This is a genomic window from Streptomyces sp. NPDC054786 (genome assembly GCF_053611685.1).
The window spans coordinates 1-115,343 of record NZ_JBSHAW010000016.1; the positions used below are offsets into that span (position 1 = coordinate 1).

95 protein-coding genes, 3 pseudogenes and 1 riboswitch are annotated in these 115,343 nt (G+C 72.0%); of the genes and pseudogenes, 54 read left to right on the forward strand and 44 right to left on the reverse strand.

All coding sequences use genetic code 11. The annotated features are described in order from the left end of the window. Positions 1-128: 128 nt before the first annotated feature. Positions 129-620, reverse strand: a complete 492-nt coding sequence (locus ACWGI6_RS15385; protein WP_250047673.1) for a MarR family winged helix-turn-helix transcriptional regulator — start codon at positions 618-620, stop codon at positions 129-131. 112 nt (positions 621-732) lie between these two features. On the opposite strand from ACWGI6_RS15385, the gene ACWGI6_RS15390 reads away from it, so the two are divergent. After that, positions 733-1,959, forward strand: a complete 1,227-nt coding sequence (locus ACWGI6_RS15390; RefSeq protein ID WP_453267960.1) for an amidohydrolase family protein — start codon at positions 733-735, stop codon at positions 1,957-1,959. Between the two features lie 124 nt (positions 1,960-2,083). Further along, positions 2,084-3,064, forward strand: a pseudogene (locus tag ACWGI6_RS15395) (IS481 family transposase); the annotation flags it as partial. Here the strand turns inward: ACWGI6_RS15395 and ACWGI6_RS15400 are convergent. Then, entirely contained in the window at positions 3,055-3,528 is a 474-nt protein-coding gene (locus ACWGI6_RS15400; RefSeq protein ID WP_453267961.1) for a DUF4118 domain-containing protein, read from the reverse strand. The pseudogene ACWGI6_RS15395 and the gene ACWGI6_RS15400 overlap by 10 nt on opposite strands. A 285-nt stretch (positions 3,529-3,813) precedes the next feature. On the opposite strand from ACWGI6_RS15400, the gene ACWGI6_RS15405 reads away from it, so the two are divergent. Together ACWGI6_RS15405 and ACWGI6_RS15410 are read left to right on the forward strand one after the other, a co-directional pair. Beyond that, a complete protein-coding gene (locus ACWGI6_RS15405) occupies positions 3,814-5,781 on the forward strand; it encodes an amino acid transporter (RefSeq protein ID WP_453267962.1) in 1,968 nt (655 codons plus the stop codon). Between the two features lie 162 nt (positions 5,782-5,943). Then, positions 5,944-6,744: a maleylpyruvate isomerase family mycothiol-dependent enzyme gene (locus ACWGI6_RS15410; RefSeq protein ID WP_453267963.1), complete on the forward strand. Its 801-nt coding sequence runs from the start codon at positions 5,944-5,946 to the stop codon at positions 6,742-6,744. A gap of 22 nt (positions 6,745-6,766) precedes the next feature. Here the strand turns inward: ACWGI6_RS15410 and ACWGI6_RS15415 are convergent, their stop codons facing one another. The 3 genes from ACWGI6_RS15415 to ACWGI6_RS15425 are packed head-to-tail and all read right to left on the reverse strand — an operon-like array spanning position 6,767 to position 10,661. Further along, on the reverse strand, positions 6,767-7,003 hold the full coding sequence (locus tag ACWGI6_RS15415) for a hypothetical protein (RefSeq protein ID WP_453267964.1): 237 nt from the start codon (positions 7,001-7,003) through the stop codon (positions 6,767-6,769). Positions 7,004-7,041: 38 nt separating this feature from the next. Further along, complete coding sequence (locus tag ACWGI6_RS15420) at positions 7,042-8,247, reverse strand: acyltransferase family protein (RefSeq protein WP_453267965.1); 1,206 nt, start codon at positions 8,245-8,247, stop codon at positions 7,042-7,044. Beyond that, on the reverse strand, positions 8,244-10,661 hold the full coding sequence (locus ACWGI6_RS15425; RefSeq protein ID WP_453267966.1) for a glycosyltransferase: 2,418 nt from the start codon (positions 10,659-10,661) through the stop codon (positions 8,244-8,246). The genes ACWGI6_RS15420 and ACWGI6_RS15425 overlap by 4 nt, the downstream gene beginning before the upstream one ends. A gap of 645 nt (positions 10,662-11,306) precedes the next feature. Here ACWGI6_RS15425 and ACWGI6_RS15430 point away from each other — a divergent pair. Then, positions 11,307-12,032 (forward strand): transcriptional regulator, encoded by a 726-nt coding sequence (locus ACWGI6_RS15430; RefSeq protein ID WP_453267967.1) that lies wholly within the window; start codon positions 11,307-11,309, stop codon positions 12,030-12,032. A gap of 82 nt (positions 12,033-12,114) precedes the next feature. On the opposite strand, the gene ACWGI6_RS15435 is transcribed toward ACWGI6_RS15430, so the two are convergent. Further along, the gene (locus ACWGI6_RS15435; RefSeq protein ID WP_453267968.1) at positions 12,115-13,710 is read right to left on the reverse strand and encodes a nucleobase:cation symporter-2 family protein; all 1,596 of its coding nucleotides are present in this window, start codon (positions 13,708-13,710) and stop codon (positions 12,115-12,117) included. A 387-nt stretch (positions 13,711-14,097) separates the two neighbouring features. On the opposite strand from ACWGI6_RS15435, the gene ACWGI6_RS15440 reads away from it, so the two are divergent. The 3 genes and pseudogenes from ACWGI6_RS15440 (at position 14,098) to ACWGI6_RS15450 (ending at position 15,594) form a co-directional block, all read left to right on the forward strand. Then, the gene (locus tag ACWGI6_RS15440; RefSeq protein WP_453267969.1) at positions 14,098-14,349 is read left to right on the forward strand and encodes a hypothetical protein; all 252 of its coding nucleotides are present in this window, start codon (positions 14,098-14,100) and stop codon (positions 14,347-14,349) included. 225 nt (positions 14,350-14,574) lie between these two features. Beyond that, a pseudogene (locus tag ACWGI6_RS15445) lies at positions 14,575-15,123 on the forward strand (YciI family protein); the annotation flags it as partial. A 147-nt stretch (positions 15,124-15,270) separates the two neighbouring features. Beyond that, on the forward strand, positions 15,271-15,594 hold the full coding sequence (locus ACWGI6_RS15450; RefSeq protein ID WP_453267970.1) for a MarR family transcriptional regulator: 324 nt from the start codon (positions 15,271-15,273) through the stop codon (positions 15,592-15,594). A gap of 33 nt (positions 15,595-15,627) precedes the next feature. Here the strand turns inward: ACWGI6_RS15450 and ACWGI6_RS15455 are convergent, their stop codons facing one another. Further along, positions 15,628-16,932 carry a streptophobe family protein gene (locus ACWGI6_RS15455; RefSeq protein WP_453267971.1) on the reverse strand — a complete coding sequence of 435 codons (1,305 nt, stop codon included), beginning with the start codon at positions 16,930-16,932 and terminating at the stop codon, positions 15,628-15,630. 805 nt (positions 16,933-17,737) lie between these two features. Between ACWGI6_RS15455 and ACWGI6_RS15460 the strand changes: the two genes are divergently transcribed. Further along, a complete protein-coding gene (locus ACWGI6_RS15460) occupies positions 17,738-18,919 on the forward strand; it encodes an Ig-like domain-containing protein (protein ID WP_453267972.1) in 1,182 nt (393 codons plus the stop codon). Positions 18,920-18,935: 16 nt separating this feature from the next. On the opposite strand, the gene ACWGI6_RS15465 is transcribed toward ACWGI6_RS15460, so the two are convergent. The 3 genes from ACWGI6_RS15465 to ACWGI6_RS15475 all read right to left on the reverse strand — a co-directional run bounded on the left by ACWGI6_RS15465 (position 18,936) and on the right by ACWGI6_RS15475 (position 21,053). Next, positions 18,936-19,385: a hypothetical protein gene (locus ACWGI6_RS15465; protein WP_453267973.1), complete on the reverse strand. Its 450-nt coding sequence runs from the start codon at positions 19,383-19,385 to the stop codon at positions 18,936-18,938. Positions 19,386-19,423: 38 nt separating this feature from the next. Beyond that, complete coding sequence (locus ACWGI6_RS15470; RefSeq protein WP_453267974.1) at positions 19,424-19,822, reverse strand: cupredoxin domain-containing protein; 399 nt, start codon at positions 19,820-19,822, stop codon at positions 19,424-19,426. Positions 19,823-19,994: 172 nt separating this feature from the next. After that, the gene (locus tag ACWGI6_RS15475; protein WP_453267975.1) at positions 19,995-21,053 is read right to left on the reverse strand and encodes an aldo/keto reductase; all 1,059 of its coding nucleotides are present in this window, start codon (positions 21,051-21,053) and stop codon (positions 19,995-19,997) included. Positions 21,054-21,148: 95 nt separating this feature from the next. After that, a riboswitch (cobalamin riboswitch) is annotated at positions 21,149-21,366 on the forward strand. A gap of 158 nt (positions 21,367-21,524) precedes the next feature. On the opposite strand from ACWGI6_RS15475, the gene metE reads away from it, so the two are divergent. Further along, the gene (gene metE, locus ACWGI6_RS15480) at positions 21,525-23,888 is read left to right on the forward strand and encodes a 5-methyltetrahydropteroyltriglutamate--homocysteine S-methyltransferase (RefSeq protein WP_453267976.1); all 2,364 of its coding nucleotides are present in this window, start codon (positions 21,525-21,527) and stop codon (positions 23,886-23,888) included. Positions 23,889-23,942: 54 nt separating this feature from the next. Here the strand turns inward: metE and ACWGI6_RS15485 are convergent, their stop codons facing one another. Beyond that, a complete protein-coding gene (locus ACWGI6_RS15485) occupies positions 23,943-25,391 on the reverse strand; it encodes an APC family permease (RefSeq protein ID WP_453267977.1) in 1,449 nt (482 codons plus the stop codon). A gap of 37 nt (positions 25,392-25,428) precedes the next feature. Continuing rightward, positions 25,429-26,760: a diaminopimelate decarboxylase gene (gene lysA / locus ACWGI6_RS15490; RefSeq protein WP_453267978.1), complete on the reverse strand. Its 1,332-nt coding sequence runs from the start codon at positions 26,758-26,760 to the stop codon at positions 25,429-25,431. A gap of 137 nt (positions 26,761-26,897) precedes the next feature. Here lysA and ACWGI6_RS15495 point away from each other — a divergent pair, with 137 nt between their 5' ends. Further along, the gene (locus tag ACWGI6_RS15495) at positions 26,898-28,109 is read left to right on the forward strand and encodes a PucR family transcriptional regulator (protein ID WP_453267979.1); all 1,212 of its coding nucleotides are present in this window, start codon (positions 26,898-26,900) and stop codon (positions 28,107-28,109) included. Positions 28,110-28,475: 366 nt separating this feature from the next. Continuing rightward, positions 28,476-28,997, forward strand: coding sequence for an RICIN domain-containing protein (locus tag ACWGI6_RS15500; protein WP_393903924.1), 522 nt, complete (start codon positions 28,476-28,478; stop codon positions 28,995-28,997). Positions 28,998-29,075: 78 nt separating this feature from the next. On the opposite strand, the gene ACWGI6_RS15505 is transcribed toward ACWGI6_RS15500, so the two are convergent. From ACWGI6_RS15505 to ACWGI6_RS15520, 4 genes are all read right to left on the reverse strand, one after another. Continuing rightward, complete coding sequence (locus ACWGI6_RS15505) at positions 29,076-31,133, reverse strand: phosphocholine-specific phospholipase C (protein WP_453267980.1); 2,058 nt, start codon at positions 31,131-31,133, stop codon at positions 29,076-29,078. Between the two features lie 644 nt (positions 31,134-31,777). Next, on the reverse strand, positions 31,778-32,335 hold the full coding sequence (locus ACWGI6_RS15510) for an ATP-binding protein (RefSeq protein WP_453267981.1): 558 nt from the start codon (positions 32,333-32,335) through the stop codon (positions 31,778-31,780). Between the two features lie 699 nt (positions 32,336-33,034). Continuing rightward, positions 33,035-33,418 (reverse strand): hypothetical protein, encoded by a 384-nt coding sequence (locus tag ACWGI6_RS15515; protein ID WP_453267982.1) that lies wholly within the window; start codon positions 33,416-33,418, stop codon positions 33,035-33,037. A 146-nt stretch (positions 33,419-33,564) separates the two neighbouring features. After that, entirely contained in the window at positions 33,565-33,972 is a 408-nt protein-coding gene (locus tag ACWGI6_RS15520; RefSeq protein WP_453267983.1) for a VOC family protein, read from the reverse strand. Positions 33,973-34,480: 508 nt separating this feature from the next. On the opposite strand from ACWGI6_RS15520, the gene ACWGI6_RS15525 reads away from it, so the two are divergent. After that, a complete protein-coding gene (locus ACWGI6_RS15525; protein WP_453267984.1) occupies positions 34,481-35,674 on the forward strand; it encodes a serine hydrolase domain-containing protein in 1,194 nt (397 codons plus the stop codon). Between the two features lie 12 nt (positions 35,675-35,686). Here ACWGI6_RS15525 and ACWGI6_RS15530 read toward each other — a convergent pair whose 3' ends face one another. Continuing rightward, positions 35,687-36,226: a MarR family winged helix-turn-helix transcriptional regulator gene (locus tag ACWGI6_RS15530; RefSeq protein WP_453267985.1), complete on the reverse strand. Its 540-nt coding sequence runs from the start codon at positions 36,224-36,226 to the stop codon at positions 35,687-35,689. A 170-nt stretch (positions 36,227-36,396) separates the two neighbouring features. Here ACWGI6_RS15530 and ACWGI6_RS15535 point away from each other — a divergent pair, with 170 nt between their 5' ends. Continuing rightward, entirely contained in the window at positions 36,397-36,648 is a 252-nt protein-coding gene (locus ACWGI6_RS15535) for a hypothetical protein (RefSeq protein ID WP_453267986.1), read from the forward strand. A gap of 27 nt (positions 36,649-36,675) precedes the next feature. Here the strand turns inward: ACWGI6_RS15535 and ACWGI6_RS15540 are convergent, their stop codons facing one another. Continuing rightward, positions 36,676-38,091: a hypothetical protein gene (locus tag ACWGI6_RS15540; RefSeq protein ID WP_453267987.1), complete on the reverse strand. Its 1,416-nt coding sequence runs from the start codon at positions 38,089-38,091 to the stop codon at positions 36,676-36,678. A 248-nt stretch (positions 38,092-38,339) separates the two neighbouring features. Between ACWGI6_RS15540 and ACWGI6_RS15545 the strand changes: the two genes are divergently transcribed. Continuing rightward, on the forward strand, positions 38,340-39,593 hold the full coding sequence (locus tag ACWGI6_RS15545; protein ID WP_393903915.1) for a molybdopterin-dependent oxidoreductase: 1,254 nt from the start codon (positions 38,340-38,342) through the stop codon (positions 39,591-39,593). 104 nt (positions 39,594-39,697) lie between these two features. Then, positions 39,698-40,162 carry a hypothetical protein gene (locus tag ACWGI6_RS15550; RefSeq protein WP_453268078.1) on the forward strand — a complete coding sequence of 155 codons (465 nt, stop codon included), beginning with the start codon at positions 39,698-39,700 and terminating at the stop codon, positions 40,160-40,162. On the opposite strand, the gene ACWGI6_RS15555 is transcribed toward ACWGI6_RS15550, so the two are convergent. From ACWGI6_RS15555 to ACWGI6_RS15570, 4 genes are all read right to left on the reverse strand, one after another. Next, entirely contained in the window at positions 40,093-40,830 is a 738-nt protein-coding gene (locus ACWGI6_RS15555; RefSeq protein ID WP_453267988.1) for a methyltransferase domain-containing protein, read from the reverse strand. The genes ACWGI6_RS15550 and ACWGI6_RS15555 overlap by 70 nt on opposite strands. 8 nt (positions 40,831-40,838) lie before the next feature. After that, the gene (locus ACWGI6_RS15560; RefSeq protein ID WP_453267989.1) at positions 40,839-41,507 is read right to left on the reverse strand and encodes a TIGR04282 family arsenosugar biosynthesis glycosyltransferase; all 669 of its coding nucleotides are present in this window, start codon (positions 41,505-41,507) and stop codon (positions 40,839-40,841) included. Continuing rightward, positions 41,504-42,223 (reverse strand): glycosyltransferase family 2 protein, encoded by a 720-nt coding sequence (locus ACWGI6_RS15565; RefSeq protein ID WP_453267990.1) that lies wholly within the window; start codon positions 42,221-42,223, stop codon positions 41,504-41,506. The genes ACWGI6_RS15560 and ACWGI6_RS15565 overlap by 4 nt, the downstream gene beginning before the upstream one ends. A gap of 86 nt (positions 42,224-42,309) precedes the next feature. Then, positions 42,310-43,371: an NAD-dependent epimerase/dehydratase family protein gene (locus ACWGI6_RS15570; RefSeq protein WP_453267991.1), complete on the reverse strand. Its 1,062-nt coding sequence runs from the start codon at positions 43,369-43,371 to the stop codon at positions 42,310-42,312. A gap of 330 nt (positions 43,372-43,701) precedes the next feature. Between ACWGI6_RS15570 and ACWGI6_RS15575 the strand changes: the two genes are divergently transcribed. Beyond that, positions 43,702-44,706, forward strand: a complete 1,005-nt coding sequence (locus tag ACWGI6_RS15575) for a PP2C family protein-serine/threonine phosphatase (protein ID WP_453268079.1) — start codon at positions 43,702-43,704, stop codon at positions 44,704-44,706. A 120-nt stretch (positions 44,707-44,826) separates the two neighbouring features. Here ACWGI6_RS15575 and ACWGI6_RS15580 read toward each other — a convergent pair whose 3' ends face one another. The 9 genes and pseudogenes from ACWGI6_RS15580 to ACWGI6_RS15620 form a co-directional block, all read right to left on the reverse strand. Beyond that, positions 44,827-45,567, reverse strand: coding sequence for a hypothetical protein (locus ACWGI6_RS15580; protein ID WP_453267992.1), 741 nt, complete (start codon positions 45,565-45,567; stop codon positions 44,827-44,829). A 231-nt stretch (positions 45,568-45,798) separates the two neighbouring features. Then, complete coding sequence (locus tag ACWGI6_RS15585) at positions 45,799-47,001, reverse strand: 4-hydroxybenzoate 3-monooxygenase (protein WP_393903909.1); 1,203 nt, start codon at positions 46,999-47,001, stop codon at positions 45,799-45,801. Continuing rightward, positions 46,998-48,251, reverse strand: a complete 1,254-nt coding sequence (gene pcaDC, locus ACWGI6_RS15590) for a bifunctional 3-oxoadipate enol-lactonase/4-carboxymuconolactone decarboxylase PcaDC (protein WP_453267993.1) — start codon at positions 48,249-48,251, stop codon at positions 46,998-47,000. Before pcaDC ends, ACWGI6_RS15585 begins: the two co-directional genes overlap by 4 nt. After that, positions 48,248-49,804, reverse strand: a complete 1,557-nt coding sequence (locus ACWGI6_RS15595) for a class-II fumarase/aspartase family protein (protein ID WP_453268080.1) — start codon at positions 49,802-49,804, stop codon at positions 48,248-48,250. Before ACWGI6_RS15595 ends, pcaDC begins: the two co-directional genes overlap by 4 nt. A gap of 55 nt (positions 49,805-49,859) precedes the next feature. Further along, complete coding sequence (gene pcaG, locus ACWGI6_RS15600; protein WP_453267994.1) at positions 49,860-50,519, reverse strand: protocatechuate 3,4-dioxygenase subunit alpha; 660 nt, start codon at positions 50,517-50,519, stop codon at positions 49,860-49,862. Continuing rightward, complete coding sequence (gene pcaH / locus ACWGI6_RS15605) at positions 50,519-51,388, reverse strand: protocatechuate 3,4-dioxygenase subunit beta (RefSeq protein WP_453267995.1); 870 nt, start codon at positions 51,386-51,388, stop codon at positions 50,519-50,521. Before pcaH ends, pcaG begins: the two co-directional genes overlap by 1 nt. A gap of 86 nt (positions 51,389-51,474) precedes the next feature. After that, positions 51,475-52,722, reverse strand: a complete 1,248-nt coding sequence (locus ACWGI6_RS15610; protein ID WP_453267996.1) for a thiolase family protein — start codon at positions 52,720-52,722, stop codon at positions 51,475-51,477. Further along, entirely contained in the window at positions 52,722-53,555 is an 834-nt protein-coding gene (locus ACWGI6_RS15615) for a CoA-transferase subunit beta (protein ID WP_453268081.1), read from the reverse strand. The genes ACWGI6_RS15610 and ACWGI6_RS15615 overlap by 1 nt, the downstream gene beginning before the upstream one ends. Before the next feature lie 291 nt (positions 53,556-53,846). Next, positions 53,847-54,647: pseudogene (locus tag ACWGI6_RS15620) on the reverse strand (CoA transferase subunit A); the annotation flags it as partial. 175 nt (positions 54,648-54,822) lie between these two features. Between ACWGI6_RS15620 and ACWGI6_RS15625 the strand changes: the two are divergent. Continuing rightward, positions 54,823-56,553, forward strand: a complete 1,731-nt coding sequence (locus ACWGI6_RS15625) for an IclR family transcriptional regulator domain-containing protein (protein ID WP_453267997.1) — start codon at positions 54,823-54,825, stop codon at positions 56,551-56,553. Between the two features lie 206 nt (positions 56,554-56,759). Here the strand turns inward: ACWGI6_RS15625 and ACWGI6_RS15630 are convergent, their stop codons facing one another. Next, positions 56,760-58,130, reverse strand: a complete 1,371-nt coding sequence (locus ACWGI6_RS15630) for an MFS transporter (RefSeq protein ID WP_453267998.1) — start codon at positions 58,128-58,130, stop codon at positions 56,760-56,762. A gap of 229 nt (positions 58,131-58,359) precedes the next feature. Then, positions 58,360-59,490, reverse strand: a complete 1,131-nt coding sequence (locus ACWGI6_RS15635; protein ID WP_453267999.1) for a YihY/virulence factor BrkB family protein — start codon at positions 59,488-59,490, stop codon at positions 58,360-58,362. Positions 59,491-59,508: 18 nt separating this feature from the next. Between ACWGI6_RS15635 and ACWGI6_RS15640 the strand changes: the two genes are divergently transcribed. The 4 genes from ACWGI6_RS15640 to ACWGI6_RS15655 all read left to right on the forward strand — a co-directional run bounded on the left by ACWGI6_RS15640 (position 59,509) and on the right by ACWGI6_RS15655 (position 64,890). Continuing rightward, entirely contained in the window at positions 59,509-61,152 is a 1,644-nt protein-coding gene (locus ACWGI6_RS15640; RefSeq protein ID WP_453268000.1) for an acyl-CoA dehydrogenase family protein, read from the forward strand. A 456-nt stretch (positions 61,153-61,608) separates the two neighbouring features. Further along, complete coding sequence (locus ACWGI6_RS15645) at positions 61,609-62,898, forward strand: GAF domain-containing protein (protein ID WP_453268001.1); 1,290 nt, start codon at positions 61,609-61,611, stop codon at positions 62,896-62,898. A 240-nt stretch (positions 62,899-63,138) separates the two neighbouring features. Beyond that, positions 63,139-63,999, forward strand: coding sequence for an LLM class flavin-dependent oxidoreductase (locus tag ACWGI6_RS15650; protein WP_453268002.1), 861 nt, complete (start codon positions 63,139-63,141; stop codon positions 63,997-63,999). A 222-nt stretch (positions 64,000-64,221) separates the two neighbouring features. Then, positions 64,222-64,890, forward strand: coding sequence for a class F sortase (locus ACWGI6_RS15655; RefSeq protein ID WP_453268003.1), 669 nt, complete (start codon positions 64,222-64,224; stop codon positions 64,888-64,890). Positions 64,891-65,011: 121 nt separating this feature from the next. On the opposite strand, the gene ACWGI6_RS15660 is transcribed toward ACWGI6_RS15655, so the two are convergent. Continuing rightward, positions 65,012-66,163 carry an ABC transporter substrate-binding protein gene (locus ACWGI6_RS15660; RefSeq protein ID WP_453268004.1) on the reverse strand — a complete coding sequence of 384 codons (1,152 nt, stop codon included), beginning with the start codon at positions 66,161-66,163 and terminating at the stop codon, positions 65,012-65,014. Between the two features lie 422 nt (positions 66,164-66,585). Between ACWGI6_RS15660 and ACWGI6_RS15665 the strand changes: the two genes are divergently transcribed. From ACWGI6_RS15665 to ACWGI6_RS15715, 11 genes are all read left to right on the forward strand, one after another. After that, positions 66,586-67,185, forward strand: coding sequence for a GNAT family N-acetyltransferase (locus tag ACWGI6_RS15665; RefSeq protein WP_453268005.1), 600 nt, complete (start codon positions 66,586-66,588; stop codon positions 67,183-67,185). Between the two features lie 390 nt (positions 67,186-67,575). Then, positions 67,576-69,273 carry a nitrite/sulfite reductase gene (locus ACWGI6_RS15670; RefSeq protein WP_453268006.1) on the forward strand — a complete coding sequence of 566 codons (1,698 nt, stop codon included), beginning with the start codon at positions 67,576-67,578 and terminating at the stop codon, positions 69,271-69,273. Continuing rightward, positions 69,270-69,473: a hypothetical protein gene (locus ACWGI6_RS15675; protein WP_393903894.1), complete on the forward strand. Its 204-nt coding sequence runs from the start codon at positions 69,270-69,272 to the stop codon at positions 69,471-69,473. Before ACWGI6_RS15670 ends, ACWGI6_RS15675 begins: the two co-directional genes overlap by 4 nt. After that, complete coding sequence (locus ACWGI6_RS15680) at positions 69,470-70,162, forward strand: phosphoadenylyl-sulfate reductase (protein ID WP_453268007.1); 693 nt, start codon at positions 69,470-69,472, stop codon at positions 70,160-70,162. Before ACWGI6_RS15675 ends, ACWGI6_RS15680 begins: the two co-directional genes overlap by 4 nt. A 20-nt stretch (positions 70,163-70,182) precedes the next feature. Then, entirely contained in the window at positions 70,183-70,716 is a 534-nt protein-coding gene (cysC, locus tag ACWGI6_RS15685; protein WP_453268008.1) for an adenylyl-sulfate kinase, read from the forward strand. Then, the gene (cysD, locus tag ACWGI6_RS15690; protein WP_453268009.1) at positions 70,713-71,657 is read left to right on the forward strand and encodes a sulfate adenylyltransferase subunit CysD; all 945 of its coding nucleotides are present in this window, start codon (positions 70,713-70,715) and stop codon (positions 71,655-71,657) included. The genes cysC and cysD overlap by 4 nt, the downstream gene beginning before the upstream one ends. A gap of 2 nt (positions 71,658-71,659) precedes the next feature. Further along, positions 71,660-73,021, forward strand: a complete 1,362-nt coding sequence (locus ACWGI6_RS15695; RefSeq protein ID WP_453268010.1) for a sulfate adenylyltransferase subunit 1 — start codon at positions 71,660-71,662, stop codon at positions 73,019-73,021. Positions 73,022-73,230: 209 nt separating this feature from the next. After that, complete coding sequence (locus ACWGI6_RS15700; RefSeq protein ID WP_453268011.1) at positions 73,231-74,340, forward strand: aliphatic sulfonate ABC transporter substrate-binding protein; 1,110 nt, start codon at positions 73,231-73,233, stop codon at positions 74,338-74,340. 41 nt (positions 74,341-74,381) lie between these two features. Then, entirely contained in the window at positions 74,382-75,188 is an 807-nt protein-coding gene (locus ACWGI6_RS15705; protein ID WP_453268012.1) for an ABC transporter ATP-binding protein, read from the forward strand. Then, on the forward strand, positions 75,175-76,113 hold the full coding sequence (locus ACWGI6_RS15710) for an ABC transporter permease (RefSeq protein ID WP_453268013.1): 939 nt from the start codon (positions 75,175-75,177) through the stop codon (positions 76,111-76,113). Before ACWGI6_RS15705 ends, ACWGI6_RS15710 begins: the two co-directional genes overlap by 14 nt. A gap of 3 nt (positions 76,114-76,116) precedes the next feature. Next, positions 76,117-76,887, forward strand: a complete 771-nt coding sequence (locus ACWGI6_RS15715) for a sirohydrochlorin chelatase (RefSeq protein ID WP_453268014.1) — start codon at positions 76,117-76,119, stop codon at positions 76,885-76,887. Between the two features lie 21 nt (positions 76,888-76,908). Here ACWGI6_RS15715 and ACWGI6_RS15720 read toward each other — a convergent pair whose 3' ends face one another. The 4 genes from ACWGI6_RS15720 to ACWGI6_RS15735 all read right to left on the reverse strand — a co-directional run bounded on the left by ACWGI6_RS15720 (position 76,909) and on the right by ACWGI6_RS15735 (position 81,845). After that, on the reverse strand, positions 76,909-78,579 hold the full coding sequence (locus ACWGI6_RS15720) for a glycoside hydrolase family 13 protein (RefSeq protein ID WP_453268015.1): 1,671 nt from the start codon (positions 78,577-78,579) through the stop codon (positions 76,909-76,911). Between the two features lie 106 nt (positions 78,580-78,685). After that, positions 78,686-79,534 carry a carbohydrate ABC transporter permease gene (locus ACWGI6_RS15725; RefSeq protein WP_453268016.1) on the reverse strand — a complete coding sequence of 283 codons (849 nt, stop codon included), beginning with the start codon at positions 79,532-79,534 and terminating at the stop codon, positions 78,686-78,688. Next, entirely contained in the window at positions 79,531-80,514 is a 984-nt protein-coding gene (locus ACWGI6_RS15730) for a carbohydrate ABC transporter permease (protein ID WP_453268017.1), read from the reverse strand. The genes ACWGI6_RS15725 and ACWGI6_RS15730 overlap by 4 nt, the downstream gene beginning before the upstream one ends. Positions 80,515-80,519: 5 nt before the next feature. Continuing rightward, positions 80,520-81,845 (reverse strand): ABC transporter substrate-binding protein, encoded by a 1,326-nt coding sequence (locus ACWGI6_RS15735; RefSeq protein ID WP_453268018.1) that lies wholly within the window; start codon positions 81,843-81,845, stop codon positions 80,520-80,522. A 149-nt stretch (positions 81,846-81,994) separates the two neighbouring features. On the opposite strand from ACWGI6_RS15735, the gene ACWGI6_RS15740 reads away from it, so the two are divergent. The 3 genes from ACWGI6_RS15740 to ACWGI6_RS15750 all read left to right on the forward strand — a co-directional run bounded on the left by ACWGI6_RS15740 (position 81,995) and on the right by ACWGI6_RS15750 (position 85,835). Continuing rightward, positions 81,995-83,026, forward strand: a complete 1,032-nt coding sequence (locus ACWGI6_RS15740) for a LacI family DNA-binding transcriptional regulator (RefSeq protein WP_393903881.1) — start codon at positions 81,995-81,997, stop codon at positions 83,024-83,026. A gap of 343 nt (positions 83,027-83,369) precedes the next feature. Beyond that, complete coding sequence (locus ACWGI6_RS15745) at positions 83,370-84,620, forward strand: DegT/DnrJ/EryC1/StrS family aminotransferase (protein ID WP_453268019.1); 1,251 nt, start codon at positions 83,370-83,372, stop codon at positions 84,618-84,620. A 42-nt stretch (positions 84,621-84,662) separates the two neighbouring features. Further along, positions 84,663-85,835 (forward strand): hypothetical protein, encoded by a 1,173-nt coding sequence (locus ACWGI6_RS15750; protein ID WP_453268020.1) that lies wholly within the window; start codon positions 84,663-84,665, stop codon positions 85,833-85,835. A 23-nt stretch (positions 85,836-85,858) separates the two neighbouring features. On the opposite strand, the gene ACWGI6_RS15755 is transcribed toward ACWGI6_RS15750, so the two are convergent. Further along, complete coding sequence (locus ACWGI6_RS15755) at positions 85,859-86,716, reverse strand: LysR family transcriptional regulator (RefSeq protein ID WP_393903879.1); 858 nt, start codon at positions 86,714-86,716, stop codon at positions 85,859-85,861. A 1,109-nt stretch (positions 86,717-87,825) separates the two neighbouring features. Between ACWGI6_RS15755 and ACWGI6_RS15760 the strand changes: the two genes are divergently transcribed. From ACWGI6_RS15760 to ACWGI6_RS15780, 5 genes are all read left to right on the forward strand, one after another. Beyond that, complete coding sequence (locus ACWGI6_RS15760) at positions 87,826-89,775, forward strand: FAD/NAD(P)-binding protein (protein ID WP_453268021.1); 1,950 nt, start codon at positions 87,826-87,828, stop codon at positions 89,773-89,775. After that, a complete protein-coding gene (locus ACWGI6_RS15765; protein ID WP_453268022.1) occupies positions 89,772-91,028 on the forward strand; it encodes an MFS transporter in 1,257 nt (418 codons plus the stop codon). Before ACWGI6_RS15760 ends, ACWGI6_RS15765 begins: the two co-directional genes overlap by 4 nt. Continuing rightward, complete coding sequence (locus tag ACWGI6_RS15770; RefSeq protein WP_453268023.1) at positions 91,025-92,056, forward strand: LuxR C-terminal-related transcriptional regulator; 1,032 nt, start codon at positions 91,025-91,027, stop codon at positions 92,054-92,056. The genes ACWGI6_RS15765 and ACWGI6_RS15770 overlap by 4 nt, the downstream gene beginning before the upstream one ends. A gap of 60 nt (positions 92,057-92,116) precedes the next feature. Beyond that, positions 92,117-92,716, forward strand: coding sequence for a cupin domain-containing protein (locus tag ACWGI6_RS15775; protein ID WP_393903875.1), 600 nt, complete (start codon positions 92,117-92,119; stop codon positions 92,714-92,716). Positions 92,717-92,926: 210 nt separating this feature from the next. Beyond that, a complete protein-coding gene (locus ACWGI6_RS15780; protein WP_453268024.1) occupies positions 92,927-93,874 on the forward strand; it encodes a DMT family transporter in 948 nt (315 codons plus the stop codon). A 118-nt stretch (positions 93,875-93,992) separates the two neighbouring features. Here the strand turns inward: ACWGI6_RS15780 and ACWGI6_RS15785 are convergent, their stop codons facing one another. The 5 genes from ACWGI6_RS15785 to ACWGI6_RS15805 are packed head-to-tail and all read right to left on the reverse strand — an operon-like array spanning position 93,993 to position 99,779. Further along, positions 93,993-94,169, reverse strand: a complete 177-nt coding sequence (locus ACWGI6_RS15785) for a (2Fe-2S)-binding protein (protein WP_380922405.1) — start codon at positions 94,167-94,169, stop codon at positions 93,993-93,995. Beyond that, positions 94,169-95,881, reverse strand: a complete 1,713-nt coding sequence (locus ACWGI6_RS15790) for an AMP-binding protein (protein ID WP_453268025.1) — start codon at positions 95,879-95,881, stop codon at positions 94,169-94,171. Before ACWGI6_RS15790 ends, ACWGI6_RS15785 begins: the two co-directional genes overlap by 1 nt. Before the next feature lie 48 nt (positions 95,882-95,929). After that, positions 95,930-97,918, reverse strand: a complete 1,989-nt coding sequence (locus tag ACWGI6_RS15795) for an FAD/NAD(P)-binding protein (protein ID WP_453268026.1) — start codon at positions 97,916-97,918, stop codon at positions 95,930-95,932. Next, a complete protein-coding gene (locus ACWGI6_RS15800) occupies positions 97,915-99,300 on the reverse strand; it encodes a methylaspartate mutase (RefSeq protein WP_453268027.1) in 1,386 nt (461 codons plus the stop codon). Before ACWGI6_RS15800 ends, ACWGI6_RS15795 begins: the two co-directional genes overlap by 4 nt. Beyond that, complete coding sequence (locus tag ACWGI6_RS15805) at positions 99,297-99,779, reverse strand: cobalamin B12-binding domain-containing protein (protein ID WP_453268028.1); 483 nt, start codon at positions 99,777-99,779, stop codon at positions 99,297-99,299. Before ACWGI6_RS15805 ends, ACWGI6_RS15800 begins: the two co-directional genes overlap by 4 nt. Before the next feature lie 240 nt (positions 99,780-100,019). On the opposite strand from ACWGI6_RS15805, the gene ACWGI6_RS15810 reads away from it, so the two are divergent. The 13 genes from ACWGI6_RS15810 to ACWGI6_RS15870 all read left to right on the forward strand — a co-directional run bounded on the left by ACWGI6_RS15810 (position 100,020) and on the right by ACWGI6_RS15870 (position 115,188). Then, positions 100,020-101,159, forward strand: a complete 1,140-nt coding sequence (locus ACWGI6_RS15810; RefSeq protein WP_453268029.1) for a hypothetical protein — start codon at positions 100,020-100,022, stop codon at positions 101,157-101,159. Positions 101,160-101,538: 379 nt separating this feature from the next. Further along, positions 101,539-102,567 (forward strand): pyridoxal-phosphate dependent enzyme, encoded by a 1,029-nt coding sequence (locus tag ACWGI6_RS15815; RefSeq protein WP_393903868.1) that lies wholly within the window; start codon positions 101,539-101,541, stop codon positions 102,565-102,567. Then, a complete protein-coding gene (locus ACWGI6_RS15820) occupies positions 102,564-103,805 on the forward strand; it encodes an ATP-grasp domain-containing protein (RefSeq protein ID WP_453268030.1) in 1,242 nt (413 codons plus the stop codon). Before ACWGI6_RS15815 ends, ACWGI6_RS15820 begins: the two co-directional genes overlap by 4 nt. Next, the gene (locus ACWGI6_RS15825; protein WP_453268031.1) at positions 103,798-105,048 is read left to right on the forward strand and encodes an ATP-grasp domain-containing protein; all 1,251 of its coding nucleotides are present in this window, start codon (positions 103,798-103,800) and stop codon (positions 105,046-105,048) included. The genes ACWGI6_RS15820 and ACWGI6_RS15825 overlap by 8 nt, the downstream gene beginning before the upstream one ends. After that, a complete protein-coding gene (locus ACWGI6_RS15830) occupies positions 105,026-106,270 on the forward strand; it encodes an MFS transporter (RefSeq protein WP_393903865.1) in 1,245 nt (414 codons plus the stop codon). The genes ACWGI6_RS15825 and ACWGI6_RS15830 overlap by 23 nt, the downstream gene beginning before the upstream one ends. Beyond that, entirely contained in the window at positions 106,267-107,700 is a 1,434-nt protein-coding gene (locus ACWGI6_RS15835) for a diaminobutyrate--2-oxoglutarate transaminase family protein (RefSeq protein WP_453268032.1), read from the forward strand. The genes ACWGI6_RS15830 and ACWGI6_RS15835 overlap by 4 nt, the downstream gene beginning before the upstream one ends. Positions 107,701-107,705: 5 nt before the next feature. Next, a complete protein-coding gene (locus ACWGI6_RS15840) occupies positions 107,706-108,956 on the forward strand; it encodes an MFS transporter (protein ID WP_453268033.1) in 1,251 nt (416 codons plus the stop codon). Between the two features lie 37 nt (positions 108,957-108,993). After that, positions 108,994-109,689 (forward strand): HAD family hydrolase, encoded by a 696-nt coding sequence (locus ACWGI6_RS15845; RefSeq protein WP_453268034.1) that lies wholly within the window; start codon positions 108,994-108,996, stop codon positions 109,687-109,689. Between the two features lie 68 nt (positions 109,690-109,757). Next, positions 109,758-110,801: an aspartate-semialdehyde dehydrogenase gene (locus ACWGI6_RS15850; protein WP_453268035.1), complete on the forward strand. Its 1,044-nt coding sequence runs from the start codon at positions 109,758-109,760 to the stop codon at positions 110,799-110,801. Continuing rightward, on the forward strand, positions 110,798-111,886 hold the full coding sequence (locus ACWGI6_RS15855) for an amino acid kinase family protein (protein ID WP_453268036.1): 1,089 nt from the start codon (positions 110,798-110,800) through the stop codon (positions 111,884-111,886). Before ACWGI6_RS15850 ends, ACWGI6_RS15855 begins: the two co-directional genes overlap by 4 nt. A gap of 19 nt (positions 111,887-111,905) precedes the next feature. Beyond that, the gene (locus ACWGI6_RS15860; protein ID WP_453268037.1) at positions 111,906-112,925 is read left to right on the forward strand and encodes a TauD/TfdA family dioxygenase; all 1,020 of its coding nucleotides are present in this window, start codon (positions 111,906-111,908) and stop codon (positions 112,923-112,925) included. Between the two features lie 42 nt (positions 112,926-112,967). Continuing rightward, positions 112,968-114,149, forward strand: coding sequence for an ATP-grasp domain-containing protein (locus tag ACWGI6_RS15865; protein WP_453268038.1), 1,182 nt, complete (start codon positions 112,968-112,970; stop codon positions 114,147-114,149). Positions 114,150-114,180: 31 nt separating this feature from the next. Then, positions 114,181-115,188, forward strand: coding sequence for an ATP-grasp domain-containing protein (locus tag ACWGI6_RS15870; protein ID WP_453268039.1), 1,008 nt, complete (start codon positions 114,181-114,183; stop codon positions 115,186-115,188). The last annotated feature ends 155 nt before the right edge of the window (positions 115,189-115,343 follow it).

Sequence of the window (115,343 nt, forward strand, 5' to 3'; positions counted from 1 at the left end):
CCCCTGAGCGTTGTTGACAATGCTCAGGGGTTCGCTTCGTCCGGTTTTCGGGAGCTTGCCCGAGGGTGATGTTGCGGCGTGACGCGGGTCCTGCCCTTTGGTCCTGCGCTACATCGCTGCGGGGTGGTTCAGTCGTGTGCGCGGGCACTCGTGTCATCGTCGCTGCGGTGGGTCTGCCGGGCGGACCAGGCGCTGGCGTCCTGGCTGTAGCGGATGAGGAACTGGGCGAACTGCATGCGCTCGGTCGGCTCCCATGCAGCGGTGATGTGCTCAAAGGTCTCGCGCTGCTCGGAGGCGAAGCGGCGGCGCTCGGTTTGGCCGGCCTGAGTGAGTTCAAGGACGGTGCGGCGGCCGTCTGCCTGGGATGCGGATCGCCGCAGCAGTCCGTCGGCGATGCAGGCGGCAATGGTGCGGCTGGCGACGGGCTGGGTGACGCCCATCTCGGCGGCGATGCCGCCGACCGTCATCTCGCCGGGCGCGTCCGCGACCACGTTCAGGACGAGGTTGCGGGTCAGATCCCCGCGTCCGCCCGAGGTGCGCCGCCGCAGCCGCGACAGGGCAGGTCCGACCTGATCGAAGAGGCCCTTGCCGGTCTCCCGGGGCGTTGACGAGCTGCTCATGCCGCCCATCCTAGGGAGTTTTGGTCGACATGCATAACCATTCCATTATGCATGTGCATAGCTTTAGGTATACGTTGAGATGGAGGGTCGTACTCCAGGATCGAGGTAAGCCATGTCCGTGACCGCTATTGCTGGTGCCCGGGTCTTCGACGGCGAGAAGCCGCTGGGGGTGACCACCGTGCTCGTCGAGGGCGGGCACATCGCCCGCATCGGCGGCGACGCCCCAGCAGGGGCCGAGATCGTCGACGGCAGCGGCGCCACGCTGCTCCCCGGCCTGATCGACGCGCACGTCCACACCAGCCGGGACGCGCTGGCGTTGGCGCTGCGGTTCGGTGTGACGACCGAGTTGGAGATGCAGGGCACCAACACGCGGGACAACCGGGCCCACATCAGCGAGGACGATGCCGTCGCTGACGTGCGTTCCTCCGGTTTCGGTATCACCCCTCCGGGCGGCCACCCCAGTGAGCTGTTCCCCGAGGGTTTCCGTCCCGGCCCTCCTCCCGGCGCCAAGCCTGCAGGAGAGCCGCCGTTGATGCCGTTCTCCACCACCCCCGAAGAAGCCGTTGCATTCATCCCGCAATTGATCGAGCGCGGCTCGGACTACATCAAGTTCATGGTCGACGACGGCAGCGTCGAAGGGCATCCGGGCCTGCCCATGCTTGACCAGGCCACCTTGACCGCCGGCGTGGCTGAGGCCAAGAAGCACGGCATGCTCACCATCGCCCACGCCCTGACCGTGGAGGCCACCCGTATGGCCATCGAGGCGGGTATCGACGGCCTGGCCCACCTTTTCATGGACCAGCCCCACACCGACGAGATCATCAACCTGGTCAAGACCGCTGGAGTGTTCGTCGTGCCCTGCGTCGTCCTGAACGCCTCCATGATGGGCATCACCGGAAGCGACCTCGCCGACGATCCGCGCGTCGCCACCCGCCTCGATGCGGACTGGGACAAGGCCCTGCGCTCCGCCTTCGGCCACTACCCCCAAGGCAAGATCGAAGACGTCCTGGCCACCGTCAAGGCCCTCGCCGACGCAGGCGTGGACCTGCTGGCCGGCACCGACGTCTCCCTGCCCCTGCCCTTCCTGGGCGGGCTCGCCCACGGCGCCAGCGTCCACCACGAACTGCAGTACCTGGTTCAAGCCGGCCTCACCCCCGCCCAGGCCCTGCGCGCAGCCACCGCCACCACTGCCCGCCGCTTCGGCCTCGAAGACCGCGGCCGCATCGCCGAGGGTATGCGCGCCGACCTCCTCCTCATCGACGGCGACCCCACCAGCACCATCTCCGACACCCTCAACACCCGCGCCATCTGGCGCCGCGGCACCCGACTCGCGGCCTGACCCTCCTGCCGCCCACCACACAGCGCCATAGGCCGCCGACCACCGGGTCGGCGGCCTCACGTGCCTGCGCTCCCCGCCTGAGCCCAGACGACTGATCAAGATCCGCACCACAGCAGAGGTCTTCGTGTCCCACCCCAACGCCCGACTGACCGTCTACGGCAGACGACTTCTGATCGACCGGGTCCGAGCCGGTCGCCCCGTCGCGCACGTAGCCGACGAAATGGGCATCTCCCGCGCCACGGCCTACAAGTGGGTACGTCGCTGGCGCACCGAGGGCGACACCGGCCTGTTCGACCGCACGAGTCGGCCCCGGACTACCCCGCACCGCACTGCCTCAGACGTCGAGAAACAAGTCTGCGCGCTGCGGCGCGAGCGAAAGCTCGGCCCCGCACGGATCGGTCCGATCCTGGGCATACCCGCCTCCACAGTCCATCGCGTGCTCACCCGCCACGGACTGAACCGACTGCGCTGGATGGACCGGCCCACCGGCCAGGTAATTCGCCGGTACGAACGCGCACGCCCCGGCGAGCTGATCCACGTCGATATCAAGAAGCTCGGCAACATCCCCGACGGCGGCGGGCACCGCATCATGCCCCGGCAGCAGGCCGGTGCCAACAGGCAGGCGACGACCGATGCGCGCAAGGGCGGCAGCCCCGTCATCGGATACAGCTTCGTCCACACAGCCATCGACGACCACTCCCGGCTCGCCTACAGCGAGGTCCTGGCCAACGAGCGCAAGGAGACCGCAGCCGCGTTCTGGCGACGCGCGAACGCCTTCTTCTCCGAACACGGCATCACCGTCGAACGCGTCCTAACCGACAACGGCTCCTGTTACCGATCCAAGCTGTTCGGCCAGACCTTGAGCGTCGCTGGCATCGTCCACAAACGCACCCGACCGTACCGCCCGCAGACGAACGGCAAGGTCGAACGCCTGAACCGCACGCTGCTCGACGAATGGGCGTACGTGCGCCCGTACTCCAGCAACGCCGAGCGCACCGCAGCTCCCGTGGAGTTCCTCCACACCTACAACCATCCCCGCTGCCACACTGCACTCGGCGGCCACCCGCCCATCAGTCGAATCAACAATGCTGCGGGTCAATACAGCTGGTGCCGCCGGACCGCCCGTACGACGGCGGCGCAGCCCGCGCCCGTGACACCGGCGAGGAGGAGGACCAGCAGGCCCGTCCGGTCCTGCGGTTGGAAGGCCAGGTCGGAGCGCTGGTTCAGCACGAAGCCGTCGTAGAACATCCACGACACCAGGGCCACGACGGGTACCAGCACCGGCCGGGCGAGCAGCGACACGGCCGCCGTCAGCAGGGCGAAGACCGCGAGCGCGACCGCGGCGTGGGCATGCTGACCGGTCAGCATCAGGGCGGTCACCAGCAGCGCCGCTCCCAGGGCGCCGAGCGGCAGCGCGAGGTCGCGGGCGAGGGTGCGGCCGGGCGGCGCCCGGTGGGCCGGCTGCGTACGGGGCAGCGTCACCCGCGGGACGTGTGGGGTGCGGGGGATGTCGGGGGTGTGGGGGAGGTACGGGCCGGGTGAGGGCGCCGGGCGGTGAAGCGTGGCCACCGGGAACACCTCCTGCTGTGGCCCTGCGGCGGACCGGTCGGTCCCGTGAACCGCGGTGGACCCTTGCGGCCAGAGTGCGCGCCGGAGACGGAGCCGGAGCGCCGCGGCGCAGTCCTTGACGCCCTGCGTACGGGCGGCGGTCGCTTTCTGACGCAGCCTTGACGGCCGGGGTGAACCCGCCGATGTCGCCCGGTGCGGGGTGGGACGAGGCGCCGCTGACGTGGTGATGCATACTCGCTCCTCGTTGCCCGAACGACGACCGATGATCGGCAGGACCTCCCCCGCATGACCACTGTCCAGGCCGACCCCACGCCCCCCACCTCCACCTCCCGACGGTGGCGCGCCTGGCTCCTGGACGGGCTCAGCAGCCAGGCCGCCCGCCACCCCGGGCCGCACGGCACCCCGCCGGCCGAGCACAAGGGCCACTCCTGGTGGCGCGTCATGTGCCTCACGGGCGTCGATTACTTCTCCACGCTGGGCTACCAGCCCGGCATCGCCGCGCTGGCTGCCGGACTGCTCTCGCCGTTCGCCACGCTCGTACTGATCGCGCTGACGCTGCTCGGCGCGCTGCCCGTGTACCGCAGGGTCGCCAAGGAGAGCCCGAACGGCGAGGGCTCGATCGCCATGCTGGAGCGGCTGCTGCCGTGGTGGGCGGGGAAGCTGCTGGTCCTGGTGCTGCTGGGGTTCGCCGCCACGGACTTCATCATCACCATGACGCTGTCGGCCGCCGACGCCTCGGCGCATGTCGTGGAGAACCCCTTCGCCCCTCCCCTGCTGCACGGCGCGAACCTGTGGATCACCCTGGTGCTGCTGGCCGCACTGGGCGCGGTGTTCCTCAAGGGCTTCCGTGAGGCGATCGGCATCGCCGTCGGACTCGTCGGGACCTATCTGGCCCTGAACGTCGTCGTCCTGGCCACCGCGGCCTGGAATGTGCTGTCGCACCCCGTGGTGGTCGGCAACTGGTGGGGCGCGATGACCGCCGAGCACTCCTCACCGGTGGCGATCATCGGTGTGGCGCTGCTGGTCTTCCCGAAGCTGGCGCTGGGCATGTCCGGCTTCGAGACGGGCGTGGCGGTCATGCCGCAGGTACGGGGCGCCGCCACCGACACCGATGCGCAGCCGGCCGGCCGGATCCGGGGCACCCGCCGGCTGCTGACCACCGCGGCGCTGGTCATGAGCTGCTTCCTGCTGCTGTCGAGCCTGGCCACCACCCTGCTCATCCCGCAGAAGGAGTTCGAGACCGGCGGGTCGGCCAACGGGCGCGCGCTCGCCTACCTCGCGCACCAGTACCTGGGCGAGGCCTTCGGTACCGTCTACGACCTCTCCACCATCGCCATCCTCTGGTTCGCCGGCGCCTCCGCGATGGCCGGGCTGCTCAACCTCGTACCCCGCTATCTGCCGCGATACGGCATGGCTCCGGAGTGGGCCCGTGCGGTGCGTCCGCTGGTGCTGATCTTCCTGGCCACCGCCTTCGGCATCACTTTCTTCTTCAACGCCAGCGTCGATGAGCAGAGCGGTGCGTATGCGACCGGTGTGCTGGTGCTGATGCTCTCGGCGTCCTTCGCCTCCACCGTCGCCGCCCGCCACCGGCGGCTGCGCGCGGCCACCGCCGGCTTCGGCGCCATCACTCTCGTCTTCGGCTACACCCTGGTCACCAATGTCATCGAGCGGCCGGACGGCCTGAAGATCGCGCTGCTGTTCATCCTCGGCATCCTGCTGACCTCGTTCGCCTCACGCGTCCACCGGGCCTTCGAACTGCGCGCCGTACAGGTCGGCCTCGACGAGACGGCGGAGCGGCTGATCGGCACCGCGATGGCGGCCGGGCCGCTGCGGGTCATCGCCAACGAGCCCGACGAGCGGGATGCGGCGGAGTACCGGGAGAAGGAGTACAGCCAGCGCGAGGAGACCCATATACCCGACGGCCGGCCGGTGCTGTTCCTCGAAGTGACCGTCAGGGACTCCTCGGACTTCACCACGGACCTGCACGTCCGGGGCGAGGAGCGGTACGGGGCGCAGATACTGCGGGTGGAGGGCGCGGGCGTGGCGAACACCATCGCCGCCGTGCTGATGCAGCTGCGCGAGCACACCGGGCAGGTTCCGCACGCCTACTTCAACTGGACCGAGGGCCATCCGTTCAGCCATCTGCTGCGGTTCCTGGTCTTCGGTGACGGCGAGGTCGCTCCGGTCGCCCGGGAGGTCCTGCGGCGCGCGGAGCCCGATCCGGCCCGGCGCCCGCGGGTCCACGTGGGCTGACGCGCCGCGGACCGGCCCCTCCGGCCCGCGGCCTCTGAGGACCGGCGTCGGGGCCACCCGCACACGGGGTGGCCCTCCTCCCCCGCGGCCGGCTGTGACACGCTGCGCGCAGATGCCCGGCGGGTCAGGTCGCCGGGCCGAGGAGATCGGGAAACAGCGCCCATGAACACGTCGGACACCTCGGGCCGGGCGACCGTCACCCCTGCCGTTCACCGCGATGCCGTCGCTACGGAGACCGCGAGGTTCGTCGCGGCACTGGACGGCGCGGATCTCTCGCTGCCGGTGCCCGGCTGCCCCGACTGGACGCTCCTCGACCTGGTCAGGCACACCGGAAGGGTGCAGCGGCTGTTCTCCCTCCTGCTGCGTCAGCGCGTCCAGGAGCCGCCGCGCAGCCGCGAGGTGGAGGTGGAGCTGCCCGCGGACGACAACGGCTGGGGCAGCTGGCTGACGGCAGGTGCGGCTCAGGCGGCCGACGCGTTCGCCGAGACCGACCCGGATGCCCCGATGTGGGCCTGGGGCGCCGATCACCATGCCCGGTTCTGGATGCGGCGGATGCTGTTCGAGACCCTGGTGCACCGCACCGACGCGGAACGCGCCGTCGGTCTCCGCACGGTGATCGACCCCGGCCTCGCGGCCGACGGCGTGGACGAGTTCCTGGTCAATCTGCCGTTCGCGGCCTCCTTCGCCCCCAAGACGGCGCATCTGCGCGGCAACGGCGAGACCCTGCGCTTCCGGTGCACGGACATCGACGGCGAGTGGCTGGTCCGCCTGCGGCCGGACGGCTTCGGGGTCGAGCCCCAGACCGGGGACGCGGCGGCCGGCTCCGCCGACGCCGTCGTCGAGGGAGCCGCCGCGGATCTGCTGCTCCTTGTGTACGGGCGCCTCGACCGCGGCGCGGACGTCCTGCGGACCGGGGGCGACGAGGAGCTGCTGACCCGCTGGTTCACCAACTCCTCGTTCTGAGGCCGGTGTTGCCGGCACGCGCTCATCCGCGTACCGGCAACTCCTTGAGGCGGGCCGCCTGCTCTTCCTGGACCCGGCGGGCCGCCTCCAGAAAGCCGAGGACCGCGGCGAGCTGCTGCTCGTCGTACTGCCGCAGGGCCCGCCTGCCCGCCTCGCCCACGGGCCCGTACACCTCGCGCTCGGCGGCGCGGGCCGCCTCGGTGGTGCACACCGCTCCCCGCCCGCGTGCATCGAAGATCTTCGCCGGAGACCGGCGCACGCTGCGCTGATCTCCGGCGAAGGTGGTGGCGAAGGCGGTCAGCGGATGGCCGGCTCCGGGCCGGTGGCCGGCTCCGGATAGAACTCCCGCGGACGGCCGCGGTGGTCCTTGAGGCCGCCGAGCAGGCTCGCCGGGTATTCGATGAGCCAGTAGCTCGCGGCGGCCACGGGCACCGCTGCCAGGAACACGATCAGCAGCGCCAACGGGAAGCCGGGCTGCCCGGTGGGCAGCAGGCCGGCCTGATGGAGCTGGAGCATGACCGGCTCGTGCCAGATGAACAGGCTGTAGCTGATCAGTCCGGTCGCCGTCAGCCAACGGGACGTCAAGAACCCCTGCCAGAAGGTGTGTTGGCGCACATGGACGGTGCTGAAGATCAGCACCACCCACAGGGCCGAGGCGATCGGATGGTAGAAGGTGAAGGTGAAGTTCTCCGGACCGGAGTCCAGGGAGAGCGCGAACAGACCGGCCAGTGCGAGCGCGGTCAGCGGCAGCGCGGTGCGCGGGCCGAGCCGGCCCCGGTCACCGAGCGCGGCCGTCAGCACGGCCAGCCCCATTCCGGCCGCGAAACCGCCGAAGCGGGCCTGCGGGCCGAAGTACGCCACCCAGTCGGTGTGCGGCACCCCGAACCCGTAGTGGGCCACGGCGATCCAGGCGAGTGGCGCGGCGAACAGGAACAGGCACCCCGCCGCGCACACCGCCACCCTGGTACGGCGCTGCCGCAGCGGACGGCAGGCGCGTACCGCCAGCGGCCCGAGCGCCACCAGGACGAGGTAGAAGAACACCTCCAGCGACAGCGACCAGGTGGGACCCAGGGTGTAGAAGATCCGCTGCTGGTCGAAGACATGGGTGAAGGTGAGGTGCTCGACCAGGTCCCGCCAGTTGCCCGGCAGCGTCGGATTGCGGCTCGCCCAGACGACCAGCACCGCCAGGACGTACAGCGGCAGGATCCGGATCGCCCGCCGGAAGAGGAAGTGCCGGGCCGGTCGGATCGAGCGCCCGTCGAGGGCGGCCCGTGCGTACGACAGCGTCAGCAGGTACGCGGACAGCACGAAGAAGAGGTCGATGACTTCGAGGGAGAGGGCGGCGCCGAGGACCGGGTTGTCGACCGGCGGGTGGCTGCCCTGCGCGTCGTAGCGGAAGTACTGCTGCCAGACGTGGAAGGCGACGGTGCTGATCGCGGCGAGGCCGCGGAAGCCGGAGATGGCATGGGTCCGGCTGCCGGCCGTGGCATCCGTGCTGCTCATCGCCGGGCCACCGCCTTCGCCGCGACGGCTCGCGGAGTGACCCGCCACTGCCGGTCCCCCAACGCCTCCTTCAGATGCGCCTGTCGGGCCACCATGTTCTTGAAGTGGCTGTAGAAGAAGGTGGAGACGAAGAGGTACGACCAGAACCACGGTCCGCGGCCGCGCAGTTCGGGAACCGCCAGCCGCCAGGCGAACAGCGCCTGCACCGGACCGGCCGCCATGGTGAACAGCATCGCCAGCACGCACACCGGGACCGCCCAGTCGAGCCGCTGCAGCCCGCCGGCCTTCCATGCCGCGTACAGCAGGATGGGCAGGATCTGCAGCGTCAGCCACGGCTGCACCTCCCGCCAGCCCAACAGCACGAAGAGGCCCAGCTTCTGACGAGCCGTGAAGACCGGTGAGCGCAGGCCCCGCCACAGATGCTTGAGCGACACCTGGAGCCAGCCCTGCGCCCAGCGGGAGCGCTGGTTCCACAGCGCCTTGAGGGTGGTGGGCGCCAGCTCACGGGAGATGAGGGTGCGGTCGACGGCGAACCGGGCGCCCTCGCCCAGCGCGCGCAGCGTCGAGTCGATGTCCTCGGTCAGCATCGAGCCGTGCATCCGGGTACGGGCGAGCAGATCGGTGCGCCAGAACCCGTTCGAACCGCCGAACACGCCGAAGCCGTAGAGCCGGGTACGGCCCGGGTGGCTGACCGCGTAGATCGCCTCGAACTCCACCGCCACCAGCTTGGCGACCCGAGAACTGTCGCCGTTGCGGATCACACAGTGGCCCTGGACGACGTCGTAGCCGTTGGACAGCCAGTGCCAGGCGTCCCGGAAGGAGTGCCGGGCCGGGTGGTGGTCGGCGTCGAAGATGCCGACGAACTCGCCGCGGACGCGGGTGACCGCGGCATTGATGTTCTGCGCCTTGGAGGTGGAGCCGGCGACCGGCAGCAGCACCAGCCGCGGGTCACGGACCGCGATCTCACGGAGGGTGTCCTCGACGGGCAGCGGGTGCGGCGTGTTGTACGCCAGCACGATCTCCAGCTCGCCGGGGTAGTCGAGGCGCAGGAACGACTCGACGGTGTCCACGATCGTCGCGGCCTCATTGGGCAGATACGCGGCGATGACGGCACTGGCCGGCGGGTACGGCGCTCCGGGCGTCTCGGGCCGGGTGACCGCGTCGAGCGAGAAGAGGCACTCCAGGACGATCAGCAGCGCGGACAGCACCAGTCCGGCCACCACCACCCAGTACATGCCGGAGCCGAGGTCGAAGCCCAGCTCGTACGCCTGCCGGTAGAGCACGAACGGGACCGCGACGCCGAGCAGCAGCCCCAGGAGCGGGGAGAGCGCCAAGAGGACGGGCCGGATCAGGGTGCTGAGCGGCGGGCGCCGGTGGCGGTGCGGTGTGCCGCGCATCCACGGCGCATAGCGGACCGGGCGCAGATCCCGGTGGCGGAGCGCTTCTTGCACGGCGTCCCGGGCCTGGCCGGTGGCCCGGTCGCCGTCCGCGCATCCGGTCAGTGGGAGCCAGCCGATCGCGGGGGTCAGGCGGACGTTCTCGTCGGCGACGATGAACCGGGTACCGGCCACGGTGGCGGCGAACTTCTCCAGGCCGCGGCGGGCCGTCTCCTCGTCGACGCCGGGCAGCAGCATCAGCAGATGGCCGTCGTCGTCCCAGCCGAGCCGGTCACAGAAGCTGCCGAGCCGTTCCGCGACGCCGGCCAGCCGTTCGGCGACCTCGCGGCGCACCCGCTGCCCGAGCCGGGCCTCCAGGGCCGCCATCTCGGCCACGCCGACCACGGCGAGCACGCCGCCGTGCCGGGCGGCCTCTGGACGCTGTAATTCGCGGTCGAGTTCGTCCAGGAAGTGCGGGTGGGAGTACAGGCCGGTGCGCGGATCGCGCGGCAGGTTCTCGACCGGTACGGGGACCCGGCGGAGCTTGGCCTCGATACGGGCGGACAGCTCGACCGGGTCGGAGGCCTCGGGTATGCAGTCGTCGGCGCCGTGGTGCAGCATCTCCGCCACTCCGGCGGGCTCCGGGGTGGCGGTGACCATCAGGAGCGGCAGCGCGCAGCCGGCGGGGGCGGTGCGGACCTCGCGGATCACTTCGAGGCCGCGCTCGTCGTGGGCTCCGGCTTCGCCCTGTTCGCCGAGGGCGACGATGGCGTCCGGCTGTGCCTGCCCCATCCGCCGGTCGACCTCGCCGGGCGGGGCGTGGCTCACCTCGTGGCCGGTGGAGCGCAGGGTCCGGGTGAGCCGCTCCAGACGCGGTCCCGGAAGGCCGACCACCAGGACGTGACCGCCGCCCCTTGAGCCGTCGGCGGGGTCGGTGGGGTCGTCGCGGCGGGGGTGGGCCGGACGGACGGGGTGGTGCACATCGTCGAGGAGGGCCGTGGGTGAGCCCTTTGAGTTGTGGTGGTGCGAAGTGAGCACCTGGGAAGGTCCTTTCGTGCAAGGAGACATGCCAGAGCCGGGCAGGCCGCCGTCTCGGCGGCAGCGGTCCGGATCGTCAGCCGGTTGTCAGATGCATGACATGTGAAGCGCGCTCACTCTGCGGGGCCCATCTCTCCGGGAGCGGACGAGGGCGCGCGGGCGCACGGCTGCTGGGGCAGGCTCCAAGCCTCGGAACGCAAGAGCGCGTTCCAGCACTGATCGCATATGAAGGGTCCCATCCTGATCGGATTGTGGGGGGAGGACCGGATGTCAGGTGTGGCGGGCCGGCTCCGCGGGGCGAGGCCGGCCGACAACGCCAGCCTTGACGCTGACTGTGACACCACACCTTCATCTGCGTAACGCCTTTATTACGTCACGTCGACCGGGCGGTCTCAAGTATCGCTACCGCCCGGTAAGCACCAAGGCATCGGCTATACCCAGTAAGCGGGTTGATGCGTGAAATCGGACAGATAGTACACATCTCCCGCGCATCCGCCTTCGCGGCCCTTGAGAGCCTTCGACTCGAAGGGGAACTGGAGATTCGTACCTATCGACCATCTGTTAATCTGCCCGCTCCTGGAGGTTCCTCCATCTCCGCTCCCCCCAAGCACCCCCCGTTCGCCGGTGCAGCGAGGTGTCCCGTACGTGTACAGCACTCCCTTTTCCCCCGCAGAGGCCAGATCCGCGCGGGCCCGGGTGGGCCTGAGTACGGCTCAGGTCGCCCAGTCCATGACGGCGTGCGGCACGCCGGTCCATCCCGAGCTGATCGAGGCCTGGGAGTACGGCACCCAAGCGCCGTCCGAGTCGCAGCTGTTCGTCCTGGCCGATGTCCTGTGGTGCCCGCCGACCATGCTGATGGGTATCGAGCCCCGGACCCTGGCCGAACACCGGATGGCCCGCCAGTTGAGCGTGGAGCGGCTGTCGCAGCTGATCGGCATGGACCCGGCCATGTACTGGGCGGCCGAGTCGGCGCAGCAGTGGAACGGTGACTACCGGCAGACCAAGGCACTGGTGGAGGCGCTGGGGCTGTCGCTGCGGAAGCTGATCGGGGTGATGGGCCGGAACGACGAGCTGGCCGGGCATCTGCGGTCGGCCATCGACGGGCGCTGGAAGGCGCATGTGGGACCGATCACGGAGATCTCCACGCTGAACAAGACCCGGGTGAGCGACGCCCTGCGCACGATGCATGCGGAGTTCGCGGAGTTCTCCGAGCGCTACATGGGGCATGTGGTGGCGCGGAACGACGACTCCCGGCTCAAGGAGGTCGCGGCCGAGCGCTCGGCGTATCTGCGCCGGCTGGTCGACCACTTCTGGGATCTGGTCGGGGATGCGGGCGAGGCGCCGCCGTTCAACACCGTGGCCACCCACTGACGGGAGCGGTCGGGCCGGACGGAGGGCAGCGGGCGGGGAGGGACCTGGATACGGTTCCCTCCCCGCCCGCGGCCGTCGAGGCTCAGTGGCCGGGGCTGCCCCAGTGCGGGCCCTGCGGTCCGGGCGGGCCCTGCGGGTGGTGCGGGCCCTGCGGGTCGTAGAGGCCCTGCTGAGTACGCGGGCCCTGCGGGTCGTACGGGTCCGCCGGGCCGGGCGCGCCGACCGGCTCGTGCGTACCCCACGCACCGTGCGCGCCGACCGGGTCGTGCGCGCCCATCGGACCGTGCTCCTCCGCCGACTCGTCGTCCTCCATGTCGTCCCAGTCGATCTCCATCGTGCTGCGGCGGGTGAAGACGTTGAAGAAGAGGTTCAGCAGGACGGCGGTGAGACTGCCCAGCGTGATGCCGCTGTTGAGGACCGCGCGGACGTCCTCCGGCATCCGCTCGAAGAACGGCGCGACGGCGTTGGGCAGCAGCGACGCGGCGAGGCTGACCGCCAGGATCAGGGCGTTGCGCTCCTCGCGCAGATCCACCTTGCCCAGGATCTGGATGCCGACCGCGGCGACCATGCCGAACATGGCGATCGCGGCGCCGCCGAGCACCGGGTGCGGAATCGCGGCCACCACACTGCCCGCCTTCGGCAGCAGCCCCAGGACGATCATGAAGCCGCCGGCCGCGACCACCACGAACCGGCTCATGACCTTCGACATCCGCACCAGGCCGATGTTTTCGGCGAAAGCCACGTAGGGGAAGGAGTTGAACACCCCGCCGAGAACGGTGGCGACACCGTCGGCGCGCAGGGCGTTGGCGACCGTGGCGTTGTCGACCTTCTTGCGGGTGATCTCCCCGATGGCGTAGACGTCTCCGGTGGTCTCCACCATGGTGATCAGCATGACGACGACCATGGCGATGACCGGGAACAGCTCGAACTTCGGCATTCCGTAGTGGAATGGCGTGCTGACACCGAACCAGTCGGCATTCTTCACCGGGCCGAAATCCACGTCGCCGAGGAGCCAGGCGACCCCGGTACCGGCAACCAGACCGAGCAGTACGGCGAGGCTGCTCAGATACGACTTCCCGAGCCGGACCACGGCCAGGATGAACAGCAGGGTGCCCAGCGCATATCCGAGGTTCTTGGGATCGCCGTATCCGGCGTGCCCGACCAACTGCGCACCGCCCGCCGCGTCCTGGAGGCCCTGCGGGATGAGGGTGAGGCCGATGATGGTGAGGATGGTGCCGATGACGACCGGCGGGAAGTACTTCACCAGCTTGCTGAAGAACGGCGCGAACAGGAAGGTCGCTATGCCCGCGGTGATCACCGCGCCGTAGACGACGAGCAGCCCGGCGGTCCCACCGCCCGCGCCCAGGCCGATGGCGATCATCGGCGAGACCGCAGTGAAGGTGACGCCCTGGACCAGCGGCAGCCTGGCGCCCACCTTCCAGACGCCGAGGGCCTGGATGATCGAGGCGACACCGCAGGTCAGCAAGTCCGCGTTGATCAGATAGACGAGCTCCTCATGAGAGAGACCCAGGGCGTTCCCGAGGACGATCGGGACGATCACCGCACCCGCGTAGAAGGCGAGGACGTGCTGGAAACCGTAGAGGGTGAGCTTGCCGACGGGGAGCACCTCGTCGACGGGGTGGGCCTGCTGGGGGTTTTGCCGGGAGACTCGTGCCATCTCTGCCTTGCCTTCGCGAGGTAGGTGAATAAGAAGGAACCGGCGCCGTCGCGTTTCGGGTGACGGACGGGCCGGCTGGGTCTTACAAAGCCGACGTTGAGCGGTGTCGCCGACACCACGTAGCCCTGTGCTGCACTTTGCGTCCTGATTCGGTAGGACTTCCTTCGATCAGCGCAGCAAATTCCGGTATTTCGATGGAATTTACAGGTGGACTAATCGGAACGTTCACCTTAGTTGACCTGCACCGTTTCTCGCGAGTAACCGGTCGTATTCGCTCGCATAAAAGGGGATCACGTCCCGAAATCCCGTTTTGGGAAGGGGTTTTGCGCGCCGCGGCACCGTATGCGCCAACGGGCGGGGCGCGGTCCGCCGCCGCAAAATTTCGGTATGCCTGAGCGGCAGGATGCGCCCAGCGCGCCGGAACTCGTCGTCGAGTCCGACGGCAACACCCAGGCGATGAGCCCCAGCCGCGTCCATCACGTAGGGCGGGACCCCGACAGCGAACTCGTCATGAGCGACACCCGGGTTTCCTGGCACCACGCGGCCGACCTCGCCGCTCGATCCGCTGCTGCCGGTCCGGATCATCGACCGCCGCGGCCCCCGGGTCACCCGTGGGCACCGCGCCGGCGCACCCCATGACGCAGGTGGACGCCCGGGCGGACCCGGGCGGCCGGCGCAGTCCGGCTCCCCCGCCGCCACCGCGCTGGGCGACCCCGATGTTCCCGGGCCGCGCGGGCCCGTCGTGATCCGCGTGGGACAGGGCCTGGGGCGGTGCGTGCGGCGGCCTTCTGGATGAGGCCGCCGAGCAGTCATCGCAGGGAAACCCGCTCGACCCGGCTGCCTCCTTGACGAGACCCTACGGGCATGGAGTTCTTCTGCTACCACCGCGACCGGCCCGGCTCTGTAGCGCTGCGCGACGCGCTACTGGAAGAGCATTGGTCCTATATGGACCGGTACGCGAAGGAGCTGATCGCCCGGGGCCCGACCTTCGCCGACGACGGCGACACACCCACCGGCAGCGTGCACATCGTCGATCTGCCCGGTCCCGTCGCCGCCCGCGCGTTCGCCTTCGACGAGCCGAACTACCAGGCCGGCGCGTACCGGGACGTGCTGCTGCGACGGTGGCGCAACACACTGGGGCGCACCATGTGGGATTTTCCCGGCGGCCGGACCGATGGCAACCGGTACCTGGTGCTCGGCCTCGGCACAGGGCAGGCCGCCGACCTCGCGGTCCCGCCCGACCGGGACGAACTGATCGCCTACGGGCCGCTGTTGTCCGACAACGGCGCCACCTGGCTGGGCACGGCGGCGTTGGTCCGGGCGCCGGACCCGGACACGGCACGCGCCGTCCTGACCCAGGACCGGTACGCCGACATCGAGGTGCACAACTGGCAGTTCGGCGGGCGGCCGTCATACCCCGAGGACGTCCAGGCCGACGTCACCGCCGAAGCCCTTCGGCCCGCTCGGCATCCTCGCGTTTCACCCGACCCCACGGATGCCTCGGCCTGACGCACACCGGTGGACCCGTGGCAGTTCGGCCGGCCGGGCTGAGCGCACTGGTTGGAGCAGGCGCTCACGGTTCCGCAGGCGGCCCGCCGGCTCGGCATCGCCCGGCAGGGCGTCCAGCGCGTGGCCAACGATCTGACCGGCGCCCGCCTGGCGGAGTTCCTGCCCAACCCGGACCACCGCACGTCCCCGCTGCTGACCCTGACCCCCGAAGGGCGCACCACATTGCGCAAGATCACGGCGCGCGCCGAGGCGGCCCACAAGGCCCTCGCCGCGCACCTTCCCGAGCACGATCTCGCCGCCGCGCGCGCCGTCCTGCAACGCCTCACCGAGGACGCACGGAACCAGGAAGCCGGCCAGGTGCGGGACCAGGAGTGAGCGCCGAGACGACGCCCCGGACCCCGGCTCCCGCTACGGCTCCCCCACCTCGCCCGGATGGCGTACGCGCCGCGCCGCCAGGCTGCCGAGAAAGCCGGTGACCAGCCCCCAGGCGAGGCCCACGCCCACCAGCCGGAGGAGTTGCGGGTCCACGGTGACCTCGCCCCCCAGGTCGCCACCGAGGTCACCGATGCCCAGCAGGGAGAGCCCGTAGTGGGCGGAGATGCGGGTGAGCAGTCCGACGACGAGCAGGGTGAGCCCCAGCGCGACGGCCATCTCGACGGCGTGCCGCCAGGCGGGCAACCGGGCCGGGGAGCGGACCGCCGCGGTGAAGGCTGCGACGAGCAGCACCACGGCCGCCACCGCCACCAACAGCCAGGCCCGGCCGTCACGCTCCGCCAGCGAGCCGAGGTCGAGGGTCTGCTTCCCGTGGGTACGGAGCACCTGGTCGAGGACGTGCGGCAGGGGCAGTTTGATGGCCTTGTCGACATGCCCCACCCAGGCTCCGCCGGTGCCGATGCCCAGCGCCATCCAGGCGAGGTTCGGCAGTCCGAGGAAGATGACGGCGAACGTCTCGGCCGGGCGCCCCTTGGTGAAGAGCTCGACAACGGCGATGACCAGCCCGATCACGACACAGCCCAGCAGCGTCAGCAGCATCGCGAAGGCGGGTGGCCGTACGGAGGACTGGAAGTGCAGCAGTTGGGGTGAGAGCGGGGCCCGCCGCGAGACGACGAAGGTCAGCACGAGCAGTGCCAGCACCCACAGCAGTCCGAACCCGAGGGTCGCGGGCACATCGGCGTGGAAGCCGACGGTGGGGGTGGCGCCCAGGTCGGCGCCGAGCTGATCGGCGAGGTCGTTGCCGACGGAGATCCGGAAGCCGTGCCGGGCGGCGAGCGTGAGCAGCAGCAGAAGCACCAGCCAGCACACCGCCGTTCGGACGATCCGGCCGAGCAGCTCCCGGGTGCCGGCCACCGCCCGGTGGCGCAACGGCAGCAGGAAGACGGCGGCGGTCACCAGCGCACCGGCGAGCGTGACCGACAGCGGTACGACGTCCAGGGCGGCATCGGCCTGCGCAAGGCCGCCGACGTCGCCGTAGAGACCGACCGAGCCGCCCGCCGCGACCAGCACGGTGGCCGCGACCACGGAGGGGAACGCCCCGCCGGGAAGGTCCGCCGCGCCCGCCGCCCACAGGCCGAGCGCGGCGACCACGATCATGGTGACGATGCCCGCCATGGCCGTGCCCAGCGCTTGCGCCCAGAACCGGAGGGCGGGCGGTGCGCCGCGGCGGCGCACCGGGCCCGGCGAACCGGCCGACGCGGGGCCTCGCATCTGGCTCACGCTCTCTCCTGCCGGTCACGGGACCGCGTACCAACGATCCGCCTGGAAGGACACCTTGGCCGCCCTGCATGGAAGGAAAATGCAGGAAACGGCCATGTGGCGCAGAACGCCTGTCCCGATACTTGTCCCGCATCCACGGCATGCACGCACCACCGTAAGCACCGGCGGGCCGCCCCGCTTGCGGACGGCGTCGCCCCCGGGCACACATTCGTGCTGCGCGACCCGAAGACGGGCACGTGGTTCAAGCGCCCCGAAGGCGGCACCACGGACACCCCGACGGCCCCGACGGCCGAGACCCCCAGCGGACCCACCACCTCCGAGCCCCCGCCGAAACGGGTCGCCGTCGGCCGGTGAGACCTCGTCCGGGACCTCCGGCCCCTCGACCCCGGGCACCGGTACGGCCACCCCGGGTCTCCGACGGACACCACGGGAGGGTCCGGCACCACCGGCGGGCCGACCGGGCACTCCCCGACCCCCGGGGGCACACCCGGCGGCGGGTCACCGGGCGGCGGGTCTCCCGGCAGCGGTGGGTCACCCGGCGGCCGGGCGTCACAGCCGGGAGGCGGCAAGACACCGCCGTCCACCTGACAGCAAGCGCCCCGTACGGGAAAGCGGCGGGCAGCCCGAAGGCCACCCGCCGCATGCCCGATATCGAACTGTGTCCTCCTCATCCGGCGCACCGGACAACCTCCGAAGCGAACAGACCCTCTGCCTATGCGGCGGGTGCATCGGCGGCCCTTGACGGTTATCCCCGCACAGGGCCGGGCTCCGCCACTGTCAGTTGTTCTGCTTTGGAGGGACCCCTGTGCACGCCGGACCACGCCGCCACCCCGCCCGGTTGATACCCGCCCTGATAGCGGCGGGCACGCTGTTGACCGCGTGCGGGGCGGGTGCCGATGCGCCGGAGGCGGGGCAGCCTGCGGCGAAGGTGACCGTCACCCCGGCCGCCGGGAACACCTCGGCCAAGCTCGGCTCGGAGATATCCGTGCGGGCCGACGGCGGAAAGCTCACCTCGGTCGAGGTCAAGGACGACAAGGGCGGCACGGTCACCGGGAAGCTCGCCGGTGACGGCGCGTCATGGAAATCGGACGGCAAGGTCAAGCCCAAGACCACCTACACCGTGCGGACCAGGACGAAGTCGTCGCAGGGCAAGGAATCCGCCGCCACCTCGGAGTTCACCACGGAGCAGGCCGACAAGGTGAACAAACTCACCAACACCCCCACCGGTGGGCAGACCGTGGGCACCGGAATGCCGGTATCGATCCTCTTCGACCACCCGATAGCGAAGGACCGGCGCGCCGAAATCGAGAAGGCGCTGAAGGTCACCACCCAGCCGAAGGTCCAGGGTGCGTGGGGCTGGGTCAAGGACTACTCGGGCAAGGACCGGATCGACTGGCGCCCCAAGGATTACTGGCCCGCCGGCACCAAGGTCTCCGTCAAGGGCGCGCTGTCCGGGATCAACTCCGGTGACGACGGCGGCTGGTTCGCCCGCGACTACAACTTCGGCTTCCGTATCGGTGCCGACCACAAGGCCGTCATCGATGTGCCCTCGCACACGCTGACCATGTACGAGAACGGCAAGAGCGTCGACAGCATCCGCGGCTCCGCGGGCTCTCCGCAGGACCCGACCCGCGGCGGGGTGCACACCGTACGCAGCAAGAACGCGGCCGAGACGATGGACTCCGCCACCATCGGCCATGGCGACGAGTGGAGCCTGGACTCCAAGTGGGTCACCCACCTCACCGCGTCCGGGACCTTTCTGCACTCCGCCCCGTGGAACAAGTCGATCGGTGTGGACAACAACAGCCACGGCTGCTTCGGCATGACCACCTCGGACGCCAAGAAGATCTACGACTTCCTGCCGATCGGCTCCACGGTCGAGGTGAAGGGCACCAGCAACACCAACAAGACCGACGTCGGCAACGGCCTGGAGGTCTGGCAGGAGAGCTGGACGCAGTGGCAGCAGCGCAGCGCGCTGCAGCACTGACCCGGGCGGCGGGCACTCATCTGCGGTGTCTGCGGGGGCTGCGGGTGCGGGTGAGCAGCAGGAAGACGGTGGCCAGGACGGCGACAGCCTGACCCAGCGCCGCGAGCCTCTTGTCGCTGCTCCAATCCGGTTCGTACATGTCCGGGAGCGGTCCCGGCGCGCCGATGTCCACGTAGGTGTAGAGGAGCAGCAGCGCGAGTCCGCCCGTCGCGACGAGCCAGGCGAAGGTGTCGGCCGCCGGCCGGCGCCAGACCAGGACGAGCAGGGCGGCGAGCGCGGCCAGTGCGGCCTCGACGCGGAAGAGCATGCCCTGGCTGATGGTTGCCGTGACCCCGTCGTACCGGCCGGCGAGCCGGGCGTGGACGTAGGCGTCCAGGGCCAGGCCGGCCGCCGCCAGCAGCCGTGCGATACCGCGGGCGACGCGGCCGGACCGCCCGCGCTCCGGGACGGAGTTGTCTGGTGCCACGGCTTCTCCAAGCCTCTCGGTGAGCGGCGGTAGCCGGGTCAGCGGACGGTGAGCCGGCCCTTCATGTACGGGTGGATCGTGCAGAGGTAGGGGTAGCGGCCGGGCTTGGCGGGCGCCGTGAAGGTGACCGTCCGGCCCGGCTTGATGCTGCCGGTGTCGAAGGCCTTGGCGCCGGTGGCCGTCACGGTGTGCGTGGTGGAGTCCTGGTTGACCACGGTGATCCTGGCGCCCGGCCGTACGGACAGGGCGGCCGGCTTGAAGGCGAAGTCCTTGACGGTGAGCCGGGTGCCGGCCGGTGCGCCGGGGCTCGGCTTCGCCGTGGGGGTGCGGGATCTCGACGGGGCGGTGCCGCCGCCGGTGTGCGAGCAGCTGCCGAGGCCCGCGGCGAACAGGGCGACGGCAGCCACGGCGACGGCCGTCCTGGCGGTCTTCCTCATCGGGCGTCCGTCTCCTTCGGTCCGGCCGGTCCGGCCTCGGCGGGCCGCACACCTCAATAGACCGCAGACGCCGCCGCCCGGCCATCCGGGCGGCGGCGTTCGGCGTACCGGGCGGCCGGCAGGGCGGGCGACGGGCGCCGTCGCCGTTCCGTGCGCGGCGAGGCCGTACCGGTCAGCGGATCTCGCTGGTCGTACGGCGATACGTGGAGCGCCGGTCCTCGATCTCGGGCCAGCGGTCGCCGTAGACGTTCTCGGTGATGCCCGGCTCCCGCAGGAAGTCGTGCGGGAAGCCCAGCGGTACCGCGCTGCTCCGTTCGAGCCGTGCCAGCGCGTCGGCGTCCAGCGTGACATCCACCGAGGCGAGGTTGTCCAGGAGCTGGCTCTCCTTGGTGGCGGCGATGATCGGGATGATGTTGCCGGGCCGGCTGCGCAGCCACGCCAGCGCCACCTGCGCCGGGCTCCAGCCGCCCTGCTCGGCGATCTCCAGCACCGCGGTGACGGTCTCCTCCGTGTTGTGGTCCCGTTGGCCGTCCTCGCCCACGACGTCCAGCCGGCCCGTCTCCCCGCGGCGGTACTTGCCGGTGAGCCGGCCGCCCGCGAGCGGCCCCCACGCCAGTACGGCCAGGTCGAAGGCGCGGGCCTGCGGCAGCAGTTCGCGCTCCGGCGTCCGCTCCAGCAGGTTGTAGCGCAGCTGCGAGCCCGCGAACGCGGTCCAGCCGCGCAGCTCGGCGAGGGTGTTCGCCTGCGCGATCTCCCAGGCCGGCCAGTCGGAGACGCCGATGTAGAGCACTTTTCCCGACCGCACCATGTCGTCGAGCGCCCGCATCACCTCCTCCACGGGCGTGAAGTTGTCCCGTGCGTGCACCCACAACACATCGAGGTGGTCGGTGCGCAGCCGCTCCAGGCTCTCCTCCACCGACCGGACCAGGTTCTTGCGGTGGCTGCCCGCCGCATTCACATCACCCTTGCGGGTCGCGCAGGTGTACTTGGTCGCCAGGACGAAGCGCTCCCGCCGGCCTTCGAGCAGCTCCCCCAGGATCCGTTCCGAGGCGCCGTCGGTGTAGTTGTTGGCGGTGTCGATGAAGTTGCCGCCCGCGTCCGCGTAGGCGTCCAGGATCCGGCCGCTGGTGTCCTTTCCCGCGCCCCAGCCCCAGTCGTCGCCGATGGTCATGGCGCCCAGGCTCAGCTCGCTCACCCGCAGACCGGTCCTGCCGAACAGTGTGTAGCGCACGTGGTTCCCTTCGATCGGCGCAGCTCTCCGGTGCTGCGCTCACGCTAGGAGCTGGAGCGCGCTCCAGCGCAAGGCACGGCGTTGACGGCATGCCCTAGGGTGGCGGGAGCAACTGGTTCGCCCTGTCCGCCAGGCAGGCGCGTCGCAAGAGGGAACCCGGTGGAAATCCGGGACTGCCCCGCAGCGGTGAGTGGGAACGACCGCCGTCATACGCACTGGGCCCGGCCGGGTCTGGGAAGCGACGGCCAGTAGATGTCCGCCCTTGGTGGATGTGCCCACGAGTCCGAAGACCTGCCAGTGCCCCCGTGCGACCGGTGCGCGGGGAGATCTCGGTGACCTCGAGGGCGGGTCGGCGGACATCAGACGGGCACAATACGGCGGGAATGCGCCGGGGCCCGTCCGGTTTGCCGTCCCTTCGCGCCCCCGACCCGTCCCGTGGTCCATGGAGACATACTCGCGAAGGAGAGTTCCGTGACCAGCATGTCCGCAGCCGCGGCAGCACACGCCACCGTGCACGGCTATCCCCGTCAGGGGCAGCACCGTGAACTGAAGAAGGCCATCGAGGGCTACTGGAAGGGCCGCGTCAGCGCCGACACCCTCCGCAGCACCGCCGCCGGGCTGCGCCGCGGCAATTGGCGGCAGCTCGCCGAGGCCGGTGTCCACGAGGTGCCGACCGGTGACTTCTCGTACTACGACCACGTGCTGGACACCAGCGTGATGGTCGGCGCGATCCCCGCCCGGCACCGCGCCGCGGTGGCCGCCGACCCTTCCCCAAGCTCTCGGCTTCGCTCGAGCAGGGGATGCCCCCTTGACGTCTACTTCGCGATGGCCCGCGGCACCCAGGACGTGGCGCCGCTGGAGATGACCAAGTGGTTCGACACCAACTACCACTACCTGGTGCCGGAGTTGGGGCCCGACACGGTCTTCGCCGCGGACTCCGCCAAGCAGGTCGCCGAGCTGACGGAGGCACTCGGTCTCGGGCTGGCCGCCCGCCCGGTGCTCGTCGGGCCGGTCACCTATCTGCTGCTGGCCAAGCCGGCGCCCAGTGTCGCGCCCGATTTCGATCCGCTGACGCTGCTCGACCGGCTGCTGCCCGTCTACGCCGAGGTGCTCGAAGACCTCCGGGCGGCCGGCGCCGACTGGGTGCAGCTGGACGAGCCGGCACTGGTGCAGGACCGCTCCCCCGCCGTCCTGAACGCCGCGGCCCGCGCCTACCGCGACCTCGGTACGCTCCCCGACCGCCCGCGGCTGCTGGTCGCCTCCTACTTCGACCGGCTGGGCGAAGCGCTGCCGGTGCTGGCCAAGGCGCCCGTCGAGGGGCTGGCACTGGACTTCACCGGCGCCGCGGCCGGCAATCTCGGGGATCTGGCGGCGGTCGGCGGGCTGCCCGGGAAGCGGCTGGTCGCCGGTGTGGTCGACGGCCGCAATGTGTGGATCAACTCCTTCGAGAAGTCGCTGGCCACCCTGGGTACGCTCCTCGGCCTGGCCGACCGGGTCGATGTGTCGTCCTCCTGCTCGCTGCTGCACGTCCCGCTGGACGCCGCCGCCGAGCGCGACATCGACCCGCAGATCGCCCGCTGGCTGGCCTTCGCCCGGCAGAAGACCGCGGAGATCGTGACGCTGGCGCGCGGTCTGGCGCAGGGCACTGACTCCATCGCGGCCGAACTCACCGCCAACCGCGCGGACTTGGCTTCCCGGGCCGGTTCGGCGCTCACTCATGACCCGGTGGTACGCGCCCGTACCGCCGCCGTCACCGACGCCGACGGCCGCCGTTCGCAGCCGTACGCCGAGCGGGCCGCCGCCCAGCGCGCGCACCTCGGGCTGCCGCTGCTGCCGACCACCACCATCGGCTCGTTCCCGCAGACCGCCGAACTGCGCACCGCCCGCGCCGATCTGCGGGCCGGGCGGATCGACACCGCGGGGTACGAGGAGCGCATCTCGGCCGAGATCCGCGAGGTTCTGGCCTTCCAGGAGAAGGCCGGCATCGATGTGCTGGTGCACGGCGAACCGGAACGCAACGACATGGTGCAGTACTTCGCCGAGCAGCTCACCGGCTACCTCGCCACCCGGCACGGCTGGGTCCAGTCGTACGGCACCCGCTATGTCCGCCCGCCGATCCTGGCCGGGGACATCTCCCGCCCCGAGCCGATGACGGTCCGCTGGACGACCTACGCCCAGTCGCTCACTGACCGGCCGGTCAAGGGCATGCTCACCGGCCCGGTCACCATGCTCGCCTGGTCCTTCGTCCGCGACGACCAGCCGCAGGGCGAGACGGCGCGCCAGGTGGCGCTCGCCCTGCGCGACGAGGTGAACGACCTGGAGGCGGCCGGGAGTTCGGTGATCCAGGTCGATGAGCCCGCGCTGCGCGAGACTCTGCCGCTGCGTGCCGCGGACCGTGCGGAGTATCTGGCCTGGGCCACCGAGGCGTTCCGCCTCACGACCGGCGGCGTCCGTCCGGACACCCAGATCCACACCCATATGTGCTACGCGGAGTTCGGCGACATCCTGCAGGCCATCGACGACCTCGACGCCGATGTCATCAGCCTGGAGGCGGCCCGCTCCCATATGCAGGCCGCCCGGGAGCTCGCCACGGCCGGCTATCCGCGCGAGGTGGGCCCCGGTGTCTATGACATCCACTCGCCGCGCGTACCGGGCGTGCACGAGGCAACCGCCATGCTGCGTGAGGGACTCGACGCCATCCCGGCCGAGCGGCTGTGGGTCAACCCCGACTGCGGTCTGAAGACCCGCGGCTGGCCCGAGGTGCGGGCCGCCCTGGAGAACCTGGTCACCGCGGCCCGCGAGGTCCGTGGGGGTCTGCCCGGCGCGGCTTCCTGACCGCGGGCGGGCCGGGGCCGGCGCCCGTGGGGGGTGCCGGCCCCGGCCCGTCGCTCACTGCAGCCGCGAACGGTGGCGGCTGTAGCAGAGGTACACGGCCAGCGCGACGGCGAGCCAGCCGGCGAACAGGAGGTAGGTGGGCAGCGGCAGTCCGTAGAGCAGATAGCCGCAGAACGCCACCGAGAGCAGCGGCACCGCCGGATAGCCGGGCACCTTGAAGCCACGGTCGAGACCGGGCGCGGTACGGCGCAGAATGATCACGCCCACCGAGACCACGGTGAAGGCGACCAGGGTGCCCAGGCTGGTCAGATCGGCCAGGACGTCCAGCGGGAAGACCGCGGCCAGTACGGCGACGAACCCGCTGACCAGGACCGTACCGAGCACCGGGGTCCCGGTGCGGGGGTCGACGCGGTGGAAGACGGCGGGCAGCATCCCGTCGCGGCCCATGGAGTACAGGATCCGCGTCTGCCCGTAGAGCACCACCAGGGTGACGCTGACGATGGACAGCACCGCGCCCGCCGACAGCAGCACCCCCGGCCAGCCCGCCCCGGTGACCTTCGCCAGGATCGCCGACAGCCCCGCCTCCTGGCCCGCGAACGCGGTCCACGGCTGGGCACCGACGCCGACGAGGGCCACCAGCACATAGACGGTGGTGACCGCCAGCAGCGCACAGATGATCGCCAGCGGGAGGGTCCGGCGCGGGTTGCGGACCTCCTCCCCGGCCGTGGAGACCGCGTCGAGTCCGATGAAGGAGAAGAAGACCGTGGAGGCGGCGGCGCCTATCCCCGCCATGCCCATCGGGGCGAAGGGGTGCAGATGGGCCGGGTCGAAGCCGGTGACGCCCAGCGTGACGAACAGCGCCAGCACCGCCAGCTTGAGCAGCACCATCACGGTGTTGACCAGCGCCGACTCCTTGGCGCCACGCACCAGCAGCAGACCGCACAGCACCACCAGCACGGCGCCGGGCACATTGAGAAAGCCGCCGTCACCGGGCGGCGCGGAGATCGCCGCGGGCATCTGGACGCCGAAGACCCGCTGGGTCAGGTCGTTGAGGTACTGGCCCCAGCTCACCGCGATGGCCGCGCCGGAGACCGCGTACTCCAGCAGCAGGCACCAGCCGACGGCGTACGCGGCGAACTCGCCGAGCGTGGCATAGGCGTAGGAGTACGACGACCCGGAGACCGGTACGGCGGAGGCGAGTTCGGCGTAGCACAGGGCGGTGAGCGCCGCAGCCACGGCACCGATGACGAAGGAGAGGAGGACGGCGGGTCCGGCCTCGGGGACCGCGGCGTTGAGGGCGAAGAAGATGCCGGTGCCGACGGTCGCCCCGATACCGATCATGGTCAGCTGGAAGGCGCCCACGGTACGGCGCAGTCCGCCGCCGTCGGCCGGCGCCTCGGCCTCGGCGAGAAAGGCCTCCGGCGGTTTGCGGCGCAGGAGCTGATGGCGCAGCCGCGGGCGGGCGAGGGGTGGTTGGCCTGGCAGCACATCGGTCGGTCGCACGGGGGCCTCGATCCGGGGAGGGGGCAGGGGTGGTCCGTCAGGGCAGGTCGCGGCGCGTCAGGTCCGCGTAGGTCTCGCGTCGTACGACGGGGCGGGAGCGGCCGTCGCGGCAGAAGATGACCGGCGGACGGCGGGCCGCGTTGTAGTTGTTGGCGAGGGAGTAGGTGTACGCGCCGGTGGCCGGGACGGCGATCAGGTCCCCGGGCCGCGGGTCCTGGAGGAGCACGCCCGTGCTGAGCACATCGCCGGATTCGCAGTGCCGGCCGACGACGCGGCACCGTTCGCCGGGGGACCCCTCGGCGGCGGCCTGCACCCGGGTGGCCACCGTCGCCTCGAACCGCTGCCCGTACAGCGAGACTTCGAGGTTGTCACCCATCCCGCCGTCCACGGCGACGAAGGTCTCGCCGCCGGAGCGCTTGACCGTCACCACGCGGTAGAGCGAGACGCCGGACTCGGCGACCATCGACCGGCCGGGTTCGATGATGACCCGGGCACCGGCCGGCAGCAGCTCATCGGCCGCGGCGGTCAGCGCGTCGAGATAGGCCTCGACCGCCGGTGGCCGGTCGTCGTAGGTGTAGCGCGCTCCCAGCCCGCCGCCGAGGTCGTACACGGGGAACCGGCCGAGCTCCGCCACCGCCGCCACGGCCCGGACGAACGGTTCGGTGGCGAGGATCTGCGAGCCGATGTGCACATGCAGTCCGTCCAGGCGCAGCCGGGCGCTCGCGCGCAGCCGGGCGACCGCCTCGCGCGCCTGCGGCAGCAGCAGACCGAACTTCGAGCCGCGCTGGCCGGTGGAGACCGCCTCGTGGGTGTCGGGGCGGACATCGGGGGTGACCCGGACCAGGACGGCCTGCTCGCGGCGGCCCGCGCCATGGGCCCGGTCCATGACGTGTTCCAGCCGGTCGATGTCGTCGAAGTTGTCGATGACGACAAGGCCGACACCGGCCTCGACGGCCGCCCGGAGGTAGCTCTCCGTCTTGGCGTTGCCGTGCACGATCACCTTGGCCGGGTCGGTGCCCGCGGCGAGGGCCAGCGCCAGTTCGCCGCCGCTGGCGACATCGACGCCGAGCCCCTCCTCGGCGAGCAGCCGGTAGACGGCGGTGCACGGGAAGGCCTTGGAGGCGAAGGCCACCATCGAGTCCGGCCGGCGCGCGGCCAGCCCGTCGGCGTAGCGGCCGGCCCGGTCCCGCAGCGCACCCTCGTCGATGAGCAGCGCGGGTGTGCCGTGGCGCGCCGCCAGCTCCGCCACATGGCATCCGCCGATGCGCAGCCCGCCGTCCGGCGCGGTCGTGGTGCCGGGCGGGAACAGCCCGAGCAGGGCGTCGGCGGACGGGGGGACGGGCGCTGCGGTGGTGGTCCCGGGAACCATGGAAGTGCTCCTTGCTGGGGCGCGTCGGGGTACGGGACGCGCGGTGCGCCCGTCGGGCCCCGGCCCCGTATCGGCTCCGCACCATGCTGGGGCCCACCCCCTTCCCCGTCGTTGGCGCAATCGCCTAGGGTCCGACCGTGGAACTGACGGATTCGCCAAACCCGCGTGGCTTCGGCGGTACCAGCGAGGAGCTGTTCGCGCTGGCCAATGCCGTTGCCGCGGTGATCGGTGGTTCGGTGGCGATCGAGGACCTCGACCACCGGGTGCTGGCGTATTCGTCGGTACCGGGCCAGCGGATCGACGAGTTGCGCCGCCGCGGCATCCTGGACCGGCGGGTGCCCGACGAGCCCGAGCAGCGGCGCCAGTACCGCGAGGTGCTGGGCGCGCCCGGTGTCGTACGGCTGCCGGTGCTCGCCCCCGACGAGCTTCCGCGCGCCGCGGCAGCCGTCCGCGCGGGCGATCTGCCGCTGGGCACCATCTGGGCGATCGAGGGGGAGTCCCGGCTCGATGCGGCCGGTGACCGGGCGCTGCTGGACGGTGCGCGGCTCGCCGCGCTGCACATGCTGCGCCGCCGCAGCTCGGCCGAGCTGGATCTGCGGGCGAGGGAGGACACCCTGCGTGCGGCGCTGCGTGGCGACGGCACCGCACCGGAGATCCGCTTTCAGCTCGGTCTGCCGGAGCGCTCGCGGCTCACGCTCCTCGGCTGTGCGCCGGCCGTGGGCGGCCCCGACCGGACGGGTCCGGCGGCCGTCCGGCTGGGTGCCGCGGCCGGACGGCACTGGGCCGCCGTGCACGGCGAAGCGGCGGTGGCCACCGTCGGCCGTACCGTCTATACCCTGCTGCCCCGGGCCGGCCAGGCCGAGGCCCGGCGGCTGTCCGGGCAGGCCGTGGCCGCGCTCGGCCGCACCCTGGAGACACCGCTGCGCTGCGCGGTCAGCCGCCCCGCCGACGACCCCGCCGAACTGCCCGCGCTGCGTGCCGAGGTGGACGACATCCTCCGTGTGACGACCGCGGATGCGGACGCCCCGGACGTCGCGGCGCTCGACGACGTACACGCCCGGGTCCTGCTGCTGCACTGCGCCGACGCGCTGGACCGCCGCCCCCGGCTGCGCCACCCCGGTATCGAGGCCATGCGGGAGCACGACCGCGCCCGGCACACCGACTACGCCGCGTCGGTCCTGGCCTGGCTGGACGCGGCCGGCAATGTCGGCGAGGCCGCGCGGCGGCTGACCGTGCACCCCAACACCCTCAAGTACCGCCTCCGCCGCGCCCACGAGCTGTTCGGGATCGACCTCGGCCACCCGGACGTGCGGCTCTCGTGCTGGCTGCAGCTACGGCTGACCGACTGACGGCGTGCGGCCGCCGGTGGTACGGCGCACACCACCGCGGCCGGCACGGTGCATTCGGCCAACCTCGTCAACACCCCGCCAGCTCTCGGCCATCGGGCCCGGATCCGCCCCGGGAGAAAGGCCCACGCCAGGGCCGCGGCCCGCCGGACGGCCGCGCCCGCCGCTCCCCCAGCACGCCGTTGTGCCTCCCCGGCTCCTCCGTGGGGAGTTTCAAAAGGGACTAGACACCTGATCGCATGAAAGACAGTGCGAAAACCCATCGAAGCATGGTGACTTCGCTACCTTCCCAAGGGCGCCGCACCCCTCCCCGGGCCGGTGCGGCGCACCGCTCACCGCACCCCCACGAAGCACGGAAAGAGGTCTGTCATGCATCGCGTCCTCAGCCGGTTTCTCCTGGTTCTCGGCCTGCTCACCGCCCTGCTCGGCGGGTTGACCGCCGGCGCCGCCACGGCTGTCGCCGAGACTCCCCCCTACCGCATCCTCAACAATGCGACCGGCGGCAGTCTGCTGCCGGCGGGCTACGGCAGCGACTCCTCCGACGGCATCCTGATGTACGCCTGGAACCCCGGCTACACCCTCGGCGGTGACCAGTGGACGTTCGAGGAGGTCGACGGGGCCTATCTCATCCGCAACACCAAGACCGGCAAGTGCCTCAAGCCGGGCGGCCCGTGGTACGGCAAGACGTATGTGACGCAGGGCGCGTGCAACAGCAGCTATGAGTTCCAGTGGTGGCTGCAGCAGCGGGGCTCCGACGGTCAGTTCAAGATCACCTCGCGCTCCTCGCGCCAGGTGATGACGCCGTATTACGGCAGTGCGCTCGGCGAGGTCGTCGTCCTGGAACCCGACAGCAATGTCGCGAAGAACTGGTGGTCCGTCGACCGGATCTGAATCGCGGCGTCACGGGGCACCCGCCGGATCGGCGGGTGCCCCGTTCTGTGTGCGGTGCGCCGGACCTGCGTGGTCCGCTCAGCCGGTGATGATCGCCGGGTCGCTCACGCCCGCCTCACCGTTCTCCACATGCCCGGCGAACCGGCGCAGGAAGGTGCTGTCGGCGTCGGAGGTGACCGACAGGTCGTACCAGCGCTTGCTGGCGCGCAGGTCGACCGGCTTCTTGACGGTGGCGCCCGCGCGGACCGTGAAGGTCTCGTGTGCGCCGCCGTAGGCGTGGGTGACGGTGAGGTGGCAGTCGGTGCTGCCCTGGTTGGTCAGGGTGAGTTCGATCCGGCCGGCGGACGCGTCGTGGCGGGCGGTCACCTCGGGGCCGGCCTTCTTGCCGTCGCCCTTGAAGGAGCGCAGAAAGCCGTTCGGACCGAACACCGACAGGTCGTAGGTGCCCTTGGAGTAGGAGGTGTTCCAGGTGTCGGAGATCGTCTTGCCGGCCTCCGTGGTGTACGTCCAGGGGCCGTCGGTGCGGTTGCCCGCGGTGACGGTGAAGCAGGCGCCGGCCTTGTCGCCACCGCTGAAGGTGAGGGTGTAGCGCCCGGTGGAGGGGGTGACGGACCCGTCGACGAGCGGCACGTACGGCAGCGGGCGGGACGGCCGGGAGCCCGGCTCCTGCTTGGGCAGGACGGGGTTGGCCGGCGGCTTCGGCACATAGCTGTCGTGCCGGTCCGTGTCCGGCGGCTGGTAGCTGTCGGTGGCCGGCAGCGCGGCCGGCTTGGTGTTCTCCAGGCCGAAGTCGAACGCGGAGGTCAGGTCGCCGCAGATGGCACGGCGCCACGGCGAGATGTTCGGCTCGTGCACACCGAAGCGGCGCTCCAGGAACCGGATGATGGAGGTGTGGTCGAAGACCTCGGAGCAGACGTAGCCGCCGGTGCTCCAGGGGGAGACGACGAGCATCGGCACACGCTGGCCGAGGCCGTACGGGCCGGCGGAGTAGGTGGCGTTGCCGCCGAAGCTGTCGAGCGCGCTGTCGACGGTCGACTTGCCCTGGTCGGCGGAGGCCGGCGGAAACGGCGGGACGACGTGGTCGAAGTAGCCGTCGTTCTCGTCGTACGTGATGAGCAGGGCGGTCTTGCTCCACACCTCGGGGTTGGCGGTGAGCGCGTCCAGCACCTGGGAGACGTACCAGGCGCCGTAGTTCGCGGGCCAGTTGGGGTGCTCGGAGAAGGCTTCGGGAGCGGCGACCCAGGAGACCTGGGGAAGCTTGTCGGCCTTCACATCGGCCTTGAGCCGGTCGAAGTACCCGTCGCCCTGCTTGGCGTTGGTGCCGGTACGGCCCTTGTCGTAGAGCGGGTCGCCGGGCTTGGCGTTGCGGTACTGGTTGAAGAAGAGCAGCGAGTTGTCGCCGAAGTTGCCACGGTAGGCGTCGTCGATCCAGCCCCACTTGCCGTTCGCGTCCAGGCCGTCACCGATGTCCTGGTAGATCTTCCAGGAGACCCCGGCCTTCTGCAGCCGCTCGGGGTACGTCGTCCAGCTGTACCCCGCCTCCTCGTTGCCCAGGACCGGGCCGCCGCCCGAGCCGTCGTTGCCGACGTGGCCCGAGAACATGTAGTAGCGGTTGGGGTCGGTGGCTCCGATGATCGAGCAGTGGTAGGAGTCGCAGATGGTGAACGCATCGGCGAGCGCGTAGTGGAACGGGATGTCCTTGCGGGTCAGATAGGCCATCGTGCCGGTGCCCTTGGCCGGGATCCAGCTGTCGTACTTGCCGTCGTTCCAGGCCTTGTGGCCGCCCGCCCAGTCGTGGTTCAGGCCCTCGATGAACTGCATGCCGAGGTTCTCGGCGTCCGGGTGGTAGGGCAGCACGTCCTTCGAGCCGTCCGGCTGGTGCCAGACGGACTTCCCGCTGTCGAGAATGACCGGGCGCGGGTCGCCGAAGCCGCGTACGCCCTTCATCGAGCCGAAGTAGTGGTCGAAGGAACGGTTCTCCTGCATCAGGACGACCACATGCTCGATGTCGTCGATGGAGCCGGAGCGTCGCTTGGCAGGGATGGCCGTGGCACGGGCGATGCTGCTCGACAGGGCCGAGACACCCGCGGTGGCGCCGGCGATCTGGAGGAAACGCCGCCGATTCAGTTCAGGCATGACTTTGGGGACCTCATGTCGTGTGGGGAGTTCGACTGGCGAACGATGCTGCGCGGTGGTGTGAGGAGCTGTGAGGAAACTGACGTCAGCAGAGTGTTCCAAGAGGAACGAGCCGTGGGGAAGGGGGGGTGTCCCAGGTGTGACACATCGCGGTACGCGCGGCGAACTCCCTGGTCGGGCGGGGCACACCACATCCCCGGGCATTCCGGGCAAGGGGGCGCGGCGGGCCGGGCGGCGGCCCTCAGGACACCGGAGCGAGCGGCGGGAGGCGCGGCCGGTGGGCGGCTTCACGGCAGGGCAACGCCCCGCAGTCGCAGGCCCACACCTGGAACGGGCCGCGACGCACACAGGTCCGGGCAACGGCCCCCGCGCCACGCTACGGTGCGCCGCGGCTGAACACCAGGGCCCGGACGGTGTCACGTTCGGCAGCGCGGCGTGACAGGCGACCGCTCGACGGCGGTGAGCTCCTCAACTGGCGTGCCGGCAGGAGTGCGGGGCGATGTCCCGGGCGGCGGCGCAGAGCGCGCGCAGGGGAGGCCCGGCGGACGGATACCGCGCCCGTGGGCGAGGCGTGACAGGGGTGAGCGTCAGTCGCCTCGCCGGCCCCGTCGAGGGTGTGTCGGACGAGATCGAATCGGTGGTGGTCAGACGACGAGCGACACCGCGGACCGCGCCGGGGCGGCCTCGGCGGCGGCCGCGACGGCGGGCTCGGGCGCGGGCTCGGCCGGCGGCTCGACCGGTTCGGCCGGCGGCACCGCCGGCTGGACCTTTGCGTCGGGCACGCTGCGCAGCGGAGTGCGGCTCGTCAGCCGGGACTTGCGGGTCGCCTGGACCCGGCGGGTGAACCAGATGACCTTGCCGTCCGCGGTGCCACAGGTGCCCCAACTGTCGCTGAGTGCCGCCACTGTGGAGAGTCCACCGCCGGCGACGGAGAGCAGTTTCGGCAGCCGTGGCCCCTCGTCGGCGACGGACGCCGTGAGGTGACGGCCGGTCCAGCGGAGTTCGACGACGCACCGGGCCTGCGGCCCGATATGGCGATGGACATTGGTCAGGAGTTCCGCCACTCCCCGGCATACGGGCGGGATATGCAGTTCGAGATCCCAGTACCGCAGGTGCGCGGTAAGAATTCGCCGGATCTGCGGCACACGCTCCGCCGAAGCATGCAGTTCGACCGTGTAGTGCCGGTCGCTGGGAAGTGTCATGTCGTGGCTCCTCACCGCGAGGCTCATGCCCTTCACCTCGTTGGACCAACGAACCCCGAAACACGAAGAGTGAGCATTTATCACGTATGGGTCATTTGACATGGTGACCCCGCGGAGCGGGTTCCGCAACAGATCATGAACCGCCGGAATTCCCGGACACGGCACCGTCCTGGCCGGTCCGCAGCCCCGCCAGGGCCTTGTCCGGGGCGAGCGGGAGGTCCGCGCAACCGGAGGACCGGTGGCGTGCCGTACGGCGTTGCCGAGGGCCGCCGCGGTGCCCACGACGCCGATCTCCCCGATGCCCTTGCTGCCCTTCGGGGTGAGGTGGGGGTCCTCCTCGTCGAGCCGGTATCCCCGGGCCCACGGTCATGCCGCCGATGAACTGGAGTGCCCCGTAAGGGAGTTGAGGATGCGGCAGGCAGCCGCGGAGCTCCGCACCGTCGCGCGGACAGCCGACGAGGTGACGGCTGCTGACGGCGCGGTCGCGGTCCGGCTCGGTGTCCGGTTCCTTACGGATCCGCAGGTCGACGGGGGCGCTGTCCCGCAGGACGGCGAGTTCGTCCATGGCCGGCTCCAGGGCGTAGCTTCCGGGAGCCCCGCCCGGTGCGCGCATCCACGTTCCAGGCCGTGGGGGCAGCTGCCGCGGGCCGGGCCCCGCGTGGTCGCGCGGGTCCCCGCTCCCTCGCCGTGAGTGACCCGCTAACGGGTCTCCAGTCGGAGTTCGACCTCCTTCTCCTGGTCTCCGGCGGCCGTGCCGAGGACGTGCACCGTGAACGCGGGCTCCAGGCCCTTGCACAGTTGGTCGACCGCCCAGTAGCCGCCTTGGAGGCTGACCAGGACGGGGGCGGTCAGCCGGCGGGGCTCGGCCGCGGACTTGAGTTCGCTCACGTCGAAGGTCGAGGTCCACACGGTCGAGCCCGCCCCGGCGACCTCCTCGGGTACGTCGTCCGCGGCCCGGTCGGAGGTGAAGGAGGTGCGCAGCGCGCTGAAGACCGCATGCGCGTCCTGTGTCGCGCAGCTCTCCAGCTCCACCATCACCTCGGCGGATACATGTTCCGTGTCTGCCGGTTTCGCGCTGTTCACTGTGGTGACCTTCCTCTGCGGCCGTCCTCCGGGAGCCGAACGCTTCCAGGCTCGCCCCGCGGACCGGTGTGTGCGACCGGAGGCGCGCGAAGGGGGCGGACGGACGGTGGCCGCACCCCGGAACCGGCCGCCGGCCGGGGCCGCCGTCAGACCGGCTGGGTGAGGTTGACGGCGTTGCCGTCCGGGTCCCGGATATGGGCGACCCGTTGGCCCCAGGGCATGTCGTTGGCGGGGCCGAGCACCTTTCCGCCGAGCGGCTCGACCCGGTCCAGCAGGGCGTCGACGTCCGCCACGGCGATGCTCAGCAGGATCCGGGTCGGGGTGCCGGTCTCGACGCTCCGGTCCGCCACGATGCCCAGCTCCGAGCCGTCGAGCCGCAGCCCGACGAAGAAGGCCGGACCCTCCTCGGGCACCCGGGTGAATTCCTCGGCGCCCACCAGCCGGCTGTAGAAGGCCTGCAGACGATCGAGGTCAGGGGTGACGATCACCGGCTGGACGGCGGCGGGGGCAGGGGACGGGGATGGGGATGGGGATGGGGATCGGGTGGCAGACATGGTCTCCTCCGGTTGCGTGGCCTATGGGGTCGGTGGGACAGACCGCGTCCGGGGTGCTGATTCATCGGTCCGAGCGGGAATCGGTGCGGGAATCGGTGCACGGGAGCCCGGGCGGGCGGCGATGAAGGTGACCTCGGCCGAGGGCAGCTGGAGCCGCCGGCCAGGGGGATGCGGCTCACCGACGGTTCCGGGTGCACCGTCGTTCTGCAGAGGGACGACGAGGGCCCCCGGGCGCGGGCACGGACGAGCAGGTCACGGCGCCGGTCGAGCACCCGCGCCGCATCGGGCACCGCCTCGTCGCCCGCGGCAAAAGCCGCCCGGCCACGGTGTGTGCCGGGCGGGCCGGTACTCACCCCGCCGGGGCGGAATCCGGACACGCGCCGCTGAGCCGTCCGGACCCACATGGTTGCCACGGGCATCGAGCCGGACGGATCATCCGGTAGGGGACGCCGTACGCACGTACGGAAGCACGGGATGACCGCACACGGACGACGCGAGGAGAGCCACTGTGGGACCAGCCACCGTCAATGGCCACTGCGCACCGAACTTCACCGGCGTACAGGAAGCGTTCGAGCGGAATTTCAGCGAGCACGGCGACATCGGCGCGGCGGTCACGGTGACCGTGGACGGCGAGGCGGTGGTCGACCTGTGGGGCGGCCATGCGGACGCCGCCGGGACCCGCGCCTGGGAGCGCGACACCCTGGTGAATGTCTACTCGACATCCAAGGGGATGACCGCGCTGTGCGCCCATCTCCTCGTGGACCGGGGCGAGTTGGACCTCGATGCGCCGGTGGCCCGGTACTGGCCCGAGTTCGGACAGGCCGGCAAGCAGGACATACCCGTACGCTGGCTGCTCAGCCACCGCGCCGGCCTGATCGCGCCCCGTGAGCCGCTTCCCGCGGGGTACGCCTACGACTGGGACCGGGTGTGCGCCACCCTGGCAGCGACCCCGCCGTGGTGGGAGCCGGGCACCGCGCAGGGCTATCACGCGGTGACCTTCGGATACCTGGTGGGCGAGGTCGTACGGCGGATCACCGGACAGTCCCTCGGCGCGTTCCTGCGCAGCGAGATCACCGGGCCGCTGGACGCGGGCGTGTTCATCGGCACCCCCGCCGAGGAGCACGCCCGCTGTGCGGACATGGTCGGGCAGCTGGACGAGGCGCGGATCGCCGAGCGGTTCCCCGGCGTACCCGCGCCGCCGTTCCGGACGTTGTCCGACCATCCGCTGGCCGTGGTGATGCTGGCCCTGACGTACATCCCCACCGGGGATGTCAACAGCGCCGCCTACCGGTCGGCCGAGATCCCGGCGGGCAACGCCCACGCCAACGCCCGTGGGCTGGCGACCGTGTACGGCGCGCTGGCGGGCGGCAAGCTGGTGGGTCCCGGCACCCTGGAGGCGATGCGCCGGTCGCAGAGCCTGCCGGGCGAGCGCGATCTGACGATCGATGCGCTCGCTCCGGCGGGCCACGAACACCGCTGGGGTCTGGGCTACATGCTCAACCACCGGGGCCAGGCCGGGCCCAATCCCGGGGCGTTCGGGCACGGTGGTGCGGGCGGCTCGTACGCCTTCGCGGATCCGGAGAACCGGCTGTCCTACGCGTACACCATGAACAAGTACGACGGTGGCACGACGGGCGACGACCCGCGCAACCGCGGCCTGGTCCGGGCGGTGTACCGGGCTCTGGAGGAGACCCGCAGGTGAGACCCGGCCGCCTCATGGAGCGGCCGATTCGGGCGGCGGCGCCGGTCGCGGTGCCACCGGAGGCTCGCCCGCCACACCGGTGAGGGCGCGCAACGAGTCGATGAGCCCGGCGCGCTGGGCGGCCGGCAGCCGGGCGACGATCTCGGCGATCTCCGTGTGCCGGTCGGCCAGCACCCGCTCGACGAGGCGGCGGCCCTCTTCCGTCAGGCTCAGTACGACCTCGCGGCGGTTGCCGGGGTTGGTCTGCCGGGTGACGCCGCCCGCCGCCTCCAGCCGGTCGACCATCCGCATCGCGGTGGACGGGTTGACGCCCAGCGCCGCGGCCAGCGCGGCGAGCTTGACCGGGCCCTGGCCGTCCAGCACCACCAGGGCCCGCAGCTGGGGCAGGGTGAGGGAGGGGGCCGTGCGTGCGAGCGACCGGGCGGAGATCCCGACCAGCAGCCGGGAGGCGGTCAGCACCGCGGCAATGACCTCCTCGACATCGTGATCGAGATCCTCGCCGGGCGCGGCCGCCCCGGCCTGCCGCGGTGCGCGCTGCGCGTCGTGCCCCATGGCGCCTTTATACCCGGTGAGGGCATCGTGCCTGGTGGCAGGCCCTGCCGAAGGCCATCGGGGATACGGAAATCTGCCCCCGCGAACCCCCTTGCAGAGCGCGATAATGGGAAGTGCGGCATGCATCCGGCCCGGCGCGAGTGCGGCGGGCCCGAGAGGGCGTGATGACCATGGAACGGGACACCGAGACGGTTCACGAGGCGTATGCATTCGTCTGTCTGCACTGTGGACACGGCTGGGAGGAGGAGTACGAGATCCGGCACACCACGGATCTGGCCGGCCACCGGCGCGCCGACTACTTCGCCCGCGGCTCCCGGGTCCCCTCGCCGCTGACCCTCAACGACTGCCCGTCCTGCAATCTCGGCCCGATCCGGATCCTGCGCCCCGGCGGGGTGAACTCGACCCGCCCCTACCTCGCCTGACTCCCGCCACAGTGATCTGATGCACCGTCACCATCCGGTGTACAGAAGGTGGTTGATCAGCAGCGCCAGTACGGCCTGGGCCGTCAGCCACGTGCGGTGCCGGGTCGTGGGCAGCAGGGCGCAGGCGGCCGGCAGCCAGGCGGCGAACGGCAGCCAGATGCGTTCGGTCTCCGCCTTGCTCATCCCGGAGAGATCGGCGACCAGCACGGCGAGCAGCACCGCCGACACCAGGACGGCCAGCCGGTCGGCGGGGGCGCGCAGCGGCCCGGCGGACGGGCGCAGCCCGCGCAGGGCGGTGGGGGCCGCCGCGAGGGTGCGGCGCAGACCTGCCACCGTCGCCAGGCCGGTGATCAGGACGGTGCAGGCCAGATTGCCCCACACCCAGTAGGCGTACGGGCGGACCGCCGCGGCGCCCTGGTAGTAGCGCTCGATCAGCAGGTGATAGCCCTCCCACCAGCGGAATCCGGCAAGGGTGAAGACGGCCGCGACGGTCAGCGCCCCGGCCGCCAGGAGGGGCAGCGGGCGCGCGGTACGGGTGAGCAGCAGGATCGCCGCGGCAATCAGCGCGACCAGGGTGAGGCCGTAGGAGAGATAGCAGGTCAGACCGAGGAGAAGCCCGGAGGCCAGGGCGGCGGCGGCCGGACGGCGGGTGCGGCGGGTGGCGGCGAGGACAAGCAGCGCCAAGGACCAGGCGGCGACGGCCGCGAAGTAGCCGTCCGCCGAGGTGCCCACCCAGACGGCGGCCGGGGCCAGTACGAGGAACGGGGCGGCCCGGCGGGCGGTCGGCTCGTCGGTGAGGGCGCGCAGCGCGATGAGGACCGCGGCCACGGCGGAGGTGCCGACCGTGATGCACCAGACGCCGGCCCAGCCGCCACCGCCCAGACCGATGCGGTCCAGGCCGACGAAGGTGAGGACGGCGGCCGGTGGATGCCCGGCGACATGGGCGGGCCAGTGGTCCGGCGCGTTGTTGAGGATGTGGTGGGTGAAGTCGCGGAGCGCCGGCCCGAGAGCGTCGAAGCGGCGGATGACGGTCAGGTACTCGTACTCGGTGGTGAGCCGGCCGGCGATACCGGTCCGCCAGCCGTCTATCAGCGCCAGTGCCCACGTCCAGGCCATGGTGGCGGCCCAGCCCGTGAGGACGAGGGGGCGCCAGGCCAACCGGGCCGCCAGGGGCGGCCCGTGGACGATCACCACGACGGCGACCGCGAGCGCGGCGGGGGTGCCGGGGCCCAGGTGCGGGGACCACGAGGCGTACAGCGGAGGCCAGTTGACGTGCAGGCTGCCGTTGGCGTGCTCGATGACGGTACCGGCCAGCGCGGCAGCCACGACGAGGAGGGCGCCGGCCGCGGCGGCGGCCAGATCAAGGCGGTGCACGACGCGTTGCGGGGAGGGCGGAGGGGAGGCCGGACGGGGGATCACACGGGTGGTCGCACGGGAGGTCACAGCGGCACGCTAGGCGCCGGCCGGCGGCAACGGCCGCTCGGTGGGCGCGGCGTCATCGTTCCGTCAGATTTCCCCGGCGCCCTGCCGTCGAAGGGCCTGACCGCGCGCCGACGTCAGAGTTTCGTCATGCGTCACGGCCCTGTCGGCGCACCGGTCGCGGCATACCGTCGAGATCAGGCCCGCCGGCCCTGACCGCCGGCCCGGCCCAGGCGGCGGACCCTCGTCGCGCCAACCGCCAAGGACACACCATGAGTGCCCCTCCCCCTCTCACTTCCCCGGCATCGCCGTCGTTCTGGCGCAGCCCGCTGCGCGGCCCGCGGCTGACCGCGCTGCTCGGCGTCGTCCTGCTGGCCGGGATCACGCTGCTGTTCGTGACCGGTCTGCTGTCGTACGCCGCGTACAACCCGGATCTGGCCGGCGGTGTCAACGACAAGACGCCCGACAAGGGCCTGCTGGGCTTCTACCTCTTCAGCTGGCCGACCGGCCCGTACTGGCTCTACCGGCTCACCCAGGGGCTGCATGTCACCGTCGGGATCGCGCTGGTGCCCGTCCTGCTGGCGAAGTTGTGGTCGGTGATCCCGAAGCTGTTCACGCTGCCGCCGGCCCGGTCCCCCGGCCATGCGCTGGAGCGGCTCTCGCTACTGTTGCTGGTCGGCGGGGCGCTGTTCGAGTTCATCACGGGCATCCTCAACATTCAGCTGGAGTACCTCTTCCCCGGGTCGTTCTATCCGCTGCACTTCTACGGCGCGTGGGTGTTCATCGGGGCCTTCGCCGCCCATCTGGTGCTGCGTCTGCCGCGGACCGTACGGGCGTTGCGCGAGCGCACCGACCCGGGTGCGGCGGACGATGACACCGGGCTGGTGGCGGCCCGGCCGGACCGGCCGACCGTGACCCGGCGGGGAGCGCTGGGACTGGTCGGCGCCGGTTCACTGCTGCTGTTCACGACGACGGCCGGGCAGAGCATCGGCGGGTGGTGGCGGCGGACGGCCGTGCTGGCGCCGCACGGTGGCCGCGATCCGGGCAGCGGCCCGAACGGCTTCCAGATCAACAAGACCGCCGCGGCCGTCGGCATCCGGACCCAGGAGACCGGCGGGGACTGGCGGTTGACGGTCGAGGGCGGCGGGCGGCGGGTGCGGATCAGCCGCGCCGAGCTGCTGAGGCTGCCGCAGCACACGGCGACGCTGCCGATCGCCTGTGTCGAGGGCTGGTCGACGGACGATCAGCAGTGGAGCGGGGTGCGGCTGCGGGACCTCGCCGCGCTGGTGGGGCTCGGTGAACGGCCGCCCGGTGTGCTGGTGGAGTCGCTCCAGTTGCACGGCGCGTTCCGCCGGGCCGCACTGCGGGACAACCAGGTGCGCGATCCCCGGGCGCTGCTCGCATTGCGGGTGGGCGGCGCCGAGCTGTCCGCCGACCATGGTTATCCGGCGCGGATCATCGTCCCGGCGGCGCCCGGGGTGCTCAACACCAAGTGGGTCGCGCGGCTGACGTTCGGGGAGTGGTGAAGGTGCGGACGAGGCAATCGGCACGGCGCGAACGGGCGGTGCGGGTACTCAGGGCGCTGCGCCCCCCGCGCCGGTACGGCGAGGGTCCGCTGCATCTGCTGTTGATGCTCGCCTCGTTCGCGCTCACCGCCTTCGCGGGGGTGCGGCTGCTGGCCGGCGGGCAGTGGCCGCTGGTGCTCGGCTGGTTCGCCGGGGCGGCGCTGCTGCACGATCTGGTGCTGCTGCCGCTGTATGCGCTCGCCGACCGTGCGGTGGTCCGCTGCACGGCGGGGACCGGCGGGCACCGGGCCTGGACGGCGTATGTCCGGGTGCCCGCCGCGCTGTCCGGGCTGCTGCTGCTGGTGTGGTTCCCCCTGATCGCCGGCTCGGTGGGCAGCGGCTCGGCGGCACACTACGAGGCCACGACGAGGCTGCCCGGCGGGGTGTTCCTGACCCGCTGGCTGCTGGTCACCGCCGGGCTGTGCGCACTGTCCGCGCTGTGGCTGGCCGGCCGTACGGTTCAGCAGCGGCTGCGCGGGAGGTCCCGGCGGCGCATGGAGACGAAGCAGCGTTCGGCGCCCGGTACCTGATCGGCCCGGTCCGTGACGGTCCACTGCTCGACGGGCGTCCAGCCGGCGGCGGCCGCGTAGCGCAGCAGCGCGGGGCCGCCGACCCGGGCCCAGGGGAACAGCTCACCCGGTGCCTCCGGTGTACCGGGGCAGGGGTGGTACCCGCGCTCGACCCGGACCTGGACCTGTTCGTCGACGTCCGCCGCGGTGGTCTCCACGATCAGCAGACCGTGCCCGCCGACCAGTTCCGCGGTGCGGGTGAGCAGGGCGCACGGGTCGCCGCCGATACCGATATTGCCGTCGAGGAGCAGTGCGGTGCCCCAACTCCCCTCGCCTGGAAGGGAGTCGAAGACGGAGCGGTGCAGTGCGGAGCCGCCGACCGCTGCGGTGCGGGCCACCGCGGCCGCGCTGACGTCGATACCGAGCGCCCGCCGGCCCTGTGCGGCGAGCGCCGCGACCAGCCGGCCGGGGCCGCAGCCGATGTCGAGGACGGTGCCCTCGCAGCGGCGCAGCGCCGACAGATCGGCGGCGTCCGCGCCGGCGCACCAGCGCTCGACCTCCAGGGGCAGCAGCCAGCCGTCACTGCGGCGCAGGAAGAGCGGGCCGCGGCCGCTGCGCAGGGCGTCGGCGTAGGGGTCCGCGCCCCAGGTGACGGTGTCGTGCCGGTCGGTTTGTGCCGTGGGCGGCATGGCGGTGCTCATCGTCCGGTGACCGGGGTCAGCCGGGCGAGGGTGGCGGCGAACCGTCCGGCGGGCGCCGCGGCCGCGACCCGCTCCGCATCGTCCGCGGTGTCGACGTCCCGCAGCGGCGGCAGGTCCCGCACCCGGAGCCCGGCGGCGGTCAGCCGCGCGCGCTGGGCGGCGCCGGTGTGTTCGGTGGACATGGGGACGCCGCGCAGCAGCCGGGGGTCGGGAACGGCCAGGCCGAGCGCCCAGAATCCGCCGTCCTCGGCTCCGCCGAACCAGGCATCACAGTCGTCCCAGCCACCGAAGTCCAACGCGGGAGCGAGGAGTTGGGGGGTGACCTGAGGGGTGTCCATGCCGATGAGCAGGGTCGGGCCCGCGCTGTCGGCGAAGGCCGCGGCGAGCCGCTCGTCGAGGCCGCCGGCGCACTGCGGCCGGACCTCGAAGCCGGGCGGCAGCCAGTTCCCCGGGCGGCCGTCGAGGACGACCACCCGCCGCCGGGCGGGCATGGCACGTACGGCCTGGAGGGTGTCGTACAGCGCGGCCTCGGCCAATTGGGCGGCCTCGTCAGGCGTGTAGGGCGGGGTGAGGCGGGTCTTGACCCGGCCGGGCACCGGTTCCTTGGCGATGACCAGGAGCGTCGTCGGCCCGGGACATGCCGGGCGGTCTGCGGGCTCGGTCATCGGGCCGTCTCCTCCGTACGGGGCGCGAGCGGTGGCTGGTTCAGGACGGTGCGCATATCGCGCACCGCGTGCCAGGTGCCGCGCCAGGTGCCGGTGACCTTGGAACGGCCGGTGCGCGGACGGTAGGGCACATCGCGTTCCTCGACGCGCCAGCCCGCGTCGGCGGCCCGGACGACCATCTGCAGGGGGTAGCCGCTGCGGCGGTCGGTGAGGTCGAGGCCGAGCAGCGCGGTACGCCGGGCGGCGCGCAGCGGGCCGAGGTCGTGCAGCCGCAGTCCGGTACGGCGGCGCAGCATCCGGGCGAGGGCGAGATTGCCGAGCCGGGCGTGCGGCGGCCAGGCGCCGCGTCCCTGCGGGCGGCGGCGGCCCAGCACCAGATCGCTGGCGCCGTCACGGACGGCGCGGACGAACGGGGTGAGCAGCGCGGGGTCGAGCGAGGCGTCGCAGTCGCAGAAGCAGACGATGTCGGCGTCGGCGGCCAGCAGCCCGGCGTGGCAGGCGGCACCGAAGCCGCGGCGCGGTTCGTGCACCACGGTGGCGCCCAGCCCGCGGGCGATCTCGGCGGAACCGTCGGTGGAGCCGTTGTCCACGACGATCGCCCGCCAGTCGGCCGGGATCCGCGCGAGCACCCAGGGCAGCGCGGCGGCCTCGTCGAGGCAGGGCAGCACGACATCCACCGAGGCGGTTCGGGGGGTGGGAGGAGGGGAGTGGGTCACGCCTTCACCTATGCATCAGAAGCGGACAACAGGGATTTTCAGGTTCTCGTGGAAGGTGGATGCCGGAGGGCCGGCGGCGCCGTGGGTCACCCCGTCGGCGCCGCCCTCATCCCCTCCCGGGCGAACTCCCGCATCCCCTCGGCGAATCCGGTCGCGGCCCGCCAGCCGAGGTCCTCGGCGATCCGCTGCGACGAGGCGGTGATGTGCCGTACGTCGCCGAGCCGGTACTCCCCCGTCACGACGGGCGCCGGTCCGCCGCAGGCCTCGGCCAGGGTCCGCGCCATCTCGCCCACGGTGTGCGGCACCCCGCTGCCCGCGTTGTACGCGGTCAGGGTGCCCGCCGCCCGGCCCGGCAGGGCTTCCAGGGCCACCGCGTTGGCCGTGGCGACATCCCGCACATGGACGAAGTCCCGCCGCTGGCCGCCGTCTTCATAGACCGTCGGCGACTGACCGCGGGCCAGCGCCGAGCGGAAGAACGAGGCCACCCCCGCGTACGGGGTGTCGCGCGGCATCCCGGGCCCGTAGACATTGTGGTAGCGCAGCGCGACGGCCCGGCCGCCGGTGGCACGCGCCCAGGAGGCGGCCAGATGTTCCTGGGTGAGCTTGGTGGCCGCGTAGACGTTGCGCGGATCGGTGGGCGCGTCCTCGCCGACCAGCCCCGGCCGCAGTGCGGCACCGCAGTGCGGGCACCGCGGCTCGAACCGCCCCGCGTCCAGATCGGCCACCGCCCGTGGCCCGGGCCGCACCACCCCGTGGCCGGGGCAGGTGTAGCGCCCCTCCCCGTAGACCACCATCGACCCGGCGAGCACCAGCTCGCGCACCCCGGCCTCGGCCATCGCGGCCAGCAGCACCGCTGTGCCCAGGTCGTTGCAGCCGACATAGTCGGGCGCGTCCGCGAAGTCCTTGCCCAGGCCGACCATCGCCGCCTGATGGCAGACCGCCCGCACACCCCGCAGGGCCGCGTCGACCGCCGCCCGGTCCCGTACGTCGGCGACGATGCGCCGCTCCCCCGGGCGCGGCGGCGGGGGCTCGGGATGCGCCGAGGGCAGCAGGGCATCGAGCACGACGGGCTCGTGGCCGCGCGCCGTGAGCGCCTCGACGACCTGCGATCCGATGAAGCCGGCGCCGCCGGTGACCAATACACGCATGCTGGTCACGCTAAGCGGGACAGGGCGTGCCGGCCCGCGCCTGAGCCACCGTGTCATGGGTCCGTAAGATCCGCGGCCGCGTCCGGCGCAGCGGCCTCCCCGCCGTCCTGGCCACTGCAATTCGGTAACAGGGCGCATTCGAGGTATTTCGGTACGGCATATGTTGCATATGCTCAGGTCGGGGGTCGGGGGGCCGCTTTCGGACACTCCGACGGCCGACGGCCCCTCACCCGATCACTTCACCTGACACCGTCGGAGAACACCTTGACCGTGGAGAACGAGGAGCAGCGCACCGGCTCCCGTGTGCTGTCCGCGCTGCCGTACGCGGTCATGGCCGTGGTCACCACGGTCGACCTCACCGCGGGTCCGGGCGTCGGGTTTCTCCCCCTGGTGTCGCTGGGGCCGGCGTTCGCGGGGCTGGTCGGCGGCTGGCGGCGGACCGCCGTGGTCGGGCTGACGGCGTTCGTGCTCTGCCTCGGCCTGGGGGTCTACAACGGTGTGTTCGAGAACCGGCGCGGGCTGACCGCGCTGCTGTCGGTGGCCGGGGTGACCGCGGCCGGGGTGGTCGCCGCGGTGATGCGGCAGCGGCGCGAGGCGGAGCTGGCCAGCGTCCGCTCCATCGCCGAGGTCGCCCAGCGGGTGCTGCTGCGCCCGGTGCCGCGCGGTGCGGGCCCGCTGAGGATCGCGGTCTCGTACACCTCGGCGGTGGCCGAGGCCCGGATAGGCGGCGATCTGTACGAGGTGGTGACCTCGCCCGCCGGGGTGCGGATCATCGTCGGCGATGTGCAGGGCAAGGGCCTGGAGGCAGTGGAGAGCGCGGCGGTGGTGCTGGGTGCCTTCCGGGAGGCGGCACACGACGAACCGGATCTGCCGGCCGTCGGCGAGCGGGTCGAGCGGGCACTGAACCGCCATCTGTCCGGCGAACGGTTCGTCACGGCCGTACTCGCCGAGATCGGTGACGGTCCGAACGCCACGCTGCTCAACTTCGGCCACCCGGCGCCGCTGGTCGTCCGCCCCACCGGCGCGGTGGCCTTCGCCGCACCGCCCGACCGCGCCCTGCCGCTCGGCCTCAGCCTTCACGACGCCGGGGCGCCGATCCCCTACGAGGTGCCGTTCACGCCCGGCGACCAACTGCTCTTCTACACCGACGGCGTCACCGAGGCCCGCGATGCGGTGGGCCGCTTCTACCCCCTCGACGAGCGCGCCGCACTGCTCAAGGACCCCGACCCGGAGTCCGCGCTGCGCGCGGTGCGCGAGGACCTGGTCGAGCATGTCGAGGGGCCGCTGCACGACGATGCGGCGATGCTGCTGGTCCGCTATCGCGCGGCCCGCTGAACCGGCGTCAGGCCGGGGCGGGGCGGCGGAGGCGGTGGTGGCGGTCGGTGGAACGGCGACCGCTGCGGCGGTGGAGCCGCCCCGCCGGAGGTGGCTCGACCGCCGCAGCCAGGCGGGTCTTTACTTGTGGGCGCTGATCACACCGCCGTTGCTGAGCACGATGTACACGCCGTTGGCGTCGACCCCGACGTCGTGCTGGTTCGTCTCCAGCGTGGCGGCTACGCCGTCGTGGCCGAGGATCTGCGCGCGGTACCGCAGCTCGCCGACCTTCGTGACCTTGGCCGTCCAGCCGCCCGCGAGCTTGAAGGTGCCCGGTCCCTGGTGTCCGCCGCCCATCCAGGAATGGACCTGGCCGTCCAGCGTGAGCGTGACGAACATGTCGTTGGCGTCGAGCCCGGCGTCGCGCCCCGTCGTCTCCAGCGTGGCCAGGACCGATCCGCGGGCGACGATCTTGGCACGGTAGTGCTGGTCGCCGAGCGTGTAGATCTCGGCCTTGCTGATGCCGTCCGCCAGGCGCTGGGTGCGGACCGGGGATGCCGCCTTGCCACCGCCGGTGGCGTGCGTGCTGCCCGACTGCTTGCCCGCGGCGCCCGCCTTGGTGTCGGCCTTGGTCTCGGCCTTGGTGTCGGCCTTGGCACCGGGGCCCGCCTGGGCATCGGAGCCCTGCGCTCCGGCGGAGGAGCCCGCGCCGCTGGACTCGGCGGCGGCCATGCCCGTGTCCGTGTGGCCTGCGGGCTTCGCGCCGGCGGCGTCCGAGCCGGAGCAGGCGGTCAGGGTGAGACCGGCGACCGCGGTCAGGGCCGCGGCGGCAACGCGCAGCGTGCGGCGACGAGCGGTGCGGACAGTGGTGCTGGAGCTCATTTCGGATTCCCCCGGGGCAGTCGGTGTCGTGGTCTCTCGGTACGTCACCCACTCTGATCGGGGCCACTGTCGCGAGGCTGCCGCTCCGCTAACGTCCGGCTAACACGGGCGTGAGCAGGGGAAGGACGCCAAGGAGATCCCGAAGTACCGGGATGTGTCGCCCAGTTGGGAAACACGCAGTTGCTTGCCCCGATGTCAGTGGCAGCCCCGATGTCAGGGGGCGGTCCGGCCTCAGTGGAGAGTCCCGACGTCGAAGGGCAGCCCCGTGTAGTTCTCCGCCAGCTCCGCGGCGGCATGCGGGGAGGCGGCGATCCGGTCGAGCCGGGAGAGCTGCAGCCGGGTGTCGAACGGGCTCTGGTCCGGGGCGGTGTGCAGGGTCGTCGTCATGGAGTACGAGAAGTGTTCGGCGCGCCAGACCCGGCGCAGACAGGTGTCGGAGTAGGCGTCGAGCAGCTCCGTCGAGCCGGTGTGGTGCAGCCGGTCGAGGGCGTGGGCCAGCACGGTGACATCGGCGACGGCGAGGTTGAGGCCCTTGGCCCCGGTGGGCGGCACGATATGCGCCGCATCGCCGGCCAGCAGCACCCGCCCGTACCGCATCGGTTCGGTGACCGAACTCCGCATGGGCAGTACGGCCTTGGCGGTGAGCGGCCCGCGGGCCGGTTTCCAGGGGGCGTCGATCGCGGCCCGCGCCTCCAGTTCGTCCCAGATGCGGTCGTCGGGCCAGTCCGCCGGGTCGGTGCCGTTGGGGACCTGGAGGTAGAGCCGGCTGACGGTCGGTGTGCGCATGCTGAACAGCGCGAAGCCGCGTGCGGAGTGAGCGTAGATCAACTCGTCGGAGGAGGGCGGGACATCGGCGAGCACACCGAGCCAGGAGTACGGGTAGCCGCGCTCGTAGGTGCGGCGTGCGTGCTCCGGTACCGCCTGCCGGGCCACGCCGTGGAAGCCGTCGCAGCCGACGACGTAGTCACAGGTCAGGGTCTGCTCGCGGCCCTGGTGGCGATAACGGATACCGGGCCGGCCGGTGTCCGCGCCCGTCACCTCCAGCGCCTGCGCCCCGAACAGCAGCGGCGCCCCGTCGTCGAGCTGCAGGGCGATCAGGTCCTTCACCACCTCCGTCTGGGCGTAGACCGTCACCCGTCGGCCGCCGGTCAGCGCCGGGAAATCGAGACGGTGGGCGCGCCGGTCCCAGCGCAGCTCGACACCGTCGTGGACCAGGCCCGCACGGTCCATCCGCTCCCCCGCCCCGCAGGCGCGCAGCACATCGACGGTGCCCTGTTCCAGGATTCCCGCGCGCTGCCGCTGTTCGACGTAAGCGCGGTCCCGGCTCTCCAGGACGACACAGTCGACGCCGGAACGGTGCAGCAGCCGGGCGAGCAGCAGCCCCGCCGGGCCGCCGCCGATGATGCCGACCGTGCTGTGGCGGGTGCGGTTCACTTCTCGGTTCCTTCCGCGGTGTGCGGTGCCGGGTCGTCGAGGTGTGCGGCGACGATGCGGTCGGCGACGGCGAAGGCGGTGTTGGCGGCCGGGACGCCGCAGTACACGGCCGACTGGAGGAGGACTTCCTGGATCTCCTGCGGGGTGAGGCCGTTGCGGAGGGCGGCCCGCAGATGCATCGCCAGTTCGTCGTGGTGGCCGCGGGCCACCAGCGCGGTGAGGGTGATGCAGCTGCGCGTCCGGCGGGACAGCCCGGGGCGGGTCCAGATCTCACCCCAGGCGTAGCGGGTGATGAAGTCCTGGAAGACCTCGGTGAGGGCGCTGGTGCGGGCCTGGGACCGGTCCACATGGGCGTCGCCGAGGACGGCACGGCGTACGGCGGTGCCCGCCGCGTGCCGGGATCGGTCGTCCGCGGCGGGGAGGCCGGCGGCCGGATCCGCCGGGCCGTCCTGCGGGTGCGCGGCGAGATGGCCGAGCAGGGCGGCCAGCACCGGGGCCGGGCGTTCGACGTTCGCGAGGTGGGCGGCGGCGGCCAGTTCGACCAGGCTCGCGTCCGGGATGCCGTCAGTGAGTTCGCGGGCGCAGGCGGGCGGGGTGGCCGGATCGGCGCGGCCCGCGACGACCAGTGTGGGGGCGGTGATCCGGGCCAGATCGGCGCGCAGATCGTAGCCGGCGAGCGCGTCGCAGCAGGCCGCGTAGCCCGCGGGCGCCACCCCGCTGCGCACCGTGTCGACCAGGGCCACGGCCTGCGGGGAGCCGGCGAAGGACGGGGTGAACCAGCGGGTCGCGGTGGTCTCGGCGACCGGTCCGAGCCCCGCTTCCCGTACGAGGGCGGCCCGCTCCCGCCATCCGGCCGGCTCGCCGAACCGGGCGGCTGAGCAGATCAGGGCGAGCGAGGCGATCCGCTCGGGGTGATGGGCGGCGAGCCAGGCACCGACGGCGCCGCCGAGCGAGATCCCGGCGTGGGCGAACCGTTCGATGCCAAGGGAGTCGGCGAGATCCAGGACCAGCCGGGCCAGCTCGGGGACGGTGGTGGTGGGGACCGGTGCGGGAGCCAGTACGTCGGTGGGGGTGCCGCCGTGGCCGGGCAGATCCCAGCGTACGACGCGGTACCGGCGTGCCAGGGCGGGGAGTTGGGGGTCCCATACGGCGTGCGAGGAGCCGAGCGAGGGGCCCAGGAGGAGTGGCGGGGCGTCTTCGGGGCCGTCCACGGTGTGATGGAGGAGCGGGGCGGCGGGTGACTGGGTCATTCGGACTCCTGCGGGTCGTTCTCGGTGCGGGCCAGCGCGCGGTCCACCAGGGCACCGGCGGACCCCAAATAGGCTGTGGGATCGAGGAGTTGACGCAGACGGGACTCGGGGAGGGAGGGCACGGCCGGGGCGCCGGACGGGACAGCCGGGGCAGCGGACGGGGCGGAACCCTTCGGCGGCCCGGCGGCAGCCCCGTCCTCGCCCCGGGCCGTGTGCAGCGCGTCGTGCAGCGCCGTGGCCAGCTCGATGCCCTCCGCCGCGGTGCGCCGGGCCGCCGTGTCCATGATGCGGCGGGCCTCGTCGCGGCCGGTCAGGGCGGTGAGGGCCGCGACGAGGCGTTCGGTGACGACCAGTCCGCCGGTCGCGTCGAGGTTCTGCCGCATGCGGTGCGGGTGGACCCGCAGTTCCGCGGTGAGTTCGGCGGCGTCCCGGGCCGCGCCGCCGGCCACCCGCAGGGCGTCCCGCAGCGGCTGCCATTCGGCGTGCCAGGCGCCGGCCGGGCGCTCGTCCTCGGCGGCGAGGCACCCGTAGAGCACCGCGGCCAGGGCCGGGACCTGCCGGGCGGCGGCCGCGATCAGCGTGGCGCGCACCGGGTTGGCCTTGTGCGGCATCGCGGAGGACCCCCCGCCGGTGCCCTCGGAGAGCTCGCCGAGCTCCGTGCGGGAGAGGGTGAGGACATCGGCGGCGAGCTTGCCGAGGGCGCCCGCGGTGAAGGCGAGCGCACCGGCCAGATCGGCGACGGGGGTGCGCAAGGTGTGCCAGGGCAGGGCCGGTTCGGCGAGTCCGGTCTCGGCGGCGTAGCGGGCCAGGAGCTGTCCGCCCAGGTCGGGGGCGGGCGCGGGCCCGCGCTCGGCTTCGGGTGCGGGCCCGGCTTCGAGTTCGGGTCCGGGTCCGGGTCCGCCTTCGGATTCGGACTCGGCTTCGGATTCGGCTTCGGATTCGGCGTAGGCGTGGAACGCGGCCAGGGTTCCGGCCGCACCGCCCAGTTGCACGGGCAGCGCGGCCCGTACGGACGCGAGCCGGTCGCGGGCGTCGAGCACGAGGCTGCGCCAGCCCGCGGCCTTGAGGCCGAAGGTGGTCGGCACCGCGTGCTGGGTGAGGGTGCGGCCCGCCATCGGGGTGTCGCGGTGTTCCGCGGCCGTACGGTGCAGCGCGTCGGCGGTGCGGGTGAGGTCCACCAGCACCGTGTCCACGGCGCGGGCGCAGACCAGCATCGTGGCGGTGTCAAGGATGTCCTGGCTGGTGGCGCCCCGGTGGACATAGGCGGCGGCCTTCGGGTCGCGGGAGGCGACGGCGGCCGTCAGGTCGGCGACGAGCGGGACCACCGGGTTGCCCGCGGCGCGGGCGCGCAGCGCGAGGGTTCGGGGGTCGTCGCGGTGGAGGCCGGCGGCCGCGGCGGTGACGGCGGCGGCGGCCTGCTCCGGTGCGAGGCCGAGGGCGGCCTGGGCACGGGTCAGCGCGGCCTCGGCGTCGAGCAGGGCACGCAGATAGCCGGCGTCACCGGTGACGCGGGCCACGGCGGAGCCGGCCCAGGACGGAGCCAGCAACCCCATGTCGGCGTCGTCGTAAGGGAGTTCGGCCGACGAGGACGTGCCGGCCCCCGGCAGGTCAGCGGAAGGCAAGGAAGACCGTCTCCTCGTACGTGCCGTCCTCCGCCTGCTGCAGATGGACGTCGAAGCGGTACCGGCCGGGGCCGTCGGGGCGGGCGAGCAGCGTACGCGCCCGGTCAGCGGGCAGCCGCGCGAGCAACGGGTCGGCGGCGTGGGCCGTCGCATGCTCGGGGAAGTAGACCCGGGTGAACAGGTGATGGAGCAGTCCACGGGCGAAGACACACACGGCGAGGTACGGCGCGGCGTCCGGGCGCCCGGCGGGAGCGGTGGCCGGCAGCGTGCGGACGGCGTAGTGCCCGTCGGCGTCGGTCGGCACCCGTCCGAAGCCGGTGAAGTCCACGCCGTTGCGGCCGATGACCGCGCCGGTCGCCGGGTCCCGGCGCAGCGAACCGGGCGCGCCGGTGAGGCTGCCGTCCGGGCCCGCCTGCCAGAACTCCAGCAGGGCGTCCGGCACGGGGGTGCCGGCGCCGTCCCGTACGCAGCCGTGCACGGTGACCGTCCCCGGGTGGCCGGCCGGTGCGATCCGCTCGCCGCCGGGGAAGGGGAGGGCGTAGCCGTAGAACGGCCCGACGGTCTGTGCGGGGGTCGGGGCGTGCGGCACCGGCGGTGCGCCGGGCGCCCGGTCGGCCGGGTCGTGGCGGGTGGTGGCGCGGGGCATCAGCGGCCTTCCTCGATCCAGGTGGCGGACGGGCCGTCCAGGACCACGTCCCAGCGGTAGCCCAGGGAGGTTTCGGGGCGGGACAGTTCGTGGTCGTAGGCGGCGACCAGGCGGGCGCGGGCCGCGGGGTCGGTGACCGAACCGAGGATCGGGTCGTAGGGGAAGAGCGGATCGCCGGGGAAGTACATCTGGGTGATCAGCCGCTGGGTGAAGGCCGACCCGAAGAGCGAGAAGTGGATATGGGCCGGGCGCCAGGCGTTGTGGTGATTGCGCCACGGGTAGGCGCCGGGCTTGACGGTGGTGAACGCGTAGCGGCCCTCGTCATCGGTCAGACAGCGGCCGACGCCGGTGAAGTGGGGGTCGAGCGGGGCCGGGTGCTGGTCGCGCTGGTGGGCGTACCGGCCGGAGGCGTTGGCCTGCCAGATCTCGACGAGTTGACCGCGTACGGGGCGGCCGGTGCGGTCCAGGATGCGGCCGGTGACGGTGATGCGTTCGCCGAGCGGCTCACCGGCGTGCTGCCGGGTGAGATCGGCGTCCAGCTCGGTGATGTCCGTGACGCCGAACGCGGGTCCGTGGAGCTCCACGGCCTCCGGATCGGCACGGTGGTCGATCTCGACCGGCGGCCGGTGGGGGTGGCGCAAGGCGCTGCTGCGGTACGGGGCGTAGTCCCGCGCGGGGTGTTCGAGGGGCGGGGCGCCCGCCGCCCGGTCGCGTTCGCCGGCGGTGTGCAGGGCGGCGATCTCGCGGCTGATGTCGGCCTGGGTGGGGAGGGGCGGGGCGACGGGGGCGCGCCGGGGCGGGGCAACGGGGGCGGGAGCGGGGACGGGGACGGGGGAGCCGCCGGGCGGGGTGGTCGGGGGCAGGGCCATGGGTGCCATCTCCATGCGGTGGGTCACGGGTTGGGGCCGACGGGCGGGCGGACGGGACGGGCGCAGCAGGTGGGGGTGTGCGGGTGCTACCTCTCCAGCACCACGGCGAGCCCCTGCCCCACGCCGATGCACAGCGTCGCCAGTCCCGTACCCGTGCCGGCGGCGGCCAGTCGGTGGGCGACCGCGCCCGTGATCCGGGCCCCGGAGGCGCCGAGCGGATGACCGAGGGCAAGGGCGCCGCCGTGCGGGTTGACGAGGCCGGGGTCGAGATCCGGCCAGCCGGCCAGACAGCCGAGCGCCTGGGCGGCGAACGCCTCGTTCAGCTCGACGGTGCGCAGCGCATCGAAGCCGCGCCCGGCCTTCTCCAGGGCCCGCCCGGCCGCCTCGACCGGGCCGAGCCCGAAGTACTGCGGTGCGATCCCGGTAACGGCGCTGCTGCGGATCCGGGCGAGTGGTTCGCACCCGGAGGCGCGCAGCCCCTGTTCGTCCATCAGCAGCAGCGCCGCCGCCCCGTCGTTCAGCGGGGAGGAGTTGCCGGCGGTGACGGTGCCTCCCCCGGCCTCCGGCCGGCCGGGCCCCCGCCTCGCCTCGCCCGCCTTGCGGAAGGCGGGCCGCAGCTTTCCCAGCGCCTGGAGTGAGGTGTCCTCACGGATGCACTCGTCGTGGCGCACGGCCGCACCCACGGCATCGTCCTCGTACGGCACGACCTCCGCGTCGAAGGCGCCGTCCTTCCGGGCCCGCGCCGCCTTCTCATGACTGGCCAGCGCATAGGCGTCCTGTTGCGCACGGGTGATGCCGTAACGGTCGGCGATCAGTTCCGCGCCCTCGCCGAGGGCGACGGTCCACTCGTCGGGCATCCGCGGGTTGGTCAGCCGCCAGCCCAGGGTGGTGGAGTGCAGGGTCTGCGGCCCTGCGGGGAAGGCCCGTTCGGGCTTGGGCAGCACCCAGGGCGCGCGGCTCATCGACTCCACGCCGCCGGCGACGGCCACGGAGGCATCGCCGAGCGCGACGGCCCTGGCGGCCTGGATGACCGCCTCCATACCCGAGCCGCAGAGGCGGTTGACCGTGACACCGGGCACGGTCACCGGCAGCCCCGCGAGCAGCACCGCCATCCGCGCCACATCGCGGTTCTCCTCACCCGCGCCATTGGCGTTGCCGAGGTAGACGTCATCGATCCTGGCCGGATCCAGTCCGGGCGCGCGGTCCACGAGGGCCCTGACGACATGCGCGGCGAGGTCGTCGGGACGGGCTGCGGAGAGCATGCCGCCGTATCTGCCGAAGGGGGTGCGGACGGCATCGACGACATGGACGTCCCGGGGGCGGTCGGTGAGCATCAGGCGTCCTTCCGGGAGCGGTGGGCGTCGGCCGTGCCTGTGGCGGGGGTGTCGTGCGCCGGTACACCGGAGGTGTCGTGCGTGGCCGCCTTCAGGGCCCGCAGGGCGGTGAGTTCGGCGGCGGTGGGCGGGGCCGTGACACCGATCCGGCCGGCCTCCTTGAGGTCCCAGCCGGTGGCCTCCCGTACCTGTCGGACCGTCACTCCCGGGTGCAGATCGGTGAGGACGAGTTCCGCGGTGACCGGGTCGGGGCGCAGCACGCCGAGGTCGGTGATGACCGCGGTCGGCCCGGCGCCGGGCAGTCCGAGTGCCGCCCGGTCCCGGGGGCCGGTGCCGTGGCCGAGGGTGGTCACAAAGTCCAGAGAACCGACGAAGTTACGGCGGCTGTGCCGCAGAACCATCAGCACCTGCCCGCAGTTGGCGGCGATTTCGGGAGCACCGCCCGCACCGGGCAGCCGCCCCTCGGGACGGCCGGGGCCACGCCGGACGACGGTGGTGTTGATATTGGCGAACCGGTCGACCTGTGCGGCGCCGAGGAAGCCGACATCGATCCGGCCGCCCTGCAGCCAGTAGTTGAACATCTCCGGCACGGACACCACCGAGTCCGCGGTGTCGGCCAGCTCGCCGTCCCCGATGGACAGCGGCAGCCGGGTCGGCTTCGAGCCGATGGTGCCGGACTCGTAGACGAGCACCAGATCCGGATTGACCGTACGGCGGGCGAGGTTGGCGGCCGTACTGGGCAGCCCGATGCCGACGAAGCAGCTCCGCGCACCGGCCAGGGCACGAGCGGCGTTGATCTCCATCAGCTCGTCGGGGGTGCATTCGGGGGCCATCTCCGGGGCTCCCTCAGGGGTGGACTCGGGGACGGGCTCGGGGGCTTGTTCGGGGACGGACTCCGGGGCCGCCTCAGGGGCGGGCTCCGGTACGGCTTCGGGGGCGGCGCCAGGGGTGGTGGCGCGGGCTGTCGACGGGGCGGCGGCCATCGCGGCAGCGGTGGCTCCCGTCACCGACACCGTGGCCGGCATCCGCGCCGGGTCCGCCTCCCCCCGTTCGCTCCCGTCGCCCCGTTCGCCTTGGCCGCCCTGCTCCTCCTGCGCCCCGGGCCTGTCCTCCTCCCCGGGCTCCCGGTTCACGCACTCCCCGAGCCACCGCCCGAACGCCGCCCGGTCCCGCGAAATGCGGTCCCATTCCCGGTAGAAGGCGTTGTCACGGACCGAGTAGCCCGCCGCATACGACGGATGGGCGCCACCGGGGACGACCGCGACCGCGTCGACGACCCACGTGGGCAGGACGACGCCGCCGGGACGGGGCTCCAGTGCCTCGACGACCTCCTCGACGGTGACCAGCACACGCCTGGCGGCCAGCGCCGCTTCCTTCTGCACCCCGGTCAGGCCCCACAGCTGGACGTTGCCCGCCGGGTCCGCCTGCTGCGCATGGATGACCGTGACGTCCGGCGCGAGGGCGGCGACGGCGGCCAGTTCCTCGCCGGTGAACGGGCAGACGACGGTGGAGACCGTGGACGTACGGGCCGGGATATCGCTGCCGCGGTAGCCGCGGAGCACGGCGAACGGGAGCCGTGCCGCGCCCGCGGCGTAGCGGTTGGCCATCCCGGCGTGGCTGTGTTCGTCGATCTCCAGCGGGGCGGGCCAGCCGTTCTCGACCGCGTCCCGGAAGCGGTGCAGTGAACCGACGCCCGGATTGCCGCCCCAGGAGAAGACCAGCTTGGCGGCCACCCCCGCGCCGATCAGCTGGTCGTAGACCACGTCCGGGGTCATCCGGGCCAGCGTGAGGCCCTTGATGCCCTGACGGATGATCTCGTGCGCCGCGGCGAACGGGATGAGGTGGGTGAACCCCTCCAGCGCCACGGAGTCACCGTCGTGGATCAGCTCCGCGACGGCATCGTGCAGGGAACGGATGTCGGCCATGTCCTCGCCCTCGGGTCGTGCCGGGGCCCGGCCTCACGGCCGCCCCTCATCAACTTGTTCGCACAGTGAACTTAAGTTCATAATTGAGCTGCCCCGAGTTTGGCCCCGGCCCCCGGCCCTGTCAACGGTCCGCCCGGGTACGGTTCCGACGAGATCGCCGCACCATGGAGAGGCCATGACCCAGCCCGCCGCCACCGCCCCGTCCGCACCGCCTCCGCCCCCTCCGGAAGCGGTGGGGCCGCTGATGCGCAGCCTGTCCGTGCTGCGGGAGCTGGCGGCCGGCGGCGGCCGGCGGCCGGTGGGCGACCTGGTACGCCTCACCGGCCTCGCCCGCTCCACCGTCGACCGGGTACTGAGCACCCTCGCCCGCCTCGGCTACGTACGGACCGAGGGGCGGGACGCGGTGCTCGCGCCCCGGCTGCTGGAGCTCGGCAACGCCTACCTCGCCGCCTCCGAACTCCCCGACCGGCTCGGCCCCCTCGCCGACCGGCTGGCCGACGAGCTGGACGAGTCGCTCTCCCTCGCGGTGCCGGACGGCGACGGGGTGCGCTTCGTCCACCAGGCGACCCGCCGCCGCGCCATGTCGCTCGCCTTCCGCATCGGCGATCTGCTGCCCGCCGAGCGGGGCGCGCCCGGGGCGCTGTTCGCGGACCGGTGGGACGCGGCGGACTGGCGGCGCTGGCGGTCGCGCCGCGCGGCCGACCCGACGGACGCGGGCTTTCCGGCCGTACCCCCGCGGCGCGCCGAGGACGGGGCGGACCCCACGGCCGGGCCGGGCACGGATGCCGCGGCGCCCATTGGTTTCGAGGCCCGGGTGGCCGCGGCACGCGCCACCGGCTGGTCCCTGGACGACCAGCTCATCGAACCGGGCCTGGTCGCGGTGGCGATGCCGGTCCACGACACCACCGGCCGCCCGGTCTGCGCCCTCAGCGTCGTCAGCCACACCAGCCGGCTGAGCGCCGCCGAGCTGCCGGACGCGGTGCTCCCGCGCCTCCGCGAGACGGTCTCAGCCATGGAGTACGCCCTGAGCCTGCCGCGGGAGGCCCCACCCGCCACCGACGCGGCGCCCGGCCCCTCCCACACCTCGCACGCCACCTGGATGCGGGCGTCCAAGCAGGAACTGGGCCCCGAATTCGTCGAATCGATGGCCCGCGGGCTGATCACCCTCACCGCCTTCGGTGCCGGGCGCGCCGAACTCCCGCTCACCGCAGTGGCGGAGGACACCGGCCTGGCCCGGGCGACCGCCCGCCGCGCCCTGATCACCCTGGCACACCTGGGCTACCTCGCCACCGACGGCAAGCTCTTCCGCCTGACACCGAAGGTGCTGGAGCTGGGCTTCGCCCCCCTCTCGGCCCTCACCCTGCCCGCCGTCGCCCAACCACACCTGGCCGCGCTGGTCGAGCGGGTACACGACTCCGCCTCGATGGCGGTCCTCTCCGGCGACGACATCCAGTACGTCGCCCGGGTCCCCACCGTGCGCATCATGAGCGTCAACATCACCCTGGGCACCCGCTTCCCGGCGTACCCGACCTCCATGGGCCGCGTCCTGCTCGCCGACCTGCCCCCGGCCGAACTCTCCGCACGACTGGCCCTCACCGACCTCAAACCGCTCACCCGCCACACCGTGACCGACCCCGAACAGCTCCTCGCCACCCTGGAAGAGGTCCGCACCCACGGCTACGCCCTCGTCGACGAGGAGCTGGAAGAGGGCCTGCGCTCCCTCGCCGTCCCCGTACGGGACCGCACCGGCCGTGTCGTCGCCGCCGTCAACGTCTCCACCCACGCGGGCCGTTGCACCCCCGCCGAGGCCCGCGACACCCTCCTCCCGGCCCTGCGCACCGCCGCCGCCGAAATCGAGGCCGACCTGCACGTGGCGGGACGGTATGCGCGGATCCCGGCGCTGTGAACGCCCCTACGGGCGCGACGGGTGATCCCGCCGGCGTGCGACGGCGGCGCGGGGGCAGCCGGGCACCCGAGGCCGCCCGGCCCGCCCTTCACCGCGCTGCCGGAAGAACCTGAGCCGGGTGCGGCGCCCGGCCCGCTCCGAGCCCGTGCCGGACGTCCTCGGCCTCTCGCGGGATCGGTACCCGGGTGCGGCGCCCTCGGCCGCCGTCACGGCTCCGCGCTGACCGCCGTCGGTGCCGGTGCGGTCGCCGCGGGACGGCCGAGGCGCCGGGCGAGCGGCACCAGGCCGATGGCGAGCGCGCCCAGCAGACCGGCCAACGCGAAGGCGGTGAAGCCCAGTTGGTCGTTGCCGGTGGCGGCGAGGGTGCCGCCCAGCCAGGGGCCGACCACCGCGCCGGTGCGGCCGATGCCGGTGACCCAGCCGATGCCGGTGGCCCGTTCGGCGGCCGGATAGACCCGGTCGGCCGCCGCGTAGACCATCACCTGCGCGCTGAAGAGCCAGACACCGGTGACGGCGACGACCACATAGGTGAGGCCGAGCGGCAGCTGCGCCCCGAGGAGCAGCGCACCGGCGGCGGTCAGCAGGAACCAGACGGCGGAGACCTTGACGGGGCCGTAGCGGTCGGCGGTGCGTCCCGCGATCAGCATGCCGACGATGCCGCCCGCGTTGATGATGAGCAGAAAGCTCACCGAGGACGTGAGGCCGTAGCCGGCGGCACGCATCATCTGCGGCAGCCAGGTGCTGACGCCGTACACCAGGAGCAGACCGCAGAACGAGGCGAGCCACAGCAGCGGCGTCGCCCAGCGTGCGCCGGGGCGGAACAGCGCGAGGACCGCGGCCAGCCGGCCCTTGGCTCCCTGGGCCGGTGCGTCGGCGGGGACGGGGCGGGCCATGCCGTAGCGGTCGGCAACCGCGTCGGCCTCGGCGGTACGGCCCTTGGCGAGCAGCACGTTGGGCGACTCCGGCAGCAGGCGCAGCAGCAGCGGGGCGGCGATGACCGCGGGCAGCACACCGGCCCAGAACACCCAGCGCCAGCCGAGCACGGGGGCGAGCGTCAGGCCCAGGCCCGTCGCGAACATGCCGCCCGCGTGGTACGAGGTCATCAGCAGGCCGGTGGCGAGTGCGGCACGCCGGGGCGGTGCGAACTCCATCACCATCGAGAGGCAGAGGGGCATCAGGCCGCCGAGGCCCAGACCGGCGAGAAAGCGGCCGGCGCCGAACGGCCCCGGCGCGCCGGACAGCGCGCAGACCGCTGACCCGGCGGAGAACAGCAGCACGCTGGCGACCAGGACCGGGCGGCGGCCCAGCCAGTCGGTGAGGGTGCCGGTGCCGAGGGCGCCGATCAGCATGCCGAAGGTCGTCCAGCTGCCGATCGTGCCGGCCCCGCCGGGGGTGAGGCCGAGTCCGGGGTCGTCGAGCATGTGCGGCATGACGGCGCCGTAGATGTTGACGTCCATGCCGTCGAAGAAGACGGCGAGCCAGCACAGCGCCAGGACGGGCGCGACGGAGCGGAAGGTGTGCCGGCGGTGGGAGTCGGCGGACGGGCCGGTGGACGGCGGAGGGCCGGTGGGAGACATGGGGACCTCGGATTCACGATGCACGAGGCGCGACGTGTGCGGCACGCGGCACGCAGCGCGAGGTGACGGCCGGAAGACGGAAGTTCGCCTGGTGAACTTTCGTTCGCGAAGGAGTCGGCATGGATCATCTGCCGGAGTCCCGGGGCTGTCAATGGCTTGCGCACGCCTTCATGGACAGCGGCGCAGAAGGCACGGCGGCCCACGGTGCGGCCGGACGGGGTGCGCCGGCTCAGTCGTCGCGCGGGCCGTCGGCGCCGCGGCCACCGCCATGGCCACCGTCATCGTGACGCCCCTCGCCGCGACCGCCGTCGCCGTCGCCGCCACGGCCGCGGTCACCGCCGTCCGCCGCCCCCTTCGCGTCGCCGGCGTCCGCCTCACCGGCTCCCGTCTTCGCCTCCGCCTTCGCCGCCGCCCGCCGTGCGACCTCCTCGCGGGCCGCGGCCGTGGCGACCGACGGCCACACCCGGTCGAGTGAGGCGTTCATCGCGGCCCCGACCAGCACCGCGAAGGCGGACACCCCGATCCACAGCAGTACGGCGACCGGAGCCGCCAACGAGCCGTAGATCGTGGGCCCCTCGACCGTCGAGGTGAGATAGAGCCGCAGCAGAATGCTGCCGAGCACCCACATGCCGAGCGCGACCACCGCACCGGGAATGTCCTCCGGCCAGGGCGAACGGACCGGTACGGACGCGTGGTAAAGCGTGGTCAGAAAGGCGACCGACAGCAGCAGGACGACCGGCCAGTACAGCGCCCGGATGATGTGCTCGCTGGCCGGCAGCCAGCTGACGACGGTGTCGGGGCCGGCGACCATCAGCGGCAGTGCGACGGCCCCCACGACCAGCGCGGCGAGGTACAGCGCGAACGCCAGCAGCCGGGTCCTGATGATGCCGCGCCGGCCGTCGAGCCCGTACATGATGGTGATGGTGTCGACAAAGACGTTCATCGCCCGGGATCCGGACCACAGGGCGATGGCGAAGCCGAGGGAGATGATGTCCGGGCGGCGGCCGGTGAAGACATCGTCGAGCAGCGGCCGGGCGATCTCGTTCACGCCCTTGCCGGACAGCACGGTGCCGGCGGCGCCGAGGATGTGCCGGCGGACGCTGTCGATGGTGTCGTGCCCGATCCATGCGTTCGTATAGCCGAGCACGCCCAGGAGCCCGAGGATCAGCGGCGGCAGCGACAACAGGCTCCAGAAGGCGGCCTCGGCGGCCAGGCCGGTGACGCGGTACTTCATGCAGGAGTTGACGGTGTCCTTGAGCAGAAGCCAGGCCAGCCGACGCTTGGAGACGTTGCGATAGAGGGCGCGGGCCTTGGTCAGACGGCCCGCGGGCCGCTCGGTTGGTTCGTTTGCCGGCTGCACCTCCTTACCGTATCTGGCATGGCAGCCACCACTCACATGGTCACGAACCAGCCTCCGCCCCTGGTCGGATACGACGTCTTCGCCGGCGACGCGGCCCTGACCGAGGGCATCACCCGGCATGTCGCCGACGTCCGGCTCGACGAGGTACGCGAAGAGCTGAGCACGCTGGGGAAGGCGGCCGGCTCCGCGCACGCCCAGCGCTGGGGCGAGCAGGCCAACGCCAACCCACCGGTCCTGCGCACCCACGACCGCTACGGCCGACGCATCGACGAGGTGGAGTTCCACCCGGCGTGGCACCGGCTGCTCGGCCATGCGGTCACGGCCGGCCTGACCGGCGCCTGGTCCCGGCCGGACGGCCATCTCCGCCGCACCGCCGGCTTCATCGTGTGGACCCAGGCCGAGGCGGGGCACGGCTGCCCCGTATCGATGACCCATGCGGCGGTGCCCACGCTGCGCGCCGAGCCCGAGCTGGCGGCCGAGTGGGAGCCGCTGCTGACCTCGCGGGTGTACGAGCACGAGCTGCGCCCGGTCGCCGAGAAGGGCGGCGCGCTGGCCGGGATGGCCATGACGGAGAAGCAGGGCGGCAGCGACCTACGGACCGTCACGACCCGCGCCGAGCCGCTGGCCGCACCCGGCGAATACGTACTGACCGGTCACAAGTGGTTCTGTTCGGCGCCGATGTCGGACGCCTTCCTGGTGCTGGCCCGGGCGCCGGGAGGGCTCACCTGCTTTCTGCTGCCGCGGGTGCTGCCGGACGGCAGCCGTAACGCCTTCCGCATCCAGCGGCTCAAGGACAAGCTCGGCAACCGTTCGAACGCCTCGGCGGAGGTCGAGTTCGACGGGGAGAGCTGGGCGCGCCGGGTCGGCGAGGAGGGGCGCGGGGTGTCGACGATCATCGAGATGGTCGCGGCGACCCGGCTGGACTGTGTCAGTGCGTCAGCGGCGGTGATGCGACAGGCGGTGACGCAGGCGCTGCACCACACCGCGTACCGGGAGGCCTTCGGGGACCGGCTGATCGACAAGCCGCTGATGCGCAATGTGCTGGCCGATCTGGCGCTGGAGTCGGAGGCGGCGACCACGCTCGCGCTGCGGCTGGCGGCGGCGTACGACAGCGGCACCGAGCAGGACCGGCACTTTCTGCGGCTGGCGGTGCCGGCGGCGAAGTACTGGGTGACCAAGCGCTGCACGCCGATGGTCACCGAGGCGCTGGAGTGCCTGGGCGGCAACGGTTACGTGGAGGAGTCAGGGCTGCCGCGGCTGCTGCGCGAGGCGCCGCTCAACTCGATCTGGGAGGGCGCCGGCAATGTCCAGGCGCTGGACGTCCTGCGGGCGCTGCGGCGCGAACCGGAGGCGCTGAACGCGTTCCTGACCGAGATCGGGACGGCGCGGGGCGCGGACCACCGGCTGGACCGTGCCATCACCGGGATGCTCACCGAACTCGCCGATCTGGAGGGCATCGAGGCGCGGGCGCGGCGGCTGACGGAGCGGATGGCGCTGGTGCTCCAGGGTTCGCTGCTGGTGCGCCACGCGCCGTCCGAGGTCGCGGACGCGTTCTGCGCCGCCCGGCTCGGCGGCGACGCGGGCGCGGCGTTCGGGACGCTGCCGCACACGCTGGATCTCGCCGCCGTGGTGGCGCGGGCCCGGCCGGTGACCGACGACTGAGCGCCGCGCCGGCCCGACGCGGCGGCGGCTCCCGTCGCCTCCGGGCCGTTTGCCTCACGAGGCAACGGGGGATACCGCCGCCGCGTCGGTCAGGGAGCGGTGCCGCGCCGACTCGGCACCGCTCCCGGTCTCAGGGGCATCCCGGGGGCTGCGGCGGGTCCCCGGCGCCGCGGGACGACGAGGCCGGTGAGGGCCGGCGCACCGTGCCGACGTCGCGCCTGGCGGCCGATGGAATCCCCGGCGACAACCGGCGGGGTCCCCGACGGGTGACCGGCGAACCCGCGGTGGCGGGACACCATCGGCCGCTCCGGCCAGCCTCCCGGAACACACCATGAGCGACAACGGTTGCAGTGCGTTGCAGCCCCCGGAGGCGGGCCGGGACAATGGGCCCTCCAGGACGGACCGGTGAGCGCACGAGAGGCACGACCCGAGGCTCAGGGCACTACGGAGAACAGCGTGAGCGACAGAGCGATCGACAGCGCCGTCTGGTCGGCCCAGGACAACCGCACCACCGCGCACCGCCTCGCCACGGTCCACGGGGCGGTGCTCGCGGGCGAGGGGCCCGACGCCCCGCCCGGCGCGCCGCGCGCGGTGATCGGTGAATCCTGGCGCCGGGTGCTGGTCTCGGGCGTCGACCCGGACCGGGACCGCCCCCAATGCCCCCTTTCCGTGGCGGAGTTGGAGCACCGTCGGCAGGTGTCCCAGCTGGCGACGGTGCTGCCGGTGCTCCACGAGGGGCTGCTGCCGGCCGCCGACGCCGCGCAGCAGATCATGGTCGTCACCGACGCCGAGGGCCGGGTGCTGTGGCGCGAGGGCAGCGCGCCGGTCCGGCGGATGGCCGACCGGCTGGGCTTCGACAAGGGCGCCGACTGGACGGAGGACGTCGTCGGCACCAACGCCATCGGCACCGCGCTGGTGGCCCGTCGGCCGGTGCTGGTGCACTCCGCTGAGCATTTCGTCCGCAGTCACCACCAGTGGACGTGTGCCGCCGCGCCGCTCCACGACCCGCGCGACGGGCGGCTGCTGGGCACGGTGGACATCAGCGGTCCGGCGCCCTCCTTCCACCCCACGACGCTCTCGCTGGTGTCCGCCGTCGCCCGGCTCGCCGAGGGCGAACTGCGCACCCGCCACCATCTGTCCCTGGAACGGCTGCGGTCGAGCGCGGCACCGATGCTGGCGCGGATCGGCGGCGTGCGGGCGCTGGCCGTCGACCCGAGCGGCTGGGTGGTGGGGGTGACGGGCCTGACGCCGCCGGACCGGGTGGCGCTGCCCAAGACGCCCGAGGCCGGGCCGCTGTGGCTGCCGCGGTACGGCATGTGCACCCTGGAGCCGTTGCCCGGCGGCTGGCTGATCCGGGTCGGGCGGCAGGAGCGGGACATCGGGCCGAGCCGGGTGCTGCTGGATCTCAGCGGGCGCAACGGCTCGACGGTCACCGTCAGCGGACCGGCCGGCAGCTGGTCGCACGAGCTGACCCCGCGCCATGCCGAGCTGCTGTTCGTCCTCGCCGCGCATCCGCAGGGGCGCAGCGCCGCCGAACTCGCCCGGGACCTCTTCGGCGACGACAGCCGTACGGTCACGGTGCGGGCCGAACTGTCCCGGTTGCGCCGCCATTTCGCGAGCGTGCTGGCGCACCGGCCGTACCGCTTCGCGGACGGGGTCGAGGTGGAGCTGCTGCTGCCGCCCCGTCCCGCCCACCTGCTGCCGCAGTCGTTGGCGCCCGCGGTGGCGGCGGCGCGCCGGGGGTGACGGGACGGCAGGAACCGGAGGACGGGACGGCAGTCCGGCGGCGACGCGGGCGCCGGGGCGAAAAGCCGATGCGGAGGTGCGTTCCCTTCCCCTAGGGTGGCCGCACTCTGACCTGAGCTCTCCAGAAGGACGTCGCAGAACGGGAGCAGCCCGCGCGCAGCGAACGCGCGGAGCCGAATGAGTGGGCGACACGACAGTCCGCGATCACTCATGCCCGAATGTCCTTCTGGAGGACCCTTCATGTCCGTAGGCCTTGGCCTTCCCATCGGCGACCCCGCGCAGCTGCTGAGCTGGGCCCGGCGTGCCGAAACCACCCCCTTCACCACCGTCGCCCTGCTCGACCGGCTGGTGTTCGCCAACCCCGAGCCACTGATCACGCTGGCCACCCTGGCCGGCGCGACCTCCCGGGTCCGGCTCCAGACCGAGGTGCTGCTCGCCCCGCTGCACCGTACGACGCTGCTCGCCAAGCAGGCCGCCACGCTCGATCTGCTGTCCGGCTCCCGCTTCACCCTCGGCATCGGTATCGGCGGACGCGACGACGACTATCTGGCCGCCGGTGTCGACCTCCGCACCCGCGGCCGGCGGCTCGACCGGCAGTTGGCCACCATGCGCCGCATCTGGTCCGGTGAGCCGCTCTCCGAGGACGTCGGCCCGATCGGTCCGGCCCCCGCCCGGCCCGGTGGGCCCGAGGTGCTGCTGGGTGGTTTCGTGCCCGCCGTGAGGGAGCGCGTGGCCCGCTGGGGCGACGGTTTTCTCGGCGCCGCGCTCGCGCCCCCGCAGATGGACGGCATGTTCCGTGCGGTGGAGGAGGCCTGGTCCCGGGCCGGACGTACGGGCCGGCCGCGGCTGCTGGCCCAGATCAATGTCGCCCTCGGTCCGGAGCCGACGCTCGACCGGGCCCGTGAGGAACTGCGCGCGTACTACCGGCCGAGCGGCTACACCGAGCATGTCGTGGAGGGGCTGCTCACCACGGGGACGCAGATCCGTACGGCGGTGGCCGCCTACCGGGCGATCGGCGCGGACGAAGTGATGCTCTACTGCTGGTCCCCGGACCCGGACCAGGTCGAGCGGCTGGCCGATGCGGTGTTCCCGGCGCCGTAGGTTCGGCCGGACGCCGCCCGTTCGTCAGCGTGCGGGCAGGCAGTGGTGAGCGGCAGGCGAGCGGGCCGGGCAGGCCGTAGGGCCCGGCGACGCGGCGATACGGCGTCCGCCACCCGTTCGGCCGTCTGCTGTCGCTCCTGCCCGGCCGCGCGCCTAGCGTGCCGACAGCGGACCGCTCCCCGGGGACGGGCACCCCGGGGAGGCGGCCACGGGAGGTGAGCGATGAGCCCGACAGGCCCGCAGGAAGCGACGCCCGGGGAACCGGTGGCCGCACGCCGGCCCCGGTGGGGCGTGCTGGCGCTGGCCGGGCTCATCGGCATCGGCATGGTGCGTCAGGGACTGTCCGGTGAGGCGGACGGGCCGCCGCAGCCGGGGGCCGGCACCGCGCTCTTCCCCGGCGACCTCCCGCCCGACGGCCCAGCACCGCCGCCGCTGCCCCGCTCCGCCCCCTCCCGGGTGGCGATCGAGTCGATCGGCGTGTCGGCGCCGCTGATGCCGCTGGGCCTGACCAGGGACGGCTGGATCGAGGCCCCGCCGCCCGACGCCCCCCGGCTGGCGGGCTGGTACGAGGACGCGCCGGCCCCGGGCGAGAACGGCACCGCCGTCATCGTCGGACATGTCGACGGTCGCAGCGGGCCCGCCGTCTTCTACGCTCTGGGCGCCGTGGAGAAGGGCAGGACGATCCGGGTGACCCGCGAGGACGGGCGGACCGCGGTCTTCGAGGTCTACGGCATCCAGGTCTTCGACAAGCGGAAGTTCCCCGCCCGGAAGGTCTACGGCACCACCGGACGCCCCGAGCTGCGCATCCTGACCTGCGGCGGCACCTACGAGGCGGGCTCCGGCTACGCGGGCAATGTGGTGGTCTTCGCCCGGATGACGGCGTCCGGCTAGCTTGCGCCGGCCGTTGCCGAGGCGGGTCGTGCGCCTGCGGGGGAGGCGAGCCGGCCGGCCGCGCGGTGCCGCCGCGGAGCGGAAGCGGCGGGCACCACGTCGGCCCTGGCGCGAGTCGCGGTCACTGGGAAGCGGGTTCGCCCCAGCTCTGGGCGATGATGCCCTTGGCATTGCTCTGCTGGGTCTCGGTCGGGAAGCTCGGCGTGCCGGAGACCTTCGGCAGCTTCGCCGCCGCGGACTTGTCGAGCGTGCCGGCCTTCTTCATGGCGGGCATCAGAGCCGGGCGGGCGTAGCCCTTGAGTCTGATGTTCTGGCCCTCGGTGCTGTAGAGGTACTCCTGCCACAGGCGCGCGGCCGCGGGGTGCGGCGCGTCCTTGTTGATGGCCTGCGAGTAGTACTGGGAGAACTTGCCGTCCGAGGGGACCGCGACCTTCCAGTCGAGGCCCTTGGACTTGAACGCGTTGGTGTACCCGGCGTTGAGGTAGTCCCAGTCGATGCTGATCGGCGTCCGGCCCTTTTCGATGCCGGCCGGGGTGGAATCGACGGACGTGTAGTTGCCGTTCTTCTTCAGCTTGGCGAAGAAGTCCAGACCGGGCTGGATGTCGTCGAAGGAGCCGCCGTTGGCGAGGGCGGCCGCGTACACGGCGCCGAAGGCCGAACCCGACTTGGTGGGGTCGCCGTTGAGCGCGACCTGCCCCTTGTACTGCGGCTTGAGCAGATCCTTGAAGCTGGTCGGGCAGGTCTGCACACGCTTGGCGTCGCAGCCGAAGGAGATATAGCCGCCGTAGTCGTTCGCCCAGCGGCCGATCGAGTCCCGCTGGGCATCGGGGATGTCAGCGAAACCGGTGACCATGTACGTTGCGAGCAGCCCCTCCTGGGCGGCGCTCTGCGCGAAGGAGCTGCCGAGGTCGAGGACGTCGGGCGCGCGGTCCTGGCCCTTGCGCGAGGTGACCGCGCTGATCTCGTCCTGGCTGGCGCCGTTCGGGTTCTCCACCTCGACCTTGATGCCGTACTTCTTTTTGAAGCCGTCCATCAGGGCGCCGTAGTTGGCCCAGTCGCGGGGCAGCGCGACCGCACGCAGCGTGCCCTCCTTCTTGGCCGCCTCGGCCAGGGCGTCGATGCCGCCGAAGGCCTCGGCCGTGGTCGCGGTGGCCGCACTCTTTCCGCCGCCGGCCGACGCGTCGGAGGACCCGCTACAGGCGCTGAGGGCGAGTGCGGCGGCGACGGCGAGGACGCCGGTGAGGACGGCTGTCCTCGGCAGGAACACGGTCACGGTCTCTCCAGGGGTACGCACAGAGGGTTGAGGGGTTTCATGCGGGGCCACACCAGGGATGCACGTGGGGGGTGAGCACCTGTCCGACGACCTGTCTGACAAGTTGGGCCACAGTAGGCCCAACTATGGTGTTCGCCAGGTAAACATTGGTAAAACTCATGACTCCGATTCCTTGCCACCACAGCTCGCAGGGGACACCACGGCACCCGTCCAGGCCGACCACGCTGCACACTCCGCGCACCACTGCGCGCGAGAGAGGAAGCCCGGCAGCGCAACCCGACAGTGCCCGCCACACCCCACACTGTGAGCTGGCGTCTCACCATTCGGGACGATCCCCCGTCGCGCGCCCCTCGCCCTCCGCTCATCCGCCCCCTCCCCCGGGCCGCACCCAGCCCCCGAACCGGGTGTGATGTGCTGGCCGCATGAGCATCTCGGTCACCACGTGGTACCTCCAGCAGACCTCGCGCGCCGACCTGTCCCCCGTCGAGGGGCCGCCGGCCGAGCAGGACGTCCGCATCGTCCGGTCCGAGGTGCCGTCGCCCGAATTCAGCCGCTTCCTCTATACGGCGGTCGGCGGGGACGTCACCTGGACCGACCGGCTGACGTGGCCGTACGCACAGTGGGTGGCGCACCTCGGGCGTCCCGGGGCGGAAACCTGGGTGGCGTACGAGCACGGCACGCCGGCCGGGTTCATCGAGCTGGCGGCGGAGGCGGACGGCTCCGTGGAGATCGCCTACTTCGGGCTCATCCCGGGCTTCCGGGGGCGCCGGATCGGCGGGCAGCTGCTCGCGTACGGGACCGAGCGGGCCTGGGACCTGGCCGAGCGGTGGCCGGGGCTGGCGCGGACCGAGCGGGTGTGGGTGCACACGTGCAGCAAGGACGGCCCGCACGCGCGGGCCAATTACGAGCGGCGCGGCTTCCGGGTGTACGACACCACGGTGACCGAGGAGCCCGAGATGCCGGCTCCCGGACCCTGGCCCGGCGCGGGGCCCACCACGGCCGAAACACCCGCCGGGGAGTGATCGACACCACACTGTCTCTCGATGTGAGACGTAGGTGTCCAAATCCTGGATTACGGTGGACTGGCCGGAGAGCGGCGTGCCACGCTTCCGTCATGTCTCGAGCTGGAATTGCCTTGGTGAGTCGGCGGCACGTCGACCTCGGCCGCATGTCCAGCGCCATTTGTCGGGCGGGCTGAGGCTGTATTCACCAGGAGCCTTCGGCCCCTGGCAGCGCCCAGCACCACCGAACCTCATGCCGTCCCCATCGTCGCGGACGCGCTGACACCCCTCGACCCGCAGACCCTTCCGACGCGCTGCCGCGCGCCGCCTTTCGGTATGTCTGCGCAGGTCATCGTGGGTGCTCGGCGCCCCGTCCGCGTTTCCTGAGCCCGCCCAGAAGGACGTACACCCATGGCCGCCTCCCCCGAAGTCCCTGCAGCTGCCACGACCCGCCGCAAGGCCGGACGCCACCGCGGCGAGGGCCAGTGGGCCGTGGGCCACCACACACCGCTCAACGGCAATGAGCAGTTCAAGAAGGACGACGACGGTCTCAATGTGCGGACACGCATTGAGACGATCTACTCCAAGGCCGGTTTCGACTCCATCGACCCCAACGACCTGCGCGGGCGGATGCGTTGGTGGGGCCTGTACACCCAGCGCAAGCCCGGGATCGACGGCGGCAAGACCGCGATCCTGGAGCCCGAGGAGCTGGACGACAAGTACTTCATGCTGCGGGTCCGCATCGATGGCGGGCGGCTGACGACCGAGCAGCTGCGGGTGATCGGCGAGGTCTCGCAGGAGTTCGCGCGCGGCACCGCGGACATCACCGACCGGCAGAACGTCCAGTACCACTGGATCCGCATCGAGGACGTGCCGGAGATCTGGCAGCGGCTGGAGGCCGTCGGCCTGTCCACCACCGAGGCCTGCGGTGACACCCCCCGCGTCATCCTCGGCTCCCCGGTCGCCGGTATCGCCGAGAACGAGATCATCGACGGCACCCCGGTCATCGAGGAGATCCAGAAGCGGATCATCGGCAACCCGGAGTTCTCCAACCTGCCGCGCAAGTTCAAGTCCGCGGTCTCCGGCTCGCCCCTGCTGGACGTCGCGCACGAGATCAACGACATCTCGTTCGTCGGCGTCGAGCACCCCGAGCACGGCCCCGGCTTCGATCTGTGGGTCGGCGGCGGGCTGTCCACCAACCCCAAGCTCGGCGTCCGGCTCGGCGCGTGGGTCTCGCGCGAGGAGGCCGCCGATGTCTACGAAGGCGTCATCTCGATCTTCCGCGACTACGGCTACCGCCGGCTGCGCACCCGCGCCCGGCTGAAGTTCCTGGTCGCCGACTGGGGCCCGGAGAAGTTCCGCCAGGTACTGGAGGACGAGTACCTGGGGCGCAAGCTCACCGACGGTCCCGCGCCGAAGCAGCCCGACCAGCAGTGGCGCGACCACATCGGCGTCCACAAGCAGAACGACGGCCGCTACTACGTGGGCTTCGCCCCGCGCGTGGGCCGGGTGGACGGCGCCACCCTCACCAAGATCGCCGAGCTGGCGGCGGAGCACGGCTCGGGCCGGCTGCGTACCACCGCCGAGCAGAAGATGATCGTGCTCGACATCGACGAGTCGCAGGTCGAGTCGCTGGTATCCGGTCTGGAGGCGCTCGACCTGCGGGTCCAGCCGTCCCCGTTCCGGCGCGGCACGATGGCCTGCACGGGCATCGAGTTCTGCAAGCTGGCGATCGTGGAGACGAAGGCCCGCGGTGCCTCGCTGATCGACGAACTGGAACGCCGGCTGCCGGAGTTCGACGAGCCGGTCACCATCAACGTCAACGGCTGCCCGAACGCCTGCGCCCGGATCCAGGTCGCCGACATCGGCCTCAAGGGCCAGCTGGTCCTGGACGACGACGGCAACCAGGTCGAGGGCTACCAGGTGCACCTGGGCGGGGCGCTGGGCCTGGAGGCCGGCTTCGGCCGCAAGGTCCGCGGCCTGAAGGTCACCGCCGATCAACTCCCCGACTACGTCGAGCGGGTGCTGCGCAACTTCGCGGAGCAGCGCGAGGACGGCGAGCGGTTCGCCACCTGGGCGGCCCGCGCCGAAGAGGGTGCATTGAAGTGAGCGAACGCGCCGCGCCGTTCTACTGCCCGTACTGCGGGGACGAAGACCTGCGGCCCTCCGAGGAGGGGACCTCCCGCGGCGAGGGTGCAGCGTGGGAATGCCGGGCCTGCAGCCGTGCGTTCCGGCTGAAGTTCCTGGGCCTGCTGGCGCCGGGCAACACCGGCCGGGCCCCTACCGCTTCCGACGGAGGTACCTCGTGACCACCGCTACCGACCTTCAGCAGCTCGCCGAGCAGGCGGGCCGGGACCTGGAGGACGCGCCCGCCCTGGAGATCCTCCGGTGGGCCGCCGAGACCTTCGGTCCGCGCTTCTGCGTCACCTCCTCGATGGAGGACGCGGTCGTCGCGCACCTGGCCTCGCGGGCCTTCCCCGGCGTGGACGTGGTCTTCCTGGACACCGGCTACCACTTCCCGGAGACCCTCGGGACCCGGGACGCGGTGGCCGAGGTGATGGACGTCAACGTCATCACCCTGACCCCGCGCCGGACGGTGGCCGAGCAGGACGCCGAGCACGGCCCGAAGCTGCACGACCGCAACCCGGACCTGTGCTGCGCGCTGCGTAAGGTCGCGCCGCTCGAAGAGGGCCTGACCGGCTACGACGCCTGGGCGACGGGCCTGCGCCGGGACGAGTCGCCCACCCGGGCGAACACCCCGGTCGTCGGCTGGGACCCCAAGCGGCGCAAGGTGAAGGTCTCGCCGATCGCCCGCTGGACGCAGGCCGACGTGGACGCGTACGTGGACGAGCACGGGGTGCTCACCAACCCGCTGCTGACGGACGGCTATGCCTCCGTCGGCTGCGCGCCCTGCACCCGCCGGGTGCTGGAGGGCGAGGACGTCAGGGCCGGCCGCTGGGCCGGCAGCAACAAGACCGAGTGCGGGCTGCACGGATGACCGAGCATCAGGAGATATCCATGACGGGCGCCACGATCTGGCTGACCGGTCTGCCGAGCGCGGGCAAGACGACCCTCGCGCACGAGCTGGCCGGCACGCTGCGCGGCGCGGGCCACCGCGTCGAGGTGCTCGACGGCGACGAGATCCGCGAGTTCCTCTCCGCGGGCCTCGGCTTCACCCGCGAGGACCGGCACACCAACGTCCAGCGCATCGGCTTCGTGGCCGAGCTGCTGGCGAGCAACGGTGTCAAGGCGCTCGTGCCGGTGATCGCGCCGTACGCGGAGAGCCGCGAGGCCGTGCGCAAGCGCCACCAGAGCGAGGGCACCCCCTACCTGGAGGTGCATGTGGCCACGCCCGTCGAGGTGTGCTCCGAGCGGGATGTGAAGGGGCTGTACGCGAAGCAGGCGGCCGGTGAGATCTCCGGTCTGACCGGCGTCGACGACCCGTACGAGGCACCCGAAGCACCCGATCTGCGCATCGAGTCACCCACCCAGACCGTGCAGGAGTCCGCGGCGGCGCTGCACACGCTGCTCACCGAAAGGGGACTGGCATGACCACCATCGCGGCCGTGACCGAGAACGCCGAGGACGCCAACAACCCGTACGCCCTCTCCCACCTCGACGCCCTGGAGTCCGAGGCGGTACACATCTTCCGCGAGGTGGCGGGTGAGTTCGAGCGGCCGGTGATCCTCTTCTCCGGCGGCAAGGACTCCATCGTCATGCTGCATCTCGCGCTGAAGGCGTTCGCGCCGGCCGCGGTGCCGTTCTCGCTGCTGCACGTCGACACCGGGCACAACTTCCCCGAGGTCCTCGACTACCGCGACCGCACGGTGGAGCGGCACGGCCTGCGGCTGCACGTCGCCTCCGTCCAGGACTTCATCGACCGCGGTGAGCTGCGCGAGCGCCCCGACGGGACCCGTAACCCGCTGCAGACCGTCCCGTTGCTGGACGCCATCGAGAAGAACCGCTTTGACGCGGTCTTCGGCGGCGGCCGCCGGGACGAGGAGAAGGCACGCGCCAAGGAGCGGGTCTTCTCGCTGCGCGACGAGTTCGGCGGCTGGGACCCGCGCCGGCAGCGCCCCGAGCTGTGGCAGCTCTACAACGGCAAGCACTCGCCCGGTGAGCACGTCCGGGTCTTCCCGCTGTCCAACTGGACCGAGCTGGACGTGTGGCAGTACATCGCCCGCGAGAAGATCGAGCTGCCCGCCATCTACTACGCCCACGAGCGCGAGGTCTTCGCCCGCAGCGGCATGTGGCTGTCGCCCGGTGGGTGGGGCGGCCCCAAGGACAGCGAGAGCCTGGAGACCCGGCAGGTGCGCTACCGCACCGTCGGCGACATGTCCTGCACCGGCGCCGTCGACTCCGACGCCGACACCATCGAGGCCGTGATCGCGGAGATCGCCGCGTCCCGGCTCACCGAGCGGGGTGCCACCCGGGCCGACGACAAGATGTCCGAGGCCGCCATGGAGGACCGCAAGCGCGAGGGGTACTTCTAACCATGAGCTCGACCACGAACACGGGCGCCATCGACGTCGTCGACGCGGGTGCCACCTCGCTGCTGCGGTTCGCCACCGCCGGATCCGTCGACGACGGCAAGTCCACGCTGGTGGGCCGGCTGCTGCACGACTCCAAGTCGGTGCTCGCCGACCAGCTGGAGGCCGTCGAACGTGCCTCCCTGGGCCGCGGCCAGGAGGCGCCCGACCTGGCGCTGCTGACCGACGGACTGCGCGCCGAGCGCGAGCAGGGCATCACCATCGATGTCGCCTACCGCTACTTCGCCACCCCGCGGCGCCGCTTCATCCTGGCGGACACCCCCGGGCATGTGCAGTACACCCGCAACATGGTCACCGGCGCCTCCACCGCCGAGCTGGCCGTGGTGCTGGTCGACGCCCGCAACGGCGTGGTCGAGCAGACCCGCCGGCACGCCGCGGTCGCCGCCCTGCTGCGCGTCCCCCATGTCGTGCTGGCCGTCAACAAGATGGACCTGGTCGACTACGCCGAGCCCGTCTTCGCCGCCATCGCCGAGGAGTTCACGACGTACGCGGCGTCGCTGGGCGTCCCGGAGATCACCGCGATCCCGATCTCGGCGCTGGCCGGCGACAACGTGGTGGCGCCGTCGGCCCACATGGACTGGTACGGCGGCCCGACCGTGCTGGAGCACCTGGAGACCGTGCCCGTCGTCGCCGACCCCTCGGACGACCCCGGCCGTTTCCCGGTCCAGTACGTGATCCGTCCGCAGACCGCCGAACACCCCGACTACCGCGGCTACGCGGGCCAGGTCGCCTCCGGTGTGCTGCGCGTCGGCGACGCCGTCACCGTCCTGCCCTCGGGCCGGACGAGCACCATCGAGGCGATCGACGCGCTCGGCCAGGCCGTGGACGTCGCCTGGGCACCACAGTCGGTGACCGTGCGGCTCAGCGATGACCTGGACATCTCGCGCGGTGATCTGATCGCCCCGACGGCCACCGCGCCGGGCGTCTCGCAGGACATCGAGGCGACCATCTGCCATGTGGCGGACCGTCCGCTGAAGGTCGGCGACCGGGTGCTGCTCAAGCACACCACCCGCACCGTCAAGGCGATCGTCAAGGACATCCCGTCCCGGCTGACGCTGGACGACCTCTCCCAGCACCCGGCGCCCGGCGAGCTGGTCGCCAACGACATCGGACGGATCGTGGTCCGTACGGCCGAGCCGCTGGCCCTGGACGCCTACGCCGGCTCCCGCCGCACCGGCTCCTTCCTGCTGATCGACCCGGCGGACGGTACGACGCTGACCGCGGGGATGGCGGGCACCGCCTTCGCGGAGGCGGCCGCCGAGGCCGCTCCGGCCGACGGCGCGGACGACGAGGGATGGGACTTCTGAGCATGCTCAAGGACGTTTTCTCGACCTTCGCGAAGGAGGGCGGCCGCATCGGCAGCGGCGCCCTGGGCAGCGGGCAGGGCGGAGTCGGCCGATGTGTGTGCTGACGATGCCCGACTCCGTATCCCCCACACCCCCCTTCCGAAGATCCATCGATCTGCCGGGCGCGCCATAGGCGCGTACTGACCCGGCCCGCCGAGAGGAACACCTCCGTGTCTGCCGTTCGTCACCGCCTGCTGGCGGCCGCCGTCACCGTCCCGCTCCTGACCGGGGCGCTGGGCGCCTGCGGCTACGGCTCCGAGGCCAAGAAGGACACTTCGGCCGGTGTCGCGCCCAAGGGCGCCAAGACCGACGGGCTCGATCACGTCACGATCGGGGTCTTCGGCAACACCACCCACGCCACGCCACTGATCGGCCTCCAGAACGGCCAGTTCCAGAAGGCACTCGGCGGCACCGAGGTGAAGTACTCCACCTTCAACGCGGGCCCCGCCGAGATCGAGGCGCTCAACTCGGGCGCCATCGACATCGGCTGGATCGGCCCCTCCCCCGCGATCAACGGCTACGCCAAGTCGCACGGCAAGAGCCTGAAGATCATTGGCGGTTCGGCCTCCGGCGGCGTCTCGCTCGTGGTCAACCCCAAGAAGATCAAGAGCCTGGACGATCTCAAGGGCAAGACGATCGCGACCCCGCAGCTGGGCAACACCCAGGACGTCGCGCTGCTGAACTACCTGGCCGAGAAGGGCCTCAAGGTCGACGCCACCACGGGCAAGGGCGACGTCACCGTCCAGCGCACCGACAACAAGGTGACGCCGACCGTCTTCCAGCAGGGCGGCATCGACGCCGCGTGGGTGCCCGAGCCCACCGCTTCCAAGCTCGTCGCCGAGGGCGGCAAGACGCTTCTGGACGAGAAGAAGCTGTGGAAGGACGGGAAGTTCGTCATCACGAACATGATCGTCTCGCAGAAGTTCCTCAAGGCGCACCCGAAGGCCGTCGAGGCGGTGCTGCGGGCCTCGGTGAAGACCAACTCCTGGATCCGCTCGCACCCGGCCGAGGCGAAGAAGGCCCTCAACGACAAGCTCGCCGCCTCGGACGTCTCCGGCAAGGCACTGCCGGACAACGTCATCGACCCGGCGTTCAAGAACGTCGACATCACCGATGACCCGCTGGCCGCCACCCTCCAGCAGGAGGCCGATCACGCCGTCAAGGCGGGCCTGCTCAAGAAGCCCGACCTCAAGGGCATCTACGACCTCACGCTGCTGAACAAGGTGCTCAAGTCCGAGGGCAAGCAGCCGGTCTCCGACGCCGGACTCGGCAGCAAGTAGCCCCCGCCCGCAGTACCGCACTCCCCCAGGAGGTGACACCGATGACGACCACCACGCTCACCAAGCAGCAGCCCGCCACGGCGGACACGGGCACCACCGTGCCGTACGCGGCTCGCATCGACCATGTCTCGAAGTCGTTCGGCCGCACCGGCGCACAGCAGCATGTCCTGGACGACATCACCATCGATGTGGCGCCCGGCGAATTCGTCTGCCTCCTGGGGGCCTCGGGCTGCGGCAAGTCCACCCTCCTCAACCTCGTGGCCGGTCTCGACGCGCCGTCCGCCGGAGCCATCGAGACGCCCGGCGGCCGGCCGGCCCTGATGTTCCAGGAGCATGCGCTGTTCCCGTGGCTGACCGCGGGCCGCAACATCGAACTGGCGCTGCGGCTGCGCGGGGTGCCGCGCGCGGAGCGCCGGGACGAGGCCGAGCGGCTGCTGGAACTCGTCCGGCTCAAGGGCGCCTACGGCAAGCGCGTGCACGAGCTGTCGGGCGGTATGCGCCAGCGCGTGGCGATGGCCCGTGCCCTGGCGCAGGACAGCCAACTGCTGCTGATGGACGAGCCGTTCGCCGCACTCGACGCGATCACCCGCGATGTGCTGCACGACGAGCTGACCCGCATCTGGCGCGAGACCAACCTCTCGGTCCTGTTCGTCACCCACAACGTCCGGGAGGCCGTGCGGCTCGCCGAGCGGGTGGTGCTGCTGTCCTCCCGTCCGGGCCGGATCGCGCACGAGTGGCGGGTGGACATCCCGCAGCCGCGCCGCATCGAGGACTCCGCGGTCGCCGACCTTTCCATCGAGATCACCGAACAGCTCCGTGGGGAGATCCGCCGCCATGGCCAGCACTGAGACCAAGGCCCCGTCCGCCGCCGCCCTGGGCGGCGAGGACACCGCGGCCGACAGCACCGCCGCCAGGGCCGGCGATATCGCCGGCCTGGAGGCCGGGCTCGACGCCCTGGAATCCAGGGTCATCGACCGGCAGCCGTGGCTGCGCACCGCCGTCTCCAAGGCGTTCCCCCCGCTCGTCGCCATCCTCATCGTGCTCGCGCTGTGGCAGCTCGCGTTCCACTTCGAGCTGAAGCCGCACTACCTCCTGCCGAGCCCCGTCGACGTCGCGCACTCGCTGCAGCAGAAGTGGCTCGAGGGCACCCTGCTGAGCTTCGTGTGGACCAGTGTCTCCCGCGGCGCCCTCGGCTTCGTGGCCTCGGTGGCCATCGGTACGGTGCTCGGGCTGATCGTCGCCCAGGTCAAGGCCGTGCGGGCCGCGATCGGGCCGATCCTCAGCGGACTGCAGTCGCTGCCCTCGGTGGCCTGGGTCCCGGCCGCGATCATCTGGTTCGGGCTGAGCGACGCCACGATCTACGCGGTGGTGCTGCTCGGCGCCGTCCCGTCCATCGCCAACGGCCTGGTGGCGGGCGTCGACCAGATCTCCCCGCTCTACCTGCGGGCGGGGCGCACCATCGGCGCCACGGGTCTGGCAGGGGTACGGCATGTGCTGCTGCCGGCCGCGCTGCCGGGCTATATCGCCGGACTCAAGCAGGGCTGGGCGTTCTCCTGGCGCTCCCTGATGGCCGCCGAGCTCATCGTCAACGCGCCCGACCTGGGCACCGGGCTGGGCCAGCTGCTGGAGCAGGGCCGCGAGTTCCAGGACATGTCCTGGGTACTCGCCGCGATCCTCCTCATCCTCATCGTCGGCATCGGCATCGAGCTGCTGATCTTCGCCCCGATCGAACGCCGGGTGCTGCGCAGCCGCGGCCTCCTCGTGAAGAGCTGAACCATGGACGCACGCCCCACACTCCTCGTCATCGCCCACGGCAGCCGCGATCCGCGGCACGCGGCGACGGTCTCCGCGCTCTGTGCGCGGGTCCGGTCGCTGCGGCCGGGGCTGCGTGTCGAGGTCGGCTATCTCGACTTCAACGCGCCCCGGGTGCCGCGGGTGCTGGAGCGTCTGTCGGCCGAGGGGGTGCGGGAAGTGGTGGCGCTGCCGCTGCTGCTGACCCGCGCCTTCCACGCCAAGTCCGACATCCCGGCGGTACTGCGGGAGGCGGCCGCGCGGCTGCCCCTGCTGACCGTCCGCCAGGCCGAGGTACTCGGCCCCTCCTCGCTGCTCACGGCCGCGCTGGAGCGCCGGCTGGCGGAGGCCGGGCTGCGGCCCGGCGACCGCCGCTCGACCGGAGTCGTACTGGCCTCGGCGGGCTCTTCGGACCCGGAGGCGATCGCAGTGATCGCTGAAATCGCGCGGGAGTGGCGGCACACCGCTGGCTGGTGTGCCGTGCGACCTGCGTTCGCCTCCGCATCTCTGCCCCGCACGGCCGACGCCGTGCGGGCCCTGCGCGCCGAGGGCATCGGCCGGGTGGCCGTGGCCCCGTACGTCATCGCCCCCGGCTTCCTCCCGGACCGCATCGCCGCCGGGGCCCGCGAGGCCGGCGCCGATGTCCTCGCCCCCGTGCTCGGCCCGGCGCCCGAGCTGGCCCGGCTGCTGCTGCGGCGCTACGACCGGTCGGTGCTGGACCGCGCCCGCGGGGACCTGGCGGCGCTGGTCGCCTGACGGTCCCCGCGGCGCGGCGGGTCAGGCCGTCGTGGTGCGCAGCCAGACCGTCGTCCACGGCGGCAGCTCGTCGCCGGTGACCGGGGCGGAGGCCAGCAGCAGTTCGCCGGCCGGCAGCGGCCGGGACTCGTCCGACAGGTTGGTCACGCACTCCCAGCCGCCCGAGCGGCGGAAGTGCAGCACCCCCGGGCCGGCCGTCGGCGCGTCGTCGGCCCATTCCAGCGCCTCGTCGGCCAGCAGCCGGCGGCGGGTGGCCAGTGCCGTGCGGTACAGCTCCAGAGGGGAGGACGCCACCCCCTGCTGTGCCTCGACGGACAGTTCGCCCCAGCCCGCCGGCTGCGGCAGCCAGGAACCCCCGCTGCCGAAGCCGTACGAGCTGCCCTCGCGCCGCCACGGCAGGGGCACCCGGCAGCCGTCCCGGCCCTTCAGCCGGCCTCCGCTACGGGTCCACACCGGGTCCTGGAGGCTGTCCCGGGAGAGGTCGGCGACCTCGGGCAGCCCCAGTTCCTCGCCCTGGTAGACGTAGCCGGAGCCGGGCAGCGCCAGCATCAGCAGGGTCGCGGCCAGCGCCCGGCGCAGCCCGGACTCCCGGTCCAGGACGGGCTCCTGTCCGTCGGAGAGCAGCCAGGCCTCCTCGTCGCGGCCGTCCGGAAGGCCGTACCGGGAGGCGTGCCGGATCACATCGTGGTTGGAGAGCACCCAGGTCGCGGTCGCCCCGGCCGCCCGCGCGTCGGCGAGTGCGGTGTCGATGGAGGCGCGCAGCTCCCCGGCGTGCAGCGAGGCCTTGAGGAAGTCGAAGTTGAAGGCCTGTCCGAGCTCCTGCGGGGTGGCGTACGCGGTACGGCGGGAGTTGCGTACCCATGCCTCGGCGACGGCGACCCGCGGCGGGTCGTACTCGTTGAAGACCTTGCGCCAGTCGCGGAAGATGTCGTGCACCTCGTCGCGGTCCCAGAACGGGTGGCTGCCGTCCTCGGGCAGATCGCCGGGCTCATAGCCGTCGATGGTGCCGACGTCGCGAAGCGGTGCGGCCAGGTCCTTGGCCAGGCCGTGGGCCACGTCGACCCGGAAGCCGTCGACACCGCGGTCGGACCAGAAGCGCAGGGTGTGCCGGAAGTCCGCGCGGACCTCGGGGTTGTCCCAGTTGAAGTCGGGCTGCTCGGGGGCGAAGAGGTGGAGGTACCACCAGCCGTCGGGCAGCCGGGTCCAGGCGGGGCCGCCGAAGCAGGAGATCCAGTCGGTGGGGGGCTCTTCGCCCAGCTCCCCCTTGCCCTCGCGGAAGACGTAGCGCTCCCGTGCGGCGGACCCGGGCTCGGCGCGCAACGCCTCCTGGAACCAGTGGTGCTGGTCGGAGGAGTGGTTGGGCACGATGTCCACCATCACCTTGATGCCGAGGCGGTGCGCCTCGGCCACCAGGGCGTCGAAGTCGTCGAGGGTGCCCAGCCGCGGGTCGACATCGCGGTAGTCGGCGACGTCATAGCCGCCGTCGGCCAGCTGCGAGGGGTAGAAGGGGCTCAGCCAGACGGCGTCCACGCCGAGGTCGGCGAGGTAGGGCAGCCGGGAGGTCACACCGGGGAGGTCGCCGATGCCGTCGCCGTCGAAGTCGGCGAAGCTGCGCGGATACACCTGGTAGACGACGGCCTGCCGCCACCAGTCGGTGGTGTTGCGGTCGGAGCCGAGGTGCTGTGCGGTCACGTGGAGGCCTTTCGATACGAGAGCGGTCGCGTGACGGGGTACGGCGCGGTGTGGCGCCGGGTTCGGTCGGGTGCGGCGCGGGCGGCGGGCCCTCGGGGCGCCGGTCTCATCCCTTCACCGCCCCTGAGGTCATGCCCGAGACGATCGAGCGACGGAAGATCATGACCAGGACGCCGATGGGGACGGTGGCCGCCACGGCCCCCGCGAACAGCGTCCCGTAGGGGACCGTGTACTGGCTGGTGAACAGGGCAATGCCGACCGGAACGGTGCGGTGACCGTCCTCGCTGTTGAAGGTCAGCGCCAGCAGGAACTCCGACCAGGTCGCGGTGAAGGTGAAGATTCCCGCGGTGAACAGCCCCGGCCGGGCCAGGGGCGCGATGACGGTCAGGACGGTACGCAGCGGGCCGGCACCGTCGACGGTTGCCGCCTCCTCCAGCTCACGGGGGATACCGATCAGATAGTTGCGCATGATCCAGATGGCGAACGGCAGATTCAGCGCGACATAGGGCACGATCAGGCCCGCATAGCTGTTGAGCAGCCCCAGTTGCCGCTCCAGCAGGAAGAGCGGTACGACCAGCGCGATCGGCGGGAAGACGGACAGCATCAGCAGCGCCGTCATGATGGCGCCGCGGCCCCGCAGCGGTGTGCGGGCCAGGGCGTACCCCGCGAAGAAGGACAGCCCCAGCACGGCGACCGTGGAAACCGACGCCACCAGCACGCTGTTGAGCAGATAGCGGCCGATCCCGTTGCGGACGAAGGCCTCCGCGTAGTTGCCGAGCGTCGCCGCTTTCGGGACCAGGGTCGGCGGGGCGTCGCTGATCTCGCCCGGTCCCTTGAAGGACGACGCGATCATCCAGTACAGCGGCAGCGCCGACAGCACGACGATCGCCAGACCGCCGAGGTTGACGGCGTTGACGTACCGGCGGATGCCGGACGCCGGTGCACGGCGGCTCATGCCCGCCCCCCTTCGTCGGCCTGCGTCTTGAAGACCCGCAGGAAGAGCAGACAGCAGGTGATCACGATGACGGCGGTGGTGGTCGCCACCGCCGCGCCCCGGCCGATGGCGAGGTTCTGGAAGAGCGTTTTGTATCCGAGGATCGCCAGGGACTCGGTGGCGGTGCCCGGACCGCCCTGGGTCAGGACGAACGGCAGATCGAAGATGCCGAAGGCCTGCAGGATGCGGAAGAGGACGGCGATGGCGATGATCGGGCGCAGCTGCGGCAGGGTCACCTTCCAGAACGTCGTCCAGGTGCCGGCGCCGTCGATCTCTGCCGCCTCGTAGACGTCGCCGGGAATCAGCATCAGCCCGGCGAGGACGACAATGGCGACAAAAGGTGTGGTCTTCCAGACATCGACCACCACCATGGCGCCCATGGCGGAGGCCGGCTGCCCGAGGATGTCCGGCTGGCGGCCGAGGAGCTGCTCGAAGAGCCAGGTCAGCCCGCCGTAGGTGCCGTTGAAGAGATATCCCCACAGCTGGGCGGCGACGACATTGATCAGGGCCCAGGGCAGCAGCAGGACGGCCAGGACCCAGCCACGGGCGGCCCCCAGCCGTTCCAGTACGAGCGCGGCCACGGTGCCCAGCACCAGTTCCAGCAGGACGGTGACGGCGGTGAACCCGAAGGTGAAGACGAGCGCCTGGCGCCATTCCGGGCTGCTCAGCACGGCGGCGTAATGGTCGCCCGTCAGGGAGAGGATGCGGAATCCGCCGTACTCCAGGCGGACATCGGCGAAGCTGAGCAGCAGCGAGAAGAGCACCGGGAAGACCGTCACGGCGGTGATGGTCAGCAGCGCCGGGGAGGCGAAGAGCCAGCCGGTGCGCGCCCGGCGGCGGCCGCTCACCCGGGCCGGACCGCCGCCGCGCGGCGCCGGACCCGTCCGTGGGCCGGTCCGCTCGGAGGCCTGGGCCCGCGACACGGTGGCGGAGGATGTCATGGCATTCACAGCGCCCTGCCTTCCAGCGCGGTCCGGATATCGGCGCGGGCCGCGCGCACGGCCTGGGCGGGCGTGGCCCGGCCACCGATCACGGCGTTGGCCCTGGTGTAGAGCGCCTTGCTGACCTGGGGGTAGTACGGGGTCTGCACCGGCCGGGCGACCAGCCGTAGTTCGCGTACCCGGGTGAGCGTCGGATCGCCGACCGCGCGCGCCTCCGGCCGGGTCAGCACCTCTTCGAGCGCCGGAATCACCCCGGCGTGCTTCAGCAGGATCATCTGCGCCTCCTCACCGGCACAGAAGCGGGCAAAAGCGACAGCAGCCCCGAGGTGGCGGGAGTTGGGGTTGACGAAGTTGCTCCAGCCGCCGGCGCAGCTCACCCCGCGCGGGCCGCCGCCGGCGAAGCCGGGGCGGGGTGCGACGCCGACCCGGCCCGCCACCTTGGAGACCGAGCGGTCGGCCGCATTGCCCCAGGCGTACGACCAGTTGCGCAGAAAGACGCCGCGGCCGCCGGTGAACGCGTCCTGCGAGTCCGCTTCCACGTAGGTGGCGACGGTAGGGGGCGTGACGCCGGTCTCGGTGAACTCCCGCATCAGGGCGAAGGCCCGCTCCGCACCCGCCCCGCTCAGCGCCACGCGGCCCGCACCGTCCAGTACGGGAGCCTCGGCGTCGGCCAGGAATTCGGCGACATTGCAGGTCAGCGACTCCGATACGGACCCCTGCCAGAGAAATCCGTACGGGGCGCCCCCGGCCCGCTGGATGGTGCGCGCGGTGCGCAGCAGCTCTTCCCAGGTGCGGGGCACCGGTCGGCCGTGCTTGGCCAGCAGGTCCTTGCGGTAATAGAGGAAGGCGCTGTCGGTGAAGAACGGCAGCGCGTACACGGCGCCGCGGTACTCACTGACCCGCCGCAGGGCCGCCGGGTAGTCCGTCCAGTAGTCCTTGGGCAGCAGCGTCTGCAGCGGCAGCGCAAGGGAGTTGGCGCCGAACTGGGCCGGCCAGGTGGTGTCGCCGAGATAGACGTCGGGGGTGGGTGAGCCGCCCGCGAGCTGCGTGGTGACCGCGGCGCGGTTGGCGTCGGTGGTGCTGAGGGCGTTCGACTTTCGGACATGGATGTTCGGATGGCGGTGCTCGAAGGCGCGGATGATCAGGTCGGCCACCACGGGGCCGTTCCGGGAGGGGATTTCGGACACCCACCAGGTGAGGGTGGCCGGGGTACGCGGGACGTGGGCGGCTTGGGTCAGCAGGGTGTCCAAGGGCTTGCCCGCGCAACCGCTGGTGAGCCCGACTCCGGCGGCGAGACCGCCCGCAAGCAGGGTTCTGCGGCTCAAGGCCATGAGTGCTCCTCACGTCTTGCCTGCCATCGATGACAGCGCTTGCAGGCTAAAAGCGGGCTTGTCGCCAGGTCAACGGCTGATGAACAACAGATTTCGCGAGGGGATCTTCTGGCAACGCTGTCATCGCCAATTTGTGCTAGCGTCCCCGCATGTCCTCAGCGCAGAGCGAGGCCACGATGGCCGATGTGGCCCATCGGGCGGGGGTTTCGGTGTCCACGGTCTCGCGCACCCTGCGCGGTCTGTCGACCGTCTCGGATCCGACGCGCGCCCGGGTGGAAGCGGCAGCCCGCGAACTCTCCTTCGCGATCACCCGCAGTGCCTCCAGCCTGGTCACCGGCCGCACCGGACGAGTCGCCGTACTGATGCCGGACCTGGCCTCGTGGTTTCTGAGCTCGGCACTGTCCGGCATGGCACCCGCGCTGCGCGAGGCGGGCCTCGATCTGCTGGTGTACAGCGTGACCGACGTGCACGAACGCGCCGATTTCTTCGACCGGTTGCCCGCCCGCCGTAATGCCGACGCCCTGCTCGTGGTGAGCTTCTCGCTCTCCCCCGCCGAACGCGCCCGCCTGGACGACCTGAGCATGCCCCTCGTCTTCGTCAGCCAGCACGCCCCGGGACGCCCCAGCGTCTACGTGGACGACGAGGACGCCGCCCTGCGCGGCACCCGTCATCTGGTCAACCTCGGGCACCGGCGGATCGCCTTTCTCCAGACGTCCGACACCACGGGCTTCGCCTGGAGCAGCAAGAACCGGCTCACCGGGCATCTGCGGGCGCTCACCGAAGCGGGGCTGGAGCACGACGACTCGCTCATCCTGAGCGTGCCGGGCTGGAAGGGCAACGGCATGGCCGCGGCCGTGGGACGGCTGCTGAGCCTCCAGGAACCCCCGACCGCGATGTTCACCGAGACCGATGACATGGCCTTCCGGCTGCTGGCAGCCCTGCGGGAGGCCAACGTCCCGGTACCGGGGCGGGTTTCGGTGATGGGCTTCGACGACCACGTCATGGCGGGGGTCATGGGCCTGACGACACTGGCCCAGCCCGCCGTGGAAATCGGGCGCGCCGCCGTCCGCCTCACCCGCGCGGTGATCGACGACTCCGACGGCGCTCACGAGCGGCACATCGTGCTGCCGACCGAACTCGTCCCACGCGGAAGCACGGGGCCGCCGCCCGAGGGGAGTTAGGCCGGTGTCTTGCGGATCGGCGCGGTCCCTCGCCGATCCACAAGACACGCCAGCCGGACGCCGGGATCACGGATAGCGCTACGCGCTGCCGTCCCGCTCGCCGGAGCCGTGACCGGAGCCGGCGGCAGCGGGACCGTCCGCACCCCCTCGTGAGGAGCGCCGTCCGGAATCCCGGGGACCGGTGCGGTCCAGGGACCTCGTGGGCCGGGCCCGGCACCGTACGGCAAAGCTGACCTAACTGACCTTGCTGACCACCGCTGACTCTTCACCAGCATCCCGTCCATCGACTGTCATAGGGACCGCACACCCACCGGTGCGGCCAGAGACGATCTGGGGGGAACTGATGCTGGACAGGAGTTACGTCGTGCCCTGGGGAAAGCGGGGCAGCATGTCGGCCGGCGCCGAGGCGGCCGTACTGACCGAGCTGACCCACGACAGCACACGCCTGCCGACGGGCCGACGGCGCGAGGGGTTCGAGCGCTCCTTCGCGGAGACGGTCGGCAGCCGGCACGCGATCTCGGTGACCAGCGGAACGGTCGCCCTCCAACTCGCGGTCCGCATGCTCGGCCTGGCACCCGGCGACGAGGTGATCACCACCCCGCAGACCCATCGGGCCACCGTCCAGCCGCTGTCCGACCACGACGTACACGTCCGGTTCTGCGACATCGACCCGGCGACCCTCAACATCGACCCGGCCGCGCTGGAAGCGCTGATCACCCCGCGTACCAAGGCCCTGCTGCTGGTGCACTACGGCGGCTGCCCCGCCGAGATGGACACCATCATGGCGCTGGCGCGGCGCCACGGCGTCGTCGTGCTGGAGGACTGCGCACATGCGCTGGGCGCCCGCTACCGCGGACGGAGTCCCGGGTCGCTGGCCGACCTCGCCACCTTCAGCCTCCGCAACGCCAAGAGCGGCACCATGCCCGGCGAGGGCGGCCTGATCACCTGCGACCGGGACGACTGGGCCGAGCGCCTCCGCCTGCTGCGCACCACGGACCGGGAGGCCCGGACCGTGCGCACCGGGCCGGCTCGGCCGGGCGTGCTGCCGTGGACCCCGTACGACGGGCCTCTTCACCGCGGCTCCGTGCGGCGGCCCGGCAGCGACGCGACGATGCCGGAGGCGGTCGCGGCCCTCGGACAGGCCCAGCTCACCGGGCTGTGGGCCGCCGTCGGCCGGCGGCGCGCGCTCGCCGGGCGGCTGGACGAGGTGCTCACCCGCTACCCGTTCATCACGCCGCAGTCGGCGCCCGCGCACAGCGAGCACGCCTACCACCTCTACACCTGTTTCGCCGAGCGCCAGGAGCTGCGCGACCTGCTCGTCCTGGCCCTGGACCGCAGGGGGGTGGAGATCCAGCTGCGCTACTTCCCCCAGCATCTGCTGCCCCAGTGGCGGCACCGGGGACATCTGCGCGGTGAGTGCCCGGTCGCCGAACGCAGCTGGTTCGACCAGCACCTCAACCTTCCCTGCCATCCGCTGCTGACGCCCTCTCAGGAGGACTATCTCGTCGAGGCGCTGGACGAGTCGCTGGCCGAGCTGAACGGCGGGACGCCGGCCCCGTTGGCGGTGTCGGCGACGGCCTGCGGACGGAAGTAGGCAGGAGAGCGGAAGGGAGCGGGAAAGGGAGGGAAGAAGGCCATGTCCCTGGGAAAGGCGTTACCGGGTGTGGTGGACGGCGTACCGTCCGGGCCGGCCGGCGACGAGGCGCGGACGCATCTGCCGGCCGCGCCCGCGGCGGGCCGCGAGCCCGTGCCGCTGCAGATCAGCGCGCTGGACATGTCGGAGTCACCGCGGCTCGGGGGCTGCGACGAGGCGCACATCCGCACCCTCGCCGAGGCGGACCCGGACGGTCTGCCGCCGGTTCTCGTGCACCGCCCCACGATGCGGGTGCTCGACGGGATCCACCGGGTCCACGCGGTGATCCTGCGCGGCGGGTCCGAGATCAGCGCGGAGCTGTTCCACGGCACGGAGAAGGAAGGCTTCGTGCATGCCGTACGGTCCAACACCGCCCACGGGCTGCCGCTGTCCATGGAGGACCGCAAGGCCGCGGCGCTGCGCATCCTGCGGGACTACCCGTACTGCTCGGACCGTTCGCTGAGCGCCGTCGCGGGGCTGTCGGCGAAGACCATTGCCGCGCTGCGCGGGCGTTCGACCGCGCACGAGCCGCAGTCGAACGCAGCCCGGCTCGGGCGCGACGGGCGGGTCCGCCCGGCCAGCACGGCGGACGGCCGGCTGCTGGCCGGGCACCTGCTGCGCGAGAACCCCGGAGTGACCCTACGGGAGGTCGCGCAGTGGGCGGGGATCTCCCTGGGCACCGCCCAGGACGTGAGCCGACGACTGCGCAGCGGACAGGATCTGATCCCCGCACAGCAGCGGGGCCTCGCCGCCGGCCGCCGCAGGCTGGAGGTGCACGGCCGCACCCGCGATGCCGAAGAGGGCGACACCTCTGCCGGTACCCCACCGCACACCCCTTCGCACGGCGCCGCCCGGAGCGCCTCCCCGCCCGGCGCTCCGCAGCACGCATCCGCGCACGGCGGAGCGCCCCGGAACGGCACCCCGCACGGACTCGCTGCGCCCTCGCTGGCACGGCTGCCGTTCCTGCGGCAGGACCTCTCCCTGCGGTCCACGGACGCGGGACGCGCACTGCTGCGGCTGCTCATCGCGCAGGAGGCCGCGCTCGATGACGTCGAGCAACTCGCCAACGGGGTACCGGCCCACTGCGTCCCGGCACTGGCCGAGACGGCGAGCGCCTGCATGCAGCTGTGGGCGGAGTTCGCCGAGAGCCTGGCCCGTCGCGAGGGGACGGAGTGACCCGCGTCAGGCCAGGGGCACGGTCAGTCCGGGCGGGCCGCAAAGATCTGCTGGATGATGGTGACGAACTCGGCGGTGAGGGGGTGGGCGCCCTGCCGGGGGAAGGCGAGCTGCAGGGGAACGGGCGGGGCGTCCACCAGGCGGACGAAGACGACGGACGGATGGATGTGGCGGTCGGCGACGGATTCGGGGACGACTCCGACGCCATGGCCCGCGGCGACGGACTCCAGCCACTCGTCGAAGTTGGTGCAAGTGGCCGCCAGTCGGGGGCGGCGTTCGGCGGGCCAGTCCTCCAGCCGGGTGGTCCCGCTCACGGTGTTGATGACCAGCGGCAGTCCGGAGAGTTCGCTCCATCTGATCCGGTCCCGACGGGCCAGGGGGGAATGGACCGCGACGGCGGCGATGCGGTCCTCGTGCAGGAGGGTCACCGAGCGGATGCCGGGGGTGGTGACCGGCCCGCGCAGAATGGCGAGGTCGGCCTCTCCCCGGTCAAGGCCGGCCAGTGGCTCGTCCCTTCGTATCGGTACGACACGGGCGCGGGTGAGCTCGTGGAAACGGTCCATGGCCTCGTGGGCCCAGCCGGCGGGGAAGCCCCAGGTGAACCCGAGCCGCAGGACTTCGTCCGCCCGGTCGGGCCGCAGTGCCTCCTCCAACCGGGGTAGGAGCTGGGCGAGTTGACGGTAGAGCCGTTCACCGGCCGGCGTGAGGGTGACGCGGCGGGTGGTGCGCTCCAGGAGACGGACGCCAAGCTGCTCCTCCAGGCGCCTGAGATTCCTGCTCAGGCTCGGCTGGGAGAGATGCAGCCTGGCGGCGGCCCGGGTGAAGTGTTGTTCCTCGGCGATCGCCAAGAAGCCCCGTAAGTGGTGCAGTTCTATCCCCATATCCAGGAGCATACGAACCGAGGCGAGGACGGCCGAGAATCGGGGCACCCCGGCATCGGCCACCTCGCGCGTATTACCGCTGGTTAAGGGGAGACCGGAATGGGGATCCGGGCCGTTCGCGGACGGCGTGCGGTTCGCGTCTCCGGGAACCTCCGCATTCGTTGCGGGCAACGCCGGACCTCCTTCATTGCGGCAATGTCGGTTCGCTCCTTCAAGGGGATACGGCTCTCACTCGGGCCCCGGGCCGGGGGGCGAGGAGTAAGGGTATGAGGGGGCGGCATACATGAGAAATGACTTGACGCGCCGATTCATTCATGGACGACATAAGTGCAGTTGATCCACCCTGCCGGGCGGAAAAAGTTGTAGCCGACAGCGAGTTGCGCGGTGCCGCCCATTCATACGCGCCGGCTATGAGTGGGACGCGCTTGATATTTCACACGGCCGCAACCTCGTGGCTAGCCTTGTTCCGCGATCTGGAAGCGGCCTCATGCGGGCCGATTTCCGCCGTGACGGAAGCGAGTGGGGGACGTGATTCAACGTGCGAGCGTACACAGGCGGAATCTGCCGGAGAGCGAATATCCGACACCGGGCCGGGCCGGGATTCCCGGCAGGCTCGCGGCCCTGGGCACCGGGCGCTTCCGCCGGCCGGTGATGATCACGCCGATCGCGGCCGGTGGGGGCCTTCCCCGGCGGTGCTCGGCGCTGGTCACCGCGGCGATGACCGTCGCCGCCCGGCCCGCGCTCCCCGCCCGTACCCTTCGGCACCCCAGCCACGACGGCCACCGGACCGGCACCGGTTCCGCCGCCCCTGCCCCGCAGGCACCGGGCCGGCCGGCGGTCCTCTCCCCTGAGCTGCTCACCGCCGCCGTCACCGCGTCCTGGCGACCGGGCGGGCAATGTGCCGCCTCTCGCATGGCCTTCGGCGCTCCGCCGGCCGTCGCACTCCGTCGATGTCAGTGCCCGGCCCCGCCCCTCACGGCCTGATCTCCCCTCCCGCTGTCCCGTTCACCGATTCCGCTCCAACCCCACCAGTTACCGACGGGCCGCTCCCCGTGCCCGTTTCCGCCGCCGTGCGACGGCGTACGGCCACCCGACTGCTTGGAGAGACGATGAAGACGACCCGTGAGATCGCGATTGTCGGCGCAGGACCGCGCGGACTGAGCGTGCTGGAGCGAATATGCGCGAACGCGCGAGGCGCGGCCGGGGACAGACCCGGCACGCTCGTCGTCCACCTCGTGGATCCCTGGCCGCCCGGCGGCGCGGTCTGGCGCACGGACCAACAGCCGGAACTCCTGATGAACACCGTGGCTTCCCAGGTCACCCTGTTCACCGACCCGAGCCTGAGCTGCGCGGGTCCGGTGGAGAGCGGCCCGAGCCTGTACGAGTGGGCCCGCTTCGTGGTCGCCATGGAAGGCGTCGAGTCCTGCCCCGCCGACGTCGCCCTGGAGGCCGCGCGGCTCGGTCCCGACGACTACCCCACCCGCGCCTTCTACGGCCACTACCTGAGCTGGGTGTACCGGCGGCTGGTGGAGAACGCTCCACAGGGCGTCCGTGTGCGGTTCCGTCGGACACGGACGCTCAAGGTCACCGAGGACGACGCCGGGCAGCGCGTTCTGCTCGGCGACGGGGGTGAACTCACCGGCCTGGACGCCGTGGTGCTCGCCCTCGGCCACCTTCCGGCGGTCCCGTCCGGGGAGACCGAACGGCTGGAGAAGGGCGCGCGGACCCGCAACCTGCGCTATCTGCCGCCCGCCAACCCCGCCGACGTCGACCTCGACGGCATCGAGCCGGGCGAGGCGGTGATCCTGCGCGGGCTGGGCCTGAACTTCTTCGACCACCTCGCCCGCCTCACCGCCGGCCGCGGCGGCACCTTCCACCGCGGCGAGGAAGGGCGGCTGGCGTACCGGCCCTCGGGGAACGAACCCCGGCTCTTCGCCGGGTCACGCAGAGGGGTTCCGCACCACGCCCGCGGCGACAACCAGAAGGGGGCCGAGGGCCGGTACCTGCCGCGGCTGCTCACCCCCGCCCTCGCCACCGAGCTCCACGAGCGGGGCGGGCTGCGCTTCCACACTGACCTGTGGCCGCTGATCAGCCGTGAGGTGGAGTCCGTCTACTACGCCACGCTCCTGCGGTGCCGCGGCCTTCCGGAGGAAGCCGAGCGACTGCGCGAGCGGATGCTCGCCATGGACGCCGACGGCGCCGACGGCAGGGCGTTACGGCAGACGCTGACGGCCGCGGGCATCGCCGAGCAGGACCGCTGGGACTGGCAGCGGCTGCTGGACCCGCTGGCGGGGCGGGAGTTCACCGGCCGGGCCGAGCTGGACGCGTGGATGCTGCACCGCCTGGACGAGGACGCGGCCCAGGCGGCGCTCGGCAATGTGCACGGTCCGCTGAAGGCCGCACTGGACGCGATGCGCGACCTGCGCAACGAGATCCGGCGGGCCATCGACCGCGACGGGCTGGACGGCGAGGCGTACCGCACCGAGGTGCAGGGCTGGTACTCCCCGCTCAATGCCTTCGTCTCCATCGGACCGCCGCGCCGCCGCGTCGAAGAGCTGGCCGCGGTGGCCCGCGCCGGGGTGCTCGGCTTCCTCGGACCCCGCACCACGGTCCATATGGACGCCGACGCCTTCGAGGCGTCCTCCCCCGCCGTCGGCGGTGGGCCGGTGCGCGCCCGCGTCCTGATCGAGGCGCGGCTGCCGGAGCCCGATGTACGCACCGCGGACGACCCGCTGCTGCGCGGCCTGTTGGCCACCGGTCAGGCGTCCGGGTTCCGGCTGGCCGCAGCCGGCGGCGCACGGCACCACACGGGCGGTCTGCATGTCGGGCGCGACCACCGTCTGGTCGCCGCGGACGGCCGGCGGCATCCCGCGCGGTTCGCGCTCGGCATCCCCACCGAAGGCGTGCACTGGCTCACCGCCGCCGGCGCCCGGCCCGGGGTCGACTCGGTCATGCTGCGTGAGACGGACGCCGTCGCGCGGGCCGCGCTCGGGCTGGACGACGGGGCCCGCGGCGACCGCGGACTGCGCGAGAGCCACGGCGGGCGGGTCACGGCATGAGCAGACATCCGTCCGTGCCCACCCGGCCGGCTCCCGCCGTCGCCGTGGCCGTCCCGGGCGGCCCGCCGGAGCCGCGCCGTGACCTGGGCGCCGTCTGGCATGTGGCCGCGATGACCGTGCTCACCTCCACGCCTGTCTTCCTGCCCGGCGCCGCGCATGCCCTGATCGGGCGGGAACTGGGCTGGGGCGAGGGGCGTATGGGCCAGGTACTGGCCCTGTACTGGCTCGGTTCGCTCGGCGGCGCCTGGCGCAGCAGGCGCCACGAGTCCCCGGCTGCCGTGGAGACCACCCTCGCCGTCGCCCTGCTGGTCACCGCCGGCGCGCTGTCGGCGATGGCGGCCTGGCCGACGGCCGGGCTGTGGGCGGGGGCGCTGGCCGGCGGCGCGGCGTACGGCTACAGCCAGCCGCACACCAACCAGTTGCTGATGCGCCGGTGCGCACCGGGCATACGAGGGTTCGCGTTCGGCCTGAAGCAGGCCGCGGTGCCGGCCGCGACGCTGGTGTGCAGTGTGGCCGTCCCGCTGCTGGTGGTCCCGTTCGGCTGGCGGTTCGCCTTCTGTGTGGCGGCAGCCCTGTGTGTGCTGCACGGCGTGGTGTTGTGGCGCTCGCGTACCGCCGGGCCGGCGGGCGGCGCCGCGCCGCGCACGACCGCCCCGGCGCTGCGGCCGGACCGGCGGCTGCTGGCGCTGTCGGCCGCGGGCCTGTTCGGGGCGGTGGTCGGCAACAGCCTCGGCGGCTTCCTGCTGGTGACGCTGACGGACGGCGGTATGACCTACACCGCGGGCGCGCTGACCGTGGCGGCCGCCTCGGCGCTGACCATCGTGGTGCGTATCGCGGCGGGCCGGGGATCGGACACCGGGCGGGTGGCCGTCCACCCCGTGCTGGCGCTGATGTTCGCCACGGGCCTGGCGGGGACGTGCCTGCTGGCGACCGGCGGGACGGGCCTGCAGATCGCCGGGGCGCTGCTGGCCTACGCGGGCGGCTGGGGCTGGGCGGGGGTGCTGCACTACGCGGCCGCCCTCGCCTTCCCCGGCCGGGAGAACCGGGCCACGGCCTGGACACAGATGGGGGTCTCGCTCGGGGCGATGGCGGGACCGCTGCTGTTCGGGTTCTGCTACCAGGTGGTCGGGGCCGCCGCCTGGTGGCCGGTGTCGGCGGCGGGCGGGTGCGCCTTCGTCGCCGTGCTGGTGGCCCGGCGGCCGGACCGCGTCACGCGGCGAGGATCGACTGAGACGTACGGAGGAGAGCGATGACCACGGATCCGACCCTGGCGCGGCTGGACCGGCCGCAGGTGAACGAGGACTTGGAGGAGCTCTACCAACTGGCCGCGCGTATCCAGGTGTTACGGGTGCGGGACGGGGCGGAGCGGCTCGGCTGGAGCGCTCCGCGGGTGACCGAAGCGGCCCGCCGGCTGGTGGAGACCGGGCTGCTGCAGCCGCTGCACGGGGACGAGCCGGCGTATGTGGCGGTGGCACCACGGGCCGCGGCGTCGCGGCTGCTGGTACCGCTGCATTCACAGATCGCGCTGATCGAGCAGCGCTCGGAGGAGATCCGGGCCGAGCTCGCGGCCTTCCAGGAGGTGCACGACCAGGCGTTGCGGGAGGCGGAGCACGAGCAGGCGTTCCGGACGCTGACCGGCACGGACGCCATTGCCGAGGAGCTGGCGGTGGCCTCGGCCAACTGCCGGCACGAGGTGCTGTCCGCGCAGCCGGGCGGTGGTGGGGCGGCCGACGGACCGTGGCGTCTGTGGGAGCCGGATGTCGCGGTCGCGGTGCGCGGGGTGCGGTTGCGGGCGGTGTTCCAGCACACCGCGCGCTTCAGCCGGCCGACGAAGGAGTACCTGACGTTGGTGACGCAGTACGGCGGCGAGGTACGCACCCTCGGCGAGGTCTTCGAGCGGATGACGGTGTTCGACCGGGAGGTGGCGTTCATCCCCGCCCCGGACAGTGCGGAGCGGGCGGTGGTGATCCGGCAGCCGGGCGTGGTCCAGTTCCTGGCCGGCGTCTTCGAGCGGAGCTGGCTGGCCGCCCGGCCGTTCGAGAGCCACAACCGGGCGACGGAGGTCAGCCGACTGGTCTCCGGTGTGCGGATGTCGATCCTGCGGCTGCTCGCCGAAGGGGAGACGGACGACGCCATCGCCCGGCAGGTGGGGCTGAGTGTCCGGACCTGCCGCAGCCATATCGCCAAGATCTACGAGGAGTTCGGTGCCCGCAGCCGTTTCCACCTCGGCGTACTCATCGCCGGCTCGGGCCTGCTGGACGCCGAGCGGGCAGCCTGCTGAGCGGCAGGTGCGGGCCGGAGACCCGGAGGGGCGTATGACGTACTCGATTAGGATGCGGCCATGACCGCCCCGGACTCCCCGACCACCCCGGCAGCCCACCGCCCGGACCCCGAACTGGGCTTTCCGGCTCCGGGGGAGGTCCTGCACCGGCTGCGGACCCAGCGGGGGATGTCGCTGCGTCAGGTGGCGGCCGAGTGCCGCCTTTCGGTCTCGTTCCTGGCGGCGCTGGAGCGGGGCGAGACCGATATCGCGCTGGAGCGACTGGGCCGGCTGGCGAAGGTGTTCGGGCACAACGTGGGGTCGTTCCTCGGCTTCTCGCCCGGCCAGGCCGCGCCGTCGCTGTTCCCGTTCGGTGAACAGTCGGTGATCGAGCGGGCGCCCGGCATCAGCTACCGGGTGCTGCGCGCACCGGAGTTGGGATACCAGGTGGTCCAGGGGGACTTCGCGCCGCACAGCGCGCTGGGCGAGGACCTTCAGCACGAGGGCACGGACCTGATCATCGTGACCGAGGGCACCTTGGTGACCCGGTACAACGGTGTCGACCACACCCTGCGGACCGGGGACTGCGCGCGCTGGTCGGCGGGGTATCCGCACTCGTTCCGCAACGACACCGACCAGCCCGCGCGGATGGTCGCGCTGCTCTTCTCCAGCCTTTACTGACGGCTACGTTCCCGGACGCGGGACCCATCGGTGGTGAGCCGGGGCACCTGAGGGTGCCCCGGCTCTCTCGTGTGCCGTCCCGGAGCTGCAACTTCCTGCAACGGGAGGCGTCTTCATTGAGAGTGAACCTTATTCTGCACTAGCGTGCTTTTTAACGCACACGCCGCTCCGGCGGACCTCGCGAGTCGCACCAAGAGATCGGGACGCGCCATGCAGCTGAATCCCACCCAAGCCTCCCCGCCCACCGCTCCGCCCCCGGCCGCGAGCGGGACCGCAACCGCGGCACGCGCCGGAGGCCGCGGCGCCGACCTGTGGGCCCGCATCGCCCTGGTACTGGTGTGGAGTTCGGGCTTCATCTCCGGCAAGCTCGGCCTGCGCCACTCCGCCCCCTACACCTTCGCGGCCCTGCGCTTCGCCATCGCCGGGGCGATTCTGCTGGTGATCGCCCTGGTCAGCCGGCGCGCGTTACCCCGCGGCCGGCTGCTGGCGCATCTGGCCGTCGCCGGTGTCCTGGTGCAGGGCGTCCAGTTCTCCAGCATCTACGTCGGCATGGACCTCGGCGTCCCGTCCGGTCTCGCCGCACTGATCATCGCGCTCTACCCGCTGACGGCCTCGCTGATCGCCGTTCCCGTTCTGCACGAGCGCGTCACCCGCGGCCAGTGCCTCGGCCTGGTGCTGGGGCTCGGCGGGGTCGCACTCGCGGTCAGCGAGGGGCTCCACTTCGACGGTGACTACCTCGTGGGGCTCGGCTTCCTCGTCCTGGCGCTCCTGGGCATCTCGGCCGGCACCGTCTACCAGAAGCGGTTCTGCCAGGGCATGGATCCGGTCTCCGGCAACGCCGTACAGCTGCTGGCCGCCGCCGTCGTCGCGCTGCTGCCCGCCCTGCTCGCGGAGGGTTTCGACGCCACCTTCACCGCCGGCTACTGGCCGGTGCTGCTGTGGGCGGCGCTCGTCAACTCCATCGTCGGTGTCGGCCTGCTCTACGGGCTCCTGCAACGGCACGGCACCAGCCAGGTGAGCAGCCTCTTCTACCTGGTGCCCATGGTCACGGCCGGCTTCGCCGCCCTGCTGCTCGACCAGCATCTCGGCCCGCTGACCCTCGGCGGACTGGTCCTGGCCACCGCGGGCACCCTGCTCGCCAGCCGGGTACGGAGCTGACGCCGTGCCACCCACGGACGCCCGCAGGACACGCACGGGGTGCCGGACCACCCGGCCCGGCACCCCGCCGGCTCCCACCGGGAGCACACCCGTCTCCCGTCTTCGCGGGTGGCAGGGCCTAACGGCCGAACTCGGCCAGGATGTCCTCGATGTCGGCGGCGCAGTCACCGCAGCCGGTGTTGGCCTCCGTCGCCGCGCGCACCTCCTCCAGGTCGGCGGCGCCCGCCTCGACGGCGGCCACCACCTCACCCTCCGGAACCCTTGCGCACAGGCACAGCAGCTGTTCCGACTCCATCACGCCCCCTCGCCCGGTTCCGGTTCGGCCAGGCGGTGGACCAGCTCGGTGCGCTCCGGGCGCTCGCGCAGCTCCGCCCGGCGGATCTTGCCCGAGGCCGTGAGCGGCAGCTCCGTGGTGAACTCCAGCAGCCGCACCCACTTCTCCCGGGGCAGCTGTGCCACCGCGTCGGCGAAGACGGCCCGCGCCGTTTCCGCGTCGGGTGCGAGCCCCTGCGCGGGCACGACGTACGCCTTCGGCTCCCACAGTCCGACCGGGTGCGGCACCGCCACCACCGCGGCGTGCCCGACCGACGCACTGCGCAGCAGGGCGCGTTCCAGCTCCAGCGGGGAGATGCGGTGATCGAAGGACTTGAACATGTCGTCCGTGCGCCCCACGTAGGCGTAACTGCCGTCCTCGTGCCGGACCACCAGGTCGCCCGTGTGGTAGACGCCGTCCTTGAACGCCGAGGCGGTCTTGGCCTCGTCACCGGCGTAACCGGTCATCATGCCCGCCGGGGCGGGCGACAGGCTCACGCACAGCTCACCGGGTGTCCCGTCGGGCACCTCGTCGCCCGACTCCTGGTCGACGAGGAGGAGTTCGTAGCCCGGCAGCGCCCAGCCCATCCGGCCGGGGGTGACGGTGCGGCCCGGCGGGTTGCCGATCTGGGCGGTGGTCTCGGTCTGGCCGAAGCCGTCCCGTACGAAAAGATCCCACGCCTCGTGCACGGCGTTGTAGAGCGCGGGCTCCAGGGACTCGCCGACGGCGGCGGCCTCCCGAAGCACCGGCGGCCGTTCGCCCAGGCCCTCCTGGATCATGCCGCGCCACACGGTGGGCGGGGCACACAGCGTGGTGATCTCCCGGGTCCGCAGGGCGGCCAGGACGTCCGCAGGCCGCGGCCGGGGCGTGGCCAGGGCCAGCGCCGTGGCCTCGGCGTTCCACGGCACGAAGAAGGAGCTCCAGGCGTGCTTGGCCCAGCCGGGCGCGGAGACGTTGAGATGGCAGTCGCCGGGCCGTACGCCGTTCCAGTACATGCCCGAGAGATGGCCCACCGGGTAGCTGAGGTGGGTGTGGGCGACCATCTTCGGCCGCGAGGTCGTGCCGGAGGTGAAATAGCGGAACAGCGGGTCGTCGGCCCCCGTCCAGCCGTCCGGGGTGAAGGCGCTGCCGGCCTGGAGCGAGGTGTCGAACGGAAGCCAGCCGGCCGCCCGGCCGCCGACGGCGATGCGCGTCCAGGCGCCGGGTATGCCGGCGAACCGCGGCACCGCCTCCGCCTCGGCGATGACGTGCCGGATCTCCGCGCGTTCGATCCGGTCGGCGAGGTCGAAGGAGGTGGTCGTGGTGTAGGTGGGGACGACGACGGCACCGAGCTTGATGGCGGCCAGCAGCGTCTCCCACAGCTCCACCCGGTTGTGCAGCACCAGCAGGAGGTGATCCCCCCGGCGCACCCCCAGGTCGTGCAGCCAGCAGGCCACCTGGTCGGACCGGCGGGACATGGCCTCGTAGGAGACCTCGGTGTCGGCGGAGCCGTCGTCGGCCGGGCCCAGGATGCGCAGCGCCGGCGCCGGGTTGCCGTCGGCGATCACATCGAACCAGTCCAGGGCCCAGTTGAACCGGTCCAACTGCGGCCAGGAGAAGGCCCGGTGGGCGGCCTCCAGATCCTCCCGGTTGTCCAGCAGCACGTCGCGGGCCTTGCGGAAGGCGAGGGTCGCCGCGGTCTCATGTCGGGTCATGCTCATCGGGCCTTTCACGTTCGGAGGGAGGGACGTGCGGGGCGGCGGTCACCGCACGGAGGCGGGTTCCGGGACAGCCGGCGCCACGTCCACCGGGGCACCGGCCGGCTCCGCGTCGGGCCGGGGCAGCAGTTCGGCCGCCACGGCGTCGGCGACCTTGACGAAGTCCGTCTCCAGGCCCGGACGCCCGTTGCCGATCTGGGTGAACCAGCGCACGTGCTCGGTGGGGACGCCCAGGGCGTACAGGCCCGGGTGCAGCCGGCCGTTGGCGTCGATGACGCGGAAGGATCCCCAGGCGATGTCCAGGCCGCCGGTCGCGAACTCCTCCTCGGTGACCGGGTCCTCGTTGACGAACTCCCGGATCAGCCCCTCGGCGAGCAGCTGCCGGGTGAGCTGCGAGGCGTCGCGTGGAAGGTCCGGGGTGGGGATACGGGCGTCGATGAGCACGTCGGCGTACCGCAGGGACCCTTCGACCTGCCGGGAGCGGACCGTGAAGCGTCCGGTCTCCTCGTCCCGGCCGAACTCGGTCGCGGGGCCCGCCACTTCGACCAGTCCCCCGTCCATCAGCGCCAGCAGCTGCTCGATACGGGCCATCGGCGGGCCCGCCGAGAGCAACGCGTTGACCGGTACGTAGCGGCCGCGGAACGCGGAGGCGTACGACGCGGGCGCCAGGCCGCCATAGTCCACCGAGGCCCGGAGGATGCCGCGCAGATCGCGCAGCGTGTCCAGGGCGGCCTTCAGCGGTCCGTCGACGGTGCCCAGCGACGCCTCCTCCAGGTCGCGCCGCATGACACCGGTCAGGCGCCGTCGCCAGGCCTCCGGGTCCGCGAAGTGCTCGCCGGTGAAGGGCCGGGCCAGGCTCCACAGGTCCAGCGGCGGCACGTCCTCCACGCCCGCCTCCTTGACGGCCCGGAGACCGTCCTCGCCGGCGAGGACTTCCTCGGCATGCCGAGCGGCGAACCGCTCGGCCGCCTCCGCTCCGTGGCGGTGGCGCACGTGCCCGGTGTAGTAGACGTGCTCGATCTCGTGGAGCACCAGCGGCAGCAGGTCCGCGGCGAAGTCGAGACGGTCGCTGCCGGTGGCTCGTTCCTGGCGCTGCCGCGCGTGGGCGACGGCCTGCGGGGTCAGGAAGAGCGCCTGGTGGACGTGGTGCGGGGCCTTCTGGTTACGGCCGCGCGCCGGGATCGGCAGCCCGCTGCGGGAGCCGGCCACGATGTGCGGCTCCCGGCCGCTGGGCTCGTAGCGCAGCCGACCGTCGCCGTCGCGCACGAACCGGCCGCCGCGGCCCTCGGTCAGCGACATCAGCACGTCGTAGAACGACAGGCCCAGGCCGCGGACGGCGACGGTGGACCCGGGCGGCACGGTGCCGGCCAGGTCCATGTCGGCGGCCGAGTCCCCCGAGATGTAGTGGGTGTCGGGGCGGTAGGCCGCGAAGGCGGCCATCGTCCGGTCGAAGGTGTCGGGGGTGTTCGTCGGGTGGCCGGTGGCGAGGACGACCTTGTCGGCACCGAGCGTCCGCAGCGAGTCCAGCGTCACCTGGTAGCGGCCGAAGTGGTCGGGGCGCACCGAGGTGACCCGGCCGCGCACCGGTATCAGCCGTACGTGCGGGGGCAGTTCGTCGGTGATGGTGCGGTAGACGAACCGCAGGTAGCGGCCGTAGTCGAGGCGGGAGGCGAAGTCGTCGGGGCCGTGCCCGGACGTGGGCCGCACCTCCTCGGGGGCCTGGTCGTGCAGCCACTGACCGAGCGAGGGGCCGGCGCCGGGCCGCGGACGGCCGCCGTCGGGGCCGCCGGAGAACATCGTGACCTGCCCGATGACGGTGTTCATGGCGAACCAACGGTCCTGGTCGGTACGCCAGATACGGCCGGCGCCGACCTCCACCGCGTCGATGGCGTAGACCGTGACGGGCCGGCGGTCGGCGGGCGCCGCTTCGCGCAGGCGCACGGCGAGCCGTTCGAGGACCGCGATGCCACGCGGTCCGGTGCCGACGACCGCGATGGTGTGCGGGGCGGGCGACGGTACCTGAGCTGTGTTCACAGCACTCTCCTTGGATCACGTGAGGTGAGGGGTTCATGAGGGAGTTGGTCGCCCCGCGTCCAGTCGAGGGCAGCGCAGTCGAAGGCCGCCTGGATGTGCGAGAGCATCCCCAGGAGGTCATCGGCGCGCAGCCGCGCGGGGCCCGGTGGGGCGGCGGGGCGTATCGGCATCGAGCCGACGGTGAGCCACCGCAGGCGCCCGTCGCCGTCGATGTAACTGCGGGCGCGCTGGGCGTTGTCCGCGTGCAGGCAGTACGGGACGTCCAGGTAGCCGCGCGCGAACGCCGCGGTCAGCGCCCGGCCCACGTCGGGGTCGAGTTCGAGTACGGCCTCGACGAGCGCGCGGGCCTCGTCGTAGACACCGTCGTCGGGGGCCGGTGCCGGCTGGTGCAGCCCCTCGGCGCGCGCCAGACGGGCGGTACGGGCCGCCTCCTCCAGGGACCTGACGTTGTCCTCGACGGTGGGTATCCGGTGCGCCTCGGCGGTGGTCTTGACGATCAGCCGCTCGGCTCCGGTGCGCACCGCCAGACGCGCGCTGTGGCGCAGCAGTGCGAGCGCGCCCGGCTCGGTGCGGGGGAAGACGCCCATGTACGTGTAGAGCACGACGTGCCACCGGGTGTCGCCGAGCAGTTCCCCGGCCAGGCGGCGCAGCGCGGCGACGGCGGCGGTGTCCTGGTCGAAGTCCGTCTGCTGGGCGTAGCTGAGCGAGATGTCGCACAGCCCGTGCTGCCGGAAGAAGAGCCCCTCCAGCAGGGAGAGGGCCACCAGCAGGGAGGGCGGGCACAGCTGTCCCAGCATGCAGCCGCCGAAGCTCTCCAGATGGGCGGTGGACGAGCGTTCGGCGAGCAGTTCGCAGCAGCGCGCCCAGGCTTCGACGGACGCCTGCAGGGGGGTGCGGCTGTAGGGCAGGCAGTACGAGACGGGGCCGCCCTCGGTCGCGTCCAGTCCGGCGTCCAGGAGCGTGGTGAAGATGTCGAGGGGGAGGGGGGAGCCGTGGCGCACCTGGACGGCGAAGGAGCCGAGTCCGCACAGCAGTTGGCGGGTGGTCCCCGGCCCGTGGGTGACGAGCGGGTAGCCGTTGAGGTCCTCGCCGGCGTTCAGCGCGCGGCGCGCGGCGGCGTGGTCGCCGACCCGGGTGTAGCTGTCCAGCGTGATGGTGCCGACGGTGTGCGCCTGTGCCCGGCGGACGGCCGTCAGTCCGGTGCGCATGGCGTCCGGCGCGCAAAAGCCCATCCGGGGCTGCACCACCAGCTCGCCGGCCCGTCGCGCCCGGTCCACGACCTGGCCGAAGGGGAGCGCCGCGGGTGCGGACGCGGGTGCGGACGCGGGTGCGGACGCGGGTGCGGACGCGGGTGCCGGGCGGCCGGTGCCGACGACGCTCATTGTCCGCCCGCCGCAAGCACCACGGGCGACTTCGCGGATCCGACGTACCGGCGGAAGTCGCCGACACCGGCGTCGTCCTCGAAGACGGCGGTGAATCCGGCGGCGATCAGCTCCGGGCCGTACGTGCCCGCGGCGGCGCCCTTGGTCCCGAGCTTGCCGCCGATGACGACGGGCAGGGCGGCCAGGTCCGGTTCGGCACGCAGCCGGCCGATCAGCCGCCGTCCGTCGATGGCCCCGTGGCCGTTGACGCTGCTGACGACGACGAGATCGGGCACGAAGCGGCGGCACTCGGCGATCAGGAGGTCGTCCGGCACACAGGCACCGATGTTGTGCACCTGGTGGCCCAATTCCTCCAGCAGCAACTGAAGGTAGACCAAATTCCAGGTATGCGAGTCGGAGGAGACACTGGAAACAAGAACACGGCGTCCCGCTGCCGGTATCGCTGCTGCCTGGTCAGGTATGACCTCAGGCGAAGTCATGAGGTTCTCTCCCGTGAAATGAGGGCATGTTCCGGCTCGCCGAGCTTACGCATGAACCCCCCACCCACCGCGCCCTCAGTTTCCTGCAATGCAGGTAAGTGACCGGGCCAAAGGGTGGTGACGGCTCAGGCTTTCCCGTGAGAATCGAAGGGCAGCTCCACCGAAACACACCCGCCCCGAAGAACCGGACCGTCAACTCTCCGGCGGGCCTTCACCGAAAACACAGGGAGCGTTACCGAGATGGGATCCGCAGAAACTTCCGGACCGACGCCTTTTCCGCTCGACGAGCGCGGCATGCGGCCGGTCGAGGTGCACTGTCACGGATTCGGGGACGTGGATTTCTCCGACTTCACACGCGTGGACCTGGACCGCCTGGACATGTGGTGCGCCGGCGAGGGCGTACTGGCCCTGCCCACGATGTACCTGCACCGCGACCGGCTCGGCGAGTTCGAGGACTTCATGCGCCGTTACGCCGCCAAGCGCGCGGACGGCCTGCTGTCGCACATCCCCGGCGTGGCGCTGGAGGGTCCGCTGCTGTCGCACCGCGGCGGCACCCCGCAGTCCACGGTGTGGGCGCCCAGCCGCAACGAGTGGGAGCGCCTGGCGGCGCTCGGCGACCACGGTCTGGTCTACACGGTCGTCTCCCCCGACGCGTTCTCCCCGGAGTCGGTGCTCCAGGACGACCCGCATCTCAAGGACAGCGACTTCGAGTGGATCGTGCCGACCCTGCTGGCCCGCGGTGTGCGGCCCGCGCTCGGCCACTTCACCCGTGACGACCCGGCCCGCAGCGCGGCCACCGTCGACGCCATCGTGGAGATCGCGCACCGTTCGCCGTGGCGCGGCAACGGCGTGCGGGTGACCACCGACCACCTCTTCAACGACATGCCGCTCAACATCCGGCACGCGTTCCGCACCGACCGCGCACGCGCCCAGCGTGACGAGGTCATCGCCTCCTACGACGTGCCCAACTGGACGCTGGACAACATCAGCGAGATGGCCGGCCCGGTGCCGGGAGCGATCATCAAGCAGGCCGTCAACGGCCGGATCGCCGCCTGCATCAACTTCGACGGTGAGCACGTGGATCTCGCGCTGGCCACCCGGGCCGTACAGCTCATGGGCCCCCGCAACGCGATGATCATGACCGACCGGTGCGACTCCGCACGGCTCGGCGGCCGCGCGCTGCACCACACCGGGGACAACGGCCTGTGGTACGAGGAGAACGGCGTGGTCGCGGCCGGCTCGCAGCCGCTGGCCCGGCACATCGCCAACGCCAAGGCCAACGGGCTGTCCGACGAGGACATCTCCTTCCTCATCACCCGCACCGCGCACCGCACCTTCGGCATCACCGCCGCCTCCGAGGCGATCGCCGCCGCCGTCTGACCGGCGAGCGCCCCTCCCACGACGCGGCCGGCGTTCCCCCGGCGCCGGCCGCGTCCCACTTCGCAGCAACGGGGAGACGGAACATGTGTGCCGAGCCCGCGCTCGACACCCCGCCGCCCTTCTTCTCACGCACCTGTCAAAGGTGGCGCCGCGGGTATTTCACGGACCCACGGAAATTACTCGGGATGAATTCCCGAGGCCCTTACCGGAAGGCCGGTGACATTCCGGCACCGGCCTTCTCATCACTCGTCGGCGCACCTACCGGGACGCGCCTACCGGCGATGGAAGGAAACTCTGCCGGACCACCCCTGCACGCAACCGCTCCACGGCCTTCCGGGAAAACCGCGGTCTGCGCATTTCGAGAGAACAGGATGGGGACGTGTTTGATCACATCGCGGACGCGATGAAGCAGCCGGATGTGGTCCGGCTGGACCGCAACCTCTATGTCCTGCGCTTCGAGATGATGAAACTCTATTCGGCGCTCGAAGCCGTCCGGCATCTCCTGGCGACCGGTGTCGTCCGGCCCGGCGACACCTTGATGGACAGTTCCAGCGGCACCTACGGCTATTCGCTCGCCCTGGCCTGCCACAAATACGGAATGCAGTGCCGCATCGTCTGCTCGACCAAGGTCGACGCCCAGGTGCGCCGCCAGTTCGAGATGCTGGGCGCCCAGGTCGACCAGGTGCAAATCCCCCCGGGGCCGATGGTCGACAAGATGGACCAAGGGGCCCGCCTCCGGCGTGTCGCCGAGATCCTCGACACCGAGCCCGGCGTCCACTGGATGCAGCAGTACCACGACGGCGTGCACTACCTCGGCTACCGCGAGTGCGCCGAGATGCTGCAGAAGGAGTTCGGCGGCGAACCGCTCACCCTGGTCGGCGGTGTGGGAACCGGCGCCTCGACCGGCGGCCTCACCAGCTACCTGCGCGAGCTCAACGACGATGCCGAACTCGTCGGCGTCCAGCCCTTCGAGAGCGTCACGTTCGGCAGCGACCCGGTCGAGGACCCGGTGGCCAGCATCTCCGGCATCGGCAGCCCCATCGTCATGCGCAATGTGCGCTACGAGCTCTACGACCGGGTGCACTGGGTCGGATTCGACAGCGCGGTGGCCGCCACGACCGGCCTGTTCCGCCGCCACGGTCTCTACGCCGGGATGTCCTCGGGCTGCAACTACCTCGCCGCCCGCTGGGAGGCGGCGCGCGACCCCGAGCGCCCCTGTGTCTTCATCGCCGCGGACACCGGCCACCGCTACGCGGAGAACGTCTACGCCCGTCCCCAGGGCGACGACAGCGTCGAGAGCCTGGTGCCCAGCTGCATCGACTCCCTGGACCACCTGGCCTTCCCCTGGTCGGTCATGGACTGGGGCCGTCGGCCTTTCCAGCCCATCAGCAAGGAGGACCCCCGGTGAACACGCCCACGGGCCGGAACATCATCGCCCTGGAGTGGCTGCAGTTCGGCCTGGGCCGACTCGTGGCCGCGGCCGCCGAGGAGGGCCTGACCGTCCATCTCCTGACCGGCAACCGGCCGGAGTACGCGTACGAACTGTCCACCGTGGACAGCCCCCACCTCGTCGTCCACGACGTGAACACCCACGACGTGGCGGAGGTCGTCGCCACGGTCCGCGCGATCGGTGACGTGGCGGGCCTCATCAACACCACCGACACCTGGAGCCTGGTCGCCCTCGACGTCCGGGCGGAACTCGGCCTGGCCGGGCAGGATCCCGCGTGCATACGGCTGGTCCGCGACAAGGCCCGGCTGCGCCGGCGCCTGTACGAGCACGGGCTCTCCCGCGCCGACGGCTCCCCTCTCGCCGCCACGGACGACGCCGCCGCCGTGGCCGCCCGGGTCGGTCTGCCCCTCGTCGTCAAGGACAGCGCCGGAACGGGGAGCGAGCACGTCTGGCTGGCCCGCACACCCGACGAACTGACCGCCGTACTGGACGAGGCCCGGCGCTCCACGCTGCGCGGCCACCTGACCGCCGAGCCCTACTTCCTCGGCCCCCTCTACAGCATCGAGACCCTCACCTGGGAAGGCCGTACCCGCGTCATCGGTGTCAGCAGCCGGCTCCTGTCCGCTCCCCCGGTATTCCGTGAGGAGGCCCTCGCCTTCCCCGTCGCCCTGCCCTCCGCCGTGGCCGCGGACGCAGAGCAGTGGATCGAGCAGGTACTCAAGAGCGTGGGGTACACCGAGGGCTTCGCGCACACCGAATTCATCCTGACCGACGACGGGTTCGAGGTCGTCGAGATCAACCCCCGTCTCGGCGGCGGCCTGCTGGGCGAGGAGATCTCGCAGACGCTGGACCTCAACCTCCACGCGACGTTCCTCGACCTCGTCCTGCGCCGGCGCCCCGCCCTCATGGACGCGCCACTGACACCGCGCCGCGGCGCGGCCCATGCGCGGCTCTACGCCCCCCGGACGGGCGTCTTCGTGGCGTGTGAGGGCCAGGAACTGCTGTCCGGGCACCCGGGCGACCCCGTGCTCCGCCCGGCACTGCCGGCCGGCACGACCGTACGCACCACCGCCCATCAGGACGGCTGCGTGGCCGTGCTGTTCGCCACCGGTCCCACCTCCGAACTCGCCCTGCAGAACGTGCTGTCCGCGGCGGGCGAGGTCCGCGTCCGGATGGAGGGGGACGACCGTGGCTGAGCGCACCCCTCATCTCCTCGTCCTCAGCGGCTGGGCCGGCGTGGTCGAAACGGCCCTGTCCCTCGGCTTCGACGTCAGCTTCATCGGGAACACCGCCGACTTCACCCCGCACGACATGGACGTGCTGGACCGCTGCCGGTACGTGCGCAGGATTCCCGCCGAGCAGACCGTCGCCTGCCTGGAGGCCGCCCGGCACATCCACGCCGGGCACCCGCTCGACGCCAGCATCTCCTTCGGCGAGTTCGGCATGGAGAGCTCCGCCGTCATCGCCGACGCCCTGGGGATCAGAGGCATCCCGCTGGCCTCGGTGGCGGCCACCCGTTACAAGGACCGGATGCGCGACATCCTCGCCGCCCACCCGCAGCTCGCGCTCGGCTGGGCACGGGTGGCGAGCGCCGAGGGCCTGGAGAAGTTCCACGCCCACCACGGGCTCCCGCTGATCGTCAAGCCTGTCGCCGGCTCGGGAAGCGTCGGCGTACGCCAGATCACCACCCCCGGCGAGCTACGCGCCGCGCTGGACGACGCTCCGTTCTGGCTCCGCGGGCCCTACCTGGCCGAGGAACTCATCGAAGGGGACGAGCTCTACAGCGTCGAGACGGTGACCCTCGACGGCCGGCACGCCATCGCCGGGATCTCGCTCTGCCGGCTCGCCCGGCACCCGAACGTCGCGATCACCGAGATCACGGTGCCGCCGCCGGCTCCCTACGACCGGCACACACCGAACATCAGCAGCACCGTCCAGGCGTTCCTCGACGCCATCGGGCACACGTGGGGGCTCACCCACACCGAGGTCAAGGTGGCTCCCGACGGGCGGCCGGTGGTCATCGAGTCCCAGACCCGCATCGGGGGCTACCGCATCTTCCGGCTGGTCGAACACACCGGCGGAGTCGATGAGATCAGCACCGTCCTGCGCAGCCTGCTGCCCGGGGGCGAGAGCGTGCGCTCGCCCCATCTGCCGCCGGCCACCGCGGTGGGGATGGTCGTCTCGCTGATCCCGCCCCCCAAGCGGGTACGCCGCACCGCCGACGCCGAACTCCTGCGCGGCATCGACGGGGTGGAGGACTTCGAGGTCGACATCCGTCCGGGCGAGGTGCCGCTGCCCGTCGCCGCCAACACCAAGCGGCCCGGTCTGATCTGGCTGCACGTGCCCGACCACGCCGCGGCGGAGCGCACCAAGCAGGAGATCGCGCGCACCTACTGGATCGAGTTCGAGGACGGCGATGTCTGGCATCCGTCGTTCTGAGGTGTGGGCCGGGCTGGTCCGTCTCCCCGCCGGTCTGCGCTTCCTGCTCGCCACCTCGTTCTTCATGCCGCTGGCCAGCTTCATGGTGCTGCCCTTCCTGGGGATCCTGCTGCACGAGCGCCTGGGCATGGCGATGGGCACCGTCGGGCTGCTGCTGGGGGTCATGTCCTTCCTGCAGTTCTCCGGTGCCCTCGGCGGCGGTCTCGTCGCGGAGCGGATCGGCCTCAAGAAGTCCATGGTGGCCGGGCTGACGGTCCGTACGAGCGGATTCGCGCTCTTCGCGGCAGGCCTGTCCGTGCCGCAGCTGGCCGTCCCCGCGGTACTGCTCACCGCGCTCGGCGACGCCCTCTACTCACCGGCCAACAAGGCCTACCTCGTGGGGGAGGTCTCCGAGGAGCACCGGCCGGTGCTCCTGTCGGTCAACAACTCGGCCCTGAGCACCGGGATGGCCCTGGGCACCCTGATCTCCGGGCTGCTGATCGCCCGCCTGCCGCTCCTGGTGTTCTCGGTGGTGACGGTGATGTTCGCGGCGGCGACGCTGCTGCACGCGGTCATCCTGCCGCGCGGCCTGACGGCCACCCGCCCCCGGGACGGCGGGAGCGGCGACTGGATGAAGGCGTTCTTGACCCCGCCCGCCCTGGTGGCCCTGGTGACCGCCTACATCTTCTGGTTCTTCCAGAACTACCTGGGGGTCTTCGTCACCGCCGGGCACTCACCGGCCGTCTACAGCCTGGCCATCGTGCTCAACAGCGCGCTGGTCATCCTCGGCCAGCCCCCGGCGGCGCGGTGGATCGGACGGCTGCGCTACTCCACCGCCGTCCTCATCGCCTTTCCCGCGCTCGCGCTCGGGCTGCTGGCGTTCGCCCGGCCCGGGGTGGGCTTCATCCTCGCGGGCACGGTGCTGATCAGCGTGGGCGAGGGCGTCATCTTCCTCAAGAACGAGCTGGAAGCCCTCCGGGCCGTCCCGGGCCGCCCGGCGCTGGCCGTCGGCAGCCAGCGCCTGGCGCTGGGCATCGGCTCCTTCACCAGCGGAGTCGTCGGCGGCCAGCTCTATGCCTTCGCCCAGTCCGGCGGCGGTGCCGAGCACTTCTGGCGCTACGCCGCCCTGCAGGGCCTCCTCGCCACGGCCCTCCTCATCGCGGTGACGCGCGCCCGGCCGGCCCGCCGCCGGGAAAGCGTCCCCGCCGTTCATACCCCCTCGTCCGAGTGGAGTGGATCGTGACCCAGACCGACGACCTTCCCGCGGCAGGCCCCCGGCGGCGGGGACCCGCCGGCCCGGCCCCCGGCTACCGCGTGCCCTCCGTCAGCGGCGACCTCCCCGGGCCCCGCAGCGCGGAACTGCTCGACCGGCAGAGCCGGCGCGAGTCCAACGCCCGTACCTATCCCCGGCGGCTCCCGCTCGCGATACGGCGGGCGGCGGGCAGTTTCCTCGAGGATCTCGACGGCAACGTCTTCCTCGACTTCCTGAGCGGGGCCGGGGTCCTCTCGCTGGGCCACAACCCGCCCGAGCCGCTCGCCGCGGCGCACCGCCAACTCGACGAACTGGTCCACGGACTGGACTTCCCCACGCCGGTCAAGGACGAGTTCACCGATCTGACGCTCGGGATGCTCCCGGAGGCGATGCGCGACCGCACGAAGATCCATTTCTGTGGGCCGACCGGAGCCAATGCCGTCGAGGCCGCCTTGAAGCTGTGCAAGACCGCCACCGGACGAGAGGACGTGATCTCTTTCCAGGGCGGCTTCCACGGGAGCACGCTGGCCACCTTGTCGGTGACCGGACTCGTCGAACAGAAGGCCCCGGTCCGTGGCCGGATGCCCGGAGTCCACTTCTTCCCGTACTCCAGCTGCCACCGCTGCCCGCTGGACATGGAGCGCGGGTCCTGCGCCGTCAACTGCGCCGGATATCTGGAGCGTTCCCTCACCGACCCCAACGGCGGCATCCCGCTCCCGGCGGCGGTCGTGCTGGAACTGGTCCAGGGCGAGGGCGGGGTGATACCGGCCGACGCGGAGTTCGTCCGGCGCCTGCGTGAGCTGACCCGGACCCTGGACGTCCCGCTGATCGTGGACGAGGTCCAGACCGGCTGCGGGCGCACCGGGACCTGGTTCGCCTTCGAACAGTACGGAATCGAGCCGGACGTCGTCGTCGCGTCGAAGGCGCTGAGCGGACTGGGGCTGCCGGCCGCGGTCATCCTCTACGACGAGCGGCTGGACGTGTGGCAGCCCGGCTCGCACAGCGGCACGTTCCGCGGCAACCAGGCCGCCTTCGCCGCCGGCGTGGCGACCATGAAGGTCGTCCGCAGGGACGGCGTGCTGTCCAACGTACGTGCCCGCGCCGAGCAGCTCATGCGCCGTCTGGAAGGCCTGCGGGAGCTGACCGACCGGGTGTCCGACGTCCGGGGGCTCGGCCTCATGGCCGGCGTGGAGCTCGCCGACCCCGTCACGGGCCGGCCCGCCTCCGCCCTGGCGCTGCGCTTCCAGCGGGAGGCGCTGCTGCGTGGCCTGATCGTGGAGCTGGGCGGCCGTGACGACGGTGTGCTGCGCCTGCTGCCCCCCTTGAACTGCACGGCCGAGGAGATCGACATGGCCGCACACATCCTGCACACGGCCCTCGATGCGGCGCTCGTCGCCGAAGCACCCCACGGAAACGGCTGACCGGCATGGACCAGCTCCTGGACACCGGCCGGCCCGGCCCGGCCGGCTCCCCGTTGCCCGTGGCCCGGCTGCGCTGGGCGATCAGCCTCTTCTTCGCCCTCGACGGCTTCGTGTTCGCGGGGTGGGTCGTCCGTATCCCCGCCATCAAGCAGCAGGTCGACGCCTCGGCCGGCGCACTCGGCCTGGCCCTGCTGGGGGTCTCGGTGGGCTCGGTCGCCACGATGCTGCTGACCGGCCGGCTGTGCCGCCGCTACGGCAACCACCCGGTGACGGTGGTGACGGCGGCCATGCTGTCGCTCTCGGTCGCGCTGCCTCCGATGACGCACTCCGCCCTGCAACTCGGCCTGGTCCTGCTGCTCTTCGGAGCCGCCTACGGGGGCCTCAACGTCGCCTTCAACGCGGCGGCCGTGGACCTGGCGGAGGCGATCCGGCGCCCGATCCTCCCGTCGTTCCACGCGGCCTTCAGCGCGGGCGGACTGGCGGGGGCAGGGCTCGGCGGGATCCTCGCCCCGCATCTGGACCCGCAACCACACCTGTTGATCCTGACGGCGATCGGGCTCGTGGTGACCGCCTGCGCGGGCCGGGTGCTGCTGCGGGCGCCGGTGCCGGCGCCCGGCAGTGGTCCGCGCGACGAGGGCGCGCACCCGGGAGAGGCGAAGGGGCGGGCGGCGAGGGGCCGGGCGCGGCTCTTCCTCACGGTCTACGGGCTGATCACCCTCTGCACGGCGTACGGCGAGGGAGCGATGGCCGACTGGGGCTCGCTGCACCTCTCCGTGGACCTTCATACGGGAGCGGGTGCAGCGGCGGCCGGGTACGCCGTGTTCGCGCTGACGATGACGGTCTCCCGGATGTCGGGCACCTGGCTCCTGGAACGGTGGGGCGACACCCCCGTCCTGGTCACCGGCGGTGTCCTCGCCGCGGTGGGCATGCTCGTGGGAGCCCTGGCCCCGCAGTTGTGGCTGGTGTTCCTGGGCTATGCGCTGACCGGGCTGGGTCTCGCCAACGTCTTCCCCGTCGCGGTCGGCAGCGCCGGCGCCCTCGGCGGCCCGCAGGGCGTCGCGGTGGCGTCGACCCTGGGGTACTCCGGCATCCTGCTCGGCCCGCCGTCCATCGGGTTCCTCACCGAGGCGTTCGGTCTGCCGAGGGCCCTGACCACCATCGCCGCGCTGGCAGCCCTGGCGGCCCTGCTCGGACACCTTGTCCACCGTGGCCGCACCGGCGGACGCCGGCCCGGCCCCGCGGCGCCCGCCCCATGACCGCAACGCGCCCCGCGCCGTGAACGAAGGAGGCCACATGGCTGTCAAAGGATGCATGTTCGACTTCAACTGCACGCTCTTCCACCTCGAGGACGCGGAGAGCTGGCTGCATGCTGTCGTCGGGGAGTCCGGCCTGGCCGCCGGCGAGGTCGATGTGCCGCTGTGGGCGAGGCGGCTGCGGGACTTCGGGGCGGTGCCCGGCGGTCCCGCCCCCCGCGAGGCCGGCCCCGAGCTGATGCGGCTGTGGCAGGAGCGGGATCTGGATGCCGTCCGGCACCGCGCGGCGTACACCGGGCTCCTGCGTGCGGCGGGGCTGCCCTGGCCCGAGCTGGTCGACGCCCTCTACGAACGCCATATGACCGCCCCCGCCTGGCGCCCCTACCCGGACACCGCGGAGGTCCTCCGGACGCTGCACGACCACGGCGTGGGGGTGGCCGTGGTGAGCAACATCGGCTACGACCTGCGGCCCGTCTTCCGCCACCACGGGCTGGACGCCTACGTGGACGCCTACGTGCTGTCCTTCGAGCACGAGATCCAGAAACCCCACCCGGGCCTGTTCCGGGCCGCCTGCGCACACCTGGGCCTGGCCGCGGCCGACGTGGCGATGATCGGTGACGACCGGGTGGCCGATGCCGGAGCGGCGGCTTTGGGCTCCCCCGTCCACTTCGTCGATCCGCTGCCCGTCGCCGACCGGCCCGACGCCCTGCGCAAGCTGCTCACGCACCTGTTGTGACCCGCGACGGTGCGCCGTGCCGCCGGACGCGCCCGCCCCTGACACCAGACCGGACAGGAAGAAGGACCATGCCTCTCAGCCCGAGCGACACCGCCCCTCGTATCGCCCTGGTCGGCGCCACCGGTGCCGTCGGCACCACCTTGATCGAGCTCATCGAGGAGCGCGGATTCCGCTACCGGGAGATCCGCCTCGTCGCCTCCGCGCGCTCGGCCGGCCGTGAACTGACCGTCGAGGGCCGCCCCTACCGCGTCGAAGCCCCCGACACCTTCGACTTCTCCGCCGTCGACCTCGCCTTCTTCTCCGCGGGCAGTTCGGTCAGCAGGAAGTGGGTGCCCGCGGCGGTCGCACAGGGGGCCCTGGTCATCGACAACACCAACGCCTTCCGGATGGACCCCGGCACGCCCCTGGTCGTCCCGCAGGTCAACGCGGACGAGCTGGACCGGCGTCCGTCCAGCGGCATCATCGCCAACCCCAACTGCTCCACCATCCCGCTGGTCCGGCTGCTGCGGCCCGTCGAGGACAGGTGGGGCATCCGACAGGTGGTGGTGAGCACCTATCAGGCCGCGTCCGGGCGCGGCCACTCCGGAATCACCGAACTGCACGAGGCCAGCCGCAGCACGCTGGAGGACCCCGCGGCCCAGGGCCCGGCCGTGGAGTTCACCCCCACCCTCGCCTTCAACGTCGTCCCGTTCATCGACGAGCTGCTCGACACCGGCTTCACGCTGGAGGAGCAGAAGATGCTGCAGGAATCCCGCAAGATTCTCGGCCTGCCCCACCTCGACGTGACCACGACGTGCGTCCGGGTCCCCGTGGTGAACGGGCACTCCGAAGCGGCCTGGATCGAGTGCGACGACGTCGTCGCACGCGACGAGCTCGTACGGCTGCTCGCCGCTCAGCCCGAGGTCACCGTCCACGACAAGGACACCCTCGGCGCCTTCCCCACCCCGCGTACCGCGGGCGCCCCCGACCAGGTGCACGTCGGCCGGATCCGCGTCGCCCCGCACAACCCGCGGGGCTTCTGGGTGTGGGTGGTGGCGGACAACCTGCGTATCGGCGCCGCCCTGAACGCACTTCAGATCGCCGAGGCACTCACCGAACGGGGCACGCTGTGACCGCGGCCGCCCCCGTCGTCCTCAAATTCGGCGGCTCCAGCTTCACCGAGCCCGCCGCCTACGGGGAGCTGGCCCGTGCCCTGTCGGCGCGGCTCGACGCCGAGCGGCGCCCGCTGGCGGTCGTGGTCAGCGCCATGCCGGGCGAGACCGAACGGCTGCGGGAGCGGTTGCACGAGGTCGACCCACACCCCTCGGACGACCGTGTGGCCGGTCTGCTCACCCTCGCCGACACGGTCAGCGCCCATCTGCTGACCGCCGCGCTCCACCGCCTCGGCAGGACGGCCACCGTACTGGCGGGCCACCAGGCGGGGTTCACCACCGACGAGACGTTCATGTGGGCGCGGCTGGAGCACATCGCCCCGGAACCGCTGCGGCAGGCGCTCACCGGACACCAGGTGGTGGTCGTCCCCGGCGGGCAGGCCGCCGACGGGCGGGGACGGCCCACCTGGCTGGGCAAGAACAGCTCCGACCTGTCGGCGGTCGCCGTGGCGGTGGCCGTCGGCGCCGGCCGCTGTGAGATCCACTCCGACGTCGAGGGCATCTACAGCTGCGACCCGAACAAGGTCACCGGCACCCGGCTGCTGGAGCGCGTCTCCTACGGCGATGCCGCCGCCATGTCCCGGCAGGGCGCCAAGGTGCTGCACCACCGTGCCGTGCGCCTCGCCGAACAGCACGGCATCGCCCTCGTCTGCCGCCACAACCAGTCGCCGTTCACACCCGGCACCGTCATCGGCACCGGGGGCCCGGCCGACGCCGTGGTCCTCAACCTGCGCTCCCTCGTGCTCGGATACCCCGACCACGCGGCGGCCGACCGGGCACACCGCGCGTTCCGGGCCGACGGCCTGGACACCGTCCGGCTGGACGACAGCCCGCGGGTGGCGCTGATCGGCGGCTACGTGGACCACGAGGAGTCCCAGCGCCGCCACGGCCTCGTCCCCGGGCACCTCGCCGGAATCCCGGTGACCGAGATCAGGAACGGCCGCACCACCCTGCATGTCGCCGCCGACGAGGACGCGGCGGTGCGGCTCGCCCAAAAGCTTCACGACCACCTCCCCTCCCCCGCCACGGCGCCCCCGACCGTCTGACTGCCCGCAGGAGTACCCCGTGACCACCCACGCCACCGCGGTTGCCGCGGACCCCACCCTCATCGAGATCGACCTGCCGGACGGTGTCCGCGACCGCCTCGGGGCGGAGCTGGCCGCCCTGCCCGATCCGGCCCGGAACATCGACTGGTCGATGGCCCGTTACCTCCAGGTCTTCGCCCAGCTGCCGACCGGAACGCTCCAGCAGATCCTCGACTTCGGCCGGCACCCCGACACCCCCGGTGTCGGGTACGTCCGCAACGCTCCCGTCGACGAACGGCTGCCGCACACCCCCCGGGACGGCAACCCGAGCCCGGACAAGGCCACGTTCGTGGCCGAGGGCGTCCTGCTGGGACTCACCGGGCTGCTCGGCGAGCCGGTGGGATTCAGCACCGAGAAGAACGGGCAGCTGGTGCACGACGTGATCCCGGTCGAGGGCGGCGCCATGACCCAGACCAACCGGGGGTCCTCCGTCTTCCTCAACTTCCACAACGACATCGTCCATGACGCGACCGGCCGCTACGACGTCGCCAGTCCCGACTTCCTCGTCCTCAGCTGCGTACGCGCCGACCACGACGGCGTGGCGGGCACCTACTACGCCGATGCCCGCGACATCTGCCGGGCCGTCGACGAGCGGACACTGCACACGCTGCGCAGCCCGCTGTTCCGTATGAACGCCCCCGGCAGCTATGTCCGTGACGTCGCGGGCGGGGCCGAGGTGCTGTCCGACCCGGTCCCGATGATCAGTGGCCCGGAGGCCTTTCCCGAGGTCTCCGCGGCCGCCAACGGCGTCCGGGCGATGAACGAGGCGGCCCATGCCGCCCTGGACCGTCTCCAGGCGGCCTGCCGGGAGGTCGCCCACGAGGTGTACCTGCGCCCCGGGCAGGCGCTGCTCATCAACAACCGCAAGGGGCTGCACGCCCGTTCGCATTTCACCGCACGCTACGACGGGCAGGACCGCTGGCTCCAGCGGACCTATGTACGACGCAGTCAGTGGGACATCCGCTACCGGGCCACGCCGGGCAGCCGCCGCCTCTACTGACCCGCCCTACGCCGCTTTCCCGAAATGCGAGGCCGACGCCCCATGACCAATGTCGCTGTGATCAACTACGGCCCGAAGCTCGACTATGCCGCCATGATGCCGGAACTGGCCGACAAGCTGCAGGTGTTCAGCCACCACGAGCTGAAGAACACCGAGAGTCTGGCCCGGTACGAATACGTCAAGGACTGCGAGGCCGTGCCCTACGCAGAATTGATGATTCGCCGGCTGGCACGCGAGCGGCCGTTCACCCACGTCATCACGGACAATGAGTACGACCTCGAACGGGTCGCCCGCATGTGTGCGGACTTCGGCATCTCCGGTCAGTCCCCGGCCGGCGCGCTGTCCTTCCGCGACAAGGTGGTGATGAAGGAGGTCGCGCGCCGGACCGTCCCCACGGCCCGCTTCGCCCGTCTCGACACGTTCGTCGATCTGACCGGCTTCATCGAGGAATGCGGCTACCCGGCCGTCGTCAAGCCGGTGAAGCAGGGCGGTTCACGCGACATCGTCGTGTTGCGGGGCGAGGACGACCTCCTCGCGTTCAGCCAACGGCTCTGGCGCGAGGACCTCATGGTCGAGGAATTCGTCGAGGGGCAGATGTACCACGTCGACGCGGTGCTGGCGGACGGCTACCGGTTCGTGGCCTCGTCCCGCTATCTGCGCAGCTGCCTCGGTGTGTTCTCCGGGGAGAACAACGGCTCGCTCCAGTTACGTCCGGAGAGCAAATTCGCCCGGCGGCTGGAGGAGTTCTTCGACCGCGTACTCGAAGCCTTCGACACCGCCGACGTCAGCGCGTACCACCTGGAGGTGTTCCACACTCCGGACGACGAACTGGTGCTGTGCGAAATCGCGTCACGCGTCGGCGGTGACCGCATTCCCGCGCTCACCCGGGCCACCTACGGCGTGGACCTGCACACGGCCGTGCTGCGTCAGTCGTGCGGCCTGCACGTCGAGCCGCCGCCGGCCGAACCGCCCTCCGAGGTGCACGGATCCGTCTCGCTACTGCCGCAGGGCCGCCCGGTACGGCTGCCCGGCAGGCCGCCGTTCCCCTGGGTGCACCACTACGAGGTCAACGAGCAGATCGCGCCCGACGCGGTGACGCTGTACAGCGCTTCGCACCTGTGCTTCGTCATTGTGCGCGGCGCCGACACCGCCGAGGTGGAGCAGCGTCTCCTCACCGCTGAGGCCTGGCTTCTGGACAACCTCGAAGAAATCCCGGACGCATAAGCAGCGCCATCCCCCGAGAAAGGTGAGTTCCGTGCCGTACAAGATTCTGGTCCTGGTGTCAGAGGCGTACAAATTCAAGCTCGACAACCACTCGATCATCCCCAGCGCCCTGTACCGCGAAGGCCACGAGGTGTACATCGGAGACATCGACACGCTCTCCGTACACGACTCCGTCGTGGTCTGCGACCAGGTGAAGCTGTCCGAGGAATTCGCCGCCGGCGGCGACTTCCCCACGCTGAGCCAGTCCTATGCGTCCGCCGAGGACTTCGACCTGGTGTGGGCCCTCGCGGGCACCCATCCCGATGCGCTGACCGACTACTTCCAGCTGCTGTGGCTGCTCAACCAGCGGGTGCCGTTCGTCAATGACGCGACCGCGCTGTTCTACCTCAACTCAAAAATCAATCTCGGCGCCATCGTGCCCCCGGAGAACCTGCCGGTCTCGCATGTGTCGAACGACTTCGACTTCCTCAACACCCTCGTCGAGTCCGACGCCGACCGCTCGTGGGTCATCAAACCGACCAACGAGGGCTGCGGCGCGAACGTATACGTCGTCAACCAGAACGACCGCAACAGCACGGCGATGCTGAGTTCCGCCACCGGAAACGCGAACTCGCGCTACGTCAGCTACGGCCGGGACATCATCGGCATGGCCAAGCGTCACACCGCGGTACAGGAATACATCCCCAACATACGTACCAACGAGAAGCGCGTGGTCCTCGCCGGCGACACCCCCGTCACGGGATTCCTGCGCTTCCACCGCGAGAACGACAACCGCGCCAATGCCACCGTGGGGGCCCGCTACGAGGCGCTCACCCTCACTCCGGAGGAGGACGAGTTCGTCCGCCGGCTGGGGAAGCGGATGATGAACCACGGCATCTTCTACGTGGGCATCGATCTCGCCTTCCCGTATGTGATCGAGGTCAACATGGAGAACCCCGGCGGCCTCAACTACCACCGGCGCGCCACCGGGGAAGACCAGTCCTCCCACGCCGTCAACACCGTACTGGCCGCACTGCGCACCGCCGGGAAACTGCGGTGACCCCCTGACCGCTGCCCCACCCTGCTGCACATGCGCTCCTGAAGGCCACCTGGGCGGCGCCTGCTCGACGTGTTCGAACGAGCTCCCCTTACCCGCTTGTCACTCAAGCATCGGCTCTTGCAAGCTTCTTGCAGGTCACGTGCGCGCGCTGAGCG

Coding starts and splice junctions, on each gene's coding strand:
- ACWGI6_RS15695 (WP_453268010.1), top strand. CDS start 71,660: ATGAGCTCGACCACGAACACGGGCGCCATCGACGTCGTCGACGCGGGT.
- ACWGI6_RS15640 (WP_453268000.1), top strand. CDS start 59,509: ATGGCAGCCACCACTCACATGGTCACGAACCAGCCTCCGCCCCTGGTC.
- cysC (WP_453268008.1), top strand. CDS start 70,183: ATGACGGGCGCCACGATCTGGCTGACCGGTCTGCCGAGCGCGGGCAAG.
- ACWGI6_RS15420 (WP_453267965.1), bottom strand. CDS start 8,247: ATGAGCAGCACGGATGCCACGGCCGGCAGCCGGACCCATGCCATCTCC.
- ACWGI6_RS15790 (WP_453268025.1), bottom strand. CDS start 95,881: ATGACCCGACATGAGACCGCGGCGACCCTCGCCTTCCGCAAGGCCCGC.
- ACWGI6_RS15560 (WP_453267989.1), bottom strand. CDS start 41,507: ATGACCGAGCCCGCAGACCGCCCGGCATGTCCCGGGCCGACGACGCTC.
- ACWGI6_RS15840 (WP_453268033.1), top strand. CDS start 107,706: ATGGACCAGCTCCTGGACACCGGCCGGCCCGGCCCGGCCGGCTCCCCG.
- ACWGI6_RS15405 (WP_453267962.1), top strand. CDS start 3,814: ATGACCACTGTCCAGGCCGACCCCACGCCCCCCACCTCCACCTCCCGA.
- ACWGI6_RS15505 (WP_453267980.1), bottom strand. CDS start 31,133: ATGCCTGAACTGAATCGGCGGCGTTTCCTCCAGATCGCCGGCGCCACC.
- ACWGI6_RS15470 (WP_453267974.1), bottom strand. CDS start 19,822: ATGAGGAAGACCGCCAGGACGGCCGTCGCCGTGGCTGCCGTCGCCCTG.
- ACWGI6_RS15630 (WP_453267998.1), bottom strand. CDS start 58,130: ATGTCTCCCACCGGCCCTCCGCCGTCCACCGGCCCGTCCGCCGACTCC.
- ACWGI6_RS15755 (WP_393903879.1), bottom strand. CDS start 86,716: ATGGGGATAGAACTGCACCACTTACGGGGCTTCTTGGCGATCGCCGAG.
- ACWGI6_RS15865 (WP_453268038.1), top strand. CDS start 112,968: ATGACCAATGTCGCTGTGATCAACTACGGCCCGAAGCTCGACTATGCC.
- ACWGI6_RS15775 (WP_393903875.1), top strand. CDS start 92,117: ATGACCGCCCCGGACTCCCCGACCACCCCGGCAGCCCACCGCCCGGAC.
- ACWGI6_RS15410 (WP_453267963.1), top strand. CDS start 5,944: ATGAACACGTCGGACACCTCGGGCCGGGCGACCGTCACCCCTGCCGTT.
- ACWGI6_RS15710 (WP_453268013.1), top strand. CDS start 75,175: ATGGCCAGCACTGAGACCAAGGCCCCGTCCGCCGCCGCCCTGGGCGGC.
- ACWGI6_RS15530 (WP_453267985.1), bottom strand. CDS start 36,226: ATGGGGCACGACGCGCAGCGCGCACCGCGGCAGGCCGGGGCGGCCGCG.
- ACWGI6_RS15830 (WP_393903865.1), top strand. CDS start 105,026: ATGTCTGGCATCCGTCGTTCTGAGGTGTGGGCCGGGCTGGTCCGTCTC.
- ACWGI6_RS15730 (WP_453268017.1), bottom strand. CDS start 80,514: ATGACATCCTCCGCCACCGTGTCGCGGGCCCAGGCCTCCGAGCGGACC.
- ACWGI6_RS15570 (WP_453267991.1), bottom strand. CDS start 43,371: ATGCGTGTATTGGTCACCGGCGGCGCCGGCTTCATCGGATCGCAGGTC.
- ACWGI6_RS15800 (WP_453268027.1), bottom strand. CDS start 99,300: ATGAGCGTCGTCGGCACCGGCCGCCCGGCACCCGCGTCCGCACCCGCG.
- ACWGI6_RS15500 (WP_393903924.1), top strand. CDS start 28,476: ATGCATCGCGTCCTCAGCCGGTTTCTCCTGGTTCTCGGCCTGCTCACC.
- ACWGI6_RS15785 (WP_380922405.1), bottom strand. CDS start 94,169: ATGGAGTCGGAACAGCTGCTGTGCCTGTGCGCAAGGGTTCCGGAGGGT.
- pcaG (WP_453267994.1), bottom strand. CDS start 50,519: ATGCCCCGCGCCACCACCCGCCACGACCCGGCCGACCGGGCGCCCGGC.
- ACWGI6_RS15510 (WP_453267981.1), bottom strand. CDS start 32,335: ATGACACTTCCCAGCGACCGGCACTACACGGTCGAACTGCATGCTTCG.
- ACWGI6_RS15725 (WP_453268016.1), bottom strand. CDS start 79,534: ATGAGCCGCCGTGCACCGGCGTCCGGCATCCGCCGGTACGTCAACGCC.
- pcaH (WP_453267995.1), bottom strand. CDS start 51,388: ATGGCCCTGCCCCCGACCACCCCGCCCGGCGGCTCCCCCGTCCCCGTC.
- ACWGI6_RS15440 (WP_453267969.1), top strand. CDS start 14,098: ATGCCTGAGCGGCAGGATGCGCCCAGCGCGCCGGAACTCGTCGTCGAG.
- pcaDC (WP_453267993.1), bottom strand. CDS start 48,251: ATGACCCAGTCACCCGCCGCCCCGCTCCTCCATCACACCGTGGACGGC.
- ACWGI6_RS15810 (WP_453268029.1), top strand. CDS start 100,020: ATGGGATCCGCAGAAACTTCCGGACCGACGCCTTTTCCGCTCGACGAG.
- ACWGI6_RS15650 (WP_453268002.1), top strand. CDS start 63,139: ATGTCCGTAGGCCTTGGCCTTCCCATCGGCGACCCCGCGCAGCTGCTG.
- ACWGI6_RS15765 (WP_453268022.1), top strand. CDS start 89,772: ATGAGCAGACATCCGTCCGTGCCCACCCGGCCGGCTCCCGCCGTCGCC.
- ACWGI6_RS15575 (WP_453268079.1), top strand. CDS start 43,702: ATGGCCGTGGTCACCACGGTCGACCTCACCGCGGGTCCGGGCGTCGGG.
- ACWGI6_RS15580 (WP_453267992.1), bottom strand. CDS start 45,567: ATGAGCTCCAGCACCACTGTCCGCACCGCTCGTCGCCGCACGCTGCGC.
- cysD (WP_453268009.1), top strand. CDS start 70,713: ATGACCACCATCGCGGCCGTGACCGAGAACGCCGAGGACGCCAACAAC.
- ACWGI6_RS15625 (WP_453267997.1), top strand. CDS start 54,823: ATGACCCAGCCCGCCGCCACCGCCCCGTCCGCACCGCCTCCGCCCCCT.
- ACWGI6_RS15435 (WP_453267968.1), bottom strand. CDS start 13,710: ATGGCACGAGTCTCCCGGCAAAACCCCCAGCAGGCCCACCCCGTCGAC.
- ACWGI6_RS15715 (WP_453268014.1), top strand. CDS start 76,117: ATGGACGCACGCCCCACACTCCTCGTCATCGCCCACGGCAGCCGCGAT.
- ACWGI6_RS15760 (WP_453268021.1), top strand. CDS start 87,826: ATGAAGACGACCCGTGAGATCGCGATTGTCGGCGCAGGACCGCGCGGA.
- ACWGI6_RS15735 (WP_453268018.1), bottom strand. CDS start 81,845: ATGGCCTTGAGCCGCAGAACCCTGCTTGCGGGCGGTCTCGCCGCCGGA.
- ACWGI6_RS15555 (WP_453267988.1), bottom strand. CDS start 40,830: ATGCCGCCCACGGCACAAACCGACCGGCACGACACCGTCACCTGGGGC.
- ACWGI6_RS15550 (WP_453268078.1), top strand. CDS start 39,698: ATGCTCGCCTCGTTCGCGCTCACCGCCTTCGCGGGGGTGCGGCTGCTG.
- lysA (WP_453267978.1), bottom strand. CDS start 26,760: ATGGTTCCCGGGACCACCACCGCAGCGCCCGTCCCCCCGTCCGCCGAC.
- ACWGI6_RS15615 (WP_453268081.1), bottom strand. CDS start 53,555: ATGGCCCCCGAATGCACCCCCGACGAGCTGATGGAGATCAACGCCGCT.
- ACWGI6_RS15780 (WP_453268024.1), top strand. CDS start 92,927: ATGCAGCTGAATCCCACCCAAGCCTCCCCGCCCACCGCTCCGCCCCCG.
- ACWGI6_RS15595 (WP_453268080.1), bottom strand. CDS start 49,804: ATGGGGTTGCTGGCTCCGTCCTGGGCCGGCTCCGCCGTGGCCCGCGTC.
- ACWGI6_RS15535 (WP_453267986.1), top strand. CDS start 36,397: ATGGAACGGGACACCGAGACGGTTCACGAGGCGTATGCATTCGTCTGT.
- ACWGI6_RS15610 (WP_453267996.1), bottom strand. CDS start 52,722: ATGCTCACCGACCGCCCCCGGGACGTCCATGTCGTCGATGCCGTCCGC.
- ACWGI6_RS15850 (WP_453268035.1), top strand. CDS start 109,758: ATGCCTCTCAGCCCGAGCGACACCGCCCCTCGTATCGCCCTGGTCGGC.
- ACWGI6_RS15665 (WP_453268005.1), top strand. CDS start 66,586: ATGAGCATCTCGGTCACCACGTGGTACCTCCAGCAGACCTCGCGCGCC.
- ACWGI6_RS15705 (WP_453268012.1), top strand. CDS start 74,382: ATGACGACCACCACGCTCACCAAGCAGCAGCCCGCCACGGCGGACACG.
- ACWGI6_RS15845 (WP_453268034.1), top strand. CDS start 108,994: ATGGCTGTCAAAGGATGCATGTTCGACTTCAACTGCACGCTCTTCCAC.
- ACWGI6_RS15745 (WP_453268019.1), top strand. CDS start 83,370: ATGCTGGACAGGAGTTACGTCGTGCCCTGGGGAAAGCGGGGCAGCATG.
- ACWGI6_RS15655 (WP_453268003.1), top strand. CDS start 64,222: ATGAGCCCGACAGGCCCGCAGGAAGCGACGCCCGGGGAACCGGTGGCC.
- ACWGI6_RS15670 (WP_453268006.1), top strand. CDS start 67,576: ATGGCCGCCTCCCCCGAAGTCCCTGCAGCTGCCACGACCCGCCGCAAG.
- ACWGI6_RS15545 (WP_393903915.1), top strand. CDS start 38,340: ATGAGTGCCCCTCCCCCTCTCACTTCCCCGGCATCGCCGTCGTTCTGG.
- ACWGI6_RS15740 (WP_393903881.1), top strand. CDS start 81,995: ATGTCCTCAGCGCAGAGCGAGGCCACGATGGCCGATGTGGCCCATCGG.
- ACWGI6_RS15390 (WP_453267960.1), top strand. CDS start 733: ATGTCCGTGACCGCTATTGCTGGTGCCCGGGTCTTCGACGGCGAGAAG.
- ACWGI6_RS15750 (WP_453268020.1), top strand. CDS start 84,663: ATGTCCCTGGGAAAGGCGTTACCGGGTGTGGTGGACGGCGTACCGTCC.
- ACWGI6_RS15520 (WP_453267983.1), bottom strand. CDS start 33,972: ATGTCTGCCACCCGATCCCCATCCCCATCCCCATCCCCGTCCCCTGCC.
- ACWGI6_RS15385 (WP_250047673.1), bottom strand. CDS start 620: ATGAGCAGCTCGTCAACGCCCCGGGAGACCGGCAAGGGCCTCTTCGAT.
- ACWGI6_RS15805 (WP_453268028.1), bottom strand. CDS start 99,779: ATGACTTCGCCTGAGGTCATACCTGACCAGGCAGCAGCGATACCGGCA.
- ACWGI6_RS15770 (WP_453268023.1), top strand. CDS start 91,025: ATGACCACGGATCCGACCCTGGCGCGGCTGGACCGGCCGCAGGTGAAC.